Annotated in this window: 104 protein-coding genes (1 of these 104 only partly in view); 29 read left to right on the top strand and 75 right to left on the bottom strand. The window is 73.4% G+C overall.

The features are described 5' to 3' along the window. Positions 1-410: 410 nt before the first annotated feature. The 10 genes from OG618_RS09390 to OG618_RS09435 form a co-directional block, all read right to left on the bottom strand. Positions 411-914 (bottom strand): GNAT family N-acetyltransferase, encoded by a 504-nt coding sequence (locus OG618_RS09390; RefSeq protein WP_329486856.1) that lies wholly within the window; start codon positions 912-914, stop codon positions 411-413. 310 nt (positions 915-1224) lie between these two features. Further along, positions 1225-1482: a hypothetical protein gene (locus OG618_RS09395; protein ID WP_329486857.1), complete on the bottom strand. Its 258-nt coding sequence runs from the start codon at positions 1480-1482 to the stop codon at positions 1225-1227. A 115-nt stretch (positions 1483-1597) separates the two neighbouring features. Beyond that, positions 1598-3037: an argininosuccinate lyase gene (gene argH / locus OG618_RS09400; RefSeq protein WP_329486858.1), complete on the bottom strand. Its 1440-nt coding sequence runs from the start codon at positions 3035-3037 to the stop codon at positions 1598-1600. 97 nt (positions 3038-3134) lie between these two features. Next, positions 3135-4328, bottom strand: coding sequence for an argininosuccinate synthase (locus OG618_RS09405; RefSeq protein WP_329486859.1), 1194 nt, complete (start codon positions 4326-4328; stop codon positions 3135-3137). Between the two features lie 171 nt (positions 4329-4499). Beyond that, on the bottom strand, positions 4500-5048 hold the full coding sequence (locus OG618_RS09410) for an arginine repressor (protein ID WP_329486860.1): 549 nt from the start codon (positions 5046-5048) through the stop codon (positions 4500-4502). Between the two features lie 17 nt (positions 5049-5065). Continuing rightward, positions 5066-6310, bottom strand: a complete 1245-nt coding sequence (locus tag OG618_RS09415) for an acetylornithine transaminase (protein WP_329486861.1) — start codon at positions 6308-6310, stop codon at positions 5066-5068. Then, positions 6307-7182, bottom strand: a complete 876-nt coding sequence (gene argB, locus OG618_RS09420; protein ID WP_329492049.1) for an acetylglutamate kinase — start codon at positions 7180-7182, stop codon at positions 6307-6309. The genes OG618_RS09415 and argB overlap by 4 nt, the downstream gene beginning before the upstream one ends. Positions 7183-7294: 112 nt before the next feature. After that, positions 7295-8464 carry a bifunctional glutamate N-acetyltransferase/amino-acid acetyltransferase ArgJ gene (argJ, locus tag OG618_RS09425; RefSeq protein ID WP_329486862.1) on the bottom strand — a complete coding sequence of 390 codons (1170 nt, stop codon included), beginning with the start codon at positions 8462-8464 and terminating at the stop codon, positions 7295-7297. Beyond that, complete coding sequence (argC, locus tag OG618_RS09430) at positions 8461-9489, bottom strand: N-acetyl-gamma-glutamyl-phosphate reductase (RefSeq protein WP_329486863.1); 1029 nt, start codon at positions 9487-9489, stop codon at positions 8461-8463. The genes argJ and argC overlap by 4 nt, the downstream gene beginning before the upstream one ends. Before the next feature lie 221 nt (positions 9490-9710). Then, complete coding sequence (locus tag OG618_RS09435) at positions 9711-10982, bottom strand: class I SAM-dependent methyltransferase (protein ID WP_329486864.1); 1272 nt, start codon at positions 10980-10982, stop codon at positions 9711-9713. 98 nt (positions 10983-11080) lie between these two features. Between OG618_RS09435 and OG618_RS09440 the strand changes: the two genes are divergently transcribed. Then, positions 11081-11482 (top strand): VOC family protein, encoded by a 402-nt coding sequence (locus OG618_RS09440; protein ID WP_329486865.1) that lies wholly within the window; start codon positions 11081-11083, stop codon positions 11480-11482. 76 nt (positions 11483-11558) lie between these two features. Continuing rightward, entirely contained in the window at positions 11559-11933 is a 375-nt protein-coding gene (locus OG618_RS09445) for an RNA-binding S4 domain-containing protein (RefSeq protein WP_329486866.1), read from the top strand. A gap of 40 nt (positions 11934-11973) precedes the next feature. Here OG618_RS09445 and OG618_RS09450 read toward each other — a convergent pair whose 3' ends face one another. Then, positions 11974-12480, bottom strand: a complete 507-nt coding sequence (locus OG618_RS09450; RefSeq protein WP_329486867.1) for an FBP domain-containing protein — start codon at positions 12478-12480, stop codon at positions 11974-11976. Positions 12481-12666: 186 nt separating this feature from the next. After that, complete coding sequence (locus tag OG618_RS09455) at positions 12667-13545, bottom strand: SAM-dependent methyltransferase (RefSeq protein WP_329486868.1); 879 nt, start codon at positions 13543-13545, stop codon at positions 12667-12669. 256 nt (positions 13546-13801) lie between these two features. On the opposite strand from OG618_RS09455, the gene OG618_RS09460 reads away from it, so the two are divergent. Both OG618_RS09460 and OG618_RS09465 read left to right on the top strand, forming a co-directional pair. Continuing rightward, entirely contained in the window at positions 13802-14740 is a 939-nt protein-coding gene (locus OG618_RS09460; RefSeq protein ID WP_329486869.1) for a polysaccharide deacetylase family protein, read from the top strand. Between the two features lie 247 nt (positions 14741-14987). Continuing rightward, positions 14988-15857 carry a 3-hydroxybutyryl-CoA dehydrogenase gene (locus tag OG618_RS09465; protein WP_329486870.1) on the top strand — a complete coding sequence of 290 codons (870 nt, stop codon included), beginning with the start codon at positions 14988-14990 and terminating at the stop codon, positions 15855-15857. A 404-nt stretch (positions 15858-16261) separates the two neighbouring features. On the opposite strand, the gene OG618_RS09470 is transcribed toward OG618_RS09465, so the two are convergent. The 9 genes from OG618_RS09470 to infC form a co-directional block, all read right to left on the bottom strand. Continuing rightward, positions 16262-16993: a DUF7873 family protein gene (locus tag OG618_RS09470; protein ID WP_329486871.1), complete on the bottom strand. Its 732-nt coding sequence runs from the start codon at positions 16991-16993 to the stop codon at positions 16262-16264. A 93-nt stretch (positions 16994-17086) separates the two neighbouring features. Further along, positions 17087-17926: a chitosanase gene (locus OG618_RS09475; protein WP_442906775.1), complete on the bottom strand. Its 840-nt coding sequence runs from the start codon at positions 17924-17926 to the stop codon at positions 17087-17089. Between the two features lie 226 nt (positions 17927-18152). Further along, the gene (gene pheT / locus OG618_RS09480) at positions 18153-20654 is read right to left on the bottom strand and encodes a phenylalanine--tRNA ligase subunit beta (protein ID WP_329486872.1); all 2502 of its coding nucleotides are present in this window, start codon (positions 20652-20654) and stop codon (positions 18153-18155) included. Further along, positions 20654-21775, bottom strand: a complete 1122-nt coding sequence (gene pheS / locus OG618_RS09485) for a phenylalanine--tRNA ligase subunit alpha (RefSeq protein WP_329486873.1) — start codon at positions 21773-21775, stop codon at positions 20654-20656. Before pheS ends, pheT begins: the two co-directional genes overlap by 1 nt. A 277-nt stretch (positions 21776-22052) precedes the next feature. Next, positions 22053-23156, bottom strand: a complete 1104-nt coding sequence (locus OG618_RS09490; RefSeq protein ID WP_329486874.1) for a sensor histidine kinase — start codon at positions 23154-23156, stop codon at positions 22053-22055. A gap of 125 nt (positions 23157-23281) precedes the next feature. After that, complete coding sequence (locus OG618_RS09495; RefSeq protein ID WP_329486875.1) at positions 23282-24148, bottom strand: TrmH family RNA methyltransferase; 867 nt, start codon at positions 24146-24148, stop codon at positions 23282-23284. Between the two features lie 139 nt (positions 24149-24287). Continuing rightward, complete coding sequence (gene rplT, locus OG618_RS09500; protein ID WP_329486876.1) at positions 24288-24683, bottom strand: 50S ribosomal protein L20; 396 nt, start codon at positions 24681-24683, stop codon at positions 24288-24290. 109 nt (positions 24684-24792) lie between these two features. Further along, entirely contained in the window at positions 24793-24987 is a 195-nt protein-coding gene (gene rpmI, locus OG618_RS09505; protein WP_329486877.1) for a 50S ribosomal protein L35, read from the bottom strand. A gap of 139 nt (positions 24988-25126) precedes the next feature. Then, the gene (gene infC, locus OG618_RS09510) at positions 25127-25849 is read right to left on the bottom strand and encodes a translation initiation factor IF-3 (RefSeq protein ID WP_329492051.1); all 723 of its coding nucleotides are present in this window, start codon (positions 25847-25849) and stop codon (positions 25127-25129) included. Positions 25850-26332: 483 nt separating this feature from the next. Here infC and OG618_RS09515 point away from each other — a divergent pair, with 483 nt between their 5' ends. Then, complete coding sequence (locus OG618_RS09515; protein ID WP_329486878.1) at positions 26333-26710, top strand: DUF1844 domain-containing protein; 378 nt, start codon at positions 26333-26335, stop codon at positions 26708-26710. An 85-nt stretch (positions 26711-26795) separates the two neighbouring features. Here the strand turns inward: OG618_RS09515 and OG618_RS09520 are convergent, their stop codons facing one another. Further along, positions 26796-27539, bottom strand: coding sequence for an SseB family protein (locus OG618_RS09520; protein WP_329486879.1), 744 nt, complete (start codon positions 27537-27539; stop codon positions 26796-26798). Between the two features lie 117 nt (positions 27540-27656). Here OG618_RS09520 and OG618_RS09525 point away from each other — a divergent pair, with 117 nt between their 5' ends. The 3 genes from OG618_RS09525 (at position 27657) to OG618_RS09535 (ending at position 30618) form a co-directional block, all read left to right on the top strand. Then, entirely contained in the window at positions 27657-28889 is a 1233-nt protein-coding gene (locus OG618_RS09525; RefSeq protein WP_329486880.1) for an amino acid deaminase/aldolase, read from the top strand. 97 nt (positions 28890-28986) lie between these two features. Continuing rightward, a complete protein-coding gene (locus OG618_RS09530; RefSeq protein ID WP_329486881.1) occupies positions 28987-29445 on the top strand; it encodes a hypothetical protein in 459 nt (152 codons plus the stop codon). A gap of 249 nt (positions 29446-29694) precedes the next feature. Next, on the top strand, positions 29695-30618 hold the full coding sequence (locus OG618_RS09535; protein ID WP_329486882.1) for a lytic polysaccharide monooxygenase auxiliary activity family 9 protein: 924 nt from the start codon (positions 29695-29697) through the stop codon (positions 30616-30618). Positions 30619-30757: 139 nt separating this feature from the next. Here OG618_RS09535 and OG618_RS09540 read toward each other — a convergent pair whose 3' ends face one another. The 4 genes from OG618_RS09540 to OG618_RS09555 form a co-directional block, all read right to left on the bottom strand. Next, on the bottom strand, positions 30758-31933 hold the full coding sequence (locus OG618_RS09540; RefSeq protein ID WP_329486884.1) for a DUF2510 domain-containing protein: 1176 nt from the start codon (positions 31931-31933) through the stop codon (positions 30758-30760). Between the two features lie 143 nt (positions 31934-32076). After that, entirely contained in the window at positions 32077-32883 is an 807-nt protein-coding gene (locus OG618_RS09545) for a 3-oxoacyl-ACP reductase (RefSeq protein WP_329486885.1), read from the bottom strand. Positions 32884-32892: 9 nt separating this feature from the next. Next, complete coding sequence (locus tag OG618_RS09550) at positions 32893-34260, bottom strand: aldehyde dehydrogenase family protein (protein WP_329486886.1); 1368 nt, start codon at positions 34258-34260, stop codon at positions 32893-32895. Positions 34261-34265: 5 nt separating this feature from the next. Beyond that, positions 34266-35660, bottom strand: coding sequence for a glutamine synthetase family protein (locus tag OG618_RS09555; protein WP_329486887.1), 1395 nt, complete (start codon positions 35658-35660; stop codon positions 34266-34268). Between the two features lie 155 nt (positions 35661-35815). On the opposite strand from OG618_RS09555, the gene OG618_RS09560 reads away from it, so the two are divergent. From OG618_RS09560 to OG618_RS09570, 3 genes are all read left to right on the top strand, one after another. Further along, positions 35816-36556, top strand: a complete 741-nt coding sequence (locus tag OG618_RS09560; RefSeq protein ID WP_329486888.1) for a gamma-glutamyl-gamma-aminobutyrate hydrolase family protein — start codon at positions 35816-35818, stop codon at positions 36554-36556. A gap of 281 nt (positions 36557-36837) precedes the next feature. Then, positions 36838-37917 (top strand): cation diffusion facilitator family transporter, encoded by a 1080-nt coding sequence (locus OG618_RS09565; RefSeq protein WP_329486889.1) that lies wholly within the window; start codon positions 36838-36840, stop codon positions 37915-37917. 102 nt (positions 37918-38019) lie between these two features. Next, positions 38020-38922 (top strand): 5'-3' exonuclease, encoded by a 903-nt coding sequence (locus tag OG618_RS09570; RefSeq protein ID WP_329492052.1) that lies wholly within the window; start codon positions 38020-38022, stop codon positions 38920-38922. Between the two features lie 64 nt (positions 38923-38986). Here the strand turns inward: OG618_RS09570 and OG618_RS09575 are convergent, their stop codons facing one another. Continuing rightward, positions 38987-41842: a DEAD/DEAH box helicase gene (locus OG618_RS09575; protein WP_329486891.1), complete on the bottom strand. Its 2856-nt coding sequence runs from the start codon at positions 41840-41842 to the stop codon at positions 38987-38989. Positions 41843-42100: 258 nt separating this feature from the next. Between OG618_RS09575 and OG618_RS09580 the strand changes: the two genes are divergently transcribed. The 4 genes from OG618_RS09580 to OG618_RS09595 all read left to right on the top strand — a co-directional run bounded on the left by OG618_RS09580 (position 42101) and on the right by OG618_RS09595 (position 47605). Beyond that, positions 42101-42475, top strand: a complete 375-nt coding sequence (locus OG618_RS09580; protein WP_329486893.1) for a hypothetical protein — start codon at positions 42101-42103, stop codon at positions 42473-42475. A gap of 28 nt (positions 42476-42503) precedes the next feature. Beyond that, positions 42504-42836, top strand: a complete 333-nt coding sequence (locus OG618_RS09585; protein ID WP_329486894.1) for an ArsR/SmtB family transcription factor — start codon at positions 42504-42506, stop codon at positions 42834-42836. 112 nt (positions 42837-42948) lie between these two features. Then, complete coding sequence (locus OG618_RS09590; RefSeq protein ID WP_329486895.1) at positions 42949-45015, top strand: S9 family peptidase; 2067 nt, start codon at positions 42949-42951, stop codon at positions 45013-45015. 217 nt (positions 45016-45232) lie between these two features. Continuing rightward, entirely contained in the window at positions 45233-47605 is a 2373-nt protein-coding gene (locus OG618_RS09595; protein ID WP_329486896.1) for an immune inhibitor A domain-containing protein, read from the top strand. 434 nt (positions 47606-48039) lie between these two features. Here the strand turns inward: OG618_RS09595 and OG618_RS09600 are convergent, their stop codons facing one another. From OG618_RS09600 to OG618_RS09620, 5 genes are read right to left on the bottom strand one after another with little or no spacing between them, the layout of a single operon-like run. Beyond that, on the bottom strand, positions 48040-49053 hold the full coding sequence (locus OG618_RS09600) for an ABC transporter ATP-binding protein (RefSeq protein ID WP_329486897.1): 1014 nt from the start codon (positions 49051-49053) through the stop codon (positions 48040-48042). Beyond that, complete coding sequence (locus tag OG618_RS09605) at positions 49050-50048, bottom strand: ABC transporter ATP-binding protein (protein ID WP_329486899.1); 999 nt, start codon at positions 50046-50048, stop codon at positions 49050-49052. The genes OG618_RS09600 and OG618_RS09605 overlap by 4 nt, the downstream gene beginning before the upstream one ends. Next, positions 50048-51034, bottom strand: a complete 987-nt coding sequence (locus tag OG618_RS09610) for an ABC transporter permease (RefSeq protein ID WP_329486900.1) — start codon at positions 51032-51034, stop codon at positions 50048-50050. Before OG618_RS09610 ends, OG618_RS09605 begins: the two co-directional genes overlap by 1 nt. Next, the gene (locus OG618_RS09615; protein WP_329486901.1) at positions 51031-51990 is read right to left on the bottom strand and encodes an ABC transporter permease; all 960 of its coding nucleotides are present in this window, start codon (positions 51988-51990) and stop codon (positions 51031-51033) included. The genes OG618_RS09610 and OG618_RS09615 overlap by 4 nt, the downstream gene beginning before the upstream one ends. Before the next feature lie 13 nt (positions 51991-52003). Then, a complete protein-coding gene (locus OG618_RS09620; protein WP_329486902.1) occupies positions 52004-53755 on the bottom strand; it encodes an ABC transporter substrate-binding protein in 1752 nt (583 codons plus the stop codon). A 214-nt stretch (positions 53756-53969) separates the two neighbouring features. Here OG618_RS09620 and OG618_RS09625 point away from each other — a divergent pair, with 214 nt between their 5' ends. Beyond that, positions 53970-55445: an aminopeptidase P family protein gene (locus tag OG618_RS09625; RefSeq protein WP_329486903.1), complete on the top strand. Its 1476-nt coding sequence runs from the start codon at positions 53970-53972 to the stop codon at positions 55443-55445. 30 nt (positions 55446-55475) lie between these two features. Here the strand turns inward: OG618_RS09625 and OG618_RS09630 are convergent, their stop codons facing one another. The 4 genes from OG618_RS09630 to OG618_RS09645 form a co-directional block, all read right to left on the bottom strand. Beyond that, positions 55476-55766, bottom strand: a complete 291-nt coding sequence (locus OG618_RS09630; RefSeq protein WP_329486904.1) for a helix-turn-helix domain-containing protein — start codon at positions 55764-55766, stop codon at positions 55476-55478. A gap of 142 nt (positions 55767-55908) precedes the next feature. Continuing rightward, a complete protein-coding gene (locus OG618_RS09635) occupies positions 55909-56937 on the bottom strand; it encodes a nitronate monooxygenase (RefSeq protein ID WP_329486905.1) in 1029 nt (342 codons plus the stop codon). 61 nt (positions 56938-56998) lie between these two features. Beyond that, positions 56999-57646, bottom strand: coding sequence for a response regulator transcription factor (locus OG618_RS09640; protein WP_329486906.1), 648 nt, complete (start codon positions 57644-57646; stop codon positions 56999-57001). Continuing rightward, positions 57643-58851 (bottom strand): sensor histidine kinase, encoded by a 1209-nt coding sequence (locus tag OG618_RS09645; RefSeq protein WP_329486908.1) that lies wholly within the window; start codon positions 58849-58851, stop codon positions 57643-57645. The genes OG618_RS09640 and OG618_RS09645 overlap by 4 nt, the downstream gene beginning before the upstream one ends. Positions 58852-59036: 185 nt before the next feature. Between OG618_RS09645 and OG618_RS09650 the strand changes: the two genes are divergently transcribed. Both OG618_RS09650 and OG618_RS09655 read left to right on the top strand, forming a co-directional pair. After that, on the top strand, positions 59037-60113 hold the full coding sequence (locus tag OG618_RS09650; protein WP_329486910.1) for an ABC transporter permease: 1077 nt from the start codon (positions 59037-59039) through the stop codon (positions 60111-60113). Then, positions 60110-60790, top strand: coding sequence for an ABC transporter ATP-binding protein (locus tag OG618_RS09655; RefSeq protein WP_329486911.1), 681 nt, complete (start codon positions 60110-60112; stop codon positions 60788-60790). Before OG618_RS09650 ends, OG618_RS09655 begins: the two co-directional genes overlap by 4 nt. 1 nt (position 60791) lies before the next feature. Here the strand turns inward: OG618_RS09655 and OG618_RS09660 are convergent, their stop codons facing one another. The 25 genes from OG618_RS09660 to arc all read right to left on the bottom strand — a co-directional run bounded on the left by OG618_RS09660 (position 60792) and on the right by arc (position 85907). Further along, the gene (locus tag OG618_RS09660; protein ID WP_329486912.1) at positions 60792-61388 is read right to left on the bottom strand and encodes a Uma2 family endonuclease; all 597 of its coding nucleotides are present in this window, start codon (positions 61386-61388) and stop codon (positions 60792-60794) included. Between the two features lie 102 nt (positions 61389-61490). Further along, complete coding sequence (locus OG618_RS09665; RefSeq protein WP_329486913.1) at positions 61491-62204, bottom strand: GntR family transcriptional regulator; 714 nt, start codon at positions 62202-62204, stop codon at positions 61491-61493. A 184-nt stretch (positions 62205-62388) separates the two neighbouring features. After that, positions 62389-63255: an ornithine cyclodeaminase family protein gene (locus OG618_RS09670; protein WP_329492053.1), complete on the bottom strand. Its 867-nt coding sequence runs from the start codon at positions 63253-63255 to the stop codon at positions 62389-62391. A gap of 149 nt (positions 63256-63404) precedes the next feature. Further along, the gene (locus OG618_RS09675; protein ID WP_329486914.1) at positions 63405-64433 is read right to left on the bottom strand and encodes a proline racemase family protein; all 1029 of its coding nucleotides are present in this window, start codon (positions 64431-64433) and stop codon (positions 63405-63407) included. Further along, positions 64433-65806, bottom strand: a complete 1374-nt coding sequence (locus OG618_RS09680) for an aldehyde dehydrogenase family protein (protein ID WP_329492054.1) — start codon at positions 65804-65806, stop codon at positions 64433-64435. Before OG618_RS09680 ends, OG618_RS09675 begins: the two co-directional genes overlap by 1 nt. 22 nt (positions 65807-65828) lie before the next feature. Then, positions 65829-66833, bottom strand: a complete 1005-nt coding sequence (locus OG618_RS09685) for a proline racemase family protein (protein ID WP_329486915.1) — start codon at positions 66831-66833, stop codon at positions 65829-65831. Positions 66834-66922: 89 nt separating this feature from the next. Then, on the bottom strand, positions 66923-67786 hold the full coding sequence (locus tag OG618_RS09690; RefSeq protein WP_380387401.1) for a dihydrodipicolinate synthase family protein: 864 nt from the start codon (positions 67784-67786) through the stop codon (positions 66923-66925). Positions 67787-67903: 117 nt separating this feature from the next. After that, a complete protein-coding gene (locus OG618_RS09695) occupies positions 67904-69316 on the bottom strand; it encodes an FAD/NAD(P)-dependent oxidoreductase (protein WP_442906937.1) in 1413 nt (470 codons plus the stop codon). A 28-nt stretch (positions 69317-69344) separates the two neighbouring features. Further along, complete coding sequence (locus OG618_RS09700; protein ID WP_329486918.1) at positions 69345-69689, bottom strand: (2Fe-2S)-binding protein; 345 nt, start codon at positions 69687-69689, stop codon at positions 69345-69347. A gap of 102 nt (positions 69690-69791) precedes the next feature. Continuing rightward, on the bottom strand, positions 69792-70955 hold the full coding sequence (locus OG618_RS09705; RefSeq protein ID WP_329486919.1) for an NAD(P)/FAD-dependent oxidoreductase: 1164 nt from the start codon (positions 70953-70955) through the stop codon (positions 69792-69794). Between the two features lie 196 nt (positions 70956-71151). Further along, positions 71152-72093: a twin-arginine translocase subunit TatC gene (gene tatC, locus OG618_RS09710; protein ID WP_329486920.1), complete on the bottom strand. Its 942-nt coding sequence runs from the start codon at positions 72091-72093 to the stop codon at positions 71152-71154. A 90-nt stretch (positions 72094-72183) separates the two neighbouring features. After that, positions 72184-72483 (bottom strand): Sec-independent protein translocase subunit TatA, encoded by a 300-nt coding sequence (gene tatA, locus OG618_RS09715; protein WP_329486921.1) that lies wholly within the window; start codon positions 72481-72483, stop codon positions 72184-72186. A gap of 229 nt (positions 72484-72712) precedes the next feature. After that, a complete protein-coding gene (locus OG618_RS09720) occupies positions 72713-72889 on the bottom strand; it encodes a hypothetical protein (protein ID WP_329486922.1) in 177 nt (58 codons plus the stop codon). A 10-nt stretch (positions 72890-72899) separates the two neighbouring features. After that, positions 72900-73190, bottom strand: a complete 291-nt coding sequence (locus tag OG618_RS09725; RefSeq protein WP_329486923.1) for a hypothetical protein — start codon at positions 73188-73190, stop codon at positions 72900-72902. Positions 73191-73193: 3 nt separating this feature from the next. Continuing rightward, positions 73194-74150 carry a helix-turn-helix transcriptional regulator gene (locus OG618_RS09730; protein WP_329486924.1) on the bottom strand — a complete coding sequence of 319 codons (957 nt, stop codon included), beginning with the start codon at positions 74148-74150 and terminating at the stop codon, positions 73194-73196. Continuing rightward, positions 74147-75163 (bottom strand): helix-turn-helix transcriptional regulator, encoded by a 1017-nt coding sequence (locus OG618_RS09735; RefSeq protein ID WP_329486925.1) that lies wholly within the window; start codon positions 75161-75163, stop codon positions 74147-74149. The genes OG618_RS09730 and OG618_RS09735 overlap by 4 nt, the downstream gene beginning before the upstream one ends. A gap of 169 nt (positions 75164-75332) precedes the next feature. Further along, positions 75333-75707, bottom strand: a complete 375-nt coding sequence (locus OG618_RS09740) for an FKBP-type peptidyl-prolyl cis-trans isomerase (RefSeq protein ID WP_329486926.1) — start codon at positions 75705-75707, stop codon at positions 75333-75335. Between the two features lie 161 nt (positions 75708-75868). Beyond that, complete coding sequence (locus OG618_RS09745) at positions 75869-77188, bottom strand: FKBP-type peptidyl-prolyl cis-trans isomerase (protein WP_329486927.1); 1320 nt, start codon at positions 77186-77188, stop codon at positions 75869-75871. 241 nt (positions 77189-77429) lie between these two features. After that, positions 77430-78416 carry an FKBP-type peptidyl-prolyl cis-trans isomerase gene (locus tag OG618_RS09750; protein ID WP_329486928.1) on the bottom strand — a complete coding sequence of 329 codons (987 nt, stop codon included), beginning with the start codon at positions 78414-78416 and terminating at the stop codon, positions 77430-77432. Between the two features lie 126 nt (positions 78417-78542). Next, entirely contained in the window at positions 78543-79904 is a 1362-nt protein-coding gene (gene pafA / locus OG618_RS09755) for a Pup--protein ligase (protein WP_329486929.1), read from the bottom strand. 283 nt (positions 79905-80187) lie between these two features. Beyond that, on the bottom strand, positions 80188-80973 hold the full coding sequence (gene prcA / locus OG618_RS09760) for a proteasome subunit alpha (RefSeq protein ID WP_329486930.1): 786 nt from the start codon (positions 80971-80973) through the stop codon (positions 80188-80190). Between the two features lie 30 nt (positions 80974-81003). Continuing rightward, positions 81004-81846, bottom strand: a complete 843-nt coding sequence (prcB, locus tag OG618_RS09765) for a proteasome subunit beta (RefSeq protein WP_329486931.1) — start codon at positions 81844-81846, stop codon at positions 81004-81006. A 161-nt stretch (positions 81847-82007) separates the two neighbouring features. Beyond that, a complete protein-coding gene (locus tag OG618_RS09770) occupies positions 82008-82226 on the bottom strand; it encodes a ubiquitin-like protein Pup (protein ID WP_329486932.1) in 219 nt (72 codons plus the stop codon). 173 nt (positions 82227-82399) lie between these two features. Then, positions 82400-83911, bottom strand: a complete 1512-nt coding sequence (gene dop / locus OG618_RS09775) for a depupylase/deamidase Dop (RefSeq protein ID WP_329486933.1) — start codon at positions 83909-83911, stop codon at positions 82400-82402. A 229-nt stretch (positions 83912-84140) separates the two neighbouring features. Beyond that, a complete protein-coding gene (gene arc / locus OG618_RS09780) occupies positions 84141-85907 on the bottom strand; it encodes a proteasome ATPase (protein WP_329486934.1) in 1767 nt (588 codons plus the stop codon). 285 nt (positions 85908-86192) lie between these two features. Between arc and OG618_RS09785 the strand changes: the two genes are divergently transcribed. Further along, positions 86193-86495 (top strand): ferredoxin, encoded by a 303-nt coding sequence (locus OG618_RS09785; RefSeq protein ID WP_329486935.1) that lies wholly within the window; start codon positions 86193-86195, stop codon positions 86493-86495. Between the two features lie 272 nt (positions 86496-86767). Here the strand turns inward: OG618_RS09785 and OG618_RS09790 are convergent, their stop codons facing one another. From OG618_RS09790 to OG618_RS09800, 3 genes are all read right to left on the bottom strand, one after another. Then, on the bottom strand, positions 86768-87373 hold the full coding sequence (locus OG618_RS09790) for a hypothetical protein (protein ID WP_329486936.1): 606 nt from the start codon (positions 87371-87373) through the stop codon (positions 86768-86770). A gap of 141 nt (positions 87374-87514) precedes the next feature. Then, positions 87515-88477 (bottom strand): tRNA (adenine-N1)-methyltransferase, encoded by a 963-nt coding sequence (locus OG618_RS09795; protein ID WP_329486937.1) that lies wholly within the window; start codon positions 88475-88477, stop codon positions 87515-87517. A gap of 45 nt (positions 88478-88522) precedes the next feature. After that, positions 88523-89743, bottom strand: coding sequence for a site-2 protease family protein (locus tag OG618_RS09800; protein WP_329486938.1), 1221 nt, complete (start codon positions 89741-89743; stop codon positions 88523-88525). Between the two features lie 172 nt (positions 89744-89915). On the opposite strand from OG618_RS09800, the gene OG618_RS09805 reads away from it, so the two are divergent. Continuing rightward, positions 89916-90830: a RecB family exonuclease gene (locus OG618_RS09805; protein WP_329486939.1), complete on the top strand. Its 915-nt coding sequence runs from the start codon at positions 89916-89918 to the stop codon at positions 90828-90830. After that, positions 90831-91502 carry a response regulator transcription factor gene (locus OG618_RS09810; protein ID WP_329486940.1) on the top strand — a complete coding sequence of 224 codons (672 nt, stop codon included), beginning with the start codon at positions 90831-90833 and terminating at the stop codon, positions 91500-91502. Between the two features lie 99 nt (positions 91503-91601). On the opposite strand, the gene OG618_RS09815 is transcribed toward OG618_RS09810, so the two are convergent. The 3 genes from OG618_RS09815 to metH all read right to left on the bottom strand — a co-directional run bounded on the left by OG618_RS09815 (position 91602) and on the right by metH (position 97924). After that, on the bottom strand, positions 91602-93215 hold the full coding sequence (locus OG618_RS09815; protein ID WP_329486941.1) for an ABC transporter substrate-binding protein: 1614 nt from the start codon (positions 93213-93215) through the stop codon (positions 91602-91604). A gap of 355 nt (positions 93216-93570) precedes the next feature. Continuing rightward, positions 93571-94275 carry an HAD family hydrolase gene (locus OG618_RS09820; protein WP_329486942.1) on the bottom strand — a complete coding sequence of 235 codons (705 nt, stop codon included), beginning with the start codon at positions 94273-94275 and terminating at the stop codon, positions 93571-93573. A 145-nt stretch (positions 94276-94420) separates the two neighbouring features. Further along, positions 94421-97924, bottom strand: a complete 3504-nt coding sequence (metH, locus tag OG618_RS09825; RefSeq protein ID WP_329486943.1) for a methionine synthase — start codon at positions 97922-97924, stop codon at positions 94421-94423. Positions 97925-98178: 254 nt separating this feature from the next. Between metH and OG618_RS09830 the strand changes: the two genes are divergently transcribed. Continuing rightward, positions 98179-99156 carry a hypothetical protein gene (locus OG618_RS09830; protein ID WP_329486944.1) on the top strand — a complete coding sequence of 326 codons (978 nt, stop codon included), beginning with the start codon at positions 98179-98181 and terminating at the stop codon, positions 99154-99156. 10 nt (positions 99157-99166) lie between these two features. Here OG618_RS09830 and OG618_RS09835 read toward each other — a convergent pair whose 3' ends face one another. After that, positions 99167-99685, bottom strand: coding sequence for an SRPBCC family protein (locus tag OG618_RS09835; protein WP_329486945.1), 519 nt, complete (start codon positions 99683-99685; stop codon positions 99167-99169). Between the two features lie 156 nt (positions 99686-99841). On the opposite strand from OG618_RS09835, the gene OG618_RS09840 reads away from it, so the two are divergent. Then, positions 99842-100657, top strand: a complete 816-nt coding sequence (locus OG618_RS09840) for an SGNH/GDSL hydrolase family protein (RefSeq protein WP_329486946.1) — start codon at positions 99842-99844, stop codon at positions 100655-100657. 277 nt (positions 100658-100934) lie between these two features. Further along, positions 100935-101885 (top strand): PAC2 family protein, encoded by a 951-nt coding sequence (locus OG618_RS09845; RefSeq protein WP_329486947.1) that lies wholly within the window; start codon positions 100935-100937, stop codon positions 101883-101885. A 70-nt stretch (positions 101886-101955) separates the two neighbouring features. On the opposite strand, the gene mshC is transcribed toward OG618_RS09845, so the two are convergent. The 6 genes from mshC to OG618_RS09875 form a co-directional block, all read right to left on the bottom strand. Then, positions 101956-103185 carry a cysteine--1-D-myo-inosityl 2-amino-2-deoxy-alpha-D-glucopyranoside ligase gene (gene mshC, locus OG618_RS09850; RefSeq protein ID WP_329486948.1) on the bottom strand — a complete coding sequence of 410 codons (1230 nt, stop codon included), beginning with the start codon at positions 103183-103185 and terminating at the stop codon, positions 101956-101958. 219 nt (positions 103186-103404) lie between these two features. Further along, positions 103405-104274, bottom strand: a complete 870-nt coding sequence (locus tag OG618_RS09855; protein ID WP_329486949.1) for a dioxygenase family protein — start codon at positions 104272-104274, stop codon at positions 103405-103407. Positions 104275-104406: 132 nt separating this feature from the next. Then, positions 104407-105324: a helix-turn-helix domain-containing protein gene (locus tag OG618_RS09860; protein ID WP_329486950.1), complete on the bottom strand. Its 918-nt coding sequence runs from the start codon at positions 105322-105324 to the stop codon at positions 104407-104409. A 109-nt stretch (positions 105325-105433) separates the two neighbouring features. Further along, a complete protein-coding gene (locus tag OG618_RS09865) occupies positions 105434-106315 on the bottom strand; it encodes an SCO1664 family protein (RefSeq protein ID WP_442906776.1) in 882 nt (293 codons plus the stop codon). Next, positions 106285-106854: a DUF3090 domain-containing protein gene (locus OG618_RS09870; RefSeq protein WP_329486951.1), complete on the bottom strand. Its 570-nt coding sequence runs from the start codon at positions 106852-106854 to the stop codon at positions 106285-106287. Before OG618_RS09870 ends, OG618_RS09865 begins: the two co-directional genes overlap by 31 nt. Positions 106855-107164: 310 nt before the next feature. Next, positions 107165-107878, bottom strand: coding sequence for a histidine phosphatase family protein (locus OG618_RS09875; protein ID WP_329486952.1), 714 nt, complete (start codon positions 107876-107878; stop codon positions 107165-107167). A gap of 177 nt (positions 107879-108055) precedes the next feature. Here OG618_RS09875 and OG618_RS09880 point away from each other — a divergent pair, with 177 nt between their 5' ends. Continuing rightward, the gene (locus tag OG618_RS09880) at positions 108056-109039 is read left to right on the top strand and encodes a magnesium and cobalt transport protein CorA (protein WP_329486953.1); all 984 of its coding nucleotides are present in this window, start codon (positions 108056-108058) and stop codon (positions 109037-109039) included. A 70-nt stretch (positions 109040-109109) separates the two neighbouring features. On the opposite strand, the gene OG618_RS09885 is transcribed toward OG618_RS09880, so the two are convergent. Beyond that, positions 109110-110159 carry an LLM class F420-dependent oxidoreductase gene (locus OG618_RS09885; protein ID WP_329486954.1) on the bottom strand — a complete coding sequence of 350 codons (1050 nt, stop codon included), beginning with the start codon at positions 110157-110159 and terminating at the stop codon, positions 109110-109112. Positions 110160-110506: 347 nt separating this feature from the next. Here OG618_RS09885 and OG618_RS09890 point away from each other — a divergent pair, with 347 nt between their 5' ends. The 4 genes from OG618_RS09890 to OG618_RS09905 form a co-directional block, all read left to right on the top strand. Beyond that, complete coding sequence (locus OG618_RS09890; protein ID WP_329486955.1) at positions 110507-111487, top strand: aldo/keto reductase; 981 nt, start codon at positions 110507-110509, stop codon at positions 111485-111487. Positions 111488-111713: 226 nt separating this feature from the next. Next, on the top strand, positions 111714-111935 hold the full coding sequence (locus OG618_RS09895; protein ID WP_329486956.1) for a hypothetical protein: 222 nt from the start codon (positions 111714-111716) through the stop codon (positions 111933-111935). Positions 111936-112032: 97 nt separating this feature from the next. After that, on the top strand, positions 112033-113943 hold the full coding sequence (locus tag OG618_RS09900) for an ATP-binding domain-containing protein (protein ID WP_329486957.1): 1911 nt from the start codon (positions 112033-112035) through the stop codon (positions 113941-113943). 178 nt (positions 113944-114121) lie between these two features. Continuing rightward, positions 114122-114425 carry the 5' portion of a cysteine hydrolase family protein gene (locus OG618_RS09905; RefSeq protein WP_329486958.1) on the top strand. The gene runs 257 nt beyond the window's last position, so only the first 304 of its 561 coding nucleotides appear in the window; its start codon is at positions 114122-114124; its stop codon lies beyond the right edge, outside the window.

The raw sequence follows: 114425 nt of genomic DNA on the forward strand, positions 1-114425 counted from the left end.
CTAACGAGTCATCAGGGACGACCGCCGGCCCGTGGCCGGGCAGGCGGACGGAGCGGGTGGTGCTCCACAGGCTGGGGCGTGCTCGCACTGACGGGAGCAGGCCGGGTCTCGCTTCGGGGCGCGAGGGGGAGGGCCCCGGCCGACGGCCGGGGAGGGGACGGTGGCCCTCAGCGGTGACACATTCGACGACACATGGCGCGCTCACCTGCCGGCAGGGTGCCGGTGGGGGTCCATTTCGTCGTCGCAGTCATGTGAGCCAGTAAATCAGAAGGTTCGACTTCGTCCCAACTATTCGGATTCGCTGTCCGCAATACGGACAGCAACCCCTGTGAGCTGCTGCGATGCACCTCGGCGCCGCCCCCGGATCGTCCGGATGATGGCGGCGCCGGGTAACGGCGACGGCGCGGGGCTCAGGCGGTCGCGGCGAGCGGCGCCACCGCGGGCTTCTCCAGGTGGACCAGGCCCGGCCCGCCGTCGACCTGCTCGACGGCGGTCTGGCGGTAGCCCTGACGGGTGTAGAGGCGCAGGTTGCCCAAGCTGCGGTGGCCCGTGAACAGGCGGTACGCCGTCACGGGGCGGCCGTCGGCGGCGAGGCGGCGCTCCAGGGCCTCCAGCAGGCGGCCGCCGAGGCCGTGGCGCTGCATCCGGGGGTGGACGACCAGGCGCCCTATCCGGCCGATGCCGTCGGGGCCGATCCGGCCGCGGACGGTGCCGACCACCTCGTCACCGAGCCGGGCGACCAGGACGTACTGCTCGGTGAGCTCCTCGCGCAGGCTCTCCAGGGTCTGCGTCAGCGGCTCCAGGCTCCAGTCGCCGTACAGCTCGGCCTCGCTCTGGTAGCCGAGGTACTGCAGCTTGAGGATCTGCTCCGCGTCCTCGGTGTCCGCCACCGAGATGATCACGCTCATGCCCATGTGCTGGGGCCTCCCCATCGTCGTGCCCGGCGCGCAGAGTGAGGGTGTCGCACCGGATGCCCTGCCGGAGATGTCCCGGCCGGGGATCGGTCCTGGCCGGGGGTGGCGCACGAACGCGCCCGTCGGGCGGCCCGGTGGGGCCACGGCGACGGCGACGCGCTCACGCTCAGTATCCGAGTGATCGCGCCGCCGTCAAGAGCCGCGTTCGCCAGCGCTCTACCCGCGCGTCAGCTGCTCTCAACCTTCCGGCCGTACGACGTGGCGAGGGTCACGTCGTACGGCCGGGCCGACGGCCGCGGGCCCGGGCCGGCTACGGATAGCGCTCGGCGTGCAGAACGGCCCGCAGGCAGGCGAGGCAGCGGGACCGGGTGGGGCCGATCGAGCCGCGCGGCATGCCGAGCCGCGCGGAGAGCTCGCGGTAGGTCGGCGGCGGGTCCTCGGCGAGGGCGGCGACGAGCTGCGGGCAGCGGCCCGGCAGGGCGGCCACCGCCGCCCGGACGGCGCGGCGCCGCAGCGCGGCGAGGACCTCGTCCTCGGCGGACGGGACGACGGGAAGGATGGTGCACATACCGTGCATGACCTGCTCCGGGCCGGGCCGGTTACGGCCGACCGGGCGTGAGCACCCGAAGGGGGCGCGGCGCTCGATCCGCCACGCCCCTTCGAGGGGTACCGCTTCGGGGGTGTCAGCCCTGGACCCACTCCTCCTGGAGCGCCAGGTCGTCCTTCACCTCGGCGAGCTGGACGGCCACCGCCGAGGGGGCCGTGCCGCCGCGGCCGTTGCGCGAGGCGATCGCGCCGTGGACGCTGAGCACCGAGCGGACGTCGGGCGTCAGGTGCTCGGAGATCCGCGCGAACTGCTCGTCCGTCAGGTCGGAGAGCTCGATGCCCTGCTGCTCGCAGACCTTGACGCAGGCACCTGCGACCTCGTGCGCGACCCGGAACGGCACGCCCTGCTTGACCAGCCACTCGGCGATGTCGGTGGCGAGCGAGAAGCCCGCCGGGGCGAGCTCCTCCAGCCGGTCCCGGTGCACGGTGAGGGTGGCCATCATGCCGGTGAAGGCCGGCAGCAGCACCTCCAGCGTGTCGCAGGAGTCGAAGACCGGCTCCTTGTCCTCCTGGAGGTCCCGGTTGTAGGCGAGCGGCAGCGCCTTCAGCGTCGCCAGCAGGCCGGTCAGGTTTCCGATCAGCCGGCCGGACTTGCCGCGGGCCAGCTCGGCGATGTCCGGGTTCTTCTTCTGCGGCATGATCGAGGAGCCGGTGGAGAAGGCGTCGTGCAGGGTGATGAAGCCGAACTCCTTGGTGTTCCAGATGATCACCTCCTCCGCGATCCGGGAGAGGTTGATCCCGATCATCGCGGTGACGAAGGCGAACTCGGCGACGAAGTCGCGCGAGGCCGTCCCGTCGATGGAGTTGCCGACCGAGCCCCGCTCGAAGCCGAGGTCGGCGGCGACCGCCTGCGGGTCGAGGCCGAGCGAGGAACCGGCCAGCGCACCGGAGCCGTACGGGGAGACGGCGGTGCGCACGTCCCACTGGCGCAGCCGCTCGGCGTCCCGGCCGAGGGCGTGCACGTGCGCGAGGACGTGGTGGGCGAAGAGCACCGGCTGCGCGTGCTGGAGGTGGGTGCGCCCCGGCATGGCGGTGTGCGGGTGCTCCTCGGCCAGGCCGACCAGGGCGTGCTGGAGGTCCAGGATCAACCCGCCGATGATCCGGGCGTGGTCGCGCAGGTACATCCGGAACAGCGTGGCGATCTGGTCGTTGCGCGAGCGGCCGGCCCGCAGCTTGCCGCCCAGGTCGGCGCCGAGCCGCTCCAGCAGGCCGCGCTCCAGCGCGGTGTGGACGTCCTCGTCGGCGACGGTGCCGGTGAAGGTGCCGGCCTCGACGTCGGCGAGCAGCTGGTCCAGCCCGGCGAGCATGCCGTCGAGTTCCTCGGCGCTGAGCAGCCCGGCCTTGTGCAGGACGCGGGCGTGGGCCTTCGAGCCGGCGATGTCGTACGGCGCGAGGCGCCAGTCGAAGTGCACCGAGGCGGAGAGCCTGGCGAGCGCCTCGGACGGGCCGTCGGCGAAGCGCGCGCCCCAGAGGCGCAGCTCAGGAGAGTTACTGGCGGCGGTCTGGTCGGCAGGCATCGCTGGGCTCCTTACAAGGTGGCGGGTCGGGGGCGGCCCCGGCCGCGAGGGGGCGCGGCCGGGGCCCGGCAGGTGGTCGGACGACCGGGCGGTCGGCTCAGCCGAGGTCGCGGCGGGCGGCGATCTTCGAGGACATCCCGAAGATCTCGATGAAGCCCTTGGACATCGACTGGTCGAAGGTGTCGCCGGTGTCGTAGGTGGCGAGGTTGAAGTCGTACAGCGACTGGTCGGACTTGCGGCCGTCGACGACGGCCCGGCCGGCGTGCAGCACCATCCGGATCTCTCCGGTGACGTGCTGGTTGGCCTCGTTGACGAAGCCGTCCAGCGCCCGCTTCAGCGGGGAGAACCAGAGGCCGTCGTAGACCAGCTCGGCCCAGCGCTGCTCCACCTGCCGCTTGTAGCGGGCGAGTTCGCGCTCGACGGTGACGTTCTCCAGGGCCTGGTGGGCGGTGATCAGGGCGATCGCGCCGGGGGCCTCGTAGATCTCCCGGGACTTGATGCCGACCAGTCGGTCCTCGACCATGTCGAGCCGGCCGATGCCCTGGGCCCCGGCCCGCTTGTTGAGCTCCTCGATGGCCTGCAGGACGGTCACCTTGCGGCCGTCGATGGCGACCGGGACGCCGGCGTCGAAGGTGATGACCACCTGGTCGGCCTCGCGCGGGGTGGCCGGGTTCTGGGTGTACTCGTAGACGTCCTCGATCGGGGCGTTCCAGATGTCCTCCAGGAAGCCGGTCTCGACGGCGCGACCGAAGACGTTCTGGTCGATCGAGTACGGGGACTTCTTGGTGGTGGCGATCGGCAGGCCCTTGGCCTCGGCGAAGGCGATCGCCTTGTCCCGGGTCATCGCGTAGTCGCGGACCGGGGCGATGCACTTCAGCTGGGGGGCCAGCGACTGGATGCCGACCTCGAAGCGGACCTGGTCGTTGCCCTTGCCGGTGCAGCCGTGGGCGACGGTGGTGGCGCCGTGCTTCTGCGCGGCGGCGACCAGGTGCTTGACGATGGCCGGCCGGGAGAGGGCCGACACCAGCGGGTACTGGCCCTGGTACAGGGCGTTGGCCTTGATGGCCGGGAGGCAGTACTCGTCGGCGAACTCGTCGCGGGCGTCCGCGACCTCGGCCTCGACGGCGCCGCAGTCCAGCGCCCGCTGGCGGATGACCTCCAGGTCCTCGCCGCCCTGGCCGACGTCGACGGCGACGGCGATGACCTCGGCGCCCGTCTCCTCGGCGATCCAGCCGATGCAGACGGACGTGTCCAGACCGCCCGAGTAGGCGAGTACGACGCGCTCGGTCACGGCTTTCTCCTTCACAACAGTGCGAACAGGCTTACGGCGATAGGCATAAGTATGCACTACACCGTATGGATTTCAAAACCCCTGCCGAGGAACGGGCGAACCGGGGTCACGGGGCGGTGCGTCGGGCGGGCGGAACGGAGCGGGCCCGGGTCGGCCGGGCCCGGCCGAGGGCTACTGGGCCTTGGCCTGGGCGAGCTGCATCAGGTGGTCGGCGAGGGCCTGGCCGCCGGAGGGATCGCGGCTGATCAGCAGGACGGTGTCGTCCCCGGCGATGGTGCCGATGATCTCGAAGACCTCGGCCTGGTCGATCGAGGAGGCCAGGAACTGGGCCGCGCCCGGCGGGGTCCGCAGGACGACGAGGTTGCCGGAGGCGGTGGCGGAGACCATGAGCTCGCCGGCCAGCCGGGCCATCCGGCCCTCGCTGGCCGACTCCCCCATCGGTGCGCGCGGCGTGCGGTCGCCGCCCTCGGCCGGGACGGCGTAGATGAGCGCGCCGTCCCGGTTGCGGATCTTCACCGCTCCCAGCTCGTCCAGGTCCCGGGAGAGGGTGGCCTGGGTGACCACCAGTCCGTCGTCGGCGAGCAGCTTGGCGAGCTGGCTCTGCGAGCGCACGGGCTGGCGGGTGAGCAGGTCCACGATTCGCCGGTGGCGCGCGGTGCGGGTCTGCGGGACCTGCGGCGTCGGACCGGCGGCGGGCTGGTCGGCGTGGGGAACGGTCATGTGATTATTCTCCCGGACTACGCTCGGCTCGCATCGGCCGGGGCGTTCTCCCGCACCGTCCGGAGGATCTCCGGCAGCGCGGCCAGGAAGGCGTCCGCGTCCTGCTCGGTGAGCACCAGCGGGGGCGCGAGCCGGACGGCGTCCGGGACGGCGGCGTTGACCAGGAAGCCGGCCTCCTGGGCGGCGGCCTGGACCTTCGCGGCCACCGGCGCGGTCAGCACGATGCCGAGCAGCAGGCCGGCCCCGCGCACGTGCGAGACCAGCGGGTCGCCGATCGCCTCGACCCCGTGCCGCAGCCGCTCACCGATCTTGCGGACGTGCTCCAGCAGGCCCTCGGACTCGATGGTGTCGAGCACCGCGAGAGCCGCCGCCGCGACCACCGGATTGCCGCCGAAGGTGGTGCCGTGCTGGCCCGGGGTGAGCAGCTCGGCGGCCTCCCCGAACGCGAGCACGGCGCCGATCGGCAGCCCGCCGCCGAGTGCCTTGGCGAGGGTGACCACGTCCGGCTCGACGCCCTCGACGGCCTGGTGGGCGAACCAGTACCCGGTGCGGCCGATGCCGGTCTGGATCTCGTCCAGGACGAGCAGGGTGCCGGTGGCCCGGGTGATCTCGCGGGCGGCCCGCAGGTAGCCGTCGGGCAGCGGGATCGCGCCGTTCTCGCCCTGGATCGGCTCCAGGAAGACGGCCGCGGTCTCCACGGTCACGGCCGCGCGCAGCGCCTCGACGTCACCGAAGGGGACGTGGGTGACCTCGCCGGGCAGCGGCAGGAACGGCTCCTGCTTGGCGGGCTGGCCGGTGAGCGCGAGGGCGCCCATCGTCCGGCCGTGGAAGCCGCCCTGGAGGGCGACCACATGGGTGCGGCCGGTCCGTCGGCTGATCTTGAACGCGGCCTCGTTGGCCTCGGCGCCGGAGTTGCAGAAGAACACCCGGCCGTCCCGGCCCGAGAGCGTCAGCAGCCGCTCGGCCAGCGCGATGGTCGGCTCGGCCATGAAGAGGTTGGAGACGTGGCCGAGGGTCGAGATCTGCCGGGTGACGGCCTCGACGACCGCCGGGTGGCCGGTGCCGAGGGCGTTGACGGCGATGCCGCCGAGCAGGTCGGTGTACTCCTTGCCGTCGGCGTCCCACAGCTTGGCGCCCTCGCCGCGGACCAGCGGGATCCGCGGGGTGCCGTAGTTGTCGGTGAAGGCGTGCTGCCAGCGGTCGGTGAGCCGCTCGTTGCCGGTCGGCTGCGCGCTGCCGCTGTGCTGTGCGTCGGTCGTCATGCCAGTCCCCCGGTCACGGTCGCTTCGTCGTCCGGCACGACCATCGTGCCGATGCCCTCGTCGGTGAAGATCTCCAGCAACAGGCTGTGCTGCACCCGGCCGTCCAGGACGCGGGCGGTGCCCACGCCGGAGCGGACGGCCCGCAGGCAGCCCTCCATCTTGGGGAGCATGCCGCTGGCCAGCTCGGGCAGCAGCTCCTCCAGCTCGGTCGCGCTGAGCTGGCTGATCACGTCGTCGGAGTGCGGCCAGTCGGCGTACAGGCCCTCGACGTCGGTGAGGACGACGAGCATCTCGGCGCCGAGCGCCACCGCGAGGGCGGAGGCGGCGGTGTCGGCGTTGATGTTGTAGACGTGCCCGTCGGTGCCCCGGGCGATCGAGGAGATCACCGGGATCCGGCCGTCGGCGATCAGCGCCTTCACCGCGCCGGCCTCGATGTTGACGATGTCGCCGACCAGGCCGATGTCGACCTGCTCGCCGTCGACCACCGCGTACCGCTTGACGGCGGTCATGGTGTGGGCGTCCTCGCCGGTCATGCCGACCGCGAACGGGCCGTGGCCGTTGAGCAGCCCGACCAGTTCGCGCTGGACCTGGCCGGCCAGCACCATCCGGACCACGTCCATGGTCTCGGGAGTGGTGACCCGCAGGCCGTTGGTGAACGAGGACTCCAGGCCGAGCTTGTCGAGCTGGGCGCTGATCTGCGGGCCGCCGCCGTGGACCACGACGGGGTGCAGACCGGCGTAGCGCAGGAAGACGACGTCCTGGGCGAACGCCGCCTTGAGGCTCTCGTCCACCATGGCGTTGCCGCCGAACTTCACGACGACGGTCTTGCCGTGGAAGCGCTCCAGCCAGGGCAGCGCCTCGATCAGCGTCATGGCCTTGGGCAACGCGGTGTTGTTGCGGGCCTGTTCGCCCTTGGGTGCGATCTGCACGTGTGTGGTCCCCGGCTCGGTCGGCAGGTGCGGCTGTGGCGGCTGTCAGCGGCTGTCAGGTGGAGTAGGCGCTGTTCTCGTGCACGTAGTCGGCGGTGAGGTCGTTGGTCCACACCGTCGCGGCGGCCTCGCCGGCGTTCAGACGGGCGGTGATGACGATCTCCCGGCCGGTCATGTCGACGAGGTCGCGGTCCTCCCCGACGCTGCCGTCCCGGCAGACCCAGACGCCGTTGATGGCGACGTCGAGGCGGTCCGGGTCGAAGGCGGCGTCGGTGGTGCCGATCGCGGCCAGCACCCGGCCCCAGTTCGGGTCCTCGCCGTGGAGGGCGCACTTGAGCAGGTTGTTGCGGCTGATGACCCGGGCGACGCCGACGGCCTCCGCCTCGGTGGCGGCGTCGGTGACGTCGATCCGGATGTCCTTGCTCGCGCCCTCGGCGTCACCGATCAGCTGCCGCGCGAGGTCGGCGCAGACGGTGCGGACGGCCTCGTCGAACCCGGCCTGCTCCGGGGTGATGCCGGAGGCGCCGGAGGCGAGCAGCAGCACCGTGTCGTTGGTCGACATGCAGCCGTCGGAGTCGATCCGGTCGAAGGTGGTGCGGGTGGCGGCGCGCAGCGAGACGTCCAGGGCGGCGGCATCGAGCGCGGCGTCGGTGGTCAGGACGACCAGCATGGTGGCGAGGCCGGGGGCGAGCATGCCGGCGCCCTTGGCCATGCCGCCGACCGTCCAGCCGTCCTTCGTCACCTGGGCGGTCTTGTGGACGGTGTCGGTCGTCTTGATGGCGATCGCGGCGGCCTCGCCACCGGCGGCGTCGAGCTGCCCGGCGGCGAGGGCGACACCGGGCAGCAGGATGTCCATCGGCAGGCGCAGGCCGATCAGGCCGGTGGAGGCGACGGCGATCTCGCCGGCGTTGAGCCCCAGCTCCTCGGCGGCCCTCTCGGCGGTGGCGTGGGTGTCCTGGAAGCCGAGCGGGCCGGTGCAGGCGTTGGCGCCACCGGAGTTGAGGACGACGGCGGAGACCTGACCGCCCTTGAGGACCTGCTCCGACCAGAGCACGGGCGCGGCCTTGACCCGGTTGCTGGTGAAGACTCCGGCGGCGGCCAGCGACGGGCCGTCGTTGACGACGAGGGCGAGGTCGGGGGTGCCGGAGTCCTTGATCCCGGCGGTGACGCCGGCGGCCCGGAAGCCCTTGGCGGCGGTCACGCCGACGTTGACGTTCTTGGTCACGGTGCGACTCCGATCAGGGGAAGGCCGAGCTCCTCGGGCAGGCCGAGGGCGATGTTCATGCTCTGCACCGCGCCGCCGGCGGTGCCCTTGACCAGGTTGTCGATCGCGCTGATCGCGATGATCCGCCCGGCGCTCTCGTCCAGGGCGACCTGGACCAGGGCGGCGTTGGAGCCGTAGACGCTGCTGGTCTGCGGCCACTGGCCCTCGGCCAGCAGGTGGACGAAGGGCTCGTCGGCGAACGCCTCGGTGTAGGCGGCGCGCAGGGCCTCGCCGGTCACCCCGGGCTTCGCCTTGGCGGAGCAGGTGGCGAGGATGCCGCGCGGCATCGGCACCAGGGTGGGCGTGAAGGAGACGGTGACCGGCTCGCCCGCGACCGGGGTGAGGTTCTGCGACATCTCCGGGGTGTGCCGGTGCTGCCCGCCGACGCCGTAGGCGCTGACGTTGCCCATCACCTCGCTGCCGAGCAGGTGGGTCTTGGCGGCCTTGCCGGCGCCCGAGGTGCCGGAGGCGGCGACGATCACGGCCTCGGGCTCGGCGAGCCCGGCCGCGTACGCCGGGAAGAGTGCCAGCGAGACGGCGGTCGGGTAGCAGCCGGGGACGGCGATGCGGTTGCCGCCCTTGAGCGCGGCGCGGTGGCCGGGCAGCTCGGGGAGGCCGTAGGGCCAGGTGCCGGCGTGCGCGGAGCCGTAGAACTGTTCCCAGTCGGCGGCGGCCTTCAGCCGGAAGTCGGCGCCGCAGTCGACGACCAGGACGTTCTGGCCGAGGGCCTCGGCGACGGCGGCGGACTGGCCGTGCGGCAGTGCCAGGAACACCACGTCGTGGTCGGCCAGCACCTCGGGGGTGGTGGGCTCCAGGATCCGGTCGGCGAGCGGGATCAGGTGCGGCTGCAGGGTGCCGAGCCTGGTACCCGCGTTCGAGCCGCCGGTCAGCGCCCCGATCTCCACCTCGGGGTGGCCGAGCAGCAGGCGCAGCACCTCACCGCCCGCGTATCCGCTCGCACCGGCGACGGCGACTCGCAATGCCATGGCAGTTCCCTCCTTGGTCGGAGCATGAATATACGCATCACGGAACATTCATGCAAGGGAGTGCGCGGCGGACCGGCAGGCGGCCAGCTCCACACCCGGGCGGCGGGGTGCGCCGTCCATCGCGGGCGGCTCGCCACCCGTCGGCGCCATGAGCTTAGGTTACCCTTAGTTGATCGTCGGGCGGCGCGCTCCCGCCGCCGTCGGCCCGGCCCCCGCCCGGGTCACCGGCGGACGGCCCGCAGCACCACGAACTTCGGGTTGCCCGCGACGACTTCGCAGTTCCCGAAGAGGCGGCGCAGCTTGACGTGGTAGCCGAGATGACGGTTGCCGACCACCCAGAGTTCGCCACCCGGGCGCAGCGCCCGGCGGGCACCGGTGAACATCCGCCAGGCGGTGGCGTCGGTGGTGGCCTGGTGGGAGTGGAACGGCGGGTTGTTCAGCACCAGGTCGACCGAGCCGGCCGGGACGGCGTCCGTGCCGAGGGCGTCGGCGGTGAGGAACTCGGCGGGCGCCCGCGGGCCGAGGTTCTCCCGGAAGGTCGCCTCGGCCGAGGCGACGGCCTGGTGGGACTCGTCGACGAAGACCAGCTCGGCGCCGGGACTGGCGAGCGCCGCCGCGGTGCCGACCACGCCGTTGCCGCAGCCGAGGTCGACGACCCGGGCCCCGGGGGCGGCCACCGGCAGGTGACCGAGCAGGAAGCGGGTGCCGATGTCGAGCCGCTCGGCGCAGAAGGTACCGGCGTGGTTGACCACCGTGCGCCCGGAGGCCGGGCCGATGTCGCCGGGCAGCGCGTAGCGGTGCGGCCAGGGGTTGGGGCCGGGGTCGAGCGCCGGGTCGGGGGTGCAGAAGATCAGCCGGGCCTTGCGGGCCGCGAGCGAGGTGCGGGTCGGGCCGAGGATCCGCTCGAAGAGCTGGAGGGTGGAGGTGTGGATCTCGGTGACCATGCCGGTGCCGATCACCACCGTGCCGGGGTGCACGGCGGGCGCGAGGCGGTGCAGCTGGTCCTCCAGCAGCGCGAGGCTCTTGGGGACGCGGACCAGTAGGACGTCGACCCGCCCGGGCGGGGTGTCGCGGGTGGTGAGCAGCCGGGCCGCGTCGGGGGCGGCGCCGGCCCGGGCGAGGTTGGCCAGGGTGGCCTGCCGGCCGAGGTGGGAGTCGCTGATCTGGACCGGGGCGGTACTCGGGGCGGGGGCCGGCACGGGGGCCGGCGCCGAGGCCGTCCCGGCGGTCGGCGCCGAGGACAGCGCGGTGGTCAGGGCCGTGGTCAGCGCGCCCCAGCGGTCGCCGAGGACGACGACGGTGCGGCCGGTGAGCTCGGTGACCGCCCCCTGGGCGCTGTCCGCCTCCCCGGCGAGATGGCGCAGCAGGTACTCGTCGGCGGCGTCCCAGGCGCGCAGCCGCTCGCGCGGGTCCTCCGGGAAGCGGGTGAGGTCGAAGGTGCCCCACGGGGTGGTGAAGGGGGTCGCGGCGGTGGGCGTGCTGAGGCGGTTCATCGTGATCTCAGGCTAGCCGACCACCGGGCGCCGACCGTCCGGTCGGCCGATACTGGAGGGGCCCGACCGGAAGGTCCTGACCGGAAGGGGATTGGGCCATGGACTGGAAGCTCGAAGTGGTGGTGGTCCCGGTGTCGGACGTGGCACGGGCCAAGATCTTCTACGAGGAACAGGCCGGTTTCACCGTCGACCACGACACCCGGATCCGGGACGGGGTCCGGGTGGTGCAGCTGACGCCGCCGGGCTCCGGCTGTTCGATCGTGGTGGGCACCGGGGTCACGGACGCGCCGCCGGGCTCGGTGAAGGGCCTGCAGCTGGTGGTGCCGGACATCGTCAAGGCGCACGGCGAGCTGGTGGCGCGGGGCGTGGAGGTGAGCCCGGTCCAGCACTTCGAGGACGGCGCCCGGGTGGACGGCCGCGGCGGGGCGTGGAACTCGTTCGTCTTCTTCAACGACCCGGACGGCAACGGCTGGGCGGTCCAGGAGTCGCCGCCCGGCTGACCCCGGCGCCCTCGCCGGCCCGGAGCCCGCGCAGACCCCGGCGCGGCGCCGGGCCGGCCGTGGGTAGGCTCGGGGGATGGTCGAAGACGAGGGAAGCGTCCGGGTGGACAGCTGGATCTGGTCGGTGCGGCTCACCAAGACGCGCGCGCTGGCGGCGGCCGCCTGCCGGGCCGGACACGTCCGGGTGAACGGCGAGCGGGTCAAGCCCGCGCAGGCGCTGAAGGCCGGCGACGAGGTGCGCGTGCGCCAGGAGGGCTTCGAGCGGATCGTCGTGGTGAAGCGGCTGGTCCGCAAGCGGGTCGGGGCGGTCGTCGCGGCCGAGTGCCTGGTGGACAACAGCCCGCCGAGGCCGCCGCGCGAACTGCTGGCGGCGGCCGGCGAGCGCGACCGGGGCGCCGGCCGGCCCACCAAGCGGGACCGCCGCGAGCTCGACCAGCTGCGGCACGGCTAGCGGACGGCACGGCCGGCGGACCGCCCCGGGCCCGGCGGTCTCAGGCCGGGGTGTCGGTGAGGACCTTCGCCAGGAAGGCGTCCAGGTTCGCCACCGTGCGGGCCACCAGCTCCTCCTGCGACAGCGACTCCTCGGGTCGGCTGACCAGGGCGGACTTCTTCAGCCCGCGCAGGTAGAGCGAACAGGCCAGGTCGGCGCAGATGTAGGTGCCGACGGTGTTGCCCTCGCGGCCGGAGACGCCGGCCCGGCGGGCGGCCAGCAGCGCCACGCCCGAGCCCGCGTGGGCGGAGAGGCACAGCGAGCAGACGTTCGTCTTGGTCAGGCTGCGGCGCACGGACGGCACCCGCAGTGTGACGCCGACCAGCTCGCCGCCGTGCTCGGCGACCAGGTAGCCGCGGTCGGGTGCGCCCTGGTCCCGCCAGCCGAGGAAGTCCAGGTGCTCCCACGGGAGTTCAGCCAGACCCCGGGGCAGGTTGAGCCGACGGGCCTCGCCCTTGGAACAGTTGACGAAGGAGCCGCGGATCTCGTTCTCGCTCAGGGGGTTCATGATTCGCAACGTAACACCGAGCGCGCCGGGCGGTCGCGGCATTTTCCACCGAAGCGTCCCCCTGTGCGCCACCCGATGCTCCCGCCCGCGGCCCGGAACGGGCCGGGGCCGGTGCCCGGCCCGGGCACCGGGGCCGGGCGCCCGCACGGTGGTCGGGGCCGCACGGCGCGGGCCCCGACGGGTGGTTCAGGCCTTGAAGGCGACACCCGCGTAGGCGGAGACGTCCTGCCAGCCCGCGGGCAGCTCGTCGGTCGGGACGTGGCCGGCCCCGGCGCGCCAGAGCGGGAGCTGGACCAGACCGGGCCCGGCGAACCCGAAGTCGCCGAAGAAGGGCTCGACGGCGGCGCGCGGACGCAGCACCAGCGGCGCGCTGGCGCTCCGGTAGATCCGGGTGCCCTCGGCCGCGCTCTCCCGGGAGGCGAAGTCCGGGCTGCCGTGCGAGAGGATCAGCGCGCTGCCGGGCGCGAGCGCGTCGCGCAGGGTGCGGACGATCTCCTGGGCGCCGTCCTCGTCGCGGATGAAGTGCAGCACCGCGACCAGCATCAGGGCCACCGGCCGGTCCAGGTCGACGGCGGCGCGCAGGCCGGGGTGGTCGAGGATGGTCGCCGGCTCGCGGAGGTCGGCCTCGATGACGGAGGTGTGGCCGGCCTTGTGGCTCGCCAGCAGGGCGCGGGCGTGGGTGGCCACGATCGGGTCGTTGTCGACGTACACCACGCGGGCGTCCGGGGCGGCCCGGCGGGCCACCTCGCTGGTGGAGCCGACGGCGGGGATGCCGGTACCGATGTCGACGAACTGGCGGATGCCCTGGCCGGCCACGAACTCGACGGCGCGGCCGAGGAATTCGCGGTTGGTGCGGGCCAGCAGCGGCAGCGCGGGGTAGGCCGCTATCGCGGCCTCGGCGGCCTTGCGGTCCGCCTCGAAGTTGTCCTTGCCGCCGAGGTAGTAGTCGTACATCCGGGCGGTGTGCGGAACGCCGGTGTCCAGCTCGGTCGGCGGCTGCCAGTCCTCGGCCTTCACCCAGTCCCAGTCCGTACCGACGTCGGTCGTCGCGGTGTCCTCGTGCATCCTGCTTTCCGCCCCCTCAAGCCCACTGCCGGAATGCCTGCCCGTCACGGCGCCGGAGCGCCGCGCTGCGCGGGCGGCCCGGCCTGCCGGGCCCACCACGCGGCGCGCGGTGATCGTATCCGACGACACGCCGTGGAGACAGCGGGAGTTCAGGATTCCGCAGCTCCCCGGCCGTGGTGCGGGCACGTCCTCCCGGCGGGTCGGGTCGGCGCGCTCGAATCGCCCCGGGGTTTCACCGTCTCTATGCTGGCTGCCGATGACTGCCGACCGGATGACCGCCGACCGCCGCACCGTCCTGCGCGCCACCGCCAGGTTCGCCGCCCTGACCGCCCTCGGCGGCCCGCTCGCGGCCTGCGCCGGGACCTCCCCGCGCCGGGCCGACCCGGGGGCGCTCGCCGTCCACCCCGGCACCGTGGACCCGGCCGGCGGCGACCCGGCGGCGGTCGACCCGGCCTGGGCGGCCGGCGAGGGCGCCGCCTCCCCCTCCCCGGACCCCGCCGCCCCGGCCGGACCGCAGGGGGCGGCCTCCCCCACCGCGGCCGCCACCACCGTGGCGCCGCCGGTCCCGCCCACCCTCACGCCGCTCGCCCCGGGCACCCCCGTCGAGGTCGCGTACGGACCGCGGACCGGCCGCAACGTCGCCCTGACCTTCCACGGCAGCGGCGACCCGAGGATCGCCACCGCCCTGCTGGAGATCGCCGAACAGCGCGGCGCCGCGCTCACCGTGATGGCCGTCGGCAGCTGGCTGGACCAGCAGCCGCAGATGGCCCACCGGATCCTGGACGGCGGGCACGAGCTGGGCAACCACACCCAGAACCACCAGAACATCTCCGCGATGGGCCCCGACCAGGCGCGCGCCGAGATCGCCCAGTGCGCGGAGCGGCTGCAACGGCTCACCGGCTCGATCGGCCGCTGGTTCCGGCCCTCCGCCGCCCAGTACGCCACGCCGATGGTGCGCGAGCAGGCCCGGGCGGTCGGGTACGAGCACGTGCTCTCCTTCGACGTCGACCCGCGCGACTACAGCGATCCGAGCGCCGCGGAACTCCAGCGCCGGGTGCTCGCCTCGGTGAAGGGCGGCTCGGTGGTCGCCCTGCACATGGGCCACCAGTGCACGGTGGACGCGCTGCCGGGCATCCTGGACGGACTCACCAGGGCGGGGCTCGCGCCGGTCACCGCCAGCCGGCTCTGCGCCTGAGCCCTCCGGGCGGCGGGTGCGCCGGCAACCCGGGCGCACGGGTCCCGCGACCCGGGCCCACCCCTTCGGAGCAGCGCCCGCGGACCCGGTTCAGCCTGGGAGGGGATGACCTACCGACGGGTACGGAGTAGTAACGTCGTCGGGGCGGTGCACCGGTGCACACCTATCGGTGCGCCCGCCCGCTGAACAGCAGCTTGCTGGGACACCTGTCGCTGGGAGACCCCCGGCACCACCGAAGGGCAACTGAGTGAGTGACATCGCGCGCGTCGGAGTGATCGGCTGCGGTCTGATGGGGTCGGGCATCGCGGAGGTGTTCGCCCGGGCGGGGCTGGACGTCCTGGTGTCGGAGGCGAGCGGGGAGGCCCTGGAGTTCGGTCGCACCCGGCTGACCAACTCCCTGGAGACGGCGGTCAAGCGGGGCAAGCTGAGCCCCGAGGACCGCGACGGGGCGATGGCCCGGCTGTCCTTCACCACCGACCTGGCCGACTTCGCCGACCGCGACCTGGTGGTCGAGGCGGTCGCCGAGCGCGAGGACATCAAGGTCCAGATCTTCCAGACGCTGGACCAGGTGGTCGAGCGCCGGGACGCCATCCTGGCCTCCAACACCTCGTCGATCCCGATCGTGAAGCTGGCCGCCGCCACCTCGCGCCCGGAGCAGGTGATCGGCCTGCACTTCTTCAACCCGGCGCCGGTGCAGAAGCTGGTCGAGGTGATCCCGACGCTGACCACCTCGGCGACCACCACCGAGCGGGTCGAGACCTTCGCCTCCGAGGTGCTGGGCAAGGAGCCGATCCGCGCCCGCGACCGGGCCGGCTTCGTGGTGAACGCGCTCCTGGTGCCGTACCTGCTGTCGGCGGTGCGGATGTTCGAGTCGGGCGTGGCGACCGCCTCCGACATCGACAAGGGCATGGAGGCCGGCTGCGCCCACCCGATGGGCCCGCTGCGGCTGTGCGACCTGATCGGTCTGGACACCATCGTGTCGATCGCCGAGTCGATGTACGACGAGTACAAGGAGCCGCTGTTCGCCGCTCCCCCGCTGCTCTCCCGGATGGTCGACGCGGGCCTGCTGGGCCGCAAGTCCGGCCGCGGTTTCTACGACTACACCGCGAGCGTCTGAACCCGGGAACGGTGACGGGGCCCGGGAGCGGTATCCAGCTACCCGGGCCCCTGAGGTGCCACCCAATTGCTTGCACCGGCACGTTTAAGGGTGTGGGTCATTCTCACAGCATCGCGCTTTGCCATTGAAGCTACCGCGCCACGATAGAGGCGCAGACGGGAGTCGAACCCGCATCCGACGCTTACAGCACACACCCGGTCGATCCGGCGCTCGGCGGCGAATGCTGAGCCTGGAGCGAGAGTCTGAGTCTTACAGGGGCGCCTCTGCCATGTTGGGCCACTCCGGCGCGAAATGCCGGAGGGAGGACTCGAACCTCCACATTCTCCCCTGATATCAGCTTCAACCTCAGTATCAGCTTGCGCTCTTCGCGCCACCCCCGCTCTCATACGGGGGCGATCTGGGGGCTACCCGAACAGGTAGCCGAACACCGCCTCACCGACCCGGCGGTCGGTGACCTCCGAGCCGTTGGCCTCCTCGCGGGCGAACTGGACGGCCTGCTGGAGCTTCTCGACCCGCTCCAGGAGCTCGTTCACCCGCCGGGCCGGAAGGGCCCCGGAGAACTTGACCGTCGTCCAGTAGCCGACGGCGATGTCCTCGTAGTACACCTCGACCTGCGCCGGGTGCTTCTCCGTGGCCTCCGCCTTCACGTGGTTGCGCGGCACCTTCTTGGTGCGGATCGTGCGCACCGCCTCGGTCTTCCAGGAGTCCGTCGAGGCGTCGTGGTTCCAGGCCTCGGCGGCGTCCAGCACCGGCAGCTTCCGCACGAAGGTGCGCAGGTCGGTGAGCTGCTTCTCCAGGAAGAGCAGGTAGGTGACCGGCACCTGGGCCACCAGCGTCCGGCCGTCGACCACGACGTCGGCGCGGGCCTCGGTGTTGGCCCAGTCCTTCGTCGCGGTGACGTCGAACAGCCGGGACAGCGTCGCGGACGTGGTCCGCAGGACGTCCTCGGCCTTCACCTGGACGCGGGTGGACTCCGGGGGGAGCTGCTCGCCCTCCTCGTCCTTGGGCTGGTACGTCCGGGAGATGCCGGCCAGCAGCGCGGGCTTCTGCAAGTCCTGGTGGGACTGCGTCAGCTCCTGGAAGGACTTGGACTTGACGCCCTTTTCGACGGCGATGATCTGGTTCAGCTTTGCCACGTCGTCGAACGTATCAGCGATCGTGGCGGGGTGTCACCCGATAAACGGGGCGACCGCGGAGGCCGGGCGAACGGCCTCCGCGGTCGGCACGGGTCAGCTGTTGATGCTGTAGCTGTCGCCGTAGACCTTCCACTTGAGCGGGGGGTTGAGGTCGAAGTTCTTGGCGTTGAGGAAGACCAGCTGCTCGGTGTCGACGCGGCTGGTGTCGGAGTGCGCCTCCTCGGTCTTCATGGCGGCCCGGCGGGCGTCCAGGAAGGCCTTGAGGTAGGTGGCCTCGTCGCCGCCCTGGGCCGGGGTCTTGGCCTTCTTCATGGCGGTCTTGCGGATCCCGCCGAAGCTGGTCGAGCTGGTGCCCGGGCCGTGCATGACGATGGCGTCGTAGTAGGCGAACTGGCCGAGCGCGCGCAGGCCGTCGGACTTGGCCTGGCTGACGGCGGGGTTGAAGTAGACGCGGTCGCGCTCGTCGTTCTGCGCCTGCTGGAAGACGCCGTCCTTGGCCGCGGTGGCCCAGTCCTTCTCGAAGGCGCTGCCCAGGCCCGCGTGCGACTCGGTGCCGTTCACCTTGCGCAGCGCCGGCAGGTACTTGGTGAGGACGTTGCCCGGCTTGAGGTCGGTGTAGTGCTCGACCAGGTCGAGCATGTCGCCGGTGCCCGAGCAGAAGCCGATGATGCCGGCGGTGTAGCCGCGGCCGTCACCGATGTCCTCGATGTACTTGTACTGCGACTTCCAGTCCAGCGAGGAGTTCTCGGCGCTGGACACCAGCTGCATCGCGATGTCCTTCTTGTGCGGGTCGTCCAGGCCGACGGCCTTGGCCTGGACGACGGCCGCGGTCGGCGCCGCGTGGGCTGCGCCGGCGGCCGCGACCGTGGCGGGCGCGGCCATCAGCAGGGCGGCGAGGGCTATCCGGACGGTGCGGTGCTGGGGACGGTGCATCTGACGCTCCGTGTTCCGTGGGGGGACGGCGGGGGGATGCCGTCGACCGGGAGTTAGGAAACTTTCCTAACCAAGGAATAGCGCCCACGATCCCTGCTCCGCAAGGGTTTTGACGGAAACTCCTCAAAGAGCCAGGTCAGCCGCACCGGCCGGACCGCCACCGCCGGGACGACGAAGGGCCCCGCCGCCGGAAACCGGCGACGGGGCCCTCCCCCCGGGATGCGCGTCAGGCGCCGCGGAGCACCGCGCCGGTCCGGGCGACGGCCTCGGCCACGGCCGCCTCGCGGGCCGCGCTGGCCTCGTCGGCGGTCAGCGTGCGGTCGGCCGCGCGGAAGCGCAGCGCGTAGGCCAGCGACTTCTTGCCCTCGCCGACCTGCTCGCCGGTGAAGACGTCGAACAGCCGGATGGCCTCCAGCAGTTCGCCGGCGCCGGCCCGCAACGCGGCCTCGACCTCGGCGGCCGGGACGGCGCCGTCGACGATCAGCGCCACGTCCTGGGTCGCGACCGGGAACGCGGAGACGGCCGGGCCGGAGACCCGGACGGCGCCGTCGGCGGTCAGCAGGTCGAGGTCGACCTCCATCGCGCTGGTGCGCTCGGGCAGGCCGAGCGCCTTGACGACGCGCGGGTGCAGCTCACCGGCGTGACCGACCACCCGATCGGTCCCCGCGACCACCAGCTCGGCGCAGCGGCCCGGGTGCCACGGGGCCAGCCGGCCCTGGCGGACGGCCAGTTCGACGCCGGCCGCACGGGCCACCGCACGGGCGGCCTCGATCGCGTCGGCCCAGGAGGCCGGGGCGCCCTTGCCCCACCAGCCGGACGGCACCCGCTCGCCCGCGAGGGCGGCGGCGATCCGACGCGGCTGGTCCGGCAGGGCGGCGTCGAGGGCGGCGAGCTCCTCGTCGCTCGGACGGCGGTCGACGGCCGGACGCGGCGCGACGGACTGCTCGTCCTTGGGCAGGAAGACGGTACCCGTCTCGAAGATCGCCAGATCGGTGTTGCCGCGGCCGACGTTGCGGCGCAGCGCCCCGAGCAGGCCCGGCAGCAGCGTGGTGCGCAGCGCCGGCTCCTCGTCGTTGAGCGGGTTGACCAGCTTCACCGTGCGGCGGCGCCGGTCGTCCTTCTCCAGGCCGAGCCCGTCGAAGGCGGCCTCGCCGACGAACGGGTAGTTGTTGACCTCGACGTAGCCGGCGCCGGCCAGCGCGACACCGGCCCGGCGGTGGGTGCGCTGGGCCTCGGTCAGGCCCTTGCCCGGCGGCACGGTGGGCATCCGGGCGGGGACGTTGTCGTACCCCTCCAGGCGGATGACCTCCTCCGCGAGGTCGTACGGGTCGGTGAGGTCGGGGCGCCAGGTCGGCGGGGTGACCTCCAGGACGTCGGCGCCCGCGACGGAGCAGCCGATCTCCTGCAGCCGCCGGGTGACGGTCTCCCGGCCGTAGGCGGTGCCGGCGACGCGGTCGGGCAGGTCCGCGGCGATGGTGATGGTGCGCACCGGGTGCGGGGCCGCGATGTCGGTGACCCCGGCCTCGGCGGTGCCGCCGGCGATCAGGACCAGCAGGTCGACGGCGCGCTGCGCGGCGGCGCGGGCGGCCTCCGGGTCGACGCCGCGCTCGAAGCGCTTCGACGCCTCGGAGGGCAGCTTGTGCCGCTTGGCACCGCGGGCGATCACGACCGGGTCGAAGTGCGCCGCCTCGATGATCACCTCGGTGGTGCCCGGACCGGCGGCCGGGTCGAGGATCTCGGTGGAGGCACCGCCCATGACACCGGCCAGGCCGATCGGGCCGCTGTTGTCGCAGATCAGCAGGTCCTCGGCGGAGAGCTTGCGCGCGACGCCGTCGAGGGTGGTCAGGGTCTCGCCCTGCTCCGCCCGGCGGACCACGATGGGGCCGTCCACGCGCTGCTTGTCGTAGGCGTGCAGCGGCTGGCCGACCTCCAGCATCACGTAGTTGGTGATGTCCACGGCCAGCGAGATCGGCCGGATGCCGGCCTTCTGCAGGCGGCGCTGGAGCCAGATCGGCGACTTGGCGGTCGGGTCGAGGCCGATCACCGTGCGGGCCACGAAGCGGTCGCAGCCGGCCGGGTCGGCGACCTTGACCAGGTAGCCGTAGGAGTTCGCCGGCGGCACGTCGAGCAGCGCCGGGTCGGCCAGCGGCAGCCCGTACGCGGCGGCGGCCTCGCGGGCCACCCCGCGCATCGAGAGGCAGTAGCCGCGGTCCGGGGTGACGGCGATGTCCAGCACCTCGTCGACGAGCTGGAGCAGCTCGACGGCGTCGGTGCCGGGCTCGTACTCCGGCGGGAGGACGATGATGCCGTCGTGGTCGTCGCCCATGCCCAGCTCGCGGGCCGAGCAGATCATGCCGGCCGAGGTGTGGCCGTAGGTCTGGCGGGCCGCGATCGGGAACGGGCCGGGCAGCACGGCGCCCGGCAGGACGACGACGACCTTGTCGCCGACGGCGAAGTTGGTCGCGCCGCAGACGATCTCCTGCGGCTCGCCGGTGCCGTTGGCGTCGCCGACGTTGACGAAGCAGTGCCGGATCGGCTTCTTGAAGCCGGAGAGCTCCTCGATGGAGAGGACCTGGCCGACCACCAGCGGGCCCTTGAGGTCGCCGCCGATCTGCTCGACCGTCTCGACCTCCAGCCCGGCCCGGACCAGTCGCTCCGCCACGTCGCGGCCGGTCTCGCCGGCCGGCAGGTCGACGTACTCGCGCAGCCAGGAAAGCGGGACGCGCATCAGATCTCCATCCCGAACGGGAGGGTGAAGCGCACGTCACCCTCGACCATGTCGCGCATGTCGGCGACGTTGTGACGGTTCATCAGGATTCGCTCCAGGCCCAGGCCGAAGGCGAACCCGCTGTAGCGGCTCGGGTCGATGCCGCAGGCGACCAGCACCCGCGGGTTGACCACGCCGCAGCCGCCGAGCTCGATCCAGCCCTCGGAGGAGCAGGTGCGGCAGGGCCGGTCCGGGTTGCCGACGCTCTCGCCGCGGCAGACGAAGCACTGCAGGTCGATCTCGGCGCTCGGCTCGGTGAACGGGAAGTACGAGGGCCGCCAGCGCAGCTCCAGGCCGTCCCCGATCAGCTTGGACACCAGCAGCTCGATGGTGCCCTTGAGGTCGGCGAAGGTGATGCCCTCGTCCACGGCCAGGCCCTCGACCTGGCGGAAGACCGGGGTGTGGGTGGCGTCCAGCTCGTCGGTCCGGTAGACCCGGCCGGGGCAGACCACGTAGATGGGGGGCTCGCGGTCGAGCATGGTGCGGGCCTGGACCGGGGAGGTCTGGGTCCGCAGCACCACGCCGGAGTCGGCGGAGCCGTCCGGGGCCTGGACGAAGAAGGTGTCCTGCATCGAGCGGGCCGGGTGGTCCGGTCCCAGGTTGAGGGCGTCGAAGTTCAGCCACTCGGCCTCGACCTCGGGGCCCTCGGCGACCTGGTAGCCCATCGCGACGAAGGTGTCCTCGATGCGCTCGGCCAGCGTGGTCAGCGGGTGGCGGGCGCCGCGCGGGGTCCGGTCGTAGGGCAGCGTGACGTCCACCGCCTCCTCGACCAGGACGCGGGCGTCGCGCTCCGCCTCCAGCTCGGCCTGGCGCCGGGCGAGGGCCTGGTTGACGGCGCCGCGGGCCTGGCCGATCAGCTTGCCGGCGGCGGCCTTGGCATGCGGGGGCAGAGCGCCGATCTCGCGGTTGGCGAGGGAGAGCGCGGAGCGGTCGCCGGTGTGGGCGACCTTGGCCTGCTTCAGCTCGTCGAGGCTGGTGGCGGCGGCGAAGGCCCGGACGGCCTCGTCCCGCGCCTGCTCCACCACCTCGGGCTTGAGGGCCTCGACCTCGACCGGGTCGTACGACTTGTTGGGTGCCGACATCTCTATCTTCCCGTGCTCCTGCTCGTCCGTGCTCAGGTAAGGGCTCGTGCCTTCGCGTGACGCCCGGCGTGGCCGGGGCACGGGCAGCCCCCGCCGCAGGTGCTCGGAAGGGGTGTCCGCGGCACGGCCGCGCAGGGCGTCCCACAACGCCAAAGGTCGAGTGTAGTCGCAGCGCATGGTGCGGCTGCCGTCAAGCCCGTCCGGCCTCCCGATCCGCACCGGGCTCCGGGGGTGGCGGCGCCGCCCCGGAGCCCGGCGCGGCTGCCTCCAGGCTCCGTCAGAGCATGAAGTCGGGCACGCCGGCGGGCAGGATAAATCGGAACCGGGCGCCGCCGCCGGGCGCGCGGTCGACGCGGATCGAGCCGCCGTGGGCCTCCACGATGCCCTTGACGATGTAGAGGCCCAGACCCGTGCCGCCGCGCTTGGAACCGCGCCAGAAGCGGGTGAACACGCGCGGCATCGAGTCCTCGGGGATGCCGGTGCCTTCATCGCTCACGGTGACCGCGGTGCCTTCCACAGTTCGGGGCGGAGTGCCGGAGCGCTCCCAGACGGGTGCCTCGACGACCTCCTTGGCCGGTGCCACCTCGATCGTGACAGTTCCCTCACCGTGGCGCACCGCATTTTCCAGCAGGTTGGCCAGCACCTGGTCCACCTTGTCCGGGTCGGCCCAGAGCACGGTGAGCGGCTCGCTGATCCGGATGTCGAAGCGGTCCTCGGGGATGCCGGTGGCGACCTTGCGGTCCACGTGCCGGCGCACCGAGGCGGCCAGGTCGACCACCTGCTTGCGCAGTTCCAGCCGCCCGGCGTCGATCCGGGAGATGTCCAGCAGCTCGGCGATCAGCCGGGTGACCCGGTCGGCGTCGGCGTCGACGGTCTCCAGCATCAGCCGCTTCTGCCCGTCGGTGAACCGCTCCCACTTCGCCAGCAGGGTCGCGGTGAAGCCCTTGACGCTGGTGAGCGGCGAGCGCAGCTCGTGCGCGACGGTGGCGATCAGCTCGGCGTGGCTGCGCTCGGTCCGCCGGCGGGCCTCGGTGCCGCGCAGCGCGATCACCAGCCGCTCCAGCGGCGCCTGCGGGCGCGTCCGGACGTAGCGGGCGGACACCAGCACCTCGCGGCCGCCGGGGAGCAGCAGATTGCGCTCGGGCTGGCTGGTCCGGGTCGCCAGGCCGCCGTACGGGTCGGTCAGCTGCCACCAGCGGCGGCCGTCCAGGTCCTCCAGCGGGAGGGCGTGCTCCAGCGGGCTGCCGAGCGCGGCCTCCTGGAGGATGCCGGTCAGCCGGGCGGCGGTGCGGTTGAAGCAGACCACCCGGCCCAGGGCGTCGGCGACCACCAGGCCGTCCGGCAGGTCGTCCGGGTCGAGCTCTGGCCCGCTGCCGACCATGGGTGTCCTCCCCGATTACCCACCGTGTCTTTCCCCCCACCGAGGCAGACCCTAGCGTCTCGCGGCCCCCCGCAGTAGGGCCCGCGGCGTCGCGATGACGACTTCCGGGAGCGTCCGGGTACGGCCTACGCCCGCGCCCGGCAGCCGCCGGGCGAGCGCTGCGCCCGGGCGGAGGCGTAGAGGCAGACGGCGGCGGCCGTCGCGAGGTTGAGGCTCTCGGCGTGTCCGTGGATCGGTACGCGCACCACCTCGTCGGTGAGGGCGCGGGTCTCCTCCGGGAGCCCCCAGGCCTCGTTGCCGAACACCCATGCGCCGGGCGCGCCCAGCGTGCCCTCGTCCAGCTCCTGGTCGAGGTCGCGCTCCCCCGCGCCGTCGGCGGCCAGCACCCGCACGCCGGCCTCGCGCAGCCGGCCGACCGCCTCCTCCACCGGCACGCCGACGGCGACCGGCAGGTGGAACAGGCTGCCGACGGAGGCGCGCACGGCCTTCGGGTTGTACAGGTCCACCGAGGCGTCGGTCAGCACCACCGCGTCCGCGCCGGCCGCGTCGGCGGTCCGCAGCACGGTGCCGGCGTTGCCGGGGTCGCGCACGTGGGCGAGCACCGCGACCAGCTTGGGACGGGCCGCCAGCACCTCGGCGAACGGGGTGTCGATGAACCGGCAGAGCGCCACGATGCCCTGCGGGGTCACGGTGTCGCAGATGTCCGCGATGACCTCGTCGGTGGCGGTGAGCACCGGCAGCCCCTCGGCGCGGGCGGCGGCGACGATGCCGGCGTGCCGCTCGGCGGCCTCGGGGGTCGTGTAGACCTCGACCACGGCGTGGTCGGCCGTGCCCGGCAGCGTCCCGAACGCGACGGCCTCCCGGACGGCCTGCGGGCCCTCGACGAGGAAGCGGCGCTCCTTGGTGCGCTGGTTCCGCTTGGCGAGCCGGCGGGCGGCGACGACGCGGGGCGAGCGCAGGGAGGTCAGCAGGGGGGTGTCGGTGCTCGACATGGTCTCGTCTCTGAGGCGGGGCGCCGGTGGCGTGCAGGGACTGTGGCGGGGAAACGCAAAACCGGACCCGCAGGGAGAGCCTGCGGGTCCGGTCGGTGCGACGAACCGATCCCGGGGGGATCAGGCCGATCCAGGAGGATCAGGCGGCGTCGGCGGCGGCCCTCGGGGCGTTGACGTCGGCCGGCAGCGCCTTCTGCGCGACCTCGACGAGCGAGGCGAACGCGCCCGGGTCGTTGACCGCGAGGTCGGCCAGCATCTTGCGGTCGATCTCGACGCTGGCGGCCTTCAGGCCCTGCACGAAGCGGTTGTAGGTGATGCCGTTGGCACGGGCCGCAGCGTTGATGCGCTGGATCCACAGCTGACGGAAGTCGCCCTTGCGCTTCTTGCGGTCGTTGAAGTTGTAGACCAGCGAGTGGGTGACCTGCTCCTTGGCCTTGCGGTACAGGCGCGAGCGCTGGCCCCGGTAGCCGCTGGCGCGCTCCAGGATGACCCGGCGCTTCTTGTGGGCGTTGACTGCCCGCTTGACGCGTGCCACTTGATTACTCCTTGGGTTGGACCACGGACTACTTCACGCGGTCCGTCATTCGAATGGGTCGGGAAGGATCAGCTGCCCCGCTCACGGCTCGCGCCGGGCGGGAGGGCGATCACTTGCCGAGAAGCTTCTTGATCTTCTTGGCGTCGGCGGGGGCCACCACGACGGTGCCGGCCAGCTTGCGGGTCAGCGTGGAGGGCTTGTGCTCCAGGAGGTGGCGGCGGCCGGCGCGCTCGCGCAGCACCTTGCCAGAGCCACTGATCTTGAAGCGCTTGCTGGCGCCACTGTGCGTCTTCTGCTTCGGCATTTCGCCGTATCTCCTCGTCGGTCCGTCCACGCCCGCGCGGTGTGCGCCGCGCGGGCGTGAAGGATGGATCTGCGATGACCGGGCGGACGCCCGTTCACCTTGGTGGCCGGTCTCCCGAACCGCCCTGGCCGGTGAAGGCTCAGGCGTCCTGGGAGGCCTCGGCCGGCTGCTCGACCTCGGCGTCGTCGTCCTCGGCGGCGGCCTCGTCGGCCTCCGCCTCGGCCGCGGCGTTCTCGGCCTCAAGCGCTGCGTCCTCGTCGTCCTCGGCGGCGTCGGAGCCGGGGGTGCGGCCCTGACGCTCGGCCTTGCGGGCGTCCGCGATCGCGCGGGCCTCGGCCATCGCCTCGGTCTTCTTCTTGTGCGGGCCGAGAACCATGATCATGTTTCGGCCGTCCTGCTTGGCCGAGGACTCGACGAAGCCCAGGTCCTGGACGTCGTTGGCCAGCCGCTGCAGCAGTCGGAAGCCCAGCTCGGGGCGCGACTGCTCGCGACCGCGGAACATGATCGTGATCTTGACCTTGTCGCCCTGCTTGAGGAACCGAACGACGTGACCCTTCTTGGTGTCATAGTCGTGCGGGTCGATCTTCGGCCGGAGCTTCATCTCCTTGATGACCGTGTGCGCCTGGTTCTTGCGCGCCTCACGGGCCTTCATGGCCGACTCGTACTTGAACTTGCCGTAGTCCATGAGCTTGCACACCGGCGGCCGGGCGGTCGCCGCGACCTCGACGAGGTCGAGGTCGTACTCCTGCGCGAGCTCCAGCGCCTTGGCAAGCGGCACGATGCCGACCTGCTCGCCGCTGGGACCGACGAGTCGCACCTCGGGGACGCGAATCCGGTCGTTGATGCGGGGCTCGGTGCTGATGGGGCCTCCTAGGTTGCACCTTCTGCGATGCGGCCGTCGGACGGCGGTCGCACGTAGTGGACTCGACCACTGGGCGGGGCTTCATTCGTGCTGCGCTGCCTACCTTGCTGATTGGCACTGCATGCACCGCGACACGAAAAAAGCCCCGCTCGGTACAAGCGGGGCTCCACACAACCGGGGGCTGCACCCGGTGAGGGGTGCGGCGGGCGACTCGGCGCCTGGGCGCCCGTCGCGGACCGGGACCCGTCGACCGTGAGGCCGATCGGGTGGGAGACTTTCGCGGTTGCCCTCTCGGGCCTCCTGGGTGGAGCCTCCTCTTGCTGGCCGGGCGCTCCTCAGGAGCTCCTGGCCGGTCAGTCTCGAAGCATACAGCGTTTCGGCCGCGCCCGGTATTCCGCCCCTCGCTCCCCACGGCCCGGCCCCCGGCCGGCCCCCTTGTACGCTCCTTGGGTACGGACACCGGCACGACGGAACGAGCCCCCCTTGAGCAGCGAGCCCACCCAGAACCCCGCCGCGGACGACGAGGCGATCGGTTTCGACGACCTCACCCGGGACATCGCCGAGGTCCCCGCCGTCGAGGTGATCACGACCGTCGCGGTGCACCTGATGAGCGCCGCCGCCGTGAAGTGCGGCCTGGCCGAGGGCGGCGAGGCCGACAAGGACCTCGACGAGGCGCGCAAGCTGATCACCGCGCTGGCCGGGCTGGTCACCGCCGGTGCCCCCGAGATCAGCAACTTCCACGCCGCCCCGCTGCGGGACGGCCTGAAGTCGCTCCAGCTGGCCTTCCGCGAGGCGTCCATCGTGCCGGACGCGCCGGGCACCGGGCCGGGCGAGAAGTTCACCGGGCCGGTCTACGCCTGAACCCACCGGGACACCGGCGGTGCCCGGGCACCGGGCGAGGGGGGCACCGCCGGTGTCCGGAGCACCGCGCGTGGGCCGGGCGCCGCTAGCGGCGGTACAGCGGCTCGCCGGGCAGCGCGGAGTCGGCCGGCAGCACGGCCAGGTTCAGGCCCCGGTCGAGCCGGACCCGCAGCACCGGGTCGGCCGCGACCGCCTGCCCGATCCGCCGGGCGGCCGCCTGGACGGCCTCCTGGTCCAGCGCCCGGTCCAGCACCACCGCGAGCAGGCCGTCCCCCTCCTGGTAGGGCGCCAGCAGACCGCTCACCACCTGCGGCTCGGCCGCCAGCAGCGCCCGGACGGCCTCGCGCACCTCGGGGTCGCGCACCGGCGGCAGGTACGGCCGGTTCTCCGCCAGCGCGCGCAGCCGGGCCCCGGACAGCCGGTACGGCACCGGGCCGGCCGGGTCGATCAGCAGGGTGTCCGCGCGCTCGGAGTAGGCGACCATCGCGGCCTGCGGGGCGGCGACCGGTGCCGGGCGGGCGTCGGCGCGCCAGCGGGTCAGCGCCTCCATCGAGGTGAAGGCCGGCAGCGCCCGCCGGCCGTCAGCGGCCTCGATCACCGGGACGGCCATGTCACTGGTCTTCTCGTGCTTGTGCCCGTGCTCGTCCAGCTCCACCTCGCCGAGGACGGCGACGATCGGGACCATCAGCCGGGTCGGCGTCAGCGCCGCGAGCACCTCCGGCTCGGCCCCGGGCTCCTGCGACCAGCGCGCGAGCGCCTCGGCGAGCGCCGGGTCGGCGGTGCCGTCGTCGGCGGCGAATCCTGGGTTCGGAATGTTCTTGCGGTCCACCCGGCCGACCCTATGCCACCTCACACCCGCCGCCGGGGCGAGGCGGATCCGCGCCGTCGGGGTGGATCGTCCGCCGCAGGCCTACCCACCGGTAGCGGGGTGTGGCACTCTGCGCCCATGGCCACGCTCGAAGCTGCTGCCCGTACCGCCGCCGTGCCCTCGCCGGCCGCCGACCGAGCCCGGTACGACCGGGCCACCGCCCATCTCGACGGCCCGGTGGCCGTCGTCGACCTCGCGGCCTTCGACGCCAACGCGGCCGACCTGGTCCGCCGGGCGGCCGGCAAGCCGGTCCGGGTGGCCAGCAAGTCGGTGCGCTGCCGCGCCCTGCTGGAGCGGGTGCTGACCATGGACGGCTTCGCCGGGGTGATGAGCTTCACCCTCGGCGAGTCGCTCTGGCTGGCCCGCACGGGCGTCCGCGACGTCCTGCTGGCCTACCCCTCGACGGACCGCTCCGGCTTCGCCGAACTGACCGGCGATCCGGAGCTGGCCGCCGCCGTCACCATGCTGGTCGACGACCCGGCCCAGCTCGACCTGATCGACGCGGCACGGACCGGCCCCGCCGAGGTCCGGGTCTGCCTGGAGCTGGACACCGCGCTGCAGCTGTTCGGCGGGCGGGTGCGGGTCGGCGCCCGGCGCTCGCCGATGCGCACGCCCGAGGACCTCGGAGCCTTCGCCGAGCTGGTGCAGCGCCGCCGCGGGTTCCGGGTGGTCGGGCTGATGGCCTACGAGGGACACATCGCCGGGGTGGGCGACAGCGTGCCCGGGCGGCCGGTGCGCTCCCGGATGATCCGGCTGATGCAGGCGAAGGCCCGGGCCGAGCTGGCCGAGCGGCGCGCGGCGACGGTCCGGCGGCTGCGCCGGGTGACCGAGCTGGAGTTCGTCAACGGCGGCGGCACCGGCAGCGTCGAGTCGACCGTGGCGGAGCGGGCGGTCACCGAGGTGGCGGCGGGCTCGGGGCTGTACCTGCCGCGGCTGTTCGACAACTACCGCTCGTTCCGGGGCCGGCCGGCCGCGCTGTTCGGCCAGCCGGTGGTGCGCCGGCCCGGCTTCGGGGTGGTGACGGTGCTCGGCGGCGGCTACCCGGCCTCCGGCGCGGCCGGGCCGGACCGCTCGCCGGTGCCCCACCTGCCGCCGGGGCTGCGCTACGACCCGATGGAGGGGGCCGGCGAGGTGCAGACCCCGCTGCTCGGCGCGGCCGCCGACGACCTGCTGATCGGGGACCGGGTCTGGTTCCGGCACGCCAAGGCGGGCGAGCTGTGCGAGCGCTTCGCCGAGCTGCACCTGATCGAGGGCGACCGGGTGGTGCGCACCGTCCCGACCTACCGGGGCGAGCAGCGGACCTTCCTCTGACCACCGGGTACGCCACCACGGCCGAACGGGCCGCCGCGGCGCCCTCGTTGCCCTACCGTGGATCTCGACAGGACCGGACGCGACGTCAGGGGGCGCCATGGAGGCCGAGATCGTGCAGGGGCTGGTGGCCTCGGGTGCCACCACCCTGGTCGGGCTGATGGCCACCGAGGCCTGGACCCAGGCGCGTTCGCGCTTCGCGGCGCTGTTCGGGCGGGGCGAAACCGACGAGGCGGAGGCCGCGGCCCTGGAGCGCTCGCGGACGGTCATCGCCCGCGCCCGGGAGACCGGTGACACCGGGGCCGTCGACGACCTGACCGGCACCTGGCGCGGCCGGCTCCGCCAGGCACTCCTGGAGAACCCCGAGGTGGCCGACGAACTCCGCGCCATCCTGGCGGAGTTCGAGCCGCGGCTGCCCGCACCGGGCGGCGAGTCCCTGGAGAACACCTTCAACGGCGGAACGACATACGGCATGGTGATCCAGGCCAAGAACGTGCACGGGGGCGCGCACTTCCACCAGTACGGGCAGGGCCCGGGCCGGCCTTCCGGCGACCGCTGACCTTTTCCCGGCCTTTCCCCCACCTTAAGAAGGCCCGAGGGGCGCCCGAACTCCGGCGCCCCTCGGGCCTCTGTGCTGCGCGTACGGCTACAGTCCGTCAAAAAGTACGCCACAACGGGCTATTGCCAGTTGGTCTAGTCCAATCATACGCTCAGCCCGGGCCCCGCGCGCCGGGCCGGCGGGCCCCGGGCAGACGTGCCCACTCCCCCACACTCTCGGCCCGGAACACGGTCAAGGAGTCCCCACCCCATGTCCATCAAGAGAAGCGCTCTGTCCCTCGGCGTCATAGGCGCCGCGGTCCTCGCCGTTTCGACGACCGCCGCCGGCACCGCCAGCGCCCACGGTGCCATGACCAACCCGGTCAGCCGCATCGCGGCCTGCTACGCCGAAGGGCCGGAGACTCCCAAGTCCCAGGTCTGCAAGGACCTCGTGGCGATGAGCGGCACCCAGCCGCTGTACGACTGGAACGAGGTCAACATCGCCAACGCGAACGGCAACCACCAGGCGCTGATCCCGGACGGCAAGCTCTGCTCGGCCAACCGCGACAAGTACAAGGCGCTCGACATGCCCCGCACCGACTGGCCGGCCACCCCGGTCAGCGCCGGTTCGTTCGCCTTCAAGTTCCGCGTCACCGCGGCGCACGTCGGCACCCAGACCGTCTACATCACCAAGGCCGGCTACGACCCGACCAAGCCGCTGAAGTGGTCCGACCTGGAGTCGGCCCCGGTCGCCCAGGTGCAGGTCACCCGCACCGCCACCGACGGCTACTACACCTACACGGGGACGCTGCCGCAGCGCACCGGCCGCCAGCTGCTGTACATGGTCTGGCAGCGCAGCGACAGCCCGGAGGCGTTCTACAGCTGCTCCGACGTCGACTTCGGCAAGACGGCGGCTGCCGTCGACCAGCCCGTGTCGGCGCTCGCCGCGCAGGCCCCGGCCGCGCCGAGCGAGGCGCAGATCGCCGCCGGCCAGTCCAAGTCCACCGTTTCCCACAACGGGCACGGCGGCAACGCGAACGAGCCGGCGGGCGCGGTGGTGCCGACCGCCAGCGCGGCCGTCGGCGGCTCGCCCACCGGTCCGCTGCTGCTGGCCGGCGCCGCCGCGATCAGCGTCGGCTGGGCCGGCATGGTGCTCCGGCGCCGTCGCTTCGAGGCTGTTCGACGCGACTCCTGACCGCCGGAGGCCTGGGCCGGACCGCACACCGCCCCCCGTGCGGTCCGGCCCAGGCGATCCCCAGCTCGGCGTGTGAACACGGCGGCGGCCCACCCGGACGTGGCCGGGTGGGCCGCCGTACGTGAGCGGAGCGGTGCGATCAGGTGGTGGCGGTGCCGGTGCCCCCGCCGGGGCCGGCGCCGCCGCCCGGGAAGGCGGGCAGCTTGCCGGTGTAGGCGGCGATGCCCTTGACGATGGTGTCCATCACGGCGACGTCGGGCGCCTTGTCGGCGATGTCGAAGCCGAGGTGGACGGAGATCAGCGACTTGCCGTCGGCGGACGGGAAGACGACGGTCTGCACGTAGCCGTCGTTGCCCTTCGCCGCGTCGACCTTCCAGCGGACCAGGTAGCCGTCCCGGCCGTCGACCTTGACCGCCTCGGACTTCAGCTCCTGGTGCGAGTTGAGGTCGTTGTACGAGTCCTTGGCGGCCTTCTCGATGTCGGCCTTGGCCGCCGCCTGGACGTCGGTGCCGCCGGCGACCACACCCGTGTTGGCACCGCCCAGCGAGCAGCTGCCGCCCCCGTCACAGGTGTAGGCGCCGACGCTCAGCGCGGCGAAGCCGTCCGGGGTGGTACCGCCCTGCCAGCCGGAGGGGACGGGCAGGGTGATCCGGTTCACCAGGTCGGCGGCGGTGTCACTACCCTGGGAGGTGCCGTCGTTCCCGCCGTTGCCCTGGCCACCGTTGCCCTGGCCGCTGCCGCCGTTGCCCCGGCCCTGGCCGTTGCCCTTGCCGCCGTTGCCGTTGCCGTTGCCCTGACCGCTGCCGCCGTTGCCGCCCTGGCCACCGTCGTTACCGGGGCCGCCCAGGTCGGGCAGACCGCCCCACGGGCCTTCCTCGCCGATCGGCGGGGCCTGCCGCGGGGTGCGGTGCGTGGCACGCGGCTCGCCGTGGCCGTCCATCGCCAGGTAGGTGATCCCGGAGCCGGCGCCGAGGCCCAGCAGGGCCGCGACGGTGGCCGCGATCACCAGCTTGGACGGCCTGCGCCTGGTCTTGGGCGCCGGGGGTGCGATGGCGCCGTAGGCGGCGCCGAAGGGGGGCGGCTCCGGGTAGCGGACCGTCGGCCCGCTCCCCAGCACCTCCCCCTCCAGCACCCGGGTCTCGGCGGTCTCGTCCGGCCCCAGGGCCGCGGGAGCCACCGGCTCCGGCGGGGCGTCCGAGGGTGCGGGCCGGGTGTCGGCCGTCCAGCCCTTACCGTCCCACCAGCGCTGCGGTCGCGGATCGCTGGTGGTGTCCTTCGGGTCCGGGTACCACCCGGCGGGAATCTGCTCGCTCACGTCAGAGAATCTAAAGGCAGCCGGATAAACGCGATATCAGCGCGACCGCCGATTCCCGGCATTCTCCATGAGATTACGGTGAGAAGGCCGAACGAAGGCCCCGATCGGCCCCGGATCAGCCCCCGGTCGGCCCCGGATCGACTCTAGACCGGGGTCACATAGGCACCGGCGATGCCTCCGTCGACCAGGAACTCGCTCGCCGTGATGAAGGACGAATCGTCGCTGGCGAGGAAGGCGACCGCGGCCGCGATCTCCTCGGGCCGGGCGAAGCGGCCGAGCGGAATGTGCACCAGCCGGCGGGCCGCGCGATCCGGGTCCGCGGCGAACAGCTCGCGCAGCAGCGGGGTGTCCACCGGCCCCGGCGAGAGCGCGTTGACCCGGATGCCCTCGCGGGCGAACTGGACGCCCAGCTCGCGGGACATCGCCAGCACCCCGCCCTTGGAAGCGGTGTAGGAGATCTGCGAGGTGGCCGCGCCCATCCGGGCCACGAAGCTGGCGGTGTTGATGATCGAACCGCGCCCGTGCCGCCGCATGTACGGCAGCGCCGCCTTGCAGCAGAGGTAGACCGAGGTCAGGTTGACCTCCTGGACCCTGTGCCAGGCGGCCGGCTCCGTGGTCAGGATGGAGCCGTCCTCGGGCGGCGAGATGCCCGCGTTGTTGAAGGCGACGTCCACGCTGCCGTACGTCTCGTAGGCCTGGTCGAAGAGCGCCTCGACCATGTACGGGTCGGTCACGTCGGTGTGCACGAAGAGGCCGCCGACCTCCTGGGCGGCCGCCTCGCCGGTCGCCTCGTCGACGTCGGCGCACACGACCTTCGCCCCCTCGGAGGCGAGCCGGCGGGCGGCGGCCAGGCCGATGCCGCTGCCCGCGCCGGTGATCACGGCGGTCCGGCCGACCAGGCGCCGGCAGACCGGGCCGTCCTTCCCGGCCGCGGCAGGCTTCTCGCTCATGGCTGGCTCCTACTCCTCGCTCTGGATGAACACGTTCTTGGTCTCGGTGAAGGGGACCAGCGCGTCCGGCCCGAGCTCCCGGCCGATGCCGGACTCGCCGAACCCGCCGAAGGGCGTCCAGTACCGCACCGAGGAGTGCGAGTTGACCGAGAGGCTGCCCGCCGCGACGCCCCGGGCCAGGCGCAGCGCGCGGCCGACGTCCCGCGTCCAGATGGACCCGGAGAGTCCGTAGCGAGTCCCGTTGGCCAGCCGCAGGGCGTCCGCCTCGCCGTCGAAGGGGAGCACCACCGCGACCGGGCCGAAGATCTCCTCCGTCGCCGCGGGCACGGTCGGGTCGGTGGGCGCGAGCACTGTCGGCGGGTACCAGAAGCCGGGGCCGTCGGGGACCGCGCCGCGGGCCAGCACCGGCAGCTCGGGGGTGACGTAGGAGGCGACCCGGCGGACCTGGGCGGCGGAGATCAGCGGGCCGAGCTCGGTGGCCGGGTCGGCCGGGTCCCCGGTGCGGACGGCCTCGACGGCGGGCAGCAGCAGGGCGAGGAAGTCGTCGAGGGCCTCGCGCTGGACCAGGATGCGGCTGCGCGCGCAGCAGTCCTGGCCGCTGTTGTCGAGGAAGGACATCGGGTCGGCGGCGCGGGCGAGGTCGGCGTCCGCGAAGACGATGTTGGGGCTCTTGCCGCCGAGTTCGAGGGTGACCCGCTTGGCCTGGGCGGCGCACCGGGCGGCGACCTCCTTGCCGACCAGGGTCGAGCCGGTGAAGACGATCTTGCGGACGGCAGGGTGGTCGACCAGTGCCCGGCCGGTGGTGGCGCCGGCCCCGGGGACGACCTGGAACAGGCCCTCCGGGAGCCCGGCGGCGAGGGCGAGTTCGGCCAGCCGCAGCGCGGTGAGCGGGGTGGCCTCGGCGGGTTTGAGGAGGACGGCGTTTCCCGCGGCCAGGGCCGGGGCGAAGCCCCAGGCGGCGATCGGCATCGGGAAGTTCCACGGGGCGATCACCCCGACCACGCCGATCGGCTCGTGGAAGGTGACGTCCAGGCCGCCGGCCACCGGGATCTGGCGGCCGGTCAGCCGCTCCACCCCGCCGGCGGCGTACTCCAGCAGGTCGCGGACGTTGCCGGCCTCCCAGCGGGCGTTGCCCACGGTGTGCCCGGCCTCGCTCACCTCCAGGGCGGCCAGCTCGGGGATGTGCACCTCGACCTGGTCGGCGAAGCGGCGCAGCAGCCGGGCGCGTTCGCCGGGGGCGAGCGCGGCCCAGCCCTGCTGGGCCTTGAGGGCGAGCTGGACGGCGGCGTCCAGCCGCGCCGGGGTGGTGTCCGGGACGGTGCCGAGCACCTCCCCGGTGGCCGGGTTGAGGACGGTGCTGACGGCAGGACTCCCCACGCGGCTCACATCCGCTCGAAGGATCGGTAGCGCTCCCAGTCGGTGACGGCGCTGTCGTACGCGGACTGCTCGACCCGGGCCATGTGCAGGTAGTGCTCCACGACGTCGTTGCCGAAGGCGGCGCGGGCGAGCTCGCTCTGCGACCAGCGGTCGGCGGCCTCGCGCAGCGAGCCGGGCACCCGGGTGTACTCGTCGGCGGCGTAGGCGTTGCCCAGGCAGGGCGTGGGCAGTTCGAGCTTCTGCTGGAGGCCGTGCAGACCGGCGGCGATCATGCCCGCCACGGCGAGGTACGGGTTGACGTCGCCCCCGGGGACGCGGTTCTCCATCCGCAGGCTCGGACCGCGGCCGACCACCCGGTAGGCGCACGTGCGGTTGTCGCGGCCCCAGGCGACGGCGGTCGGGGCGAAGGAGCCGGGCCGGTAGCGCTTGTAGGAGTTGATGTTGGGCGCGTAGAGCACGCTGAACTCGCGCAGGGCGACGAGCTGGCCGGCGAGGAAGTGCCGCATGGTGTCGGTCATCCGGCCGTCGCGGTCGGCGAAGGCCGGGGCGCCGCCCGGGACGCGGAGGTCCCGCAGCGAGAGGTGGATGTGGCAGCTGTTGCCCTCGCGCTCGTCGTACTTGGCCATGAAGGTGAGTGCGCAGCCCTGCTGGGCGGCGATCTCCTTGGCGCCGGTCTTGTAGACGCTGTGCTGGTCGCAGGTGGTGAGGGCGTCGGCGTAGCGGAAGGCGATCTCGTGCTGGCCGAGGTTGCACTCGCCCTTGGCCGACTCGACGACGAGGCCGGCACCGGCCATCTCGTTGCGGATCCGGGCGAGCAGCGGCTCGACCCGGGCGGTGCCGAGCAGCGAGTAGTCGACGTTGTACTGGTTGGCCGGGGTGAGGCCGCGGTAGCCGCCGAGCCAGGCCTGTTCGTAGGTGTCGCGGAAGACCAGGAACTCCAGCTCGGTGCCGATGTCGGCAGCCAGGCCGTACTCGGCGAGGCGCTCGATCTGACGCCGCAGCACCTGCCGGGGCGCGGTGTCGACGGGGTGGCCGCCGTGCCGGGCGAGGTCGGCGGTGACCTGGGCGGTGCCGGGCTGCCAGGGGGTGAGCCGGAGCGTGCCGAGGTCGGGGCGCATGGCGAAGTCGCCGTAGCCCGTCTCCCAGGAGGACTGGGCGTAGCCGTCGACGGTGTTGAGGTCGATGTCGACGGCGAGCAGGTAGTCGCAGGCCTCGGCGCCGTGCTCGGCGACCTCGTCGAGGAAGAACCGGGCGGCGAAGCGCTTGCCCTGGAGCCGGCCCTGCATGTCGGTGAAGGCGAGCGCGACGGTGTGGATCTCGCCGGCGTCGACCAGCGTGCGCAGCTCGCCGAGGGTGAGCGGCGCGCGCGGCCGCGCGGTCGCGGCGGTGTTGTCGGGCATGACGGGACCCTCCCCTTCGCTCACTCAGCGAGATCACACGGTCACAGCGAACCGTACGGCCTGCCACGGACAGCGCGGAAGAGGGCGGACGGGTGTGGCGCGCCGATACGCGTGGTTGACGGGGTATCAGGCGGGGCTGGAGGAGAATGCCCGCCATGGATCGCAGGCCTTTCATCGGCGTCAGCACCTACCAGGTGGACGTGAGTTGGAGCGACTGGCGGAACCGCCCGGTGGCACTGGTGCCCGAGCGGTACACCGCGTACGTGCGGGATTCGGGCGGGATCGCGCTCCTGCTGCCGCCGGACTCCCCGGAGCGCGCGCCGGAGGTGCTCGCCCGGCTGGACGCCCTGGTCATCACGGGCGGACCGGACATCGACCCGGCGTACTACGGGCAGCCGCCGCACCCGCTGACCGAGGCGGACTCGCCGGAGCGGGACCAGTGGGAGTCGGCGCTGCTGCGGGCGGCCCTGGCGGCGGGCATGCCGCTGCTGGGCATCTGCCGGGGCATGCAGGTGCTGAACGTGGTCTGCGGCGGCTCGCTCGTCCAGCACCTCCCGGACGTGGTGCACCCCGACGTGCACGCCGGGACGCCCGGCACGTACGGGGAGCACACGGTGCGGCCGGTGCCCGGGACGCTCCTCGGCGGACTGCTGCCGGAGAGCGAACTGACCGTGCCGACCTTCCACCACCAGGCGGTGGACCGGCTCGGCGCGGGGCTGCGGGTGAGCGCGCACGCGCCGGACGGCACCGTGGAGGCGGTGGAGGGACCCGGGTTCACCCTCGGGGTGCAGTGGCACCCCGAGCAGGGGGACGACCTGCGGGTGATGCAGGCCCTGGTCCGGGCTGCGACGGCGGCCCGGACGGTCCCGCTGGAGCCGGTCGGCGCGCTCGGTTAGACCCGCCCGGCCCGCCGGGCGGTCACGGCCACCGGTCCGGCGGGCCCGCGGTCACCGCGTCGGCCGCCACGGCGGTCGGGGCGGGGCCGAGCCGTCCGACCTGCCCGATTCCCGTTTTCCCTGCTCAGCGGTGGCGCGGCGGCACCGGGCGGGGGTCGCGCCGCGGCAATGACAACGGTCTCCAGTGCAGCCTTTGGATCTTCCTTCGATCTGCGGTTCACTTCGACTGCGGGGCGTTCGCCTCCCTGCCTCCACCCCCGCGCGTCCAAGAGAGGACTTCGATGGCCGGGCACGACCACTCCCACGATGATCATGCGCATGACCACCGGCACGGCGACGGGCCCGCGCGGAGCGGGCACGGCGGGCACGGTCACGGCGCGCACGGTCACGGCGGGCACTCGCACGGCGTGGCCGCCGACGCCGACCGACGCTGGCTGGTGAGCGCCCTCGCGCTGATCGTGGTGTTCATGGCCGGCGAGGTGGTGGTCGGCTTCGCCGCCGGGTCGCTGGCGCTGATCTCCGACGCGGCGCACATGCTCACCGACGCCGCCTCGATCGTGCTGGCCCTGGTGGCGATGCGGCTGTCCGCCCGCCCGGCCCGCGGCGGCTACACCTACGGGCTCAAGCGCGCCGAGATCCTCTCCGCCCAGGCGAACGGCGTCACCCTGCTGGTCCTCTCGGCCTGGCTGGGCTACGAGGCCGTCACCCGGCTGATCGACCCGCCGGACGTGACCGGCTCGCTGGTGCTGGTCACCGCGCTGATCGGGATCGTGGTCAACCTGGCCGCCGCCTGGTGCATGTCCAAGGCCAACCGCAGCTCGCTCAACGTCGAGGGTGCCTTCCAGCACGTGGTCACCGACCTCTACGCGTTCATCGCCACCGCCGTCGCCGGCGCGGTGATGCTGACCACCGGGTTCGCCCGGGCGGACGCGATCGCCTCGCTGATCGTGGTGGCGCTGATGCTGAAGGCCGGCATCGGCCTGGTCCGCGCCTCCGGGCGGATCTTCCTGGAGGCCGCCCCGGCCGGCGTCGACCCGGACGCGGTGGCGGACCGGCTGGTCGCCCAGCCGCTGGTGGAGGAGATCCACGACCTGCACATCTGGGAGATCACCTCCGGCCAGCCGGCCCTGTCGGCGCACATCCTGGTCACCCCGGGCGGTGACTGCCACGCCGTCCGCCGGGAGCTGCAGCGCCGGCTGGCGGGCGAGTACGGGATCACCCACAGCACCCTCCAGGTCGACCACGTCGGCGAGGACGAGGCGGGCGCGCTGCTGCAGATCACCACCCCCGCCGGCGACCTCCCCGAGCACTGCGCCGACTCGCACGGCCCGGTCCACCGCGCCGGACCGCACGAGCACTGAGCCCGGGGCGCCGAAGCCGGGACAGCGGACCCCGGGAGCGCCGGAACCGGCGGGCTGTCGGCCGGGTACGGCATGATCTGAGACGTGACCGCACCGCGACTGATGCTGCTCGACTCCGCCAGCCTGTACTTCCGGGCCTACTACGGCGTGCCGGACTCCCTGCGCTCCCCGCAGGGCGAACCGGTCAACGCCGTCCGGGGCCTGCTGGACTTCATCGCCCGACTGGTCCAGGACCACCGGCCCGACCAGCTGGTCGCCTGCATGGACGCCGACTGGCGCCCCCAGTGGCGGGTCGACCTCGTGCCCTCCTACAAGACGCACCGGGTCGCCGAGGCGGCCGTCGACGGCGAGGAGGAGGTGCCGGACACGCTCGCCCCGCAGGTACCGGTGATCGAGCAGGTGCTGGACGCGCTCGGCATCGCCCGGGTCGGCTCCCCCGGCTACGAGGCGGACGACGTGATCGGCACCCTCACCGCCCGGGCCGAGGGCCCGGTGCAGATCGTCACCGGGGACCGCGACCTCTTCCAGCTGGTCGACGACGCCCGCGGGATCACCGTGCTCTACCCGGTCAAGGGGATGGGGAACCTCCAGGTCACCGACGACGCGCTGCTGCTGGAGAAGTACGGCGTGCGCGGCGCCCGGTACGCCGACATGGCCGCCCTGCGCGGCGATCCCAGCGACGGCCTGCCCGGCGTCAAGGGGATCGGCGAGAAGACGGCCGCCCAGCTGATCAACGAGTACGGCGACCTCCCGGCGATCCGGGCCGCCGCCCTCGACATCCGCTCGAAGCTCACCCCGGCCCGCCGGCGCAACATCGTCGAGGGCGCGGCCTACCTGGACGTCGCCCCGACCGTGGTCCGGGTCGCCGCCGACGCGCCGCTGCCGCCCTTCGACCCGGCCCTGCCGCGCGAGCCGCTGGACCCGATGACCCTGGAGGAGCTCTCCGCCCGCTGGGGCCTCGGCACCTCCCTGGAGCGCGTCCTGGCCGTCCTCGCGGCGCGCTGACACCCCGGCAGCACGAGGGGGGCCCGTCGTCGATGACGACGGGCCCCCCTTCGGCGCGCGACGGTCAGCCCACCGAGGAGTAGGCGATGATGCCGCGGCGGAGGCCGTCGACGGCCTTGCGGGCCGTCCGGCGGAGCTCGGCGTCCTCGCCGGCGGCGTCCTGGATCTGGCCGAGCACGTCGATCAGCTGCTTGGTCCAGCGGACGAAGTCACCGGCCGGCATGTCGGCGTCGCGCAGCACCGAGTCCAGGTTGTGGCCGAGGGCCCAGCGGTACGCGGCCCAGGCGAAGCCGACGTCCGGCTCGCGCTGCCCGACGCCCTCGGCGGTGTTGATCCGGTGCTGCTCCTCCAGGGCGTCCAGGTGGCCCCAGATCCGGATCATCTGGCCGAGTGCCTCCTTGGTGCCGCCCTCGGGCACCCGGGGGGCGGCGGCGTCGTCGGACTGCCGGGACTCGTAGACCAGCGCCGAGGCGCAGGCCGCCAGCTCGGCGGCGGCCAGACCGCTCCAGACGCCCTCGCGGATGCACTCGGAGGCGAGCAGGTCCAGCTCGCCGTAGAGCCGGCCGAGCCGCTTGCCGTCGTCGGTGACGGTGTCGCCCCGGAGGTAGCCGAGGTCGGTGAGCAGGCCGCAGACCCGGTCGAAGGTGCGGGCGATGGTGTGGGTGCGGGAGCGCATCCGGCGCTCCAGCTGCTCGGTGTCGCGGTGCAGCCGGTGGTAGCGCTCGGCCCAGCGCGCGTGGTCCTCGCGCTCGTCGCAGCCGTGGCACGGGTGCTGGCGCAGGGCGGCGCGCAGCCGGCTGATCTCCGCGTCGTCGGCGGCGGCCGCGCGGCCCTTGCGGAACCGCTCGGGCTCCAGGTGGCCGGCCTTGGTGCGCAGCGCGGAGGCGAGGTCGCGCCGGGACTGCGGGCTGCGCGGGTTGAAGGACTTGGGGATGCGCACCCGCTCCAGGGCGGCGACCGGGTGCGGGAAGTCGATCATGGCGAGCCGCTTGACCTGCCGCTCGGCGGTGAGCACCACCGGGCGCGGGCCGTCCTGGAAGTCGGGGTGGCGCGAGCCGACCCGGCCGTTGCGGCTGACCGGCGGCAAGCCCGGGTCGAGGACGAGCGCGAGACCGGCGAACTTGCCGGTGGGGACGTGGATGACGTCGCCCGGCTTGAGCTGCTCGATGGACTCGACGGCGGCCGCGCGGCGCTGGCTGCTGCCCTCGCGGGCCAGCTCGTTCTCGCGGTCCTTGAGCTGGTGGCGCAGGCCCATGTACTCGTCGAAGTCGCCCAGGTGGCAGGTCATGGACGCGCGGTAGCCGTCCAGGCCCTCCTCGTTGCGCTGGACCTGGCGGGCGATGCCGACCACCGAGCGGTCCGCCTGGAACTGCGCGAAGGACGTCTCCAGCAGCTCGCGGGAGCGGTGCCGGCCGAACTGCGAGACCAGGTTGACGGCCATGTTGTACGAGGGCCGGAAGGACGACTTCAGCGGGTAGGTGCGGGTGCCGGCCAGGCCGGCCAGCGCCTCCGGGTCGAGCCCGCGCTGCCAGAGCACCACGGCGTGGCCCTCGATGTCGATCCCGCGGCGGCCGGCCCGGCCGGTGAGCTGGGTGTACTCGCCGGGGGTGATGTCGGCGTGCGTCTCGCCGTTCCACTTGACCAGCTTCTCCATGACCACCGAGCGGGCGGGCATGTTGATGCCGAGGGCCAGTGTCTCGGTCGCGAAGACGGCCTTGACCAGACCCTTCACGAAGAGCTCCTCGACCACCTCCTTGAACCGCGGCAGCATCCCCGCGTGGTGGGCGGCGATGCCGCGCTCCAGCCCGTCGAGCCACTCGAAGTAGCCGAGGACGTGCAGGTCCTCGTCGGGGATGTCGGCGCAGCGCTCCTCGACGATGGCCCGCACCCGGCCCCGGTCCTCCTCCTTGTTGAGGCGCAGCCCGGAGCTGAGGCACTGCTGGACGGCGGCCTCGCAGCCGGCCCGGCTGAAGATGAAGGTGATCGCGGGGAGCAGGCCCTCGGCGTCGAGCCGGTCGATGACGTCGACCCGGCCGGGCGTCCAGACCTTGCCCGGGCGGCCGTTGGGCATCGAGCGGCCCCGGCCGCGGCCGAACCGGTCGCGCGGGTTGCGGTCCAGCTCGGAGCGGGCGAGCCGGACCAGCTCGGGGTTGACAGCCTTGGCCGGGTTGCGCGGGGCGTCCTTGGGGCGGCCGTCGCGGTCCGGGTTGGCGAACAGGTCGTACATCCGGTTGCCGGCCATGACGTGCTGCCACAGCGGCACCGGGCGGTGTTCGGAGACGATCACCTTGGTGCCGCCGCGCACGGTGTCCAGCCAGTCGCCGAACTCCTCGGCGTTGGAGACGGTCGCGGAGAGCGAGGCCAGCACCACCGACTCGGGGAGGTGGATGATGACCTCCTCCCAGACGGCGCCGCGGAAGCGGTCGGCGAGGTAGTGCACCTCGTCCATCACCACGTAGCCGAGGCCGTTGAGCGAGGAGGAGCCGGCGTAGAGCATGTTGCGCAGCACTTCGGTGGTCATGACCACCACGGGGGCGTCCCCGTTGACGCTGTTGTCACCGGTCAGCAGGCCGACCTTGGCCGCGCCGTAGCGCTTGACCAGGTCCCCGTACTTCTGGTTCGAGAGCGCCTTGATGGGCGTGGTGTAGAAGCACTTGCGCCCGGACTGGAGGGCGAGGTGCACGGCGAACTCGCCGACGATCGTCTTGCCGGAGCCGGTGGGCGCGGCGACCAGCACGCCGTCGCCGCCCTCCAGCGCCCGGCAGGCCTCCAGCTGGAAGTCGTCCAGCGGGAAGTCGTAGAGCTGCTGGAAGCCGTACAGGGCGCTGGCCTGCTCCTTGGCCCGGCGGCGGAAGGCCGCGTACGCCTCGGCGGGGCTGAGCTCCCGGTCTTCGGGCTGCTCGGGCTCAGGGGTGTTCATCGCCGTCCGGGTGTGATTGGTGTGATCTCGCATCTCAGCGAGAGGTTACCCGGGAGGACTGACATCGATAGCACTGATTTTTCGCGCTACCGGATCGGTTCTCTCTCACATCCATAGTTGCAAATGTCTTCAAGCAGCGACGAAGCGGCCATCTTCGAACGTCTCCGGTCATTCCCGGTGCCACGCCGTCCCCTCTCCCTACATTCGGTCCCACAACCACCACGCAGGGGAGTCCCCCGCTCACAGGAGGAGAAGACGATGGCGAACCTGGAGACCTCGCTCAAGGAGGCCATGGCGATCGAGGGCGCGATCGGCGTGGCCCTGGTCGACTACGGCAGCGGCATGGCGCTCGGCACCCTCGGCGAGGGCGGCGAGCTGGACCTCAACGTCGCCGCCGCCGGCAACACCGACGTGGTCCGGGCCAAGATGCGGGCCATGGAGCTGCTCAACCTCCATGACAACGAGATCGAGGACATCCTGGTCAGCCTCACCAGCCAGTACCACCTGCTCCGGCCGCTCACCATGCCGAACGGCCGGGGGCTCTTCCTGTTCCTGGCGCTCAACCGCAGCCGCGCCAACCTGGCGATGGCCCGCCACCACCTCAAGCGGATCGAGGTCGGACTGGAGATCTGACCGGGCCGGGCACCAGGAAAGGAGCGCTGTGGCGGTCGCGCTGTACCAGGCCAAGGCCGAGTTCTTCCGGATGCTCGGCCACCCCGTCCGGATCCGGGTGCTGGAATTACTGCAGGCCGGACCGACGCCCGTCCGCGACCTGCTGGCCGAGCTGGCGATCGAACCGTCCAGCCTCTCCCAGCAACTCGCCGTGCTGCGCCGGTCCGGCATCGTCACCGCCACCCGGGAGGGCAGCACGGTGGTGTACGCGCTGTCCGGTACCGAGGTCGCCGACCTGCTGCTCACCGCCCGGCGGATCCTCACCGGGCTGATCGCCGAGCAGAGCGTCCTGCTCGCCGAACTCCGCGCCGGCGCCGACTGACGCCCGGCCCGACGGCCCCTGGACGCCGCATCACCTCACAGGCGGGTGATGTGTGACATTTCACATGACGCCCTACTGGTCCGGGAAGGTACCTCCCGGCGACCATCGGGCCGTGACCCTCACCGATCCCTTCCTCGACCTCAGCGCCCGCACCGGCCGCTTCGGCCACGGCGCCCCGCGCGCGATCACCCTCAGCGAGGACGGCACCCGACTGCTGCTGCTCCGCTCGGCCGGCCCGCAGGACCGGGTCGACCGGCTCCACCTCCTCGACCTCGCCACCGGCGAGGAACGCCTGGTCGCCGACCCCGCCGTGCTCGCTCCGGGCCGCGGCGGTGACCGCGACGACCTACCCGCCGTCGAGCGGCGGCTGCGCGAACGGACCAGGCTGACCGCCGCCGGCATCGCCACCTTCGCCGCCACCGCCGACCTCGCGGTCGCCGTGTTCACCCTGGACGGGCGGCTGTTCCGCGCCGACACCACCGCCGGCACCTGCGCCGAACTCCCGGTGACCGGACCGGCCTTCGACCCGCGCCCCGACCCGGCCGGCCACCGCGTCGCCTACGTCGCCGACGACGCCCTCCACGTCACCCCGGCGCCCGCGCCGCTGAGTCCCGCCGACGGCGCCCGCTGGGGCGTCGCCGAGTTCGCCGCCGCCGAGGAGCTGGGCCGCGCCCGGGGCCACTGGTGGCGCCCGGACGGCGGCGCGCTGCTGGCCACCCGGGTGGACGAAGCCGCCCTGCCCCGGCGCTACTTCGCCGACCCGGCCCACCCGGACGAGCGGCCCGAGGACTTCGCCTACCCGCAAGCCGGCGGGCCCAACGCGGACGTCCAGCTCTGGGTCCTCGACCTGGACGGCGCCCGGACCCGGCTGCGCTGGGACGCCGAGGCGTTCCCCTACCTCTGCGCGGCCGAGTGGGCCGGCACCGGGGAGGTCCTGCTCACCGTCGCCGACCGCCTCCAGCAGAACGTGCTGCTGCTCACCGCCGACCCGGCCACCGGCACCACCCGTGAACTCTCCCGCACCACCGACGAGTTCTGGGTGGACGACCTGCCCGGCACCCCCGCCCGGCTGGACGGCGGCCGGCTGCTCACCGCCCACGACACCCCCGCCGCCCGCGGCCTGGCCGTGGACGGCAAGCCGCTGGACACCACCGGCCTGCAGATCCGCCGGGTGGTCGGGCGGCTGCGCGGCAGGCTGCTCTGCGAGACCGGCCAGGGCGACCCCGCCGACCAGTACGTCCACCTGGTCGACCCGGACGGCGGCGCCCCCGAGCCGGTCAGCTCCGGCCCCGGCGTGCACTCCGCACTGGCCGCCGCCGACACCCTGCTGCTCGTCTCGGCCGGCCCCGACGGCGTCCGCCGCCGGCTGACCGGCCCCTGGGGCGAGGCGGCGCCCACCGACCTGTCCGCCGCCCTGCCGTACCGGGTCGAACCGCGGCTCGCCCGGGTCACCGAACACGGCCTGCCCACCGCCGTGGTGTACCCGCGCGGCCATCTGCCCGGCCGGCGGCTGCCCGTCCTGCTCGACGTCTACGGCGGCCCGGGCTACCAGGCGGTGGCCAACGAACCGCGCCGCTGGCAGCTCCGCCAGTGGTGGGCCGACCAGGGCTTCGCGGTGGTCACCACCGACAACCGGGGCACCCCGTTCGTCTCCCCCGCCTTCACCCGGGCGATCTTCCGCCGCTTCTCCGCGGCCGCGCTGGAGGACCAGGTCGCCGCGCTGCACGCGCTCGCCGCGGACCACCCCGACCTCGACCTGGGCCGGGTGGGCGTGCGCGGCTGGTCCTACGGCGGGTACTTCGCCGCTCTCGCCGTGCTGCGCCGCCCGGACGTCTTCCACGCCGCCTGCGCGGGCGCGCCGCCCACCGACTTCCGCCGGTACGACACCGCGTACACCGAGCGCTACCTCGACCTGCCGCAGCACAACCCCGAGGGCTACGCGGCGGACTGCCTGATCGACGACGCGCCGTCGCTCACCCGGCCACTGCTGCTGATCCACGGCCTGGCCGACGACAACGTGCACCCCTCGCACACCCTGCTGCTCTCCCAGGCGCTCACCCGGGCGGGCCGCCCGCACAGCGTGCTGCCGCTGCCGGGCGTCACCCACATGACCCCGGACGGGGTGGGCGAGCAGGTCACGGCGGCCGAACTCGCCTTCCTGCGGGGCGCCCTGGGGTAGCGGTGGCGGGCACCCGGGCGTCGACGCCCGGGTGCCCGCCACCGCAGGACCGCGACCGGCCACTCCCACGGGGCGGCCGGTCGCGCGTCCGGCCCGTCGCCCTGTCCCATCCCTTCCGTGTGACCCATGACATGTGAAATATTACCTGCGCTCCACCGACTGTTTCCCGACTCCACCGACTCCCCAGACCACCCACCGTCCGGAAAGGACCGGTCAGTTGCGCAGACTGTCCGCGGCACTCGCGGCCGCGCTCACCACGAGCGCGATAGCGGCCTCCCTCCTCGGCACCCCCGCCCAGGCCGCTCCCCCCTCCCCCGCCCTCACCGCGGCCGCCGCCGCCCAAGGCGCCGAGGAGGGCGGCACCGAGGCCCCGCCCGGCCCGCTCGCCCCCCAGGAACGCGAGCGCCAGTCGCTTCGCACCAAGGCCCTGGAACAGGTCAACAAGGGCTCCGTGGCCAAGACTTCGCAGAAGCGGGCGCCCGCCAGGGTGAAGATCGGCAACGACTACGTCCAGCTCGCGCAGCAGCGCACGGACAAGGTCTTCGTGATCCTCGCCCAGTTCGGCGACCAGGTGGACAACACCACCGAGTACAACGGGCAGCCCCGCTACGGCGGCACGCCCGGCCCGCAGCACAACGCGATCCCCAAGCCGGGCAGGAGCGACAACCACACGCTCTGGTCCAAGGACTTCGACCGCGACTACTACCAGCAGTTGTTCTTCGACGACGCGCCCGGCGCGGTCTCGATGCGCAACTACTACCGCACCCAGTCCTCCGGCCGCTACGACGTCGAGGGCACGGTCAGCGACTGGGTCACCGTGCCGTACAACGAGGCCCGGTACGGCAGCAACAAGGGCCCCCAGGGGTCCGGCGCCTGGACGCAGGGGCAGGAGTTCGTCCGGGACGCGGTCAAGGCCTGGTACGACGGCGAGGTCCGCAAGGGCCGCTCCGCCGCGGACGTCAAGGCCGAGCTGGCCCAGTACGACGTCTACGACCGCTACGACCACGACAAGGACGGCGAGTTCAGCCAGCCGGACGGCTACCTGGACAACGTCATCGTGGTGCACGCGGGCGTCGACGAGACCTGGGGCGGCGGGGCGCAGGGCGCCGACGCCCTCTGGGCGCACCGCAGTTGGGCCTTCCCGGACCCGGCCGGCCAGACCGGCCCGGTGGGCAACCGGATCGGCGGCGCCCCGGTCGGCGACACCGGCCTGTACGTCTACGACTACGTGCAGGGCGGCGAGAACAGCGGCGTCGGCCTGTTCGCCCACGAGTTCGGCCACAACCTCGGCCTGCCCGACCTGTACAGCACCACCGGCGGCGACAACAGCGTCAACTTCTGGTCGCTGATGTCCTCCGGCTCGTACCTCGGCAAGGGCAAGAACACCACCGGCGGCTACCCCGGTGACCTCGACGCGTGGAGCAAGCTGCAGTTCGGTTGGCTCGACTACGACGAGGCGCAGGCCGCCACCCGCTCCAGCCACGCGCTCGGCGTCAGCGGCTACAACACCGACCAGGCCCAGGCGGTGCTGGTGCACCTGCCCGACGGCACCACCAGCACCGACCTGGCCGACCCGAACCAGGGCGCCAACCACTGGTGGAGCGGGACGGGCGACAACCTGGACAACTCGCTGGCCCGGACGGTCGACCTGCGCCCGGTGAGCGGACCGGTCACGCTGACCGCCGCCGCCTGGTACGACATCGAGCAGGACTACGACTTCCTCGCGGTCGAGGCCTCCACCGACGAGGGGAAGACCTGGAAGGCGCTCGGCGGAACCGTCGACGGCACGCCGATCGGCAACACCACCGCCAACACCCCCGGTCTGACCGGCACGTCCGGCGCCTACCGGCAGCTGTCCGTCCCGCTGGACGGCTACGCGGGGCAGCAGGTCCGGCTGCGCTTCCACGTCACCTCGGACAACAACACCCACGGCCGCGGCGTCCTGGTCGACACCGTCCGGGTCGCCGCCGGCGCCACCGAGCTCTTCGCCGACGGCGCCGAGAACGGGGCCAACGGCTGGACCGCGACCGGGTTCTCGGTGGTCACCGGCCGCACCGCGGTCACCTCGCACCCGCGCGCCTACCTGGTGGAGAACCGCCGGTACGCGGGCTACGGCGCCTTCCTGAAGACCGGCCCGTACAACTTCGGGTACACGGGCGTCGACGGCAAGAAGGACATCGTCGACACCTACCCGTACCAGGAGGGCGTGCTGGTCTGGCTCTGGGACACGGGGTACGGCGACAACAACACCAAGGACCACCCCGGCGGCGGGCTGATCCTGCCGGTCGACGCCCACCCGGCGCCGATCCGGTTCGCCGACGGCACGCTGGTCAACGCCCGCGCGCAGACCTTCGACGCGACCTTCTCGCTGAAGCGGACCACCGGCTTCACCCTGCACAAGGCCGGCGTCCCGGTGCGGATCGGCGCCGAGCCGGCCGTCGCCGCCTTCAACGACCGCACCGGGGTCTACTCCGACCCCGCCACGCCGCAGCTCGGCGTGAAGGTGCCGGACACCAACACCAAGATCGAGGTCGTCCGCGAAGCCCAGGACGGCCGGATCACCACCGTCCGGGTGGGCCCGGCCTCCTGAGGCCCGCCACCCGCGCGCACCGCACAACGGCCGTGGCCCCCGGATCCGTCCGGGGGCCACGGCCTCGCGTCGTCCGGGGCCGGTCGCGACCGCGGGAGCGGCCGGGCTCCGCGACCCGCCGGCCGCCCGGCCCGGTCCACACCGACCACGCCGGGCACCGCGTCGGCGCCGGGTACCGCCCCCGCCCCCGCCGGCCGGCCGGCCCCCGGCGCCCCCCACCGGCCCGCCAGACCCCCGGCCCCCGACCGCAGAAGGCCCGTACCCACCAGCGGGTACGGGCCTTCGAGACGTTGGAACCCGGTCGGACGCGGCCCTCAAGAGGTTCCCCGCCGCGCCCGACCGGGGGTCGGGAGGAGGGCCCGTGGACGGGCCCCCGGGGTGCCGCCGGACCGCCCGGCCCACAGGCGGGCAGGGGTGGTCCGGCGGCCGGGGCGTCAGGCCTCCGGGAAGTGGCAGGCCGCCTGCCGGGTGCCCGGTCCGGCGATCCGCAGCAGCGGACGCTCCGTCCGGCAGAGCTCCTGGGCCTTCGGGCACCGCGGGTGGAAGCTGCACCCGGACGGCGGGTTGGCCGGGCTCGGCGGGTCGCCGAGCAGCACGATCCGCTCGCGCGCCCGCTCGGCGGCCGGGTCCGGCAGCGGCACCGCGGAGAGCAGCGCCCGGGTGTAGGGGTGCGCGGCGTTGCCGTAGACCTCCGCCTTGTCGCCGATCTCGACGATCCGGCCGAGGTACATCACGGCGACCCGGTCGCAGACCCGCTTGACCACCGAGAGGTCGTGCGCGATGAAGACGTACGCCAGGCCGAGCTCGTCCTGGAGCCGCTCCATCAGATTGACCACCTGGGCCTGGATGGAGACGTCCAGCGCGGAGACCGGCTCGTCGGCGATGACCAGCCGGGGCGAGGTGGCCAGCGAGCGGGCGATGCCGATCCGCTGGGCCTGGCCGCCGGAGAACTCGTGCGGGTAGCGGTCCAGGTGTTCGGGGATCAGCCCGACCAGCTCCATCAGCTCGGCGGCCCGCTTGCGCGCCCCGGCCGCGCCGGCGCCCTGGACCAGCAGCGGCTCGGAGATGATCCGGGCCACCGTCTGGCGGGGGTTGAGCGAGGAGTACGGGTCCTGGAACACCATCTGGAGGTGCCGCCGGTGCGGGCGCAGCGCGGCCTGCGACAGGCCGCCGATCTCGGTGCCGTCGAAGGTGACGGTGCCCGCGGTGGGGTCGAGCAGCCGGACGATCATCCGCCCGGTGGTCGACTTGCCGCAGCCCGACTCCCCGACCAGGCCGAGCGTCTCGCCCTGGGCGACGTCGAAGCTCACGCCGTCGACGGCCCGGATCGGGGCGCCGGCCCGGCCGGTGCGGCTGCGCCGGCCGGGGAAGGTCTTCACCAGGTCCCGGACGGACAGCAGCGGCTCGGCGGAGCGCGGCCGGTCGGCCGTCAGCGGTCGGTCGTTCATGAGCGGGCTCCCAGCGGCACCAGCGGCAGGTGGCAGGCGGCCTGGTGGCCGGGGGCGAGCGGGCCGAACGCGGGGCGCTCGGCCAGGCAGCGGGCGTGCTCCTCGGCGGTGGCGGCGCTGGTGCGGGCGCAGCGCGGGGCGAAGGTGCAGCCGGGGGCGGGGGCGATCAGCGACGGCGGGCTGCCGGGGATGGCCCGCAGCGGGGCGTCGTCGGTGTCGTCGAGGCGGGGCAGCGAGTCGAGCAGCCCGCGGGTGTACGGGTGCGCGGGGGCGCCGAACAGCCGGTCGACGGGGGCCTGTTCGGCGGCCCGGCCGCCGTACATCACCAGCACCTCGTGGGCGACCCGGGCGACCACGCCGAGGTCGTGGGTGATCATGACGACGCCGAGGCCGCGGTCCTGTTGGATGCGGGCGATCAGGTCGAGGATCTGGGCCTGGACGGTGACGTCCAGGGCGGTGGTGGGCTCGTCGGCGATCAGCAGGTCGGGTTCGCAGGCGAGCGCCATGGCGATCATCACGCGCTGGCGCATGCCGCCGGAGAACTGGTGCGGGTACTCGTCGACCCGGCGGGCCGGCTCGGGGATGCCGACCTCGCCCAGCATCTCCACGGCCCGGGCGCGGCCGGCCCTGCGGTCGGCCCTGAAGTGCACCCGGTAGTGCTCGGCGATCTGCTCGCCGACGGTGTAGAAGGGGTGCAGGCTGGACAGCGGGTCCTGGAAGATCATGGCGATCCGCCGCCCCCGGACGGTGCCCAGCTGCCGCTCCCCCAGGCCGTTCAGCTCCTGTCCGGCCAGCCGGATCGAGCCGGTGACGGCGGCGCCGCGGTGCAGGCCCATCACGGCCAGCGAGGTGACGGACTTGCCGCTGCCGGACTCCCCGACCAGGCCGAGGGTCTGCCCGGACGCGACGGTGAAGGAGATGCCGTCGACGGCCCGGACGGTGCCGCGCGGGGTGTCGAAGGAGACGGCGAGATCCTCGACCTCCAACAGTGCCATCAGTACCTCACTCTCGGGTCGACGTAGGCGTAGAGCAGGTCGACCAGCAGGTTCGCCGCGACGATGAAGAAGGCCGCGAGCAGGGTGACGCCGAGGATGACGGGCTGGTCGGAGCGGATCAGCCCGTCGTAGAAGAGCCGGCCGACCCCGGGCAGACCGAAGATCGACTCCGTGATGACGGCGCCCGCGAGCAGTCCGCCGAGGTCCATCCCGAAGATGGTGAGGATGGGCGTCATCCCGGAGCGCAGCCCGTGCTTGACCGTCACGGTGAGCGCGGGCAGGCCCTTGGCGCGGGCGGTGCGGATGTACGGCTCGGCCATCGTCTCGATCATCGAGTTGCGGCTCTGCCGGGCGTACATGGCCGCGTAGAGCAGGGCCAGCGCGATCCAGGGGAGCAGCAGGTTGGAGGCCCAGCCGAACGGGTCCTCGGTGAGCGCGTGGTAGGACGGGTAGGGCAGCAGGCCGGCGGTCCGCACGACGCCCCAGATCAGCATGATCGAGGTGAAGTAGACCGGCAGCGAGGCGGTTCCGACCGACAGCACCATCAGGGTGCGGTCGGTGAGGCCGCCCTTGCGCAGGGCCGAGGTGATGCCGGCGCCGAGGCCGAGGACCAGCCAGAGCGCCGCCGCGCCGAAGGCGAGCGAGACGGAGACCGGCAGGCGGTCGGTGAGCAGGTCCCAGACCGGCAGCCCGTACTCGTAGGAGTAGCCCAGGCAGGGGAAGCCGCAGTGCACGGCGCTGGGGCCGCTGCCGTAGTCGCGGCCGGCGAAGATGCCGCCCAGGTAGCTGCCGAACTGGTCCCAGACCGGCGCGTCCAGGCCCATCGCCGCCTTGACGGCGGCGAGCCGCTCGGGGCTGCAGGTCTTGCCGCAGGCGGCCGCGGCCGGGTCGTTGGGCAGCAGGTAGAAGATGGTGAAGGTGATGGCGCAGATGGCGAGCATGATGCCCGCGACACCGATCAGCCGGCGGCCGAGGTAGATGATCACGACCGGCCTCCCCGGGGGTCGAGGATGTCGCGCAGCGCGTCACCGAGCAGGGTGAAGGCGAGCACCGCGATGAAGAGGAAGACCGTCGGGATGAGGAAGTAGGTCGGATCGGTCTCGTAGTGGAGGATGCTCTCGGCGATCATCTGACCCCAGGACGCGGTGGGCGGGCGGACGCCGACGCCGAGGTAGCTGAGGGCGGCCTCGGTGGCGATCATGCCGGGGATCAGCAGCGTGGTGTAGGCGATGATCGGGCCGGAGACGTTCGGCAGGATCTCCCGGGTGAGGATGCGCCAGGAGCGCGCGCCGCCGACCTTGGCCGCCTCGACGTACTCGCGGTGCTTGAGCGAGAGGGTCTGGCCGCGGACCACCCGGGCGATGCCGGGCCAGCCGAACAGGCCGATCACCAGGGTCATCAGCAGGATCCGGTTGACGTCCTTGGCCACCGACATCATGGCGATCATGAAGATCAGCGAGGGGAAGGACATCGTGAGGTCCATCAGCCGGGAGAGCGCCGCGTCGACGCGGCCGCCGAAGTAGCCGGCCACGATCCCGGCCAGGGTGCCGGCGATCACGACCAGCGCGGTGGCGGTGAACGCGATCAGCAGGGAGACCTGGCCGCCGTGCAGCACGCGGGCGAACAGGTCGCGGCCCGAGCCGGGTTCGACGCCGAGCCAGTGCCGGGTGCCGATCCCGCCGAAGGCGCCGATCGGCGTGCCGCCCATGTAGGGGTCGATGGCGCGCTTGTCGAACTCCTCGGGGGTCCAGCCGCCGAGCGAGCTCAACGGGCCGGCCAGGGCCGCCGCCAGGACCAGCACGGCGACGGTGATCAGGCCGAACCGGGCCGAGCCCTGGGCCCACAGCCGCTCCCCGACGAGCCGCCAGGGCCCGCGCCCGGCGGCCTTCGCGGGGCCCGCCGCCGTGTCCTCCACGGCGGCGGGGTCAGTGGTAGTACTCATCGCTGACGTTCCCTCAGCCCTGGCTCTTCGCGGGGTCCTTGAGGCCGACCACAGCCATGTCGATCATGCCGGCGTAGCCGGAGTTGCCGAACGCGCCGGCCACGTTGGTGCCGACCAGCAGCGGGCGGCGCTGCCACATCAGCGGCACGGCAGGGGCCTTCTTCACCAGGTCCTCGTCCAGCTGCTTCCAGGCGGCGTTGGCCTCGGCCAGGTCGGTCATGGCCGCGATCTGGTCCATCCGGTCCATCGTGGCCTGGTCCCGGAACTGGCTGTAGTTGCCCTGGTTGCCCTTCTCCTTGATGGTGCGGCCGTCGAAGAGGAAGGGCAGGAAGGTCGCGGCGGACGGGTAGTCCGGGCACCAGCCGTTGATGGTCAGCTCGGGGGCGTTCTTGGTATCGCCGACGGTGTCGGAGAAGGCCGACGCGTCCACGGTGTTGACGGTGACCTGGACGCCGGCCTTGGCCAGCGACTGCTGGAGCGCCTCGCCGCGACTCTTGTCACCGATGGACACGAGGAGCGAGACCTTGAGGTCGGTCCTGCCCGCCGCCTTGAGCAGGTCCTTGGCCTTCTCCGGGTCACCGGCGGCCGGGATCTTCAGCGGATCGGCCTTGGCCCCGGCGGTCAGCGAGGGCGGCAGGAAGGAGGTCGCGACGTCCGCCATCGCCGGGCCGCCGAAGGCGGTGACCTGGGCCTCGCGGTCGACCGCGTACATCATCGCCTCGCGCACCTTCGGGTCGTCGAAGGGCGCCTTGGCGGTGTTCAGGTACAGCATGTCGGTGCAGCCGGTCTGCTCGGCCACCATGCGGGCCTTGACGTCCGCCTTGGGCAGCACCTTCGAGACGGACTCGTGCTGCATCCACGGCATCTCGATGGTGGAGGCGTCGGCGCCGTCACTCGCGATGACCCGGTCGTCGGCCTGACCGCCCTTGAGGCCCTGGGTGACCACGATCTTGTCCGGGTACGCCTTGCGGACCGTGTCGGAGGCCTGGTCCCAGTTGGTGTTGCGGACCAGCACGAGCTGCTTCCCGCGGTCGTAGGAGGCGATCTTGTACGGGCCGGAGGAGAACGGCCGCGAGTCGTACTGGGTGCCCTTCTCCTGCGACTGCGGCACGGGCGAGAAGGTCGGCAGGGTGGCGGTGTACGAGAACTCGGCGACCGGGCGCTTCAGGCGGAAGACGATGGTCTTGTCGTCCGGGGTCTCGATGCTGGGCAGGTGCTCGCCGTTCAGCGGGCCCTTGTAGTTCTCGCCGCCGGCCAGGTACTGGATGGCGTAGTCGGGGCCACCGGTGAGGTCCGGGGCGAAGGACCGCTCGACGTTGTACTTGACGTCGGCGGACTTGATCGGGCTGCCGTCCTCGTACTTGAGGCCGTCGCGCAGGGTGAAGGTCCAGGTCTTGCCCCCGTCGGAGGACTTGCCGAGGTCGGTGGCGAGGTCCGGGACGATCTCGCTGCCGGCGCTGCCCGGCTCGGACTTGAAGGTGACCAGGGTGCGGTAGATCAGCCGGGTGCCGAAGTCCATGTGCGGCAGCACCCAGTTGCGGGCCGGGTCGAGGTGCGCGAAGTCCTGGTTGGTCAGCACGGTGAGCGTGCCGCCCTTGACCGGGGAGCCGCCGACGATGGAGCCGGCCGCCGCGCCCGGGCCCTTGGTTCCGGCGGCCGTGGTGTCACCGGCGGTGTCGCTCTTGTCGTTCTTGCAGGCCCCGAGGCCGAGGGTGAGTGTCGCCGCGAGGGCCGCCGCGAGGGCGGCGTGGGTGCGCCTGTTCATGTGCAACTCCGCAGTGGGGGGCCGCCGTTGATGGCCCGTCGTCCGACCCCGGAGGTGATCCGGGGATCGACCGGGAGGGCGCCTCGACAGGTCTGGCCGCTCCGCGGTGTGACCCGTAACATAGTAATGTGAAATTGCACTGCACAAGAGATGACGCGTCCCGTTATCGAGCTGTGTCCGTGCCACCCCGCCGCCCCGTAGAGGAGACCCCCCGGTGACCCTCCGTCAGACCGGTCTCAACACCAGCAGCCACGACCTGCCGACCTCCCCCGCCCTGGAGGCCTACATGGCCACCGCCTGGGCCCCCACCCCGCTCACCGACGACCGGCGCGTCCCCGGGTACGCCGCCATGCCCGGCCGCCGCGCCCGGCTCTCCGCCGCCTTCCCCGGCGAACGCCTGATCGTCCCGGCCGGCGAGCTCAAGGTGCGCAGCAACGACGACGACTACCGGTTCCGCCCGCACAGCGCCTACGCCTGGCTCACCGGCCTCACCGGCGAGGACCAGCCCGGCCACGTCCTCGTCCTGGAGCCCGCCGGCCCCGAGGGCCACGAGCCCGTCCTCTACCTGCGCCCCCGCTCACCGCGCGGCGGCGACTCCGCCCGCGGCGGCGAGTTCTACCGCGACCGCCGCTACGGCGAGTTCTGGGTCGGCCGCCGCCCCGACCTCGCCGAGGCCACCCGCCTCACCGGCCTGCGCACCGAGCACCTCGACGACCTCGACAAGCTGCTCACCGGACCGCAGCCCGCCACCCGCGTGCTGGCCGGCGTCGACACCGCCCTGGACGCCGCCACCGACCGGCCCGGCTCACCCGCCCGGCGCGCGGACGACGCCGCCCTCGCCTCGGTGCTGTCCGAGCTGCGCCTGGTCAAGGACGCCTGGGAGGTCGAACAGCTCCAGCTCTCCGTCGACCACACCGTCCTCGGCTTCCAGGACGTCGTCCGCGCCCTCCCCGCCGCCCTGCGCCACCCGCGCGGCGAGCGCTGGATCGAGGGGATCTTCAACCTGCGCGCCCGCGCCGAGGGCAACGGCACCGGCTACGACACCATCGCCGCGTCGGGAGCCCACGCCTGCGTCCTGCACTGGATCCGCAACGACGGCGCGCTCGACCCGAACGCCCTGCTGCTGCTCGACGCCGGCGTCGAGACCGACACCCTGTACACCGCCGACATCACCCGCACCCTTCCGCTGAGCGGCACCTTCAGCCCCGCCCAGCGCCAGGCCTACGACCTGGTGCTGGCCGCCCAGGACGCCGGCATCGCCGCGCTGCGCCCCGGCGCGCGGTTCCGCGACTTCCACCTCGCCGCGATGCGGGTCTTCGCCGAGGGCCTCGCCGACTGGGGCGTACTGCGGATCCCCGCCGAGCAGGCCCTCGCCGAGGACAGCGGCCTCTACCGCCGCTACACCCTCTGCAGCAGCGGCCACATGCTCGGCCTGGACGTGCACGACTGCGCCAAGGCCCGCGCCGACACCTACCTCGACGGCGTCCTGGAGGAGGGCCACGTCCTCACCGTGGAGCCCGGCCTCTACCTCCAGCCCGACGACGAGACCCTCCCGCTGGAACTGCGCGGGCTCGGCATCCGCCTGGAGGACGACCTCGTCATCACCGCCGACGGCGCCCGGCTGATGTCCGACGCACTCCCCCGCACCGCCACCGCCGTCGAAGCCTGGATGGCCGAACTGCTCGCCTGACCACCACCGCGCCACGGGCAGGGGGCCGGCTCAGGCCACCTTGATCGTCCGGTCCCCCTGCCGCACGGTGACCTTCACCTCGCCGCCGATCGCCGCCGCGCAGGCCCGCAGGTTGTCCAGGCTGTCCACCTGCCCGTGCTCGATCTGCGACACCCGCGCCTGGCTCACCCCGAGCAACCCCGCCACCTCCTTCTGCGTCAGCCCCACCTTCAGCCGCAGCTCCGCCAGCTCGTGACCACGGATCCGCGCCCACGACTCCTGCCGCATCCGCGCCCGCTCCAGGACCTCTGCCCTCACCTCGGTCCAGCCACGACCCTTCATGCGCGCGCTCCCTCACCGGCCCATTCCCCCACACCGGCCCGGCCGTAGCGCGGCTCCGCCGTCCCGCCACCCTCGCGGGGGATGACACGGCCGGCTCTTCGCGCCCCGGGTGTGCGCCCGGTGGGGCGAGTGGCCGTCCGCCTCAGCTCCGGGCCGCCCGCCACAGCTCGCCGACGATCTCTGCGGCCGGGCCGCCGCGGGCCGCGCGGTGGCCGGTGCCGGCCCACAGGTGCATCGCCGCGGTGTCCGCCCGGGCGGCAGCCGCCGCCCGCAGCGGCTGGGTGAGGTGGTGCACCTCCGGGTAGGCGGCCGGGGCGTACGGCTCGTACCGGTCGATGAACGCGTTGCGCAGCCCGCGCGCCGGGCGGCCGGTGAACGCGCGCGTCACCACCGTCTCCGGGAGTTCGGTCAGCGCGGCCCGGTGCGCCGCGTTCGCCCCGGACTCGTCCGCGCGCAGCAGCGCCGTCCCCACCTGGACGGCCACCGCCCCGGCCCGCAGCGCGGCCGCGACCGCCGGGCCGTCGGCGAGCCCGCCCGCCGCGATCAGCGGCAGCGCCGTCACCGCGCCCACGGCGGGCAGCAGTCGGAGCAGCGGGACGTCCCCCGGCCGGTCCGCCACGCCGTGCGTGGCCCGGTGGCCGCCCGCCTCCGGACCCTGCACGCAGAGGGCGTCCATCCCGACCGCCTCGGCGCGCCGCGCCTCCTGCGGCGTGGTCACGGTGGCGACCTGGTGGATCCCGGCCGCCCGCAGCGCCCGCGCCTCCTCGGGCGAGGGCAGCCCGAAGGTGTACGACACCACGGGGACGGCCGGCGCCCCGGCCAGCAGTGCGGCGATCTTGGCGTCCCAGTCGTCGCGGTCCGGCGCGATCTCCTCCGGCAGGCGGACATCCAGGCGCCGCGCCTCCGGCAGCAGCCGCGCGCGGTAGGCGGCGACGGCCCGCGGATCGCCGGGCGCGGCGGGCACGAAGAGGTTCACGCCGAACGGCCGGTCGGTCAACTCGCGGACCCGGTCGATCTGTTCGACCGTCGCGGTGGCGCTCCGGTACCCGGCGGCGAGGAACCCCAGCCCCCCGGCCGCGTTCACCGCGGCGACCAGCTCCGGGGTGGTCGCCCCGCCCGCCATGGGCGCGGCGATGACGGGCACGGCGAGTTCGTCGAGGCGGACGGCCATTCCGGGTTCCTCCACTGCGCGTGACGGCTTCGGGCTCCGCCCAACCCTACGCCCGCGACCCTCAGGCCCCCCGGCGGATCAGCCCCCGCGCCCGTGCCTCGCGGACCGCCGCCGTCCGCGAGTCCACCCCCAACTTGGCGTAGACGTGCACCAGGTGGGACTTCACCGTGGCCTGGCTCAGATGCAGCCGCTGGCTGATCCCCTGGTTGGTCAGCCCGTCCGCGACCAGTCCCAGCACCTCCGTCTCCCGCGCGCTCAGCGCCGCCGACGGCGTCCGCATCCGCTCCAGCAGCCGGTCCGCCACCGCCGCCGCCAGCGCCGTCCGCCCCTGCGCGGCCGAGCGGACGGCCCGGGCCAGCTCCTCCGGCGGCGCGTCCTTCAGCAGGTACCCGGTGGCCCCGGCCTCCAGCGCGGGCAGGGTGTCCGCGTCGCTGTCGTAGGTGGTGACGATCAGCACCCGGGGCGCCGCCGCCCGGGCCGTGATCGCGGCGGTGGCCTGGGCGCCGTTCATCGCCGAGCCCGGCCCGAACTGCAGGTCCATCAGCACGACGTCCACCTCGACCTCCGCCGCCAGCTGCACGGCCCGTTCGGCGGTGGCGGCCTCGGCGACGACGGCGAAGTCCCGCTCGCTCTCCAGGACGGCCCGCAGCCCGGCCCGGACCACCGGGTGGTCGTCGGCGAGCAGCAGGCGGATCACGGCGTCGGTCACGGGGAGTCCTCGGTGGCGGGGGCGACGGGCAGCAGTACGGCGAGCGCCGTCCCCTCTCCCGGGGCGGACTCCACGGCGAAGGTACCGCCCAGCGCCCGCGCCCTGGCCCGCATGGACGGCAGGCCGAAGCCGCCGTCCCCGTCGGCGTCGGCGGCTGCCCGCGCCGGGTCGAAACCCGCCCCGTCGTCGAACACGTCCAGCGCGACCTCGCCCTCCATGTAGCTGAGCGTCACCTCGGCGTGCGAGGCCTTCGCGTGCCGCACCGTGTTGCCCAGGGCGGACTGCGCGATCCGCAGCAGCGCGACCTCGTGCGGCACCGGCAGCCGCACCGGGTCGCCCGAGACGTGCAGCCGGACGGGCAGGCCGGCGTGCGCGGTCGTGGTGGCACAGAGCCGTTCGAGGGCGCCGGCCAGCGAGCCGCTCTCCAGATCGGGCGGGGTCAGCGCGCGGACGAAGCGGCGGGCCTCGGCGAGGTTGTCCTGGGCCGCCCGACGGGCCTGTTCGACGTAGTCGGCGGCGGCCTCGGTCCGGTCGGGCAGGGCCCGCTGGGCGGCCCGCAGCAGCAGCTGGATGCTGGACAGGCTCTGGGCGAGGGTGTCGTGGATCTCCCGGGCCAGCCGTTCGCGCTCGGCCAGCACACCGGCGGTGTGGTGGGCGGCGTCGAGGCCGGCCCGGGCGGCGGTGAGCTCGTCGATCAGCCGGCGGCGCTCCTCGCTCTCCCGGTAGAGCGCCTGGTAGCCGAAGACGGTGACGACGGCGACGGCCGCACCGAGCGTGGGCCCGATCGCCGCGGCGAAGCCGACGGTGTGCTGGTGCCAGGACCACGCGACGACCGCGGTGACGGCGGTGACGGCGACGGCCACCAGCCCGCCCCGGCGGCCGAGCAGGTGCAGCTCCAGGAAGTACAGCGGGAAGGCGAGCCAGACGCCGTCCTGGGTGGTGGTCAGCACTCCCACCCAGGTCACACCGAGCACGGCCAGCCAGAAGACGGTGGACCACCGCGACCGCCGGACGGCCCCGACCAGCGGCCCGGCCGCGTACACCGCGGCCATCGCGGTACCGGCGGCGACGACGGCCGCCGGCTCGGCGCCGCGGCCGACCACGGCACGGGCCACGGCGAGTGCGAGCAGGCCCGCCACCAGCAGGTGCAGGCAGACCTGGAGCACGCGGGCGACGGGGGTGGTTCGAGGTCGTTCGGTCGCCATCCGTCCAGCCTAGGGTCCGTGCCGCCCGGACGGATCAATCAAAAGGTTGAACTCTGCCTCTCCCCTTCGATGCCGAGGTTCCAATCCCGCGCGCGATGCCCCACGGCCCCCTTCCGCGGGACGGTGGTGAGCGTCGCCGCCGCTGCGCAAGCCGCGGCGGACCCGAGGAAGAGGAGAGCCCGGACGTGTTCGTCGCCTGGAGGGACCTGCGGTTCGCGAAGGGGCGGTTCGCCCTGATGGGAACCGTCGTCGTGCTGATCACCGTACTGGTCGGCCTGCTGTCCGGCCTGACGGCCGGGCTCGGCCGGCAGAACGTCTCGGCGATCACCGGCCTGCCCGCCGACCATCTCGCCTTCGCCGTCCCCGCCGACGGGCAGCGGCTCTCCTTCACCGACTCCCAGGTCACCCCCGAGCAGTGGCAGGGCTGGGCGCGGGCCCCCGGGGTCGCGGCCGCGCAACCGCTCGGGATCACCACCACCAAGGCCGCCGCCGGGCAGCGCACCACCGCGCTCTCCGCCTTCGGCGTACCGGACGGCTCGCCGCTGGCCCCCCGGGGCGATGCGGTCGGCCCCGGCCGGGCCGTGCTGTCGCAGGCCGCCGCCGAGGAGCTCGGCGGTCTGCGTCCCGGCGCGGCCTTCACCCTGGCGGGACACCCGCTCCAGGTCGCGGCGGTGGCCGGCAACGCCTCCTTCAGCCACACCCCGGTCGTCTGGACCAGCCTCCCCGACTGGCAGGCGGTCGCCCCGGGCGGCGCCGGGCACGCCACGGTGATCGCCCTGACCACGGCCCCCGGCGCGGACCTCGGCACGGCGGACGCCCGGTACGGCACCGAGACCCGGAGCCGGGCGGACGCGCTCGCCGCGATCGGCTCCTACACCTCGGAGAACGGCTCGCTGCAACTGATGCGCGGCTTCCTGTTCGCCATCTCGGCGCTGGTGATCGGCGCCTTCTTCACCGTCTGGACGATCCAGCGCAGCGGCGACGTCGCGGTGCTGAAGGCACTCGGCGCCTCCACCCGCTACCTGCTCACGGACGCGCTCGGCCAGGCGGTCCTGCTGCTGGTGCTGGGCACGGCAGCCGGCACCGCGATCGCGGTCGGCGCCGGCACCCTGCTCGGCTCGGCGGTGCCGTTCGTCCTGGACGCCCCGACCGTCCTCGTCCCGGCCGTCGTGATGATCGCGCTCGGCGCGGTCGGCGCGGCCCTGTCCATCCGCCGGATCACCTCCGTCGACCCGCTGACCGCCCTGGGGAGTGCCCGATGAGCCTGCACCTCGACCGCGTGACCCTCACCTACCCGGACGGCGAGGGCCGGCTGACCGCGCTGGACGACGTCTCGCTGACCGTGCCGAAGGGCTCGATCACCGCGGTGGTCGGCCCGTCCGGCTCCGGCAAGTCCAGCCTGCTGGCGGTCGCCGCCACGCTGACCGCCCCGGACACCGGCCGGGTGGTGGTGGACGGCGTCGAGACCACCGGACTGAACCGCGCCGAGCTGACGGCGCTGCGTCGCGGCCGGATCGGCGTCGTCTTCCAGCAGGCCAACCTGCTGCCCTCGCTCACCGCCGCCGAACAGCTCCAGGTGATGGCCCACCTCGACGGCCGCTCCCCGCGCGGCGCCCTCCCCCGCGCGCTGGAGCTCCTGGCCGCCGTCGGACTGCGCGACCAGGCGGCGCGCCGACCGCACCAGCTCTCCGGCGGTCAGCGCCAGCGCGTCAACATCGCCCGCGCCCTGATGAACGACCCGACGGTGCTGCTGATCGACGAGCCCACCAGCGCGCTGGACCACGAGCGCGGCGCCGCCGTGATCGACCTGATCACCGAACTCACCCACCGCCGCGCCACCGCCACCGTGCTGGTCACCCACGACCGGGCCCACCTCACGGCCGTCGACCGCGTCGCCGAGGTCCACGACGGCCGGCTCACGGTGCCGGCGGCGGTGTGAGCTACTTCTGGGGCCCCAGCATCCCGTCCACCGAGAAGGTCACCGCCGCCCCGATCGACCCCGGCAGCGTGAACGACTGCCCGGGTCGGTGGACGGCGTGCACCCGGTACTCGCCGTCCCGCGGGTCGGTCAGCACCAGTACCCGCCCGTTCGTCCGGTCGACGATCACATAGACGGGGATGCCTGCGGACGCGTAGGCGGAAGGCTTCTTCTTCAGATCGTCACTCAGGTTCGAGGAGGTGACCTCCAGCACGAGCCGGAAGACCCCGGGGTCGTAGCTGTTGCGATCGACCAGATGGTCGGCGTAGTCCGCGTCGACGACCGACAGATCGGGGATGGCGAAGTCGGACGGACCGTCCGGCAGCCAGAGGCCCATCCCCTGGATGACGCGGGTCGTCTCCCCGTGAAGGCCCGCCAGGAGGAGCGGAATGCTGATGCTCGTCAGGGCATCGCCGTGCTGGCCGTTGGGCGGCGGCGTGACGGTGATCTGACCCGCGATGATCTCGACTCGGTGCCCCACCAGCTGATTGGAGATCAGCTCAGCGGCTTCGAGCAGCGTCAGCTGCTCACCGGGTTCTTCCACTGTCGCGGCGGACAAGGAGTTCCTCCTGACTGCCGAATGTCGAGCGCATCATCGTAGAGCGCCTGCCCCGCCCGCCGCCCGATCGTCGGTCTTCACCCGAACGAGCGGTCCGGGCCCCTACCGGGCCCGCAGCCGCAGGGCCGGGCGGGCCTTCTCCTCCGCCTCCTCCTGGCCGGCCGCCCAGAGCGAGCGGACGTGGCCGAGGTGGCGCGACATGCAGGCCTCGGCGGCCTCCGCGTCGCCGGAGAGCATCAGGTCGAGCAGCTCCAGGTGCTCCTCGGCGGAGGAGACCAGCTCGCCGCGCTGATCGAGGCGGTTCAGGCCGTAGAGCCGGGAGCGCTTGCGCAGGTCCCCGACGACCTCCACCAGGCGGGCGTTGCCGGCCAGGCCGAGCAGGTCGAGGTGGAACTGGCGGTCCGCCTCCAGGTAGCCGATCAGGTCGTGCTTGCGGGCGGCGGCCACGATCGCCTCCGCCTGCGGACGCAGCGCCTCCAGCTGCTCGGCGGTGGCGGTGCGGGTGACCCGGCCGACGGTCGGGACCTCGATCAGGGCGCGGATCTCGGTGAAGTCGTCGAGGTCGCGTTCGGTCAGCTCGGTGACCCGGAAGCCCTTGTTGCGGACGGCCTCGACCAGGCCCTCCCGGGCGAGGTCGAGCATCGCCTCGCGGACGGGGGTGGCGGAGACGCCGAAGTCGGCGGCGAGCGCGGGCGCGGAGTACACCACGCCGGGGCGCAGCTCGCCGGAGATCAGTGCGGCGCGGAGGGCGTGGGCGACCTGGTCGCGCAGCCGCTCCTGCACGGAGATCAGGGTGCGGGCTTTGAGGTCGGCCATGGTGTTCCTCCGGATGGGTCGCAGAACACCAGCGTACAATGTCACGTTACGTTGAGTGTGCAACATTTCGTGATTCGGACAGCCGGCGGCGGCCGCGTCCCGGCGGGCCCATCGTGGCAGTGGCCGCCGCCCGTCGCAACGGTCGGCGGCCAACCTCGGCGGAGGCCCCCCGCCCCCGCCCGGCTCAGCCCCGCCGGTGGACCTCCGCCGCGACGGCGAGGTCCTGCCAGGCCATCCCGACGCTCTTGAAGAACCGCGGCCGGTCGCTCGGCACCGGCGCCTCGCCGCGCACCAGTTCGGCCAGGTTCCAGAGCGGACCGGCGCCGGTGACCCCCGCCATCAGCAGGTCCCCCGCCTCCCGCAGCGCGGCCGCCCGCGCCTCCACGTAGAGCTCGGCCCGGCCGACCAGCACCGCGTCCACCTCCCGCGCGTCCGGCTCGTGCGAGCCGACCGCGGCCACCGCCGCGTGGTCGGGCACCAGCGCGCCGTCGAACAGCGGCGTACGCGCGGTGGTGCAGCAGACCACCAGGTCCGCCTCGGCCACCGCGGCGGCCGTGCCCACCGCGGCCGCGAGCCCGAGCCGGCGCGCGTACCCGGCCAGCGCCTCGGCGGGCGCCTCGCTGCGGGCCACCACGGTGACCCTGGTCAGCGGCCGGACGGCGAGCAGCGCGTCCAGGTGCCCGTACGCCTGCGGGCCGGCCCCGAACAGGACCAGGTGCGCGGCGTCCGGCGCGGCGAGGCGCCGCAGCGCGACGGCGGTGACGGCGGGCGTGCGCAGCGCGGTGAGCGCCGCACCGTCGAGCAGGGCGACGGGCCGCAGGGTCGGGCCGTCCAGCAGCAGGTAGCTGCCGGTGATCCGGGGCAGGCCGAGGGCGGCGTTCCCGGGGGCCACCCCGGCGATCTTCACCCCGGCGTACTCGGCCGTGGCCGCCGGCATCAGCAGCAGTTCACCCGCCGGCACCGGTACCGCCGACCGGGCGGGCCCGGCCTCCGGGTCGAGCCCGGCCAGCAGCACCCGCTCGATCGCCTCGGCGGCCCGGGCCGGACCCAACGAGCCGACCGCGCCCGGCCCGACGACGTGGACCGGCCCGGCCTCGGAAACAGGCCCGGCCGCGCCCGGCCGGTCGGAGCCCGGCGCGACGCGCTGGAGCGGCTCAGCCGCCGCGCCGGGCAGCAGGAGGGGTTCGGGACGGCGGGCGGTCACAGCAGGAACCCCGTCCCCAGCGTGTCGTCCGGGTCGAGCAGGAAGGTGTGCTCGCCGGTGCGGTGGGCGGTGCCGGTGACCTCGGTGACCACACCGGCGCCGAGCGGGTCGCCGCCGGGCAGCACCCGGCCGGTGAACACCGTCCCGATCAGCGACTCGTGGCGCAGTTCCCCGCCCGGGGCCAGCCGCCCCTCGGCGGCGAGCACGGCGAGGCGCGCCGACGTCCCGGAGCCGCACGGCGAGCGGTCGATCTGGCCGTCCGCGAAGACGGTGACGTTGCGCTGGGCGGGCCCGGCTGGGCCCTCGGGCAGCTCGTCGTGGAGGATCACCCCGTAGACCCCCGAGAGCCGCGGGTCGGTCGGGTGCCGGACGGCCGGCGAGTCCGCCAGGGCGGCCCGGATCTCCCGCCCGACGGCGGTGAGTTCGGGCAGCAGCCCGGGCTCGACGGCGAGCCCCAGCGCGGCCGCCGGCACGCTGGCGTAGCAGGCGCCCGCGTGCGCGACGGCCACCTCCACGGTGCCGCGCGAGGTCCGCACCGCCAGCTTCGGCGCGCTGACGACGGCCGGTACGTTGCGGAAGGTCACCCCGGTGGTCCGCCCGCCGGCGCGGTGCACGGCGGCGGTGACCCGCCCGGACGGCACGTCGATCCGCACCCGGGCCACCCCGTCGTCCGGGGCCCGGACCAGCCCCGAGTCCACCGCCCAGGCGCCGAGCGCGATGGTGCCGTGGCCGCAGGCGGTGGAGTAGCCGTCCTTGTGCCAGAAGAGCACGCCGAGGTGCGCCTCGTCGTCGTCCGGCGGCACCAGGAAGCCGCCGTACATCCCGGCGTGCCCGCGCGGCTCCCGGACGAGCAGTCGCCGCACCTCGTCGAGCGGGCCCGGCCGGGGCGCGGTGGCCGTGCCGCCCGCGCCGATCGCGACGGCCCGCCGCTCGGCGACGCTGTCCCCGGGCACGCCGGGGGCGCCGCCGACGACGATCCGGAACGGCTCGCCGGCGCAGTGGTAGTCCACGGCGCTGACCCGCATCACGCGCCACCGGCCGGGAGGACGCTGACGGTACGGCTCGCGGTGTAGAAGTCGAGCGCGGCCGCGCCCTGTTCCCGCTCCCCGTGGCTCGCGCCCTTGGCGCCGCCGAACGGCAGGTGGAAGTCGACGCCGCTGGAGGGCGCGTTGATCCGGATCATGCCCGCGTCCAGCCGGTCCGCGGCGGCCAGCGCCACGTCCAGGCTGCGGCTGTGCACCGAGGTGGCCAGCGAGTGCGGGGTGTCGTTGGCGAGCGCGATCGCCTCGTCCAGGTCCGCGGCCGCCAGCAGGACGGCCACCGGTCCGAAGAACTCCTCGCGCCGCAGCGGGTGTTCGGCCGGTACGTCGGCGAGCAGGGTCGGCTCGACGTACCAGCCGGGCCGCTCCGGGACGCCCCCGCCGGTGAGCACGGTGGCCCCGGCGGCGCGGGCGGACTCGACGGCGCCGGTGAGCCGGTCCCGGGCGGCGGCCGAGATGACCGGCCCGCAGGCCGCGTCGTCGACCAGGCCGAGCGCCTTCACCAGGGCGGCGCGCAGCGGCTCGTGGGCCGCGCCGACGGCGATCACCCGGCTGGTGGCGGTGCACTTCTGCCCGGCGTACCCGGCGATGGCGGCCGCCAGATGGGCGGCGGCCTGCTCGGGGTCGGCGTCCGGCAGCACCAGGGCCGCGTTGAGGCCGCCCAGCTCGGCCTGGACCGGGACGCCGCGCTCGGTGGCGGCCCGCACCACGGCCCGCCCGACGCCCGTCGAGCCGGTGAACGACACCACGTCCGCCGTGTCGACCAGCGCCGCGCCCTCCTCCGCCCCGCCCGGCAGCACGGTGAACACGCCCTCGGGCAGACCCGCCGCCGAGGCGAGCTCCGCCAGCCGCAGCGCGCAGGCGGTGGCCTCCGGCGCGGGCTTGAGCGCCACGGTGTTGCCGACCGCCAGCGCCGGCGCGGCCTTCCAGGCCGGGATCGCCAGCGGGAAGTTCCACGGCGTGATCAGCCCGGCCACCCCGTAGGGGCGGCGGCGGGTGAGCAGCAGGCCCTCGCCGGCGGCGGTCTCGTGGACGGCGCCGGCGGGCGCGTACGGCGCCTGCGCGTAGTAGCGCAGGATCGCCGCGGTGCGGCCGACCTCGCCGCGCGCCTCGGCCACCGGCTTGCCGACCTCGCGGACGATCAGCGCCGTCAGCTCCTCGGCGTGCTCCTCGACCGCCCCGGCGAACCGGGTGAGCGCGGCCGAGCGCGCGGCGGCCCCGGCGGCGAGCCAGCCGGGCTGCGCGGCCCGGGCCCGCCCGACGGCGGCCCGGACGGCCTCGGCACCGGGCGCGTCGACCTCGGCCACGAGGTCCTCGGGATCGGCGGGGTTGTACGAAAGGATCGTCACAGCAGGCAGCCCTTCGGGGTGTTCAGGCGGTTCAGAGCAGGAACCCGGCCGGGAACGGGTCGCTCGGGTCGAGGAAGTACTGGGCGGTGCCGGTGATCCAGGCCCGGCCGGTGACGGTCGGCACCACGGCGGGCCGTCCGGCCACCTCGGTCTCCTCGACCAGGCGGCCGGTGAAGGTCGTCCCGATGAAGGAGTCGTTGCGGAAGTCCCGCCCGAGCGGGAGTTCGCCCCGGGCGTGCAGCTGGGCCATCCGCGCGGAGGTGCCGGTGCCGCACGGCGAGCGGTCGAACCAGCCGGGGTGGATGGCCATCGCGTGCCGGGAGTGCTCGGCGGTGGAGCCGGGCGCGAGCAGTTGGACGTGGTGGCAGCTGTGGATCGACGGGTCCTCGGGGTGCACCGGCCGGTCCGGGCCGCCGTTGACGGCCTCCATCAGGGCGAGTCCGGCGTCCAGGATGTCCTGCTTGCGCTCGCGCTCGAACGGCAGCCCGAACTCGGCGAGCGGCAGGATCGCGTAGAAGTTGCCGCCGTACGCGAGGTCGTAGCCGACCGTGCCGTACCCGGGCACCTCGATCTTGCGGTCCAGGGCGACCGCGTACGAGGGCACGTTGCGGATGGTCACCGCGGTGGCGGCGCCGTCCTCGACCCGCACGTCGGCGGTCACCAGCCCGGCCGGGGTGTCCAGCCGCACGGTGGTGACCGGCTCGACCACCGGCACCATGCCGGTCTCGACCAGGACGGTGGCCACGCCGATGGTGCCGTGGCCGCACATCGGCAGCAGGCCGGAGACCTCGATGTAGAGCACCCCGAAGTCGGCGTCCGGGCGGGTCGGCGGCTGGAGGACGGCGCCGCTCATCGCGGCGTGGCCGCGCGGCTCGTACATCAGCAGCGTCCGGAAGTGGTCGAGGTGCTGCTGGAAGTGCACCCGGCGCTCGGCCATGGTGGCACCGGGGATGACACCGAAGCCGCCGGTGACGACCCGGGTCGGCATGCCCTCGGTGTGCGAGTCGACGGCGTGGAACACGTGGCGGCTGCGCATCTGGTGGCGACTCCCGTCGGGGGTGGGTGGGGTGGCGGGCCGGGCCGGCTGCCCCAGCAGCCGGCCGCACCCGGTGGCAGCGGGGTCGGTTACCCGAGCCCCTCGGCCAGTGCCTTCTCGGTGGCCGCGCGGACGGCCGCCTCGATCTCCGGGCCGAGCGGCAACCGCGGCTCGCGGGTGGGACCGCCGGGGCGGCCGACGATGTCCATCGAGAGCTTGATCGCCTGGACGAACTCGGTCTTGGAGTCCCAGCGCAGCAGCGGGTGCAGGGCCTTGTAGAGCGGCAGTGCGACGTCCAGGTCGTGGGCGACGGCGGCCTGGTACAGGGCGACGCTCGCGGCCGGCAGGGCGTTCGGGTACCCGGCGATCCAGCCGACCGCGCCGGCCAGGGCCAGCTCCAGCAGCACGTCGTCGGCGCCGATCAGCAGGTCGAGCCCCGGGGCCAGCTCGGCGATCTCGTACGCCCGGCGGACGTCGCCGCTGAACTCCTTGACGGCGACGATCGAGCCCTCGCCGTGCAGCCGCGCCAGCAGCGCGGGGACGAGGTCGACCTTGGTGTCGTACGGGTTGTTGTAGGCGACGACCGGCAGGCCGGCCTTGGCCACCTCGGCGTAGTGGGCCCGGACGGCGTCGTGGTCGGCGCGGTAGGCGTTCGGCGGCAGCAGCAGGACTGAGCCGGCGCCCGCCTCGGCGGCCTGCTCGGTCCAGCGGCGGGACTCGGCACTGCCGTACGCGGCCACCCCGGGCATCACCCGGGAGCCGTCGCCGGCCGCCTCGACGGCGACCTCGACGACCTTGGCCCGCTCCTCGGCGGTGAGCGTCTGGTACTCCCCCAGGGAGCCGTTGGGGACGACGCCGTCGCAGCCCGAGTCGATCAGCCAGCGGACGTGCTCGGCGTAGGCGTCGTAGTCGACGGAGTGGTCCGGGCGCAGCGGGATCGTGGTGGCGACCATGATGCCGCGCCAGGGACGGGTGGTGTCGTGCGGGGTGTGTGACACAGCTGACTCCTTGGTGAGGTGTGACATTTTATTAGACGTCGCAGGCGGAGACAAGAGCCCCGCGCCACGTGTTCAGGAGGCCGGCGGACCGGCCGCGAGCTGCGAGAGCGGGACGGGGCAGGACAGCGGGCGGCTGTCCGCCCGCGACTCGCCGGCGCCGGAGAGGCAGGCCACCGCCGGACCGCACATCCGGCCCTGGCACCAGCCCATCCCGGCCCGGGTGAGCAGCTTGACGGTCCGCGCGTCGCCCGCGCCGAGCTCCTCCACCGCCTCGGTGATCCGGGCCACCGGCACCTCCTCGCAGCGGCAGACGTCGGTGTCCGGGCGCAGCCACCCCGTCCAGCCGGGGCCGGGCCGGTGCGCCGCCGCCATCAGCTCGGCGAAGGCGCGCAGCCGGGCACGGCGGCGCAGCAGCGCCGTCGGGGCCGGGGCCCCGGCTACCGCGTGGGCCGCCAGCTCCCCCTCGGCGATCGCCAGGTCGGCGCCGCCGACCCCGCAGGTCTCGCCGGCCGCCCAGAGGCCGGGGAGGGTGGTCCGCAGCCGGGCGTCCACCGCGAGGGCGACGGCCCCGTCGGGTGTCGTCCTGGTCGCGGCGCCCAGCTCGGTGGCCAGCTCGATCTGCGGCAGCAGCCCGTGGCCGACGGCCAGCGCGTCGCAGGCGATCCGGCGCTCGGTGCCGGGCACCGGCCGCCAGTCGGCGTCCAGCCGGGCGACGGTGACGGCCGTGACCCGGTCGGTGCCGTGCGCCTCGACGACGGCGCTGCGCCGGCGCAGCCGGACGCCGTGGCGCAGCAGCGCGGCGCCGTGGCCGGCGCCCTCGACGAGCTTGGCCGGGACGGCGGCCAGCACGTCGGGGCGCCGCGCGTAACCGAGGTAGCCGGTGGCCTCGACCACCTCGGGCACCTCGGCCCCGGCGGTGACCAGCGAGGACGCCGCCGCGAGCAGCAGCGGCCCGCTGCCGGCCACCACGATCCTCCGGCCCGGCAGCACCAGACCCGCCTTGAGCATGGCCTGCGCCCCACCGGCGGTGACCACCCCGGGCAGCGTCCAGCCGGGGAACGGCAGCTGCCGCTCATACGCGCCGGTGGCCAGCAGGACGGCGGCGGCCCGGACGGTGGCCCGCTCGTCGGCGGCCGGCCCGAGGGTGGCGTGCACCGCCCAGCCGGTGTCGGCCGGGCGCTCCAGGGCCCAGACCTGGTGACCGCCCAGGAGGTCCACCCGGCCGGTGCGGCGGTGCGCCGCGAGCCGGTCGGCCAGCCCGGTGTAGACGGACCAGCCGTGGTGCAGCCGGTCGGGCCGGGTGGCGCCCAGCCCGGGCGCGGGGTGGCGGTAGTACTGGCCGCCGGTGCGCGGGCCGGCGTCGAGCAGGGCGCAGCGCAGGCCGAGGTCGGCGGCGGCCACGGCCGCGGCGAGGCCCGCCGGGCCCGCACCGATCACGGCGAGGTCGTAACCGCCCCGCTCGGCGGGCCCGGACGCCGCGGACAGCCCGGACGCTTCAGACGGTTCAGACGCTTCAGACGGCGAGGTCGGCACGGCCGTTGCCCTCCTGGGTGGTGACGACGGTACCGGGCTCGGCCGGCACCAGACAGGTGCGCTGGTTGGGGCGGCCGTCCACGACGGCCAGGCAGTCGAAGCAGGCGCCGATCCCGCAGAACGCCCCGCGCGGCCTGCCGCCGACCCGGGTGGTGCGCCAGGCCAGCACGCCGTCCGCCCAGAGCGCGGCGGCGATCGACTGGCCGGGCAGGGCCGGCACCGGCCGGCCGTCGAAGTCGATGGTGTGGGCGGGCCCCGGCTCCGCCCCGACCAGCGCGGCCGGGGTCCGGCGTCGCATCGGCGGGTTCATCCGCGCGTTCTCCATTCCGAAGTTCCTCTGATCCGCCCGCGCGGTCCTGCGCCGCGCGGCCGCCCCACCCGGCCCGTCCGCCCCTGAGCCCGCCCGTCCGTCCGTCCGCGGACGGGCTCACGCCCCGACCGGGAAGCGGTCCGCCCGGAACGGCGCGAGGTCCAGCTCCGGGCGCTTGCCGGTGAGCTGCTCGCTGATCAGCAGCCCGGTCGCCGGGGCGAGCCCGATGCCCGCCCCTTCGTGGCCGCAGGCGTGATGGAGCCCCGGCACCCTCGGGTCGGCGCCGATCGCGGGCAGGTGGTCCGGCAGGTACGGGCGGAACCCCCGGTAGGCGCGGACCACGCTGACGTCGGCGAGCACCGGGAAGAGCGCGGCGGCCTGCGCGGCGAGCCGGTGCAGCACCTCCACCGAGAGGGTCCGGTCGAAGCCGACCCGCTCCCGGCTGGCGCCGATCAGCACCGGACCGCCGGGGGTGCCCTCGACCACCGCCGAGGTCTGCAATGCGGCCGAACCGCTGGCCACGTCCGCGACGTAGTCGGCCGCGTAGACCTTGCGCCGGACGATCCGCGGCAGCGGCTCGGTCACCAGGACGAAGCCCCGGCGGGGCAGCACCGGCAGGTGCACGCCGGCCAGCGCGGCCAGCTCGCCGCCCCAGGTGCCGGCGGCGTTGATCACGGCCGGCGCCGCCAGCCGGCGCCGGTCGGTGACGACGCCGCGTACGGCGCCGTCCGGCCCGGTGGTCACCGCCCGGACGGTCTCGCCGGTGTGCAGGACCGCGCCCGCGCGGCGGGCGGCGCGCAGCAGGTGCGCGGCGGCCAGGGCGGGCTGGACCTGGGCGTCCTGGGGGTAGAGGAACCCGCCGGCCAGCCCGGGGGCGAGGTGCGGTTCGAGTTCGCGCAGCCGCTCGCCGGGGATCTCCTCGGCGGTGACGCCGACCGTCCCCTGCTCGGCGGCGAAGGCGCGCAGGGCGTCCTGGCGGGCCGGGGTGTCGGCGACCACCAGGCCGCCCTTGGGCTCGTACTCGACGGCGGCGCCGAGCTCCTCGGCGAGCTCGCGCCAGAGCCGGGTGGACAGCAGCGCGAGGTCGAGTTCCGGCCCGGGCTCCTTGTCGGAGACCAGCAGATTGCCCTCACCGGCGCCGGTGGTGCCACCGGCGACCGGACCCCGGTCGATGACGGCGACGGCGAGCCCGGCGCGGGCGGCGTAGTAGGCGCAGGCGGCACCGACCACGCCGGCGCCGACCACGACGACATCCAGGGGAGGTCTCTGAGGCGTGGACACCGCAGTAATATGTCACATGCCATCGTGCCTGCCAAGAGCGCCCCGCCGACCGGTCAGCTCCGGGCCGAGAGGCCGGCCCCGGAACCCCCGTGCACGGCACCCCACCGGCGGCTTCCCCGACGACGGGGCCCATGCGAAAGACCCCGGCCCCACCGGGAAACGGCGGGGCCGGGGTCTTTCGAGGCGGGTCACCCCATCACGTGATGTCGTCCATCTGCTCGTGCCGGGCGGCCGGCACCGGCGCCGGGATCACCGGCGCGCGGGAGGCCTCGACGGCCTCCGTGCCCTCCACCGGCTGCACCGAGAGATCCAGGTGCGAGGCCTCCTCGTCGTCCAGCCCGAGGTCCGGGTTGCGACGGGCCTTGCGCCGGTCGTTCACGATGGCGATCCCGACCGCGACGAAGTACAGCGCCCAGATCGGCGCGGCCAGCACCAGCATGCTGACGGGCTCGGCGCTCGGCGTCGCGAAGGCGGCGAAGACGGTGATCGCCAGCACCATGCCGCGCCACCAGCCGAGCAGCCGCTTGCCGGTGACCATGCCGACCATGTTCAGCATCACCAGCAGCAGCGGGAACTCGAAGGCGAGGCCGAAGACCAGCACCATCCGGGTCGCGATGTCGAGGTAGTCCTCGGGCGGCAGGATCGGCGTGGTGTTGTTCGGGGTGAACGAGATCAGTACGTCGACCGTGGTCGGCAGCACCAGGATGGCGCAGGTCACGCCGGCCAGGAACAGCGGCGCCCCGCAGGCCATGAAGATGATCGTGTACTTCTTCTCGTGCCGGTGCAGACCCGGCGCGACGAAGGCCCAGACCTGGTAGAGCCAGACCGGCACGGCCGCGACCACACCGGCCGTCAGCGACACCTTGAGCATCCAGGTGAAACCGGCGGTCAGACCGATGTTGGAGACCTGGGCGCACTTGCCGTGGTACTGGTCGGCGGTCTCCACGGTGCAGTGCGGCAGCGGCTTCAGCAGGAAGTCTTCGAGCTGCTTGTGGTAGATCGCAGCGACGATCGTGATGACCACGATCGCCAGGACCGACTTGACCACCCGGTTCCGCAGTTCCCGCAGGTGGTCGGCGAGGGCCATCCGCCCCTCAGGATCCTTGGACGTCTTCGACGCCTTCGAGAGCTTGCTCAACCCCGGTCCTCAACTCGTGCGTCGAGCCCCGCCGGTCGACGGGCCTCACTAGTCGCTTGCGTCACGTGCACCACGTGCGCCGCGGACCGCTCAACGCGGGCCGCCACCGTCCGTTCCCGTCCCGGTGGGCTGCTCGGCCACCGGCCGGGCCGTCCCGGACGCCCCCGGCGCGGCCTGGATCGTCTTCGCGGGGTCGGCCGCGACGGCGGGCGCGGGCTGGGCCGGCGCGCTCTCGTCCGCCGCACCGTCCGAACGCATCGCCTTGGTCTCGCTCTTCAGGATCCGCATGGACTGGCCGAGCGAGCGCGCCAGGTCGGGCAGCCGCTTGGCGCCGAAGAGCAGAATGGCAAGAACCACGATCACCAGGATCGCGGTCGGCGAGATCCGCATGTTCGACCACCTTCAGTCATGGCGGCACACCGGCAGGCCACCGCTGCGGGGATGGTAACCGCTGCGAGTGACGCCCTGACGACGGCCGCCCGAACAGGACAGCGGCCCCCGTCGCACTTCAGGAGCCTGCTGAGAGCGTAACCCGCCCGAACCTCCGGGCAGCAGCCCCCGTACCCCCGAAGTCCTCGCGACGGTCAACCGTTACCGGCCGCCCGCCCGGGCCGGCCGCTCAGCGGCCCGGAACCGCCGCGGCGAGGTCGCCGGCCGCCTCGGCCAGCGCCCGGGAGGCGGTGTCCACTCCCTTGGCCAGCGTCCGCACGTCCAGCCAGAGCCGGATCGCGAGGACACCGAGGACCAGCAGACCGGCGGTGGCGAGCAGGACGGCGGCGACGAGCATCCAGGACATGGCCCCCACCCTATCCGCCGGCTTCGGCCCGACCCGTCCCGCCCGACGGCAGGACGGCCCCCGCCGCGCCCGGCCCCCCGGCCGGGACGAGACGCATCGTCCGCACCCCGGCGCCGGTCAGCGCCGACACGATCTTCTCCCCCGCCTGCTTGCGGACCGAGGCGCCGCAGAGCGGGCAGCCGAAGCTGTAGTGCGCCTGGGCCGGCGTCCGGCCCAGCGTGAGGCGGAACTCCTCGGCGGGCAGCTCCACCTTCTCCCGGCACTCCGAGCAGTAGACCTTGAATCTGGTACCCGGCTCCACGGCTCAGACCTGCCCCTCCCCGTAGCCGGCCAGCGCCTCCAGCGCCGCCGACCGCGCCTGCTCGGCGAGCGCCGGCGGCGAGACGATCCGCCCGTCCCGGCCGAGCCGCAGCGCCAGCGGGCGCAGCTGGGACGGGTCGGCGCTGCGCAGGGTGATCCGCAGCCCGCCGTCGGGCAGTTCCTCGGCCCGGTCGTGGGTGTAGTACTCGGCCACCCAGCGCCCGCCGGAGGACACCTCGACCACCACCTCGGGGTCGGTCGCGGACGGGTTGACCAGCCCGCCCGAGAGGTCGCGCGGCTCCCGCTTGGGCGGGTCGGAGGGGATGTCCAGCACCTTGATCTCGGCGACCCGGTCGAGCCGGAACATCCGGTGGTCCTCGGAGGTCCGGCACCAGGCCTCCAGGTAGGTGTGGCCCTCGGTGAGCAGCCGGATCGGGTCGACCTCGCGCTCGGTCATGCCGCCGCGCCCGTGCGAGTAGTACCGCAGCCAGAGCCGCCGGCCCTCGCTCAGCGCACGGTCGATGTCCGCGAAGACGTGGCTCTCCGCCTCGAAGGTGACACCGACCCGGGCGCTGCCCTCGGCGCTGTCCCCGGCGGCGTTCTCGATCTTGGCGACGGCCCGGGTGAGCGCCTCCCGGTCACCGGCCCGCAGACCGGGCAAGCCCGCCACCGCGCGGGCGGCGACCAGCAGCGCGGTCGCCTCGTCCGCGGCCAGCCGCAGCGGCTGGGCGACGTCGTCGACGTTGTGCCACCAGATCCGCTCGCCGTCGGTGTCGATGTCGAGCAGGTCACCGCCGCGGAAGCTGGTGCCGCACATCGGCAGCACGTTGAGGTCGCCGATCAGCTCGCGCTCGGTGATCCCGAAGGCCCGGGCCACCTCGGCGACCTCGGCGCCGGGCCGCTCGCGCAGGTAGGTGACCAGCGAGAGCATCCGCCGGGTCTGGTCGATCGCGTTGCTCATGCCCGCACTCCTTCAGCACTCTCCACCGCGGCGCCCTCGGCGCCACCCGCCCCGGCCACCGCGCGCAGCCGCTCGATCACGTCGGCGCGCAGCTCCTCGGGGCCGATCACCAGCACGTCCGGCCCGAACTCGGCGAGGTCGGCGCCGAGCCCGTTGCCGTACGGGATCTCCAGCTCGTCCCAGCCCTCGTCGGCCGCGGACTGCGGCCGGGTGCTCAGCGCCTTGGTGCGCAGCGGGAAGCCGGCACCGCGGCGGACCCTGACGACCGCCGTCGCGGTGGCGCCCTCACCGGCGAACTTGGCGACCGTGGCGCGGACGTCGACGTGCTCCGGGACGGTGCCGAGGAACGCCCCGGAGCGGGTGCGGACCTTGCCGGTGATCCGGCTGAGCCGGAAGACCCGGGCGTCGGAGCGGTCGCGGTCCCAGCCCGCCAGGTACCAGTGGCCGCGCCAGCACTCCAGCGCCCAGGGCTCCACGGTGCGCTGCTCGGCGGCGGCGGCGCCGGCCTTGCGGTACTCGAAGGTCACCGGGCGGCGGTCGCGGGCGGCGGTGAGCAGCGGTTCGAACGCGGCCTCCCGGGCGGGGATGCGCGGTTCGAGGGCGCTGCGGCTCTCGGTCTCGGTGAACGGGACCCCGGCGGCGCGCAGCTTCTGCAGGGCGCCGCTGGCCGCGCCGGACATCTTGGCCTGCTGCCAGACCCGGGCGGCGAGGGTGAGCGCGGCGGCCTCCTCGGCGTCGAGGGCGATCTCCGGCAGCCGGTTGCGGTCGGCGCGGGCGAGGTAGCCGAGCTCGCCGTCCAGGGCGTTCTCGTCGACGTCGATGACCAGACCGAGTTCGCGCAGGTCGTCCTTGTCCCGCTCGAACATCCGGTTGAAGGCGTCCTCGCTGCTGTTCTGCCAGGCCTCACGGTACGCCTCGATGGATTCCCGCAGCTCCTTCTTGGAGAGCGGACGTCTGGTGTTCATCAGGCACAGGGCGAGATTCATCAGCCGCTCTGCCTTGGCGATCGCCATCGCTGACCCTTCCGGTGTGCCGCGCCGCGCGCGGGGTGCGCCCGCCGGGCAGTGGTCGACCCGGCGGGACCGACCGTACCGGTAGCGGTACGCACTGCAAAAGCCGAGTCCGCGAACGCGCGAGGGCCGCACCCCCGGGGTGGGGGTGCGGCCCTCGGTCACGACCGGCTCAGACGCCCAGCAGGTCGACGACGAAGATCAGGGTCGAGCCCGCCGGGATGAGCGGGGACGGCGACTGGTTGCCGTACGCCAGGTGCGCCGGGATGACCAGCTCGCGGCGGCCGCCGACCTTCATGCCGACGACGCCCTGGTCCCAGCCCTTGATGACGCGGCCGGCGCCGAGCGGGAACTTGAAGCTGCTGCCGCGGTTCCAGCTGGCGTCGAACTCCTCACCGGACTCGAACGTGACACCGACGTAGTGCACCTCGACGACCTGGCCCGGCTTGGCCTCCTCGCCGGTGCCGACCTCGATGTCGCGGATCTGCAGCTCGGTGGGCGCGTCGCCGCCCGGGAAGTCGATCTCCGGCTTCGTCTTGTTGCTCACATCTGCCTCTTCTCGCGGTTGGTTCGGTTCATGACCAGGCGGCGGGCACCCGTACCCGGTCCGTTACCCGGACCACGGTACGGGCGCCCGCCGCCCGTGCGGGCTCGGCCACGCGGCCGGTCCCGAAGGTCACACACCCACCATTGTCACCCGAAAGTGGATCAGCCCTGACCCGCATCGAGAATGTCGACGACGAACACCAGGGTGGAGTTGGCCGGGATGTCGCCCTGCGCCTGGTCCTTGTAACCCAGCGAGGCGGGGATGACCAGCTCGACGCGGCTGCCCACGGTCTGGCCCTCCAGACCCTGGTCCCAGCCCGCGATGACCTGGCCGCCACCGACCGGGAACGAGAACGCCTGGCCCTTGCTCAGCGAGGAGTCGAAGACCTTGCCGTCCTTGAACAGCGCGCCGGTGTACTGGACGACGACCTTCTCGCCCTTCTCCACCTTCGGGCCGGTGCCCTTGATCAGGACGTGCGACTTCAGCTCGGTCGGGTCGGCGGCGCCTGGGACCGGGGTGATGTCGGCCGGCTTCTTGCCGTTGTCCTTCACCTGCGGGAAGTCCGCGGGCGGCGGGGTCACGGTGCCGCTGAGCACCGCGTCGGGCGCGTTGCTGTTGCGGATGTCGATGACGAAGACCAGGTTGTCCTTGGCCCCGATCGACATGTTCGGGTTGCCCTGCGCGCCGAACGCGGCGGCCGGCGGGGCCACCACGAGCACCCGGCTGCCGGCCTTCTTGCCGACCACGGCCTGGTCGAGCGCCGGGATCAGCGCGTCGGTGCCGGCCTGGAAGATCTGCGGCTTGCCCGCGTCGTCGTACGAGCTCGGGATGTCCTTGCCCGTCGTCCAGTCCTTGGCGGTGTAGTCGACCGAGGTCCAGGAGTTCTTCTCGACCTTGGGGCCGGTGCCCTCGGAGAGGACCTTGACCACGAAGCTGCCGTCGGCCTGGTCGCCGGGCACCTCGATGCCGGCCTTCTTGCCGAACTCGCCGGTGATGGTCGGCAGCACCTTGGCGGTGTCCTTGATCGGCGGCACCGGCTCGGCGGACGGCGTCGGCGGCGCGGACTTGGCCGCGTCGGCCTGCGTGGTGGTGTCCGACTTGGACCCGCCGTCGCGGTTCACCACGTACAGCGTGATGCCGCTGCCGACCAGCAGCAGGGCCAGCACGGTGCCGAGCACCACGCCCAGCCTGCCGACCCCGGGCGGGTTCTCGTCGTACCCGGCCTCCGAGGTGTCCTGGCGGCGCACGTTCGAGGCGAAGATCTGCGGGGCCTCGTCGGTCTTCGTCCCGCCCGCGGCCCGCTTCGCCTGGGCCTCGTCCGGCCGCACCCAGCCGGGCGAGTGCTTCAGGATCGACGGCGGGACGACGATCGACTCACCGTCGCCGGGCAACGGGCCACCGGGCCGCGAGTCGGCCGGGTCACCGGCGGAGTTTCCGTTCGCGGTGCCGGCCCCGCCCGGGCTCGACGCTTTCTCAGACATGACTCCCCATCCATCTCGCCACGAGGTCTTCGAGGTCTTCGGCCGGCGTGGTGAGCGCCGGAGTGCTGTCGCACTGCCGCCCGGAACCCGGACGCCGACGGCGCCTACCACAGTGCGAGGGCAGTATGACAGGTCAGGATGAGGGCGGACGCTTCCGTGTGCGAGCGCCCGCCCAAGCGTACGGACCCCACCCGTCACTTCCTAGGGTCTGCCGGCACCCAGCGCCGGCCGGGGCGCCCGGTCAGACCGCCTCAAGGATGTCGATCACGAAGACCAGCGTCGAGTTCGGCGGGACGGAGCCCTGCGCCTGGTCCTTGTACCCGAGGGCCGGCGGCACCACCAGCTCCACCCGGCTGCCGACGGTCTGGCCGACCAGCCCCTTGTCCCAGCCCTCGATCACGCTGCCGGTGCCGATCTGCAGCGCCTGCGCGCCGCCGTGGCTCCAGGACGAGTCGAACTGCTGGCCGTTGCTCCAGAGCACCCCGGTGTACTGCACGACCAGGGTCTGGCCGGACTTCACCGGCTTGCCCTCGCCCTTGATCAGCACGGCCTGCTGGAGGTCGGTGGGCGCGGCCTGGCCGGGCGGGATGGTGATCGTCACAGCGGCCTTGCCGTTGTCCTTCACCTGCGGGAGGTTCGCCGGCGGCTGGGTCATCGTGCCGGAGAGCGTGGAGTCCTGCGGCAGGCTCTCCATGATGTCCAGTACGAACACCACGGTGTCGCCCGGCGCCACCCCGAGCTGGTTGTTGCCCTGGGTGCCGAACGCCGCGGCCGGCGGGGCCACCACCAGCAGCCGGCTGCCGACCTTCTTGCCGATCACGCTCTGGTCGAAGGCGGGCACCAGCTGCCCGCTGCCCGCCTGGTACAGCTGCGGCTTGCCGCCCTCGTCGTAGGAGCTGGGCAGGTCCTTGCCCGTCGTCCAGTCCTTCGCCGAGTAGTTCACCGTCACCCAGTCGCCCTTGTTGACCGTGGAGCGGTCGCCCTCACTGACGGTGTTCACCACGAACTGACCGCTCGGCGCGCCGTCCGGGATGGTGATGGTGGCCTTGCTCCCGAACCCGCCGCCCGACAGGGTCGGCATCGGCGAGGCCTCGTTCACCGGCGCGGGCACCGTGGGGGCCGCGCTGGACGCCGTGGGCGTCGCCGGGCTGGTCGCCTTGGTGGAGCTGCTGCAGGCGACCGCCAACAGCAGGGGCAGGGTGAGAAGCAAACCGGCGGTGCGGCGCACGGCGTTCCTAACTGTCGGTCAAAGTCGGTTCTCCGGACTCGACGGACAGCGTATTCCCCGACGTCGTCCGGCCCCGGTAGACACCACCGGGGCCGGACACCGCAAAGATCACATCGGGACGGGCCCTCACATGCCCGCGATCAGCTTCTCCACTCGCTCGTCCACCGAACGGAACGGGTCCTTGCAGAGCACCGTCCGCTGGGCCTGGTCGTTCAGCTTCAGGTGCACCCAGTCGACCGTGAAGTCCCGGCGCTGCTCCTGCGCCCGGCGGATGAAGTCGCCGCGCAGCCGGGCCCGGGTGGTCTGCGGCGGCACGGACTTGGCCTCGAAGGTCTTGAGGTCGGTGGTCATCCGCTTCGCCTGGCCCTTGCCCTGGAGCAGGTAGAACAGGCCGCGCCGGCGGTGGATGTCGTGGTACGCGAGGTCGATCTGGGCCACCCGCGGGTTGGACATGCTCATCTGGTGCTTCTCGCGGTAGCGCTCGATGAGCTTGTACTTCATGATCCAGTCGATCTCGGTGGCCACCCCGTCCAGCCGGTCGGTGCGGATCGCCTCCAGGGTGCGGCCCCAGAGGTCCAGCACCAGGGCGATGGTGCCGGTGTTGATGCCCTTGCGGTCGGCGAACTCCAGCGCCTTGCTGTAGTACTCCTCCTGGATGTCCAGCGCGCTGGCCTCCCGGCCGTTGGCGAGCCGGACCTGGTGGGTGCCGGTGAGGTCGTGGCTGACCTCGCGGATCGCCCGGATCGGGTTCTCCAGGGTGAGGTCGCGCATCACCACGCCGGCTTCGATCAGCCGGAGCACCAGGTCGGTGGCGCCGACCTTGAGCAGCGTGGTGGTCTCGGACATGTTGGAGTCGCCGACGATGACGTGCAGCCGGCGGTAGCGCTCGGCGTCGGCGTGCGGCTCGTCGCGGGTGTTGATGATCGGGCGGGAGCGGGTGGTCGCGGAGCTGACGCCCTCCCAGATGTGCTCGGCGCGCTGGCTGACGCAGAACACCGCGCCGCGCGGGGTCTGCAGCACCTTGCCGGCGCCGCAGATCAGCTGGCGGGTCACCAGGAACGGGATCAGTACGTCGGCCAGCCGGGAGAACTCGCCGTGCCGGGCCACCAGGTAGTTCTCGTGGCAGCCGTAGGAGTTCCCGGCCGAGTCGGTGTTGTTCTTGAACAGGTAGACGTCCCCCGCGATGCCCTCCTCGTGCAGCCGCCGCTCGGCGTCCACCAGCAGCCCTTCGAGGATGCGCTCGCCCGCCTTGTCGTGCGTCACCAGCTCGACGACGTCGTCGCACTCGGGAGTGGCGTACTCGGGGTGGGAGCCCACGTCGAGGTAGAGGCGGGCGCCGTTGCGCAGGAACACGTTGCTGCTGCGGCCCCAGGAGACAACGCGGCGGAAGAGGTAGCGCGCCACCTCGTCCGGTGACAGCCGTCGCTGACCCCGGAACGTGCAGGTGACGCCGTACTCGTTCTCCAGCCCGAAAATTCGACGGTCCATGGCACCTTCTCTCGAAGGAATCACCGGTTTCGGCCGGTGCGCGGATCGGGATCCTGAACTCTGCGGCACCGGGCCGCAGCTGGCCTTGTAGGCCGATCCCCTGCTTCGGCAACGGGCAGGGCTCGTCCGGGGGCGCCGGCCGTCAGGTCGGCGTGGAGCCCCACGGTCTCGACCGCTGGGGAGGAGTCACGAGGCGTCCGTTCTCTGCGTGGGCCACCGGAGGGGGCCCGTACGGCGGCGGGCGACGGCCGCCGTACGGGACTCCTCCGCACTGCTAGTCGGACTAGTCCGGCACGTCCGTCACGTCCGACCGGTCGGCCGGCGGCTTGGCCGCCGGCTTCTCGTCCTCGTCCGCCTCGGCGGACTCGTCGCCGTCGAGCAGCCGGGCGAGCTGGCCGCCCAGGATGCGCTTGAACTTGCGCTGCTGGAAGCGCTGGCGGTCCAGGACCGCCACCTCCAGCTGCTCGGGGGTCATGGTCCGCGGGGAGCCGCCGTTGGGGTCCCGGGCGAGCGAGTCCACCGCGACCTTGATCGCGTCGGTCAGGGACAGCCCGCTGCGGTGCCGCTGGCCCAGGTAGTTGCCGATCGAGTCGGCGTTGCCACCGACCACCACGTAGTTCTTCTCGTCGACGACCGAGCCGTCCGGGGTGAGCCGGTAGATCTGGTCCTCGTCCGGGGTGCGGCCGACCTCGGCCACGATCAGCTCGACCTCGTACGGCTTCTCGCCGACCGAGGAGAAGATGGTGCCGAGCGTCTGGGCGTAGACGTTGGCCAGGCCCCGGGCGGTGACGTCGGCCCGGTCGTAGGAGTAGCCGCGCAGGTCGGCGTAGCGGACGCCGCCGATCCGCAGGTTCTCGAACTCGTTGTAGCGGCCGACCGCCGCGAAGGCGATCTTGTCGTAGATCTCGGAGACCTTGTGGAGCGCCCGCGAGGTGTTCTCCGCGACGAAGACGATGCCGTCGGCGTAGGTGAGCACGACCACGCTGCGACCGCGCGCGATGCCCTTGCGGGCGTACTCCGCGCGGTCCGCCATGGCCTGCTGGGGCGAGACGTAGAACGGTGTCGACACCGGCGGTCGTCCCTTCCTTGGTAGGTGTGGCTAGAGCAGCGGGGCCTGCGGGCCGTTGGGGCGGATGAGGCGCTCGTCGGTGATCGAGACGGCGATCGCGGAGACCTCGGCCTCGGTGAGCCGGCGGAAGCCGTCCTCGGTGATCAGCGAGACGATCGGGAAGATCTTCCGGGCGAGGTCCGGACCGCCGGTGGCGGAGTCGTCGTCGGCCGCGTCGTAGAGCGCCTGGACGACCAGGGTGGCGGCCTGCTCGGCGGTCAGGTCCGCGCGGTAGAGCTTCTTCATCGAGCCGCGGGCGAACACCGAGCCGGAGCCGGTGGCGGCGAACCCGCGCTCCTCGGAGCGGCCGCCGGTGACGTCGTAGGTGAAGATCCGGCCGCGACCGAGGTCGAGGTCGTAACCGGCGAAGAGCGGGACGACCGCGAGGCCCTGCATCGCCATGCCGAGGTTGCCCCGGATCATGGTGGTGAGGCGGTTGGCCTTGCCCTCCAGCGAGAGCACGGTGCCCTCGATCTTCTCGTAGTGCTCCAGCTCCAGCTGGAACAGCCGGACCATCTCGACGGCGAGGCCGGCGGTGCCGGCGATGCCCACCGCGCTGTACTCGTCGGCCGGGAAGACCTTCTCGATGTCACGCTGGGCGATCACGTTGCCCATGGTCGCCCGGCGGTCACCGGCGATGACCACACCGCCGTCGAACACCGCCGCGACGATCGTCGTCCCGTGCGGGGCCTCGACGACCGCTCCCATGGGCAGCTCGCGGCGCCCGGGGATCAGCTCCGGCTGGTGGTCGGCCAGGAAGTCGAGGAACGAGGAGGACCCCGGGGTCAGGAAGGCAGCCGGTAGACGCCCGGTGCCACGAGTGTTGGCTTCCACACGATTCCTTCCAGGTAGCTTGAAGCGCACGCTGCCCGCACCCTACCCGCCGACGATCACCGTCCATGCGTGGTGGGCCGGACCGGGGCGGACGGGCGGCCGTTGCCGCCCGTCCGCCCTCGGCGGTCGCGACCGTGAATTCCCTGAATGCCCGAACGGGGCTACTCGCCGCCCTTTTGCACGAATTGGCGTACAAAATCCTCGGCATTCGACTCGAGGACCTCGTCGATTTCGTCGAGAACCGCGTCGACGTCGTCGCCGAGCTTTTCCTGGCGCTCCTTGAGGTCGTCGGAATTCTGCGCTTCCGCGGCCTGCTCCTCGACCTCCTCGGAGGAGCGGTTCGCCCGCTGCTGGCCGCCGTCGGTGTCCTTGCTCGCCATTTCCCTCACCCCGCTCGATCTGTCTGGCACGGTTTGGTCGCTGCTTGCTGCACCGACCCTATACACAGGGCGCGGCTACCGCTTCCGGTTTGCCGTGGCGCTTCCTGTCCAACACCCGCTGTCACCCCGGATGATTCCCATTCGGCGGACGTTCACCCGTGGTGATCGAAAAGTTACCCGCCGGCCAGCACCCGGAGCAGGTCCTCGGCCGTGCGGCAGCGGTCCAGCAGCTCCTTGACGTGGTTGCGGGTGCCGCGCAGCGGCTCCAGCGTCGGGACCCGCTGGAGCGAGTCGCGGCCGGGCAGGTCGAAGATCACCGAGTCCCACGAGGCGGCTGCCACGTGGTCCGCGTACTGCTCCAGACAGCGCCCGCGGAAATAGGCCCTGGTGTCCTCCGGAGGCTTGGAGACGGCCCGCGCGACCTCCTCGTCGGTCAGCAGCCGCTCGAACCGCCCACGGGCCACCAGACGGTTGTACAGGCCCTTCTCGGGCCGTACGTCGCTGTACTGCAGGTCGACCAGGTGCAGCCGGGAGTTGTCCCACTCCAGCGCGTCGCGGCTGCGGTAGCCCTCCAGGATCTCCCGCTTGGCGATCCAGTCCAGCTGCCGGGAGAGCGACATCGGATCGCGCTCCAGCCGCCCCAGCACGTCCTCCCAGCGCGCCAGGACGTCCACCGTCTGCTCGTCGGCGTCGGTGCCGAAGCGGTCCTCGACGTACTTGCGGGCCAGCTCGAAGTACTCCAGCTGGAGCTGGACGGCGGTGAGCCGGCGCCCGTTGCGCAGCGTGATGAGGTGCTTCAGCGACGGGTCGTGGGAGATCCGGTGCAGGGTGCGCACCGGCTGGTCGACGGCGAGGTCGGCGGCGATGAAGGAGTCCTCGATCATCGCCAGTACCAGGGAGGTGGTTCCGAGCTTGAGGTAGGTGGAGATCTCGGAGAGGTTGGCGTCCCCGATGATCACGTGCAGCCGGCGGTACTTCTCGGCGTCGGCGTGCGGTTCGTCGCGGGTGTTGATGATCGGCCGCTTGAGCGTCGTCTCCAGGCCGACCTCGACCTCGAAGTAGTCGGCGCGCTGGCTGATCTGGAAGCCGTTCGCCGAGCCGTCCTGGCCGATGCCGACGCGGCCGGCGCCGGTGACCACCTGGCGGGAGACGAAGAACGGGGTGAGGTGGCGGACGATGTCGGCGAACGGCGTCGCCCGCTTCATCAGGTAGTTCTCGTGGGTGCCGTAGGAGGCGCCCTTGTTGTCGGTGTTGTTCTTGTACAGGTGGATCGTCTGCCCGTTGGGCAGTTCCAGGGCGCGCTGGGCGGCGGCCGCCATGACCCGCTCGCCGGCCTTGTCCCAGAGCACGGCGTCGCGCGGGTTGGTCACCTCGGGCGAGCTGTACTCGGGGTGCGCGTGGTCCACGTAGAACCGCGCGCCGTTGGTGAGGATGATGTTCGCGAGGCCGATGTCCTCGTCGGTCAGCTGGCTGGCGTCCGCCACGTCGCGCGCGAGGTCGAAGCCCCGGGCGTCGCGCAGCGGATTCTCCTCCTCGAAGTCCCAACGGGCCCGCCGTGCCCGGTGCATCGCCGCCGCGTACGCGTTGACGATCTGGGACGAGGTGAGCATGGCGTTGGCGTTGGGGTGCCCGGGTACGGAGATCCCGTACTCGGTCTCGATGCCCATCACGCGCCGTACGGTCATGCGGCCCTCCTTGCCCGGTGTACCGCCCCCCACGGGCGGAACACGCTGACGTACCGCTGAACAACACCGACGCGGGCCGTGTGCCCGCGAACGGTGGGTCGAGCCTAGAACGCGGCACCGACAGGCGGGCCCCGAGACGCGCCGTCCGGCTGCGGGGCCGCGAGGCGCCACAGCCGGACGGGGTGCGTGCTGGTCCGGGGTCCGCTGCCGGCGGCCCGGAGTGGTGCGGTTACAGGTACTGCCCGGTGTTGGCGACGGTGTCGATGGAGCGGCCGGACTCGGCGCCCTGCTTGCCGGTGACGAGCGTGCGGATGAAGACGATCCGCTCGCCCTTCTTGCCGGAGATCCGGGCCCAGTCGTCCGGGTTGGTGGTGTTGGGCAGGTCCTCGTTCTCCTTGAACTCGTCCACGCAGGCGGCGAGCAGGTGGGAGACGCGCAAGCCCCGCTGGCCGTGGTCGAGGAAGTCCTTGATGGCCATCTTCTTCGCACGGTCGACGATGTTCTGGATCATCGCGCCGGAGTTGAAGTCCTTGAAGTACAGGACCTCCTTGTCACCGTTGGCGTAGGTGACCTCCAGGAAGCGGTTCTCCTCGGTCTCGGTGTACATCCGCTCGACGACCGCCTGGATCATCGCCACCACGGTGGCCTCGACGGAGCCGTCGTGCTCCTTGAGGTCGTCCGGGTGGAACGGCAGCGAGCCCTTGAGGTACTTGGAGAAGATGTCCTTCGCGGCCTCGGCGTCCGGGCGCTCGATCTTGATCTTGACGTCCAGGCGGCCGGGCCGCAGGATCGCCGGGTCGATCATGTCCTCGCGGTTCGAGGCGCCGATGACGATGACGTTCTCCAGGCCCTCCACGCCGTCGATCTCGGCGAGGAGCTGGGGGACGATGGTGTTCTCCACGTCCGAGCTGACGCCCGAACCGCGGGTGCGGAAGAGCGACTCCATCTCGTCGAAGAAGACGATGACGGGGGTGCCCTCGCTCGCCTTCTCCCGGGCCCGCTGGAAGACCAGGCGGATCTGCCGCTCGGTCTCGCCGACGTACTTGTTGAGGAGCTCGGGACCCTTGATGTTGAGGAAGTAGCTCTTGCCCTGGGGCCGGCCGGTGACCTCGGCGACCTTCTTGGCGAGCGAGTTGGCCACCGCCTTGGCGATCAGCGTCTTGCCGCAGCCGGGCGGGCCGTAGAGCAGGACGCCCTTGGGCGGGCGCAGCTCGTACTCCTTGAAGAGCTCGGCGTGCAGGTAGGGCAGCTCGACCGCGTCGCGGATCTGCTCGATCTGGTTGCTGAGGCCGCCGATCTGGCGGTAGTCGATGTCGGGGACCTCTTCGAGGACGAGCTCCTCGACCTCGGACTTGGGCACGACCTCGTAGACGTAGCCCGAGCGGGGTTCGAGCAGCAGGGCGTCCCCCGCCCGGATGGTGAGCTCGCGCAGCGGTTCGGCGAGGCGCACCACCCGCTCCTCGTCGGTGTGGCCGATGACCAGGGCGCGTTCGCCGTCCTCCAGGACCTCCTTGAGGGTGACGATGTCGCCGATGCGCTCGAAGGCCATCGCGTCCACGATGTTGAGGGCCTCGTTGAGCATCACCTCCTGGCCGCGCCGCAGCTCGTCGAGGTCGACGTTGGGGCTGACGTTCACGCGGAGCTTGCGCCCCCCGGTGAAGATGTCGGCGGTGCCGTCCTCGTTCTGGCTGAGGAAGGTGCCGAATCCGGCCGGGGGCTGTGCCAGCCGGTCCACTTCCTCCTTGAGGGCCACGATCTGGTCGCGGGCCTCTCGCAGGGTGGAGGCGAGCCGTTCGTTCTGGGCGGACACGCCGGCCAGGTTGGTCTGGAGCTCGACGATCCGCTCTTCGAGGATTCTCGAATTGCGCGGCGAGTCGGCGAGCTTGCGGCGCAGCACGGCGATTTCCTGCTCAAGGTACGAGACCTGAGCGGCCTCGTCGGAACCACGAGCGGGCCGGCCGGTGCTGCGGTTGTAGTCGTCATCGTGGGCTGCCACGGTCCTCACCTCCTCCGGGGAGCTGGACGCTTCCAGACCCTACCTGGGACCAGGGGTCCGTAAACCCCTAGATCAAGAAAGATGGAACGGGCGTGTCCGATCTTCGCCCTCGCGTGCTTCCCCTCTGCTTAGGGGATACCCAGCGCGCACCACCCAAAGCCGACCAGATGTATCGTCGAACGAGTCGATATCCGATCGCGACCGAGGGTCGCGGTCAGATCGTTGTACGAATGGCGGGATTGCCTCCCATTTGGGGGCGACCCGGGACAGAAACGGCAGGGGACCATGTCGGTGACCGAAGAGGCGAAGGCCGGCGAAGCGCTGGAGGTGTGGATCGACCAGGATCTGTGCACCGGCGACGGCATCTGCGCGCAGTACGCGCCCGAGGTCTTCGAGCTGGACATCGACGGCCTCGCCTATGTGAAGGGCTCGGACGACGAGTTGCGCCAGCAGCCCGGCGAGACCGTGCCGGTGCCGCTGACGCTGCTTCAGGACGTGGTGGACTCGGTGAAGGACTGCCCGGGCGACTGCATCCACGTGCGCCGGGTCTCCGACCGGGCCGAGGTCTACGGCCCGGACGCCGAGTAGCCCGGGCCGGCGGACCCCTGAGCCCGGCGGGCACCCGCCCCGAGGCGACCGCGATCCCGCCCCGAGCCGAAGGGGCGCGCCGGTGCCGAAAGGGAGAAGCGAGGACACCCCGAGGAACGAGGGGTGTTGGAGCGCCGACCGTCGGCGCCGGGTCAAGCGCCCCGGAGGCGAGCGGGCGAGGACACTGAGCGCCGACCGTCGGCGCCGGGTCGAAGCGCCCCGGAGGCGAGCGGGCGAGAACACAGCCCCGGAGGCGAGCGGGCGAGTAGCAGTCAGGCCTGCGCCAGTGGAGCGGTGGTCTGGGAGCGGTTCCAGCCGGCGTCCTTGCGCGTCCAGGTGAGGTCGAGTGAGATGTCCGGGCTGAACCGCGGCACGTCGTCGCCGGAGTACCCCTGCGCGTGGCCGGTGATGGTGCCGTCGCTGCGCAGGCCGAGCCTTCCGACGGTGAGGTTCTCGCGCTCGGAGAGCAGGGTGGCCACCACGACGGGCCGGCCGTCGGGGCCGGTGCCGAGCAGGTAGACGGCGTCCGGCGGGGTGCCGTTCTCGGCCGCGCAGTGCGCGGCGGCGACGGTACCGGGCCGGCCGTCCCCGAGGTCGGCGGCGAAACTGACGGATATCTTGACCGGGAACGGGCCGCAGTCCAGCGGGAGTTCGGCCTTGGCCGGATCGGGCGCGGCGGCGGCCGGGAGGGCCTTCACGGCGGGGCGGGCCGGTTTCGGCGTCCCGGTGGCCGGATCCGCGGCGAGCACGGTGGCCACCACGGCGGCGCAGCCGCCGATCGCGAGGGCCCAGTGCCAGGGGGCCGATCGGGCGTGTCCGGGCCCGCTGCGGGCCTGCGGTGTCTGCTGCTCAACCCTCGCCGTGACCGCGGTCTCCACCAGGCGTCCCCTCCAGTGGGTCGGTGTGAGCGAGCATCGTCCCACACCGGCGTGGACGGGGGGTGGCGCGGGTGCGGGGGTAGCACGAAGGGGTGGTACGCGGGCGCGAAACCCGCTGTACCACCCCTGGTGGACGTACCGTCAGCCGAGCCGCTCCGGCTGCTCGACGTCGCCGGTGCGGGCGGCGGCCCGGGCGGCGGCGCGCTCCTGCAGGCTCGGCTCGGCCGAGCCGTTGTCGTAGTCCTCGCCGTACGCGCCCTTCGCCGGGCGGCGGCGGCGCAGCGGCGGCTCGACGCCGTCGGCGAGGCGGCGGGAGGTGAGCAGGAAGCCGGTGTGCCCGATCATCCGGTGGTCCGGGCGGACGGCCAGGCCCTCCAGGTGCCAGGTGCGGACCATGGTCTCCCAGGCCTGCGGCTCGGTGAAGGTGCCGTGCTCGCGCAGCGCCTCGACGGTCTTCGACATCTGCGTGGTGGTGGCCACGTAGCAGCAGATGAGGCCGCCGGGGACGAGCGCCTTGGAGGCGACGTCCAGGCACTCCCAGGGGGCCAGCATGTCGAGGATGACGCGGTCGACGTCGGACTCCACCAGGTTGTCCTGGAGGTCGCCGACGGTGAGCTTCCACGCCGGGTGGGGCCCGCCGAAGTAGCGCTCGACGTTGCTCTGGGCGATGTCGGCGAAGTCCTGCCGGCGCTCGTAGGAGGCCAGCATGCCGGTGTCGCCGACGGCGCGCAGCAGGTAGGTGGAGAGCGCGCCGGAGCCGACGCCGGCCTCGACCACGCGGGCGCCGGCGAAGATGTCGGCCATGGCGAGGATCTGCCCGGCGTCCTTCGGGTAGATCACGGCGGCGCCGCGCGGCATGGACAGGACGTAGTCGGGGAGCAGGGGGCGCAGCGCGAGGTACGGGACGTTCCCCGTGGTGCGCACGACCGTGCCCTCGGGGGCGCCGATCAGCTCGTCGTGCGGGAACGCACCCTTGTGGGTGTGGAACTGGTTCCCGGCCTGGAGCGTGAACGTGTAGTGGCGGCCCTTCGGGTCGGTCAGCTGGACCTGGTCCCCGACCTGGAAGGGCCCGCGTCGGCGGGTGGCACCGGTCGGTTCGGACATGCGGACAATCCTAAGGGAAGCAGGCGCTCCGCCCGACCACGATGATCACCGGCCGGCGATCGCGGCGGTCAGCCGCCGCTCGATGTCGCTGAGCGTGGCGACGCCGTAGACCCGGCCGTCGGCCTCCACCACCAGGTACTCGGTGGCCGGGTGGGCCCGCAGGGCGCGCAGCAGGTCCTCGCCGGCGAGTTCGACGGGCAGCCGCAGGCCCGGTTCGAGGTCGCGGGCCAGTGCGCCGACGGCGATCCAGGGGCGGCGGTGCTCGGGGACCTCGCGGACCTGGGACTCGCGGACCAGGCCGATCGGGTCGCCGCGGCCGTCGACCACGACGACGGCGCCGGCCTGCTGCTCGCGGACCCGGCGCAGCGCCTCGCCCAGCGGGGTGTCCGCGCTGACCTCGACGCCCCGGCGGACGAGGTCGCGCAGCCGCAGGTCGGGCAGCACCTCCTTGAGCCGGGCCTGCTGCACGCCGGCGCCGGCGCCGTTCCAGATGATCACGGCCAGGACGGCGGCCAGCACGGCGTCGATCAGGGTGTCGGTGGTGGTCCGGTCGGCGCCGCGGGCGGCGCCGAGCAGCGGCAGGCCGATCAGGACGGCGACGGCCAGCACGCGGCCGGCCCAGGCGGCGGCGACGGTGCCGGTCATCGGCCGGCCGGTGACGGCCCAGACGACGGCGCGCAGCATCCGCCCGCCGTCCAGCGGGAGGCCGGGCAGCAGGTTGAAGGCGGCGACGACGAGGTTGGAGATCATCAGGCCGGTGAGCAGCACCCCGGGGACGCTGGAGAGCTCGACGGCCTGGACGGCGAGGTAGAAGACGCCGCCGAGGAGCAGCGAGAGCAGCGGGCCGACGAAGGCCAGCCAGAACTCCCGCCAGGGGCTCTCGGCCTCCTTCTCGATCTCGGAGACGCCGCCGAGGAACTGCAGCCGGATGCGGCGGACCCCGAGCCGGTAGCGGAGCGCGACCACGGTGTGGGCGAGCTCGTGGATCAGGACGGAGCCGTAGAACGCCACCGCGAAGAAGAACGCGACCAGGTAGCGGTTGGCGCCGAGCCCGGGCAGGACGTTCTCCAGCTGGCCGCCGAAGACCCAGGTGATCAGCGCGGCGATGACGAACCAGGAGGGGGTGACGTAGACGGGTACGCCGAAGGGCCGGCCCATCAGGATGCCGTTGCGGCCCTCCGGCTCCTCGGGCGGCCGGGGACCGGGCCGGGAGTCGCCGTCCTGCGGGGGCCGGTCGGAGGTCTGACGCCCCCTGCTGTCGCTCACCGTGATCCCTTCGGTCGGTTCACTGTCGTGCGCCGTGCGCCGGTGCGCCCACGCTACGTGATCAGGGCCGGGTGCCGTCGCGCGCCCCTCTCGCAGGGTTCATACCCACTGGGAGGCCGGTGTGGCAGCACCGTGGCAGCGGGATGACAGCTCAGGGCAATAGGGTCGGGGTATGCAGCAGACCGACACCAGCAGCGCCGTCGTGGCCCCGGCGCGTCCACCGGCGCCGCCGACCGGCCTGTCCCCGTCCCGCGCGGGGGACTTCCTGACCTGCCCGCTGCTGTACCGGCTCCGGGTGATCGACAAGCTGCCGGAGCCCCCGAGCGCGGCGGCGACCCGGGGCACCCTGGTGCACGCGGTGCTGGAGCGGCTGTTCGACAGCCCGGCGGCCGACCGGACGCCGGAGCGGGCCCTGGGGCTGCTGCGGCCGCAGTGGGAGCGGCTGCTGGGCGAGCGCCCGGAGCTGGTCTCGCTGTTCCCGGAGGACCCGGACGGCGCGGCGCTGACCCGCTGGCTGGCGGACGCCGAGAAGCTCGTCGAGCGCTGGTTCCGGCTGGAGGACCCGACCCGGCTGCATCCGGTGGAGCGGGAGCTCTACGTGGAGACGGCCCTGGAGTCGGGGCTGCTGCTGCGCGGCTACATCGACCGGGTCGACGTCGCGCCCACCGGCGAGGTGCGGCTGGTGGACTACAAGACCGGCCGGGCGCCCTCGCGGGACTTCGAGGGCAAGGCGATGTTCCAGATGAAGTTCTACGCGCTGGTGGTGTGGCGGTGGAAGGGCGTGATCCCCAAGCGGCTGCAGCTGGTCTACCTCGGCGGGGGCGGGGACGTGGTCAGCTACGACCCGGACGAGGCCGACCTGCTCGCGGTGGAGCGCAAGCTGCAGGCGCTCTGGGAGCGGATCGGCGAGGCGGTGGCCACCGGCGACTTCCCCGCGACCCGCAACCGGCTCTGCGACTGGTGCGACCACCAGGCCAGTTGCCCGGAGTTCGGCGGCACTCCCCCGCCGTACCCGCTGCCGCTGCCGACGGCACGAACGTCTGACGAGGACGATCCCACGGGGGATCCGATGAGCAAGGAGTCCTAGGTGACGATCCGAGTGCTGCTGGTCGACGACCAGCCGCTGCTTCGCACCGGTTTCCGGATGATCCTGGAGGCCGAGGCCGACCTGGTGGTGGTCGGCGAGGCCGGCGACGGTCAGCAGGCGCTGGACCAGGTCCGGGCACTGCAGCCCGACGTGGTGCTGATGGACATCCGGATGCCCCGGATGGACGGCGTGGAGGCGACCCGCCGGATCGCCGGCCCGGGCCGCGACGGCCCGGCGAAGGTCCTGGTGCTGACCACCTTCGACCTCGACGAGTACGTGGTCGAGGCGCTGCGCGCGGGCGCCAGCGGCTTCCTGCTGAAGGACGTGCCGGCGGAGGAGCTGGTGCAGGCGATCCGGGTGGTCGCGGACGGCGCGGCGATGCTCGCGCCGAGCATCACCCGGCGGCTGCTGGACATGTACGCCACCAAGCTGCCCTCGGGCGAGGAGGCGCCGCCGCAGGCGCTGAACGCGCTGACCGAGCGTGAGCTGGAGGTGCTGAAGCTGGTGGCGCGCGGCCTGTCGAACGCGGAGATCGCGGCGGAGCTGTTCGTCAGCGAGACCACGGTGAAGACGCACGTCGGCCATGTGCTGACCAAGCTTCAGCTGCGGGACCGGGTCCAGGCCGCGGTCTACGCGTACGAGAGCGGGCTGGTGCGCCCCGGCGCGCTCTGAGCCCGGACCGGTCCGGACATGACGGTGGCCCGTCCGCTCCCCTTGCACCCTGGGGGGAGTGGACGGGCCACCGTGCTGAGGGTCACCCGGTGGAACGGGTCACTTGCCGAGCCGGCCGATCTCCCAGAAGCGGAAGAAGCCGGTGGTGTCCACGGTCGACTCCACGCCGGTGATGTTCGAACGCGAGGCGAAGAAGGCCTTGTTCTGGAACAGCGGGATCAGCGGCGCGTTGTCGGCGACGATGCCCTGGATCTGCGCGTAGGTGGCGGCGGCGGCGGCGCGGTCGGCCTGCTTGAGGCTCTCGGGCACCAGCTTCTGGCTGATCCGCGGGTCGTCCCAGCCGTGGTGGTAGGCCCCGCCCTCGACGATCAGCGGCGCGACGTAGTTGTCGGCGTCCGGGTAGTCGGCGAACCAACCGATGGTGTAGGCCTGGTACTTGCCCTCGACCCAGCCCTTCTTGTAGACGTCCCAGTCCGCCTCGTGCTGGACGGTCACCTGGAAGACGCCGCCGGCCTCCAGCTGCTTCTTCAGCGCGTCGGCCTCGGCGCCCTCGGCGCGCGAACGCGACCAGGTGAGGTTCAGCTTGACCGGCATCGGGACCTTGGCCGCGGTGAGGATCGCCTTGGCCTTGGTGACGTCCTGGTCGCCGTACTTGTCGAAGAAGGCGGTGTTGTGGCCGGCGACACCGGCCGGGACCATCGAGTAGAGCGGCTGGACGGTGCGCGCGAAGACGTCGCGGGCGAGCGACTTGCGGTCGATCAGCTGGGCGGCGGCCTGCCGGACGGCGACGTTGCCGCCGGTCGCGTCCTTGGTGTTGAAGACCAGGTAGCGGGTGTCGTTGCTGTCGCCCTCGACGACCTGCAGGTCGCTCTTGCCGCCCTGCTGGTCGGACAGAACCTGGGCCGCGGTGTTGGGCTCCAGGCTGTTGTCGGCGAGGTCGATGTCGCCCTTGTCGAGCGCGGCCTTCAGCTCGGCCGGCTTGTCGAAGTACCGGAGGGTGAACTTCTTGTTCCGGAGCTTGGCGTCGCCGGTGTACTTGTCGTTCGGGGACAGCGCGACCTTGCCGGGGACCTTGGCGCCGCCCTCGATGGTCGTGGTCTCGATCGAGTCGATCTTGTACGGGCCGGAGCCGACCAGCTTGTCGTTGGCGAGCAGCTTGTCGGCCGGGAAGACCTCCTGGTCGACGATGGCGCCCGCCGGGCCCGCGAGCTTCGCGGGGAGCGTCGCGTCCGGCGCCGAGAGGTGGAAGACCACCTCGGTGTCGCCCTTGGCCTCGACCGACTTGATCGACTCCAGCAGGCCCGCCGGGCCGCTCTGGTCGGCGATCTTCTTCGTCCGGTCGATGGAGAAGGCGACGTCGGCGGCGGTCAGCGCGTGGCCGTTGGAGAACTTCAGGCCGCCCTTGAGCGTGCAGTGGTACTGGGTGACGTCGCCCGCGGTGAACTCGCAGGACTGCGCGGCGTCCGGACCGGGGGTGCTGGAGGCGGCCGGGTAGGACAGCAGCGACTGGAAGGTGTTGCGCAGCAGCAGCCAGGAGCCGGCGTCGTACGCGCCGGCCGGGTCCAGCGTGTTGGTGACCGAGGTGGTCCCCATCGTGATCGCCTTGTCGCCGTCCCCCTTGACGGCGTCGGTGACCGAGCCGCAGCCGGCCACCGAGACGGCCACCAGGCCGGCGCAGCCGAGCACTGCCAGTCGTTCAGCTGAAGTCTTCACGGGTCGCGTCCTTCGGGTGCGGTCCGGCCGGGGCCGGCGGCCCGCGCTCGGTTGATCCTCCGGGGTCGTGGAGGTCGTGCACGGACCGGGCGCCGTGCGACCGCGGGCAGGACGGGGTTGCCCGTCAGCGGCGATGGCAGGGCTCGGGGGTGGGGAACGAACTGGAGTAGCGTGCCATATCGAACAGACCCCACCGATACCCGTACAGGTGACAGTTGGGACACGAGGGGACGGTGTGGGCGCGACCATTCGACGAGTTGTCAGGCAATGCCCGTTTTCTCCCCGGGGACTCACCGTGAGCGGACGGGGCCGACCACGTACCGGGCGGTAAGCGGTCTCCGCAATGAGACGACAATCACACTCGCGAGGCGACGAGCGAGCGGAGCAGTTCAAGATCGACGCCCTCCAGCGAGGGCAGCACCAGGCGCCCGGGTGCCGGCTCGATCGGCGCCACCGACGGCACCGCGATCACCGGGCAGCCGGCCGCCTCCGCCGCGCGGACACCGGTCGGCGCGTCCTCCACCACCACGCAGCGGCCCGGCTCCGCCCCCAGTCGCCGCGCCGCCTCCAGGTACGGGTCCGGGTGCGGCTTGGTGCGCGGCACCTCGTCCCCGGCGACCGTGAAGGCGAAGTGGTGGGCGCCCAGCGACCGCAGCACGATGTCGATCACGTGCCGGTGCGAGGCGGACACCAGGGCGGTCGGAACGCCGTGCGCGGCAAGGGTGTTGAGCAGTCGCTCGGCGCCCGGCATGAGTGGCACGCCGCCGCCCAGCAGGTCCACGAAGCGCTGGTTGATCAGGACGGTCAGATCGGCCGGCGCGAGGTCCACGCCGGTGGCGGCCAGCAGGTAGTCGATCACCCGGCTCATCGGGCCGCCGACCACGTGGGCGCGGTCGTTCTCGTCGAGCGTGTAGCCCAGCTCGGCGAAGAGCGAGGCCTCGGCCTGCCACCAGAGGTTCTCGGTGTCGACCAGCGTCCCGTCCATGTCCAGCAGCACCGCCTGGAGGCCCCGGCCGTCGCCGTGGTCGAGGGTCCGGGTGGCGGTGGAGATGGTGGTCATGGCGCGGGTCCTTCCGTCCGTGCCCCGGGGCGCTGCCCCTGGGGATGGCACAGGCCGGCCCGCTGGTGAGCGGACCGGCCCGTTCAGGATGATCCAGGATACGCCCCGCTCCGCCGAAAGGAACGAACGGTGCGCGACGCGGGGGTTACCGCGCGTTGAAGTACTTGGCCTCCGGGTGGTGGATCACGATCGCATCCGTGGACTGCTCGGGGTGCAGCTGGAACTCCTCCGAGAGCACCACGCCGATCCGCTCGGGCCGCAGCAGCTCGGTGATCTTCGCGCGGTCCTCCAGCTCCGGGCAGGCCCCGTAGCCGAGCGAGAACCGGGCGCCCCGGTACTTCAGCGCGAACATGTCCTTGACGTCCTGCGGGTCCTCGCCGGAGAAGCCCAGCTCGAAGCGGACCCGGGCGTGCCAGAACTCGGCCAGCGCCTCGGCCAGCTGCACCGAGAGGCCGTGCAGCTCCAGGTAGTCGCGGTAGGAGTTGTTGGCGAACAGCTCGTTCGCCGCCTCGGAGATCCGGTTGCCCATGGTGACGACCTGGAGGCCCAGCACGTCCCGCTCGCCCGACTCCTCCGGGCGGAAGAAGTCCGCCAGGCAGAGCCGGCGCCCGCGCCGCTGGCGCGGGAAGGTGAAGCGGGTCCGCTCGGTGCCGTCCTCGTTGTGGACGATCAGGTCGTCGCCCTTGGAGTTGGCCGGGTAGTAGCCGTAGACCACGGCCGGCTCCAGCCAGCCCTCGGTCTGCAGCCGGTCCAGCCACATCCGCAGCCGCGGCCGGCCCTCGGTCTCCACCAGCTCCTCGTACGAGGGGCCCTCCCCGGTGCGCGCGGCCTTCAGGCCCCACTGGCCCTTGAACAGCGCGTCCTCGTCCAGCCAGGAGGCGTAGTCGGCGAACGGCACGCCCTTGACGATCCGGTCGCCCCAGAACGGCGGCTCCGGCACGGTGTTGTCGACCGAGACGTCCGAGCGGACCTGGCCGAGGTTGACCTCCTCCGGCTCCTCGACCTCGACCCGGGCGTGCCGGCGCTGCTTGAGCTCCGGCAGGGCCGCCCCGGGCACGCCGCGCTTGACCGCGATCAGCGCGTCCATCAGCCGCAGGCCCTCGAAGGCGTCCCGGGCGTAGCGGACCTCGCCCTCGTAGATCTCGTGCAGGTCCTGCTCGACGTAGGCCCGGGTGAGCGCGGCGCCGCCGAGGATCACCGGGTAGTCGGCCGCCAGCTTGCGCTGGTTCAGCTCCTGCAGGTTCTCCTTCATGATCACGGTGGACTTCACCAGCAGGCCGGACATCCCGATGACGTCCGCCCGGTGCTCCTGGGCGGCGTCCAGGATCGCCGAGACCGGCTGCTTGATGCCCAGGTTGACCACGGTGTAGCCGTTGTTGGACAGGATGATGTCGACCAGGTTCTTGCCGATGTCGTGGACGTCGCCCTTGACGGTGGCCAGCACGATGGTGCCCTTGCCCTCGTCGTCGGACTTCTCCATGTGCGGCTCCAGGTGGGCCACCGCGGTCTTCATCACCTCGGCGGACTGGAGCACGAACGGCAGCTGCATCTGGCCGGAGCCGAACAGCTCGCCGACCACCTTCATGCCGGCCAGCAGCGTGCTGTTGACGATCTCCAGCGCCGGGCGCTGCGCCAGCGCTTCGTCCAGGTCGGCCTCCAGGCCGTTGCGCTCGCCGTCGATGATCCGGCGCTGCAGGCGCTCCTCCAGCGGCAGCGCCGCCAGCTCCTCCGCCTTGGACGCCCTCATCGAGGTCGAGGAGACGCCCTCGAACAGCTGGAGCAGCTTCTGCAGCGGGTCGTAGCCCTCGCTGCGGCGGTCGTAGACCAGGTCCAGGGCGACGTCGCGCTGGTCCTCCGGGATCCGGGCCATCGGCAGGATCTTCGAGGCGTGCACGATCGCGGAGTCCAGGCCCGCCTCGACGCACTCGTTCAGGAAGACCGAGTTGATCACCATCCGGGCCGCCGGGCTCAGCCCGAAGGAGATGTTGGACAGGCCCAGGGTGGTCTGCACGTCCGGGTGGCGGCGCTTGAGCTCGCGGATCGCCTCGATGGTCTCGATGCCGTCCCGGCGGGACTCCTCCTGGCCGGTGCCCAGGGTGAAGGCCAGGCAGTCGACCAGGATCGAGCCCTCGTCGATGCCGTACTCGGTGGTGAGCTGGGTGATCAGCCGCTCGGCGATGGCGACCTTGGTCTCGGCGGTGCGGGCCTGGCCGTCCTCGTCGATGGTGAGGGCGATCAGGCCGGCGCCGTGCTCGCGGGCCAGCGAGGCGATCCGGCCGAACCGGGTGTCCGGGCCGTCGCCGTCCTCGTAGTTGACCGAGTTGAGCACCGCTCGGCCGCCGAGCGCCTCCAGACCGGCCCGCAGGACCTCCGGCTCGGTGGAGTCGAGCACGATCGGCAGGGTCGAGGCGGTGGCCAGCCGGCCGGCCACCTCCTTCATGTCGGCGACGCCGTCGCGGCCGACGTAGTCCACGCAGAGGTCCAGCAGGTGGGAGCCGTCCCGGATCTGCTCGCGGGCGATCTCCACGCAGGCCTGCCAGTCGCCGGCCAGCATCGAGTCGCGGAACTTCTTCGAGCCGTTGGCGTTGGTGCGCTCGCCGATCGCCAGGTAGGAGGTGTCCTGGCGGAACGGCACCGCCTGGTACAGCGAGGCGGCCGAGGGCTCCGGGCGCGGGGTGCGGGCGACCACCGGGCGGCCCTGGACGCGCTCGACCACCTGGCGCAGGTGCTCGGGCGTGGTGCCGCAGCAGCCGCCGACCAGCGAGAGGCCGTACTCCCGGGTGAAGACGTCGTGCGCCTCGGCCAGCTCGGCCGGGGACAGCGGGTAGTGGGCGCCGTCCTTGCCCAGCACCGGCAGGCCCGCGTTCGGCATGCAGGAGAGGCCGATCTTCGCGTTCTTGGCCAGGTAGCGCAGGTGCTCGCTCATCTCGGCCGGGCCGGTGGCGCAGTTCAGGCCGATGTAGTCGACGCCCAGCGGCTCCAGCGCGGCCAGCGCCGCGCCGATCTCCGAGCCGAGCAGCATGGTGCCGGTGGTCTCGACCGTCACCTGGACCAGGACCGGCAGGTCCAGCCCCGCCTCGGCGAGCGCGCGCTTGGAGCCGAGGATCGCGGCCTTGGTCTGCAGCAGGTCCTGGCTGGTCTCCACCAGCAGCGCGTCGGCGCCGCCGGCGATCAGGCCGGCCGCGTTCAGCTGGAAGCCGTCGCGCAGCACCTCGTACGGGGCGTGGCCGAGGGTGGGCAGCTTGGTGCCGGGGCCGATCGAGCCGAGCACCCAGCGGGTGCGGCCGTCGGTGAAGGAGTCGGCGGCTTCCCGGGCGATCCGGGCGCCCGCCTCGGACAGCTCGAAGATCCGCTCGGGGATGTCGTACTCGCCGAGCGCCGAGAAGTTGGCGCCGAAGGTGTTGGTCTCCACGCAGTCCACGCCGACCGCGAAGTACGCGTCGTGGACCGAGCGCACGATGTCGGGCCGGGTGATGTTGAGGACCTCGTTGCAGCCTTCCAGGTTCTGGAAGTCCTCCAGGCTCGGGTCCTGGGCCTGGAGCATGGTTCCCATCGCCCCGTCGGCCACCACCACCCTGGTGGCGAGCGACTCACGCAGCGCGTTCGCGCGGCTCTGCTGGGTGACGGACGGGTCGGCTGCAGTGGCCATGGGGCTTCTCCCTGGGTGCGACGGCTGTCGGCTTTGCACGCCCGCTGAATCGGGCACGCACGTCGCCAGGGTATCCGGCCGGTGGCATGGATCGGGTGACCATTTCGTATCCTGAGCACTCGCCGCGACGGGGGAGCGACTGCATGGCGGGTCGAAGCGCACGGATACGACGGCTCGGACGGGCCCTGGGGGCGGCGCCACGGGCGCTGCGGACGCGCTGGCGGGGGTGGTCCCGTTGGCGCAGAACCCTTGCCGTGGCGCTGGTCGTCCTCGCCGTCGCCCTGCTGCCGATCGGCTCCGCGGCGCTCGCCCTGCGGCTCCAGTACGCCGGTGAGCCCTCCCCCGAGGCCCGGACCCGCGGCAAGGACGCGGTCTGGCTGGGCCACGCCTGGGTGGACGGCCGAAAGGGTGACGCCGACGTCGCCGACCTCGCCCGGCGGCTCGCCGGGACGGGCGTGCGCGACCTCTACGTCCACACCGGCCCGCTGGAGCACGACGGCTCGCTGCCGCCCGCCGTCCACCCCCGGGCCCAGTGGTTCACCGAGGCCGCGCACCGCGCGCTGCCCGGCATCCGGGTGCAGGGCTGGCTGGGCGACGAGGTCAAGCCCGAGAAGGACGCCCTGGACCTGGAGGACGTGCCCACCCGGGACCGGGTCACCGCCGCCGCCCGCCAGGTGCTGGACCTCGGCTTCGACGGGGTGCACTTCGACATGGAGCCGATCCGCCCCGGCTCGGCCGGCTGGCTCGCGCTGCTGGACCAGGTCCGCCCGGTGACCGCCGGCCGCGGCGCCCGGCTCTCGGTGGCCGCGCCGCAGATCGACCCGTTGCCCTTCCAGCACGACATCGCCATCGCGCTCACCGACCACGGCAAGTGGTGGGACCAGGCGTACTTCGCCGAGACCGCCCGCCGGGTCGACCAGATCGCGGTGATGACCTACGACTCCAGCATGCCGACCGCGTCGCTCTACGGGGGCTACAACGCCTACCAGACCGAGCTGGCCCTGGAGGCCACCCCCGAGGACGTGGACCTCCTGATGGGCCTGCCGTTCTACTGGGAGGACAAGTGGGGCCACTGGGGGCACGCCGAGACGGTGGACGCCGGCATCCGGGGCATCCGGCTCGGCCTCGGCCGGTACGACCTGCGGCGGGAGAACTTCGGCGTCGGGCTGTACGTGGACTTCGCCGCCACCGAGCAGAACTGGGCCGACTACCGGCGCGGCTGGGTCCGCTGAGGCGCCGCCGTCACGCCATCCGGTGCGCGAGGGCGCCCAGGTAGCGCCGGACGGTGGCGTCCTCGCCCAGCACGTAGTGCGAGACGGCGCGGTGGAGCGGCCGGTGGACCTCGCCGCGCTCGGTGACCGTCAGGCTGCAGCCCTGCCCGGCCGGCGTCAGCACGAGCGTCCAGGTGCCGCCGTAGGGCAGGTCCGGGTCGGCCACGCCGGTCACCAGCCGGTGCGGGGCCTCGCTCTCCAGCACCTCGTAGGTGGCGTGGCCGTGCGGGCCGTACTCGCGCCAGCGCGGCCGGCCGCCCGCGCCCTCCGGCAGCCGCTCGACGTGGGACAGGCCCGGGCGCCACGCCGGATAGAGGTCGACGTCGGTCACGACGTCCCACACCGCACCCGGCGGCTGGTCGAGCTCCAGGCCGCCCTCGGTCACGTGCTCCACCGGCAGGCGCCGGCCCGCCGCCAGGGCCGCCAGCACCACCGCGCCGGCCCCGGCGGCCGCCACCACGCCGATGCCGATCCACCACCGTCCGTCCATCCGCCCGGCTCCTCACGCCCTGTCCGGCCCCTTCCTCCATCATCGCGCCGCCCCGCCGCGCGGGCGCGCCACGACTCTGAGTCACCACTCCGATACGATCCGTGCCCGATGGGCCGAGGCGGACCGCGCCCGGCCACCGGACCCCGGAGAACCGCCGTGCAGCGCCACCCGCTCCTCGCCGCCCTGGCCGCCGTCCCGCTCCTGCTCTGCGCCGCGCCGGCCGCCGCCGCCGCGCCCGCCGACGCCCCGCCCCGCTACGCCGCGCTGGGCGACTCCTACGCCGCCGGGGTCGCGGCCGGCGCCTACGACCCGGCCGCCGGCGACTGCCACCGCAGCGCCAACGCCTACCCGGCGCTCTGGGCCGCCGACCACGGCGCCACCGGCTTCCTCGCCGCCGCGTGCAACGGCGCGACCACCGCGGACGTCCGCGGCGGACAGCTCCCGAAGGTCGGCGCGGACACCACGGTGCTCACCCTCACCGTCGGCGGCAACGACCTGGGCTTCGCCGGGGCGGCCGCCGACTGCCTCCAGCCGCTGACCACCGAGGCCCGCTGCGCCGCCACCCTGGACGAGTCCGGCCACCGGCTACGGGAGGAGCTGCCCGGCCGGCTCTCCGCCCTGTACGACGACGTGCGGACCGCCGCCCCGCGGGCCCGGGTGGTGGTCACCGGCTATCCGCACCTGCTGCGCACCGGCACCACCTGCCTGATCGGCACCGATGCCCGCCGGCAGCGGTTCAACGCGCTCACGGACGAGCTGGACGAGCTGATCCGCCGCGAGGCCGAGGCGCACGGGTTCGCCTTCGCCGACGTCCGGACGGCGTTCGAGGGCCACGGGGTCTGCGCGGGCGCGGGGCGGGAGTGGATCACCGGCATCGTGCTCCCCCGGCTCTGGGAGTCCTTCCACCCCACGCCCGAGGGGCAGTCCCTCGGCTACCTGCCGGCCGTCACCGCCGCGACCGGACCGCGCTGACCCGCCCCGGCGCCCGGCGGCCGCCCCGCGGTCCTTTCCGGGGCGCCCAGGGCCCGGCGCGGCGATAACCGCTGGATCCCGGCGCCCCGCTCCCCCAGACTGTCCCGGTGCCCCGCCGGGAGGCGCATCAAAGCCCGTAGGCTGGGCAGGTAGGGAACCATGGAGCGAGGCGTTCCATGGGTGACGAGAGGTTCGACAGTCGGCAGCCGGACCGCCGACGCCTCGGCAGGCCGGCCGGGGCGGGCACGTCCGACCGCCGACCGGAGGGAGACGCTGGGTGATCGAGCTGGAAGATGTTCCCGAGTTGATCGACCCGGTCATGGTCTGCGCCTTCGAGGGCTGGAACGACGCCGGGGACGCGGCCTCCGCGGCCCTGGCGCATCTGGACGACACCTGGGGCGGCAAGGTGTTCGCCGCCCTGGACGCCGAGGACTACTACGACTTCCAGGTCAACCGCCCCACGGTCTGGCTGGACGGCGGCATCCGCCGGATCACCTGGCCGACGACCCGGCTCTCGGTGGTCCGGGTGACGGAGCCCGCGACCCGGGACATCGTCCTGGTGCGCGGCATCGAGCCCAGCATGCGCTGGCGCTCGTTCTGCAACGAGCTGCTGGGCTTCGCGCACGAGCTGGGCATCGAGCTGGTGGTGATCCTGGGCGCGCTGCTCGGGGACACCCCGCACAGCCGTCCCGTCCCGGTCAGCGGGGTCACCTCCGACCCGGAGCTGGCCCAGCGGCTGGACCTGGAGGAGAGCCGCTACGAGGGCCCGACCGGGATCGTCGGGGTGCTCCAGGAGGCCTGCACGCACGCCGGGGTGCCCGCCGTGACGCTCTGGGCGGCGGTGCCGCACTACGTCGCGCAGCCGCCGAACCCGAAGGCCACGCTGGCGCTGATCAACAAGCTGGAGGACCTGCTGGACCTGCGGATCCCGCCGGGCGAGCTCGGTGAGGACTCCCGGGCCTGGCAGCTCGGCGTGGACCAGCTGGCCGCCGAGGACACCGAGGTGGCCGAGTACGTCCAGCAGCTGGAGGAGGCGCAGGACACCGCCGAGCTGCCGGAGGCCTCGGGCGACGCGATCGCCCGGGAGTTCGAGCGCTACCTGCGGCGGCGGGAGAACGTCGGCCCGGCCGGTGAGAAGCCGGTCGCCGGGCACGCCACGGCGGAGCGGCCGAGCGAGCCCGAGCCGCCGGCCGCGCGGGAGAGCCAGGACGGCAACGAGGAGGACTGACCCCGCGGCAGCGGGAACGCCGGAGGGCGCCGGGACCAGCTGGTCCCGGCGCCCTCCGGCGTTCGCCGTCCTACAGCGCGATGCCGAGCAGCGCGTCCACCGTGCGGGAGACCAGGCCGGGCGCACCGATGTCGGTGCCGCCGTCGGCCTCCTGGCCGGCCGCCCAGCGGTCCACCGCGGCCAGCGCCGCGGGCGCGTCCAGGTCGCGCGCGAGCGCCTCCCGGACCTCGGCCAGCAGCGCCTCGGCCGGCGGGCCGTCCGGGCGGGAGACCGCGGCACGCCAGCGGGCGAGGCGCTCGACGGCCTCGTCCAGGGTGGCCTTGGTCCACTCCCAGTCCTCGCGGTAGTGGTGCGAGAGCAGCGCGAGGCGGATCGCCGCCGGGTCGACGCCCTCGCGGCGCAGCGCCGAGACGAAGACCAGGTTGCCGCGGGACTTGGACATCTTGTGCCCGTCCAGCCCCACCATGCCCGCGTGCACGTAGGCCTGGGCGTACGGGTGGCCGCCGGTGGCGACCTGGGCGTGCGCGGCGCCCATCTCGTGGTGCGGGAAGGAGAGGTCGCTGCCGCCGCCCTGGATGTCGAAGGACATGCCCAGGAACCGCAGGGCGATCGCGACGCACTCGATGTGCCAGCCGGGGCGGCCGTGGCCGAGCTCGGTGTCCCAGGCGGGCTCGCCCGGGCGGGCCGCGAGCCAGAGCAGGGCGTCCAGCGGGTGGCGCTTGCCGGGGCGGTCCGGGTCGCCGCCGCGCTCGGCGAAGAGCGGGCGCATGGCATCCCGGGTCAGGCCGGAGACCTCGCCGAAGTGCGGCTCCGACTCGACCGAGAAGTAGATGTCCTCGTCCACCTTGTAGGCGGCGCCGCTCGCCAGCAGCTTCTGGACCAGCGGGACGATCCACGGGATCGACTCGACGGCGCCGATGTAGTGGGCCGGCGGGAGCAGCCGCAGGGCCGTCATGTCCTCGCGGAAGAGCGCGGTCTCGCGCTCGGCGAGGGCCACCCAGTCCTGGCCGGTCTCGATCGCCCGCGCCAGCAGCGGGTCGTCGACGTCGGTGACGTTCTGGACGTACAGGACGTCGTGGCCGGCGTCCTTCCAGACGCGCTGCACCAGGTCGAACGCGTTGTACGTGGCGGCGTGGCCCATGTGGGTCGCGTCGTAGGGGGTGATGCCGCAGACGTAGATCCGGGCGGTGCCGTCCTGCGGGACGACCTCGCGGATACCGCCCGCGGCGGTGTCGTGAATACGAAGGGGGAGCCCCTGACCAGGCAGGGCGGGAACCTCGGAGGCGGGCCAGGCATGCATGGGAATCACTTTAACCGCGCGAACATTTGAAAGCCTAACCAGTACACAAGATCGACTGGATTCGGTTTCCGACGTTGCCTGAGCGGTTCCGGACTGATAGGGACCGGCTCCCGACGTGGTCCGCCCGGTACGGGGGCGGTTTCCGGGCGCGCGGATGAGCGCCCGGTCGGCCCTGCCGCCGACCGGGCGCCCGGCCCCTGGGGGACGCGGTCGGAGCCGCTACGACCGCTGCCAGAGGGCCGGCACGTTCGGCGGCTCCCAGCCGGTGATGGCGGTGTGCCCCTGGAGGCAACGGTAGGAGGCGCCGGCGTAGGTGACGCGGTCGCCCGCGTTGTAGAGCGTCCCGGCGGTCCAGGAGCCGCCGGGCGGGGAGGTCGGGGGTGCGGTGGTGGGCGTGGTGGGGTTCGGACTGGTCGGCGGCGTGGTCGGGGTCTGCGGCACGTTCAGGACGAAGTCGTAGGTGCCCTCCTTCGCCGAGCCGACCTGGCGGACGTTCATCAGCAGCCGCGCGTCGTAGATGGTGTCGGTGCTGTTGCGCGGCTCGCCGGGGAAGTAGAGCTGGGTGGTGAGCACCGGGCGGCCGGGCGCCTGGAGCTTGACGTGGATGTGCCGGGTGCGGCCCGGGTACAGGCCCGGCACGATGGTGGTGAGGGTGAACGCGCCCTGGGCGTTGGTGAACTGGTGGCCGCGGAAGGCGAAGCCGGTGTTGTCGTAGGCGCCGTTGACGTCGGCCTGCCAGAAGTCGAGCAGGACGTTCGCGATCGGCAGGCAGGCCCGGCCGAAGACGTAGCCGCTCACGGTGAGCCGGGTGCCGGGGGTGCTGTCGGTGATCAGCGACGTCCGCAGCGGGGAGTTCGGCTTGAAGTAGGGGCCTTCGGTCTGCTCGATCGTCGGCTCGTCGCCGTCGTGGCAGGCGGGGGTGAGGCCGGGTGCCTCGCCGGTGCCGACCCGGTCGCGGGCCAGTGCGACACCGCCGCCGATCAGCAGCGGGGTGGCACTGAGGACGGCGGCCGCCTTGAGGACGGTCTTGCGGCTGATCCGGCGGTCGATCAGGCCCTCCGGCCCGGTGGGCTCTTGGGACGCTGGCATGCGCCGACTCCTTCGCTGGGGGGTGTGGGGGGGGAGGTGGGGGCGGCCCTTGTCATGGTGGGGGCATGACAAGGACCGGGCCGGCGGCCCACCCGTTCCGTACGGGCCGGTCACCGGCGGCCAGCAGCCAACCTACGGGGCGCCCGGGGCCGCCGCGATGGACGTGATCCGGGGATCGTGGTGATTTCCTCCGACCCCGGCCCGGAACTCCCCCGGCGTCATCCCGGTCTCCCGCCGGAAGAAGCGGCAGAAGTACGCCGGATCGGCGAACCCGGCCTCCCGGGCGACCTGACGGATCGTCAGCTCAGTGGAGGCCAGCAGCCGTTTCGCCTCCAGCGTCTGCTGCTGGCGGATCAGCCGGCCGGGTGTGCAGCCGGTGGCCTGCTTCACCAGCGTCTGCAGATGGCCGGGCGACAGGCCCAGCTCCTGGGCGCAGGAGGCCACCGAGCGGTGCAGCCCGCCCGGGTCGGCGATCAACCGGGTGAAGGCGGTGGCCAGTTCGCTCCCCCGCCCGGGCACCGCCGGACCCGGGCCGGGGGCGCAGGCACGCAGCGCCCGGACGATCAGGATGTGCAGGCTGGCCCGCAGCACGCCCAGGTAGCCGGACGGCAGCGCCCGGTACTCCTGCTCCATGTCGGCCAGCAGGGCGGCGATCGGCCCGGCGTGTTCGCCCAGGGACAGGGCCGGCCGGGAGGAGAGGCCGCGGAGCGCGGCGAGGTCGTCGGGACGGGAGAGCAGGAAGTCCTCGTTGAAGAGCACCACCTGCCCGGTCAGATCGTCGGCGTCGGCCCAGTAGTGCACCTGTCCGGGCACGATCACGCACAACTGCGGCGGCTGCAGCGTCCGGTGGACCAGGTCCAGGACGTGGGCGCCGCGGCCGCCGGTGACGTAGACGATCTCGTAGAAGGAGTGCCGGTGGGGGAAGGCGGCCCGGGAGAGCGGGCCGATGGCGTCGAAGCTGCCGATCGCGAACGGGAGCAGGTGCGGCAGCGGGACCTGTAAGCGATGCAGCGGCAGGTCCAGGTGGGGGGTGGTCCGTCGCTCGTCCATCGGAGCAGTCTGCGGCCGAACCGCCGCACCGGTCCAGACCATTGCTACAGGGTCGGCAGGTCGGCGCCCCGGGCGGGCGCCGGTCCGGCCCCGCGCGGGGCGGTGCGGGTCAGATCGGCGGCCAGGGGATCGACGGCCAGTCCTGCGAGGGCAGCGGGTGGCGGCCGGTGCCGAGCAGCTCGGCCACCCGGGCGCGGGTGGCACCCAGTTCGGCTGCGGTCAGGTGCGGGGCGAGCCGCTCGCCGAGTGCGCCGTCCAGCTGCTCGGCGAGGCTGCCCAGCACCGCCAGGGCGTCGTGCGGCAGCGGCTGACCGGCCCAGCCCCAGAGCAGCGTGCGCAGCTTGCCCTCGGTGTTGAAGGTGACGCCGTGGTCGATGCCGTAGATCCGGCCGTCGGCGGCGGCGATCAGATGGCCGCCCTTGCGGTCGGCGTTGTTGAGCACCGCGTCCAGCACGGCGAGCCGGCGCAGCCGCTCGTCGTCCGGGTGGACCAGCAGCGCGGTGCGCCCGTCACCGACGTCGGCGCGCACGATCGGCAGCCAGCCGTCCTCCGGTCCGCGCGGGTCCTGGAGGGCGAGCAGCGGGTCCGCCTCCGGGTCGGGCTCCACCCAGAGCTGCACCATGCCGGGCCCGTGCGGACCGTCGCGCAGCACGGTGGGCGGGATCGGCGCCCAGCCGGTGGCGGCGGCGAGCTCGTACGCGGCGACCTCGCGGCCGGCCAGCGTGCCGTCCGGGAAGTCCCAGAGCGGGCGCTCGCCGGCCACCGGCTTGTAGACGGCCTGGGCGGTCAGCCCCTGCGGGCCGTCCAGCGTGACGCTGCAGTAGAGCGCGGCGTTGGAGGCGTCGGTCAGCCGACCGTGGACGGTCAGCCCGCCCTCGCGCAGCAGGCGCAGCGCGGTCGGCACGTCGGCGGCCAGGGCGGCGCCGGCCGCCGGGTCCGCCTGCGGTGGGGTCTCGGTGTTCAGCGCCGGTACCCGTTCGCGCGCGGGCACAGGTGGCCCTCCGGGTCGAGCGGCAGGTTGCAGAACGGGCAGGGCTTGCGACCGGCCGAGACGAGGTCCAGCGCGCGCTTGGCGAACACCCGGGCCATCGCGCCGGAGAGCCGCACCCGCAGCATGTCCGGGCCGTTCTCGTCGTCCTCGAAGACCGCCTCGGCGGCGTCTTCGCCCTCGTCCTCCTCGATCACCGCCTGTGCCTCGACCACCAGGCAGCTGTCGATGCTGTCCCAGGCCAGGGCCATCGTGCCGACCCGGAACTCCTGCTCCAGCGGCAGGTCCAGCGGGGCGGTGTCGAGCAGGTCCACCGGGGCGGCGGCGGGGATCGCGGAGTCGCCGCCGCTGCGCCGCAGGGCCTCGTCGAGGACCTCCTCGATCCGCTCGGCGAGCGCGGCGACCTGGGTCTTCTCCAGCAGCACGCTGGTGATCCGCCCCCGGGCGCTGGCCTGCAGGTAGAACGCCCGGGCGCCGGGCTGGCCGACGGTGCCGGCGACGAACCGTTCGGGCTGGTCGTAGAAGAAGACCTGACGGGGCACGCTCTCGCTCCGGATCGTTTCGATCGTCGTATGTCGGGTGTTGCGTGGGTGTCGCGTAGTCGTACGTCTGACGGGTGTGTGTCGTCTGCCTGTGGTGCGGGGCGCTCGGACAGCCGGACCGTCCGGGCGCCACCGCCCGCCCGGACACCGGTGGGCCGGTCCCGGCAGGCTCGCTAGTCACCCTACGACCTCCGGGCCCGGCCCGGGGAGCCGAGCCGGTGACCCGGGGCGGGTCCGCCGGGGTCCGCGCCGGTCGGGGCCGGTCCGCGGCGACGGCGGCCGGCGCGGGTGCCGGCCGGGGGCGGGTCGGTCAGGCGGTGCCGCCGACCACCGCGTCCCCGGCCGGGGTCGCGTCGCCGCCCCGGTCGCCGTGGCCGCCGGCGCCCGGCTTCGGCGCGAGCGAGGAGAGGTCGCCGGTGTCGCCCATTCTCAGCACGAAGGGGCGCTGCGGGGTGTAGCGGATCGCGGTGACCGAGCAGGGCTCGACGGAGATCCGCTGGAAGTGGTCGAGGTGCAGGCCGAGCGCGTCGGCCACCACCGCCTTGATCACGTCACCGTGCGAGCACGCGACCCAGACCGCGTCCTCGCCGTGCTCGGCGGCGACCTTGGCGTTCCACTCGCGGACCGCGTCGACCGTGCGGTGGCTCAGCTCGCGCAGCGACTCGCCCCCGGGGAAGGCGGCGGCGGCCGCGTGGTCCTGGACGGTGCGCCAGAGCGGCTCCTTGGCCAGCTCGGACAGCGGGCGGCCGGTCCAGTCGCCGTAGTGGCACTCGCCGAGGCGCTCGTCCTCGACCGCCGCCCCGAGCTCGGGGCGGACCGCGAGCAGCGGCTCCACGGTCTGCTGGCAGCGCTCCAGCGGGCTGCTGACGACCTGCGCCACCGGGATCGCGGCGAGCCGGCCGGCCAGCGCGGCGGCCTGCTCGCGCCCGGTGTCGTCGAGATCCACGCCGGGTGTCCAACCGGCCAGGATTCCGGCGGTGTTCGCGGTGGACCGGCCGTGACGGACGAGCAGCAGCGTGGGCATGGAGCCCAGCGTACGGCCTCCCGGCCGGGTCGCGGGCGAGGGGTGGGGGTCGCGGCGGCGGGTGGCGGGCGAGCGGCGGACCGGTGGCGCGGCGGAGGGGGCCGGGTCGTGTGGAGCGCCCGTGCAGAGCGAGGCGTTGTGCCGCCACCACTCCCGCCGAGGGGCCACAATGGCCCGATGATCGTCCACTGTGCCATCTACCGCGACGGCCGCCGGATCGAGGCGCCCGAGGACCACACCGGCGCCCTCGCCGCCGCGCGGGCGGCCGGCAAGGGCAGTTTCGTCTGGATAGGCCTCTTCGAACCCACCGTCGAGGAACTCGACCGGGTCAGCGAGGAGTTCTCGCTGCACCCGCTGGCCGTGGAGGACGCCGTCAGCGCCCGTCAGCGCCCGAAGGTGGAGGCCTACCAGGGCTCGCTGTTCGTCTCGCTCAAGACGCTGGGCTACCACCCGGGCGGGCACGCGGTGACCAGCGGCGAGGTGATGATGTTCGTCGGCGAGGACTTCGTGATGACGGTCCGGCACGGCGCCGACAGCCCGCTCGGCGAGCTCCGGGCGGAGCTGGAGGCCCAGCCGGAGCTGCTGAGGTACGGGCCGAGCGCCGTCCTGCACTCGGTCTGCGACACCGTGGTGGACGGGTACGTCGACGTCGCCGTCGGGCTCCAGGCCGACCTGGACGAGCTGGAGGCCGACGTTTTCGCCCCCAACCGGGTCGGCCGTGACACCGCCGGCCGGATCTACGGCTACAAGCGCCAGCTGGTGACCGTCCGCCGGGCCACCGGCCCGCTGCTGGACCCGATGCTGCGGCTGGAGCGCGGCGGCGTGCCGTTCGTCCGCCCCGAGGCGCTGCCGTACCTGCGGGACGTCGCCGACCACCTCGCCAAGGCCAACGACCAGGTCGAGGGCATGGACCGGCTGCTCTCCGACATCCTGAGCGCCAACCTCGCGCAGGTCAGCGTGCAGCAGAACAACGACATGCGGAAGATCTCGGCGTGGGCCGCGCTGGCCGCCGTGCCGACCATGATCGCGGGCGTGTACGGGATGAACTTCGACCACATGCCCGAACTCCACCAGGTCTGGGGGTACCCGGCGGCGGTGGCGCTGATGGTGCTGGTCTGCCTGGTGCTGCACCGGGTGTTCAAGCGGCACGACTGGCTGTAGGCCCGGTCCGTCCGTCCGCGGAGCGCCGGGGGACACGGAGTGGCCGGCCCGTGCCCCCCGCGCCGCCGGATCAGGCCAGTCCGGCGCGCTCCATCGCCTCGACGCCGGTGCGCAGCGCCCGGACCCGCTCCTCCAGGCTGAAGCCGGCCGGCGCCAGGGTCAGCGTGGTGACGCCCGCGTCGGCGTACGCCTGCATCCGGTCCGCGATCCGGGCGGTGTCGCCGACCAGCGAGGTGGCGTCGATCAGGTCGTGCGGCACGGCCGCCGCGGCACCCTCGTAGTCCCTGGCCAGGTACTTCTCCTGGATCTCGTCGGCCGCCTGCTCGTAGCCCATCCGCCGGGCGAGCTGGTTGTAGAAGTTCTTCTCCTTGCTGCCCATGCCGCCGATGTAGAGCGCGGCGTAGGAACGCTGGGCGTCGACCCCGGCCTCGATGTCCTCGCCGACCGCGATGGTGACGGTCGGGCAGAGGTCGAAGCCCTCGTCCAGGGTCTTCCCGGCCTTGGCCCGGCCGGCCCGCAGCGGGTCGAGGGAGAGCGCGGCCTGCTCGGGCGCGAAGAAGATGCCGAGCCAGCCGTCGGCGATCTCGCCGGTCTGCTCCAGGTTCTTCGGCCCGATCGCGGCGATGTACAGCGGGATGCGCTCGCGCACCGGGTGCACGGTGAGCTTGATCGGCTTGCCGGGCCCGCCGGGCAGCGGCAGCGTCCAGTTCGCTCCTTCGTGGACCAGCCGCTCGCGGGACATCGCCTTTCGGATGATCTCCACGTACTCGCGGGTGCGGGCCAGCGGCTTGTCGAACTTCACGCCGTACCAGCCCTCGGAGACCTGCGGGCCGGAGACCCCGAGCCCGAGCCGGAACCGCCCGCCCGAGAGGGTGTCCAGGGTGGCCGCCGTCATCGCGGTCATCGCCGGCGTGCGGGCCGGGATCTGGAAGATGGCCGAGCCGACGTCGATCCGCTCGGTCTTGGCGGCGACGTACGACAGCACGGTGGCCGCGTCCGAGCCGTAGGCCTCGGCGGCCCAGCAGACCGAGTAGCCGAGCCGGTCCGCCTCCTGGGCGACGGCGATGTTGTCGGCGTCCATGCCGAGGCCCCAGTAGCCGAGGTTGATACCGAGTCGCATCTGCCATGCCTTCCAGTCGGGTTGTCCGTGAGGGTAACCGCACGTCCGGCGGACATGCTACTGGCCGGTAGCTGTGGGCTGGGCCACATTCGGACCCGCCGCCCGGGTGCTGATCGTTCTGCGGGTCTGCGCATCTGCCCGGGCACCGGCCGCTACGCTCAGCCGACGTGGGGACGCCTCTCCCCACCTGCGCGTTTGCCGGGCCCGCGCGGACGGGGCGAGCGGCCCGGGCGCGGGCGGCACCGGCGGCGCCGGGGGCGCGCGGTTCCGGCGGGTTCAGCAGGACGAGTGGTTTCAGCGGTATCAGCGGTATCAGCGGTGTTGTCGGCCAGTGGAGGGCCCGTCCGATGGAAAAGCGTCACCTCGGCCGTACCGGGCTGCAGGTCTCCCGGCTCGGCCTCGGAACCATGACCTGGGGCCGCGACACCGACGAGCACGAGGCCGCCGAGCAGCTCAAGGAGTTCGTCGACGCGGGCGGCAACCTGGTCGACACCGCCGACGTCTACGGCGACGGCGGCGCCGAGTACCTGCTCTCCCGGCTTACCGACAACCTGATCCCCCGCTCCGACCTGGTCATCGCCACCAAGGCGGGCAGCGTCCCCGACTCCGCCCGCCGCTTCGACGGCTCGCGCGGCCACCTGCTCGCCGCCCTCGACGCCTCGCTGCGCCGGCTGGGCACCGACTACGTCGACCTCTGGCAGGTGCACGCCTTCGACCCGGCGACCCCGGTCGAGGAGACGCTCAGCGCCCTGGACATCGCCGTCACCTCCGGGCGCGCCCGGTACGTCGGCGTCTGCGACTACAGCGGCTGGCAGCTCGCCCGCGCCGCCACCTGGCAGCGCGCTCACCACGGCCGGGTGCCGCTGGCCGGTGCGCAACTGGAGTACTCGCTGCTCCAGCGCGGCCTCGAACGGGAGGCGCTGCCCGCCGCCCGGGAGGCGGGCGTCGGGCTGCTCGCCTCCTCGCCGCTCGGCCGCGGCGTGCTCACCGGCAAGTACCGGCACGGCGTCCCGCAGGACTCGCGCGGCGCCTCGCCGTACCTGTCCGGCTTCGTCCAGCCCTACCTCGGAGAGCGCTCGCGGCGGATCGTGGACGCCGTCGCCACCGCCGCCGACGGGCTGGCCAGCAGCCCGCTCGCGGTGGCGCTCGCCTGGGTGCGGGACCGGCCGGGGGTGGCGAGCGCGCTGGTCGGGGCACGCACGGTCGCACAGCTGCAGTCGGCACTGTCAGTCGAGGCGCTTACGCTTCCGGGTGAGATCCGTGGTGCGCTCGACGACATCTCGTCGCCGGTCCACCGCTATCCGGACCAGGGGTGGACCGAGCTCTAGGGCTCGCGCCGCCGCCGGACAGGCCGGATCTCGACGACCGACGACCGACACACTGAGGGTTGACGGCCGACGACGGACGTGATGCCCCGACCCGACCGCGGGCCGGCTCGGCCCCGGCACGGTCGGGCCCGACCCCGCGCGCCGCCCGTGGCGGCCGCGAGCGGCGGCCGCTCCGGGCGCGGAGCGGCCGGCGCCCCAGCAGTGGAGTGATCTTTTGGAGCGAACGATGAGTGACACGGAGAACGGCGCTCCGCAGGAGTCCCCGGCCGCCCCGGGGACGGACGGCGCCGACAAGGCGGCCGCCGTCGCGGCGCTGGCGGAGGCGATCCGGGTGGTCGGGCAGCAGTCGGCCCGCCCGGGCGCGCCGGCCTCCGGGAACACCCCGCGCGTCCCGGGCGCCGCCGCGCGGTTCGGACGCCCCGGCGGGTGGCGCCGCCGCGGCGGGTGAGGCCGCCCCGGCCGCGGCACCGGCCGCCGCCCGCCCCTCCCGGTACCAGGCCGAGACCGACGAGCAGCGCGCGGAGGCCCTGCGGGCCACCGCCGAGGTGCTGGCCGCCGGCGGTGCGCCCACCGACCTCGCGCCCGCCGCCGTGGCCGCCTTCGGTGACGGCGCCGCCGAGGAGCTGCGCGCCGACCCGTGGGCCGTGCTGACCCTGCCCGGCGTCCGTCCCGAGCACGCCGACGGCTTCGCCCGCGGGCTGCTCGGCCCCGCCGCCGGCCCGGGCGACCCCCGCCGGGCCCAGGCGCTGGTGCCCTGGCTGCTGGAGCAGGCCGCCCTGCGCGGCCACTCCGCCGTGGAGATCGGCGAGGTGACGGCCGGGCTGGACCGCCTCGGCCTGCCGGACGCCGCCGCCGCGCTGCAGTCGGCCGTGGTCGACGGCCGGGCGATGCCCTTCCAGGAGGAGCTGACCGGCGCCGAGGCGCACTCCGCCGGCGGCGACGAGGACGACGAGCCGCCGACCCGCACCGTGCTCGCGCTGGAGCGGCTGGCCCTGGCGGAGGAGAGCCTGGCCGACGGCCTGGTCCGGCTGATGTCGACCTTCGTCCCCGGCGTGGACGGGTCTGGCGAGGTGAACGAACCGGACGAGGCGGACAGCGGTGAGGGCGGGAGCGGCGAGGAGGCCGAGCCCGCTCCGGCGGCGGACGCGCCGGCCGACGAGGACGCCACCGAGGACCCGGCCGGGGACCCCTCCGCCGAGGGCGCCGACGAGGGCCCGGCCGTCGAGGGCCCGGCCGGCGGCGCCGACGCTCCCGGCACGCCCGCCGCCCCCGGCCCGGCCGCCTGGGAGGCGGCCGCCGCCGCGGCGCCGTCCTCCTCGGCGACCGCCCTGATCCGGGCCGCCGCGGAGAGCGCCCTGGTCACCCACACCGGTGGCGAGGCCGCCCGCGCCGAGCCGGTCGCGCTGGTCCGCGCCGCCGCCGGCCTCGGTCTGCGCGCCTGGGCCGCCACCTGGACCGAGCAGGGCCGGGACGCCCTCGCCGGGCCGGCCGACGAGCCGCTGCCCGCCGCCACCCTGGCCGAGCTGCTGTCCGGCACGGCCGGCCCCGGCCGGTCCTCGGACGGCACGCTCGCCCTCGACGTCCTCGTCGTGCTGGACGCCCCGCTGCTGGACGTCGAGCTGGCCGCGACCCTGCTGGAATCGCTCGCCGACGGCACCCGGCTGGTCCTGAGCGGCGACCCGGGCCAGCTCTGGTCGGCCGGGCCGGGCCGGTTCTTCGCCGACCTGCTGACCGCCAAGGTCTGCCCCTCCGTGGCCTCCCGCACCCCGGACTTCGGTCCGATCGGCGAACTGGTCTCCGGCATCGGCATCGGCGAGCTGCAGCCGGTCGAGGCGCCGGACAAGGAGGTGGTCATCCTGACCGCCAAGGACGGCGGCGAGGCCGTCCACCGCGCCATCCAGCTGCTCACCGACTCCATCCCGCGCGCGCTCGGCATCCCCGCCGAGCAGGTGGTGCTGCTGACCCCCGGCCACGGCGGCTCGGCCGGCACCCGGGCGCTGAACGCCGCCGCCAAGGCCGCCCTCAACCCCGGCCCGGGCCGCTTCGGCGGCTTCGACCCGGGCGACCGCGTGGTGGACTCCCCCGCCCCCGGCGTCGTCCGCCCCGCCCGGGTGCTCGACGGCGACGCCACCGGCCTGCACCTGGAGTACCCGGACGGCTCGCGCCGCAGCGTCCCGCCGGCCGAGGCCGGCCGGCTGCGGCACGGCTGGGCACTGACCGTCCACCAGGCGGTCGGCCGCCGCTGGCCGGGCGCGGTCGTCGTCCTCCCCGAGGAGGCGGGCGCGGCCCTCACCCGCCAGTGGGTCTACACCGCGTTCGGCCGCGGCGAGCGCCACCTCTCCGTGGTCCACGCGGCCGGCCCGGCCCTGCCCCAGGCCGTCGCCGAACGCCCGGCCGCGCCGCGCACCACCCGGCTGCGGGCGATCCTCGCGGAGAACGCCGCCCAGGCGTACTGAGGGGTGTCTGCCAAGTCGCGCGCGGACCCGGCGGGACTTGGCAACACCCCCTGGCGCGCGGGCGCGGAGGGGGGACCGGGCCGGTCCCCCCTCGGTGCCGGGGCCGGTCCGCTGTCGGAGGGTGGGTCTAGCGTGCTCCGGGGCCACCACCGTGGCCGGGTACGAGCAAGGGGAGAGCATGACCACACTCGAAGGCCGTCCGCGGACCGCGCTGCTCGTCGTCGACGTGCAGAACGGCGTCGTCGAGGAAGCGCACGAGCGCGACGCCGTCGTCGCCAACATCGGCCGCCTGGTCGCGAAGGCCCGCCACGAGAAGGTCCCCGTCGTCTGGGTCCAGCACTCCGACCCGGACCTGGAGCCGGGGAGCGACGGCTGGCGGATCGTCCCCGAGCTGACGCCGGGCGACACCGAGCCGCTGGTCGGGAAGACCTACGGCGACACCTTCGAGGACACCGAGCTGGAGACCGTGCTGGCGGACCTCG

The organism is Kitasatospora sp. NBC_01246, assembly GCF_036226505.1.
In the GTDB taxonomy this organism is placed as follows: domain Bacteria; phylum Actinomycetota; class Actinomycetes; order Streptomycetales; family Streptomycetaceae; genus Kitasatospora.

Excerpts from the sequence above, each read along its gene's own strand:
- OG618_RS09490 (WP_329486874.1), bottom strand. The coding sequence starts at position 23,156 with ATGGTCGGCAGCGGGCCAGAGCTCGACCCGGACGACCTGCCGGACGGC.
- OG618_RS09605 (WP_329486899.1), bottom strand. The coding sequence starts at position 50,048 with ATGGCACTGTTGGAGGTCGAGGATCTCGCCGTCTCCTTCGACACCCCG.
- OG618_RS09805 (WP_329486939.1), top strand. The coding sequence starts at position 89,916 with ATGCAGCAGACCGACACCAGCAGCGCCGTCGTGGCCCCGGCGCGTCCA.
- OG618_RS09720 (WP_329486922.1), bottom strand. The coding sequence starts at position 72,889 with ATGTCCTGGATGCTCGTCGCCGCCGTCCTGCTCGCCACCGCCGGTCTG.
- metH (WP_329486943.1), bottom strand. The coding sequence starts at position 97,924 with ATGGCCACTGCAGCCGACCCGTCCGTCACCCAGCAGAGCCGCGCGAAC.
- OG618_RS09635 (WP_329486905.1), bottom strand. The coding sequence starts at position 56,937 with ATGGCCGTCCGCCTCGACGAACTCGCCGTGCCCGTCATCGCCGCGCCC.
- OG618_RS09455 (WP_329486868.1), bottom strand. The coding sequence starts at position 13,545 with ATGCACGAGGACACCGCGACGACCGACGTCGGTACGGACTGGGACTGG.
- OG618_RS09795 (WP_329486937.1), bottom strand. The coding sequence starts at position 88,477 with ATGTCCGAACCGACCGGTGCCACCCGCCGACGCGGGCCCTTCCAGGTC.
- OG618_RS09645 (WP_329486908.1), bottom strand. The coding sequence starts at position 58,851 with ATGGCGACCGAACGACCTCGAACCACCCCCGTCGCCCGCGTGCTCCAG.
- OG618_RS09545 (WP_329486885.1), bottom strand. The coding sequence starts at position 32,883 with ATGAGCGAGAAGCCTGCCGCGGCCGGGAAGGACGGCCCGGTCTGCCGG.
- OG618_RS09410 (WP_329486860.1), bottom strand. The coding sequence starts at position 5,048 with ATGACCGTTCCCCACGCCGACCAGCCCGCCGCCGGTCCGACGCCGCAG.
- OG618_RS09575 (WP_329486891.1), bottom strand. The coding sequence starts at position 41,842 with ATGAACACCCCTGAGCCCGAGCAGCCCGAAGACCGGGAGCTCAGCCCC.
- OG618_RS09880 (WP_329486953.1), top strand. The coding sequence starts at position 108,056 with ATGATCGTCCACTGTGCCATCTACCGCGACGGCCGCCGGATCGAGGCG.
- mshC (WP_329486948.1), bottom strand. The coding sequence starts at position 103,185 with ATGCATGCCTGGCCCGCCTCCGAGGTTCCCGCCCTGCCTGGTCAGGGG.
- OG618_RS09555 (WP_329486887.1), bottom strand. The coding sequence starts at position 35,660 with ATGCCCGACAACACCGCCGCGACCGCGCGGCCGCGCGCGCCGCTCACC.
- OG618_RS09685 (WP_329486915.1), bottom strand. The coding sequence starts at position 66,833 with ATGCGCAGCCGCCACGTGTTCCACGCCGTCGACTCGCACACCGAGGGC.
- OG618_RS09495 (WP_329486875.1), bottom strand. The coding sequence starts at position 24,148 with ATGTCGAGCACCGACACCCCCCTGCTGACCTCCCTGCGCTCGCCCCGC.
- OG618_RS09835 (WP_329486945.1), bottom strand. The coding sequence starts at position 99,685 with ATGGACGGACGGTGGTGGATCGGCATCGGCGTGGTGGCGGCCGCCGGG.
- OG618_RS09745 (WP_329486927.1), bottom strand. The coding sequence starts at position 77,188 with ATGTCTGAGAAAGCGTCGAGCCCGGGCGGGGCCGGCACCGCGAACGGA.
- argC (WP_329486863.1), bottom strand. The coding sequence starts at position 9,489 with ATGGCATTGCGAGTCGCCGTCGCCGGTGCGAGCGGATACGCGGGCGGT.
- OG618_RS09525 (WP_329486880.1), top strand. The coding sequence starts at position 27,657 with ATGGCCACGCTCGAAGCTGCTGCCCGTACCGCCGCCGTGCCCTCGCCG.
- OG618_RS09875 (WP_329486952.1), bottom strand. The coding sequence starts at position 107,878 with ATGCCCACGCTGCTGCTCGTCCGTCACGGCCGGTCCACCGCGAACACC.
- OG618_RS09730 (WP_329486924.1), bottom strand. The coding sequence starts at position 74,150 with ATGAGCAACGCGATCGACCAGACCCGGCGGATGCTCTCGCTGGTCACC.
- OG618_RS09675 (WP_329486914.1), bottom strand. The coding sequence starts at position 64,433 with ATGCGGGTCAGCGCCGTGGACTACCACTGCGCCGGCGAGCCGTTCCGG.
- OG618_RS09565 (WP_329486889.1), top strand. The coding sequence starts at position 36,838 with ATGGCCGGGCACGACCACTCCCACGATGATCATGCGCATGACCACCGG.
- OG618_RS09735 (WP_329486925.1), bottom strand. The coding sequence starts at position 75,163 with ATGGCGATCGCCAAGGCAGAGCGGCTGATGAATCTCGCCCTGTGCCTG.
- OG618_RS09570 (WP_329492052.1), top strand. The coding sequence starts at position 38,020 with ATGCTGCTCGACTCCGCCAGCCTGTACTTCCGGGCCTACTACGGCGTG.
- OG618_RS09690 (WP_380387401.1), bottom strand. The coding sequence starts at position 67,786 with ATGGTCGCCACCACGATCCCGCTGCGCCCGGACCACTCCGTCGACTAC.
- OG618_RS09440 (WP_329486865.1), top strand. The coding sequence starts at position 11,081 with ATGGACTGGAAGCTCGAAGTGGTGGTGGTCCCGGTGTCGGACGTGGCA.
- argH (WP_329486858.1), bottom strand. The coding sequence starts at position 3,037 with ATGCCTGCCGACCAGACCGCCGCCAGTAACTCTCCTGAGCTGCGCCTC.
- pheS (WP_329486873.1), bottom strand. The coding sequence starts at position 21,775 with ATGTCGGCACCCAACAAGTCGTACGACCCGGTCGAGGTCGAGGCCCTC.
- tatA (WP_329486921.1), bottom strand. The coding sequence starts at position 72,483 with ATGCGGATCTCGCCGACCGCGATCCTGGTGATCGTGGTTCTTGCCATT.
- OG618_RS09460 (WP_329486869.1), top strand. The coding sequence starts at position 13,802 with ATGACTGCCGACCGGATGACCGCCGACCGCCGCACCGTCCTGCGCGCC.
- OG618_RS09665 (WP_329486913.1), bottom strand. The coding sequence starts at position 62,204 with ATGGCCGACCTCAAAGCCCGCACCCTGATCTCCGTGCAGGAGCGGCTG.
- OG618_RS09895 (WP_329486956.1), top strand. The coding sequence starts at position 111,714 with ATGAGTGACACGGAGAACGGCGCTCCGCAGGAGTCCCCGGCCGCCCCG.
- OG618_RS09855 (WP_329486949.1), bottom strand. The coding sequence starts at position 104,274 with ATGCCAGCGTCCCAAGAGCCCACCGGGCCGGAGGGCCTGATCGACCGC.
- OG618_RS09435 (WP_329486864.1), bottom strand. The coding sequence starts at position 10,982 with ATGAACCGCCTCAGCACGCCCACCGCCGCGACCCCCTTCACCACCCCG.
- dop (WP_329486933.1), bottom strand. The coding sequence starts at position 83,911 with ATGACCGTACGGCGCGTGATGGGCATCGAGACCGAGTACGGGATCTCC.
- OG618_RS09700 (WP_329486918.1), bottom strand. The coding sequence starts at position 69,689 with ATGGAGAACGCGCGGATGAACCCGCCGATGCGACGCCGGACCCCGGCC.
- OG618_RS09615 (WP_329486901.1), bottom strand. The coding sequence starts at position 51,990 with ATGAGTACTACCACTGACCCCGCCGCCGTGGAGGACACGGCGGCGGGC.
- OG618_RS09620 (WP_329486902.1), bottom strand. The coding sequence starts at position 53,755 with ATGAACAGGCGCACCCACGCCGCCCTCGCGGCGGCCCTCGCGGCGACA.
- pheT (WP_329486872.1), bottom strand. The coding sequence starts at position 20,654 with ATGCGCGTCCCGCTTTCCTGGCTGCGCGAGTACGTCGACCTGCCGGCC.
- pafA (WP_329486929.1), bottom strand. The coding sequence starts at position 79,904 with ATGGACCGTCGAATTTTCGGGCTGGAGAACGAGTACGGCGTCACCTGC.
- OG618_RS09450 (WP_329486867.1), bottom strand. The coding sequence starts at position 12,480 with ATGAACCCCCTGAGCGAGAACGAGATCCGCGGCTCCTTCGTCAACTGT.
- OG618_RS09860 (WP_329486950.1), bottom strand. The coding sequence starts at position 105,324 with ATGGACGAGCGACGGACCACCCCCCACCTGGACCTGCCGCTGCATCGC.
- OG618_RS09770 (WP_329486932.1), bottom strand. The coding sequence starts at position 82,226 with ATGGCGAGCAAGGACACCGACGGCGGCCAGCAGCGGGCGAACCGCTCC.
- OG618_RS09535 (WP_329486882.1), top strand. The coding sequence starts at position 29,695 with ATGTCCATCAAGAGAAGCGCTCTGTCCCTCGGCGTCATAGGCGCCGCG.
- OG618_RS09445 (WP_329486866.1), top strand. The coding sequence starts at position 11,559 with ATGGTCGAAGACGAGGGAAGCGTCCGGGTGGACAGCTGGATCTGGTCG.
- OG618_RS09560 (WP_329486888.1), top strand. The coding sequence starts at position 35,816 with ATGGATCGCAGGCCTTTCATCGGCGTCAGCACCTACCAGGTGGACGTG.
- OG618_RS09580 (WP_329486893.1), top strand. The coding sequence starts at position 42,101 with ATGGCGAACCTGGAGACCTCGCTCAAGGAGGCCATGGCGATCGAGGGC.
- OG618_RS09395 (WP_329486857.1), bottom strand. The coding sequence starts at position 1,482 with ATGTGCACCATCCTTCCCGTCGTCCCGTCCGCCGAGGACGAGGTCCTC.
- OG618_RS09885 (WP_329486954.1), bottom strand. The coding sequence starts at position 110,159 with ATGCGACTCGGTATCAACCTCGGCTACTGGGGCCTCGGCATGGACGCC.
- argB (WP_329492049.1), bottom strand. The coding sequence starts at position 7,182 with ATGACGCTGATCGAGGCGCTGCCCTGGCTGGAGCGCTTCCACGGCAAG.
- OG618_RS09390 (WP_329486856.1), bottom strand. The coding sequence starts at position 914 with ATGGGCATGAGCGTGATCATCTCGGTGGCGGACACCGAGGACGCGGAG.
- OG618_RS09820 (WP_329486942.1), bottom strand. The coding sequence starts at position 94,275 with ATGACCACCATCTCCACCGCCACCCGGACCCTCGACCACGGCGACGGC.
- OG618_RS09530 (WP_329486881.1), top strand. The coding sequence starts at position 28,987 with ATGGAGGCCGAGATCGTGCAGGGGCTGGTGGCCTCGGGTGCCACCACC.
- OG618_RS09785 (WP_329486935.1), top strand. The coding sequence starts at position 86,193 with ATGTCGGTGACCGAAGAGGCGAAGGCCGGCGAAGCGCTGGAGGTGTGG.
- OG618_RS09475 (WP_442906775.1), bottom strand. The coding sequence starts at position 17,926 with ATGCACCGTCCCCAGCACCGCACCGTCCGGATAGCCCTCGCCGCCCTG.
- OG618_RS09630 (WP_329486904.1), bottom strand. The coding sequence starts at position 55,766 with ATGAAGGGTCGTGGCTGGACCGAGGTGAGGGCAGAGGTCCTGGAGCGG.
- OG618_RS09415 (WP_329486861.1), bottom strand. The coding sequence starts at position 6,310 with ATGACGACCGACGCACAGCACAGCGGCAGCGCGCAGCCGACCGGCAAC.
- OG618_RS09890 (WP_329486955.1), top strand. The coding sequence starts at position 110,507 with ATGGAAAAGCGTCACCTCGGCCGTACCGGGCTGCAGGTCTCCCGGCTC.
- rpmI (WP_329486877.1), bottom strand. The coding sequence starts at position 24,987 with ATGCCGAAGCAGAAGACGCACAGTGGCGCCAGCAAGCGCTTCAAGATC.
- OG618_RS09600 (WP_329486897.1), bottom strand. The coding sequence starts at position 49,053 with ATGAACGACCGACCGCTGACGGCCGACCGGCCGCGCTCCGCCGAGCCG.
- OG618_RS09655 (WP_329486911.1), top strand. The coding sequence starts at position 60,110 with ATGAGCCTGCACCTCGACCGCGTGACCCTCACCTACCCGGACGGCGAG.